The sequence below is a fragment of the Phenylobacterium sp. genome, from assembly GCF_036501465.1.
In the GTDB taxonomy this organism is placed as follows: domain Bacteria; phylum Pseudomonadota; class Alphaproteobacteria; order Caulobacterales; family Caulobacteraceae; genus Phenylobacterium.
The window spans coordinates 52,856-146,500 of sequence record NZ_DASYAF010000159.1 but is presented as its reverse complement, the minus strand read 5'-3'; the positions used below and the strand labels follow the sequence as shown (position 1 = coordinate 146,500).

Genomic DNA, 93,645 nt, shown 5'->3' with positions numbered 1-93,645 from the left:
CCGCTCGGATGGCGTGCGTGGTCGTGGCGCTGCCGTGGAGTATCTGGCCCATAGAGCCTCCCGATGTGAGCACTCAGCTAAGCTGAGTCCCCCACACAGCGGGACCAGACACCTAGGCCTGCCGCATGGTGTGGGCGCGCGACGACAGGATGTGCTCGCGCATGATCGCCGCGGCGCCTTCGCCGTCGCGCTTGCGCAGGGCGGCGAGCAGGCGCTCGTGCTCGTCGCGGCTGGAGTCCACGTTCTGGTCGCCCAGCGAGATGAACCAGATCCTGAGCGACCGCTCGTAGGCGCTCTTCAGCATGCCGATCAGAACCGCGTTGCGGGTGCTCTCGGCCAGGGCGAAGTGGAAGTCGCGGTCGATCATCAGCAGTTCTTCGAGGTTGCGGGCCAGCCGCGCCTCATGGCTGCGCGCCAGGATCGCCTCCAGGGCCTCCAGTTCGGTCTGGGTGATCCGCTTGGCGACCAGCCGCATGGCTTCGACCTCGACCAGCAGCCGGGCTTCATCGAGGTTGAAGTACTCGTCGATGCTGACCGCCCGCACGATGATCCCCTTGCGCGGGATCACATCGACCAAGTTCTCCTGCGCCAGATGGCCGATCGCCTGATGCACGGGGGTGCGGCCGATGCGCAGGCGCTCGCACAACTGGCGCTCGTTTATGTATTCGCCCGGCCGCAGGACGCAGGTGATGATGTCGCGCTTGATCGCCTCATAGGCAGTGTCCACCATGGAAGCGCCGCGACGGCGCGCGCGAGACGCGCGGGCCGGCGAACGCGCCTTAACGGGCTCCGTCGCGGCCGCGCGCGGCGGCGCCGGATCGGCGGAAGCTTCCTGGCGTGAAGCCTTCTTGGCGGCGGCGCGGTTCATGGACGGATCGTGACTTCCCAGCTCAATGGCCTTCGACGCCACGCAGGCTGCGTGCGGCGAAGGCGGTGATTCCCCGAACGCCCTTGGGCCCCCGACTATAGGGCGATTTCCGGGCGACGGCCAACGCTGTTCGTCTCCAGGAACGCCAGTGAAATCTCTCAGCCCGCGCAGCCGGCCGCCGTCACTCGGCCACTGCCGATGTGCGCTCGACGAAGGCGCGCAGGTCACGGGCGAAGGCCGAAAGGCTGGCGGCGTCGGAATAGAACATGTGGCCGCCGGGATAGGCGTGGAACGTCGCGTGCCCGGGCTTCACCGGCAGGTGCGAGGCCAGGAAGACACCGGTGGCGAACGGGGTGACGAGGTCGTCGTAGCCGCCGGCGATCATGATCTCCGCGTCAGGTTCCTTGGCGATGTAGTCGGTGAGATAGGTGGTCGCCGACGCCCGGCGCTTGTCGCCGAAGTACCAGGCCCCGGCGAGGGCGTGGTTCTCGAGCACGTAGGGGTCCTGACGGGTGACGCCGAGGCCGTGGCGCAGGTAGTCGCCGATCGCGGCCTCGACGATGGGCGTGGTCTGGCGCTGGGCCGGGTCGACGATCGCGCCCTCCCCCGGCTTGGCGGGCGGCCCGACGTAGCGGCCGTCGTAGCCGCCGAGCAACTGGCCCGGCGCGAACGCGCGGCGGTAAGTCTCCACGTCGAGCTTCAGGTCGTGATCCAGGATGAAGGCGGCGGGCAGGCCGCTGTAGGCCGCGACCCGGGCGGCGATCCGCGCGCGTTCGGCGCGCGGCAGGTCGCGGCCCTGGGTCAGGGCCGGCAGATACTGCTGGATCGCGAAGCGGCGGACCTCGGCCAGGAAGGCGCCCATGGTGCGGCCGCGGTGCGGGACGCGGCCGTGATACCAGGCGACCGCGGCGATTGAGGGAAGGCCCATAGCGGCGCCGGCCGCGTTCATCGGCCGAGGCCCGAGATCGTCGACGGTGAGCATCTGGCTGACCAGGATCACCCCCGCCAGATGCGTCGCGGGCCTGCCCCCGGCGGTCTTCAGCAGGTCACCGGTGACCAGGGCGGTGCGCGTCGCGCCATAGCTTTCGCCCAGGACGTACTTCGGCGAGGCCTCGCGGCCGTTGGCCCAGACCCAGGCGCGGATGAAATCCGCCATGATCTCCGCGTCGCCCAGGATGGTGGCGTAGGATTTCTTGGCGTCACCCGGCAGGGTGTGGCTGAAGCCCGTCTCCGGCGGGTCGATCAGCACGACGTCGGCGACATCGAGCGGCGCGTCGGGGTTCGGCGCGAGCCTGACCGGCGAAGGCGGCGGCGCGGTGAGGTCGGTCGGGAACACCGCGCGCATCGGCCCCAGCGCGCCCATGTGCAGGAAGGCCGAGGCCGTCCCCGGCCCACCATTGTAGGCGAAGATCACCGGCCGGCGCGCGGCGGACGCGCCGTCGGCGAGATAGGCCGTCGAGAAGATCCGCGCGATGGGAACGTTGTCGGCGCCGGTCACGACAAGGTCCCCGGCCTTGGCGGCGTAGCTGACCGCCTTGCCGCCGAAGACGCCGCGGTGCTGGCTCACCGCCATTCCGGCCGCTTCGCCGGCCGCAGGCTGCGCGCCGGCGTGGCCCGCGACGATCGCGCCGGCGGCGACGGCGGCGCTCAACAGGGCGAGGATGGATCTCATGGGCGTCTCCTCAGCTCAACGCGTCGAGCAGTCGCTCGATGTCCGCCGCGTCGTTGAACACCGAGGGCGAGACCCTGAAATGGCGCCGCGCCAGCGCGATCTTGACCTTGGCGGCCGCCAGCCGCGGCGCCAGCGCCTGCGGGTCGTCCAGCGCGCAGGCCACGATCGCCGAGGTCGAGTCCTGCGGCGTCAGCAACCGATACCCCAGGCGCGGCAGCTCGCTCATCAGTCTGCTCAGCAGGGGTTGGCGCCAGGCGCGGATGTTTTCGACGCCGAGACCCAGGATGTAGTCCAGCGACCAGTCGAGCTGCGCCAGAACGGCGTGCGGCAGGGTGCCCATGGCGAAGAAGCCGGAGGCGTCGTCGGTGGTCTCGTAGCCCTCCGGCCGCTGATACGGCGGATCCTGCGGGAAGGCCGGCGTGCGCCAGGCGGCGAGCTGGTAGTAGCCGAACTGGGTGCGCTTCAGGCGCGGCATGAGGTCGGCGCGCACATAGAGCATGCCCAGGCCGAAATCGCCCATCAGCCATTTGAAGCTGGAGCAGGCGGCGAAGTCGACGCCGCTCAGCTTGACGTCGATCGGCGTGCAGCCGGCGGCCTGGATGATGTCGGCGAACACCAGCCCGCCGTGGGCATGGGCCAGGTCGCAGATCGCCTTCAGATCATGCTCGAACCCATTGGTGTTCGAGACCAGGGATACCGCGACCAGCTTCACGCCTCGGCTGACGGCCACCTGAAGGTCGGCCATGGCGATCCGCCCGTCCTGGGCGCGCAACCACACCACCTCCGCGCCCCGCTTGGCGAGCTCGTCATAGAGATAGTAGGAGCCGAAGAAGTGCAGGGTGTCGGTCACCACCCGCCCGCCGCTCGCCGGCAGGTCGAGCGCGGCCAGGACGAGGTGCTCGGCCGCCGTGGTGCCGGGGACGAAGCAGACTTCGCTCGGGTGCGCATTGATCAGCCTGGCGAACCGCTCCAGCACGCGCTTCTCGGTGGCGCCCGCGAAGTAGCCCTCGCCGGCGCCCGCGAAGGTCCGCGCCGCCAGATAGGCCTCGGCGTTCGCCTTCGCTCCGAGGCTGACCGGATGCATGGTGGCGGAGTCGAGGTAGGCCAGCTCCATCGGGGCGAAATCCGCCTTGCGGGGAAAGGCGGCCGCGATCTGGGTCCGGGGTTTGTCGGTCACCCCCATAGGCCGCCGTCCCGGGTCGCCTGGCGCACGTCGAACACTCCACACCACCTGCGCCAAACCGCGCCTCTGCGCGCACGATGAAATATCACTGGCTCTGCGTCAACATGCAGGCAGCAGCAAGCTGCCCTGATTTGCCTATAAATCCCTGATATATCACTGGCCTATTTACAACATGATTGAGCGCGCTAGTCTGGCGGGCGACATACGGCGACCCCCTCGCCGGAGCGCAAGTCAGCCCATGGACGGATCAGCCCACTCGGACATCGCTGCGACGCGGCTGATCGGACCCGCGGAGGTCCGGCGGCGGCTGACCTACGAGGCGTGTATTCCGGCCGTCCGCCAGGCCATGGCGGACCTGTCCGCGGGCCGCACCCGCCAGCTGCTGCGAACCCACCTCGACCTGGGCCCCGGGCGCATCTTCGGCCTCATGCCCGGCGCCCTGGCTGTCGACGGCTATTTCGGCGCGAAGCTGGTCAGCGTGTTCGCCGATCCGGCGCGCCCCGGCCGCAGCCTGCACCGCGGCGTGGTGGTGCTGTTCGAGGCGGCCGGGGGCCGTCCCGTGTGCGTCGCCGACGCCGAGGAGATCACCGCGATCCGCACAGCCGCGGCCAGCGCCGTGGCGACCGACGCCCTCGCCCGGCCCGACGCGGCGGCGCTGAGCGTGCTGGGCTGCGGACGCCAGGCCGAGGCCCACGTGCGGGCCATCGGACGCGTGCGGGCGCTGCGTCAGGTGACCCTCTGGGGCCGCGACCCGGCCCGTGCAGCTACGCTCGCCGAGCGCCTGAACCACGCGGGCGTCGGCCCGGTAAGAACGGCCGCGTCCGTCGCCGCGGCCGTCGCGGACGCCGACATCGTCTGCGCGACCACCGGCGCTGTGGACCCGATCCTGCAGGGCGCCTGGCTCAACCCTGGCGTCCACGTGAACCTGGTCGGCTCCAGCGGCCCGGCGCAGGCGGAGGCCGACGCCGAGGTCGTGCGCCGGGCCCGCTACATCGTCGACAGCCGCGAGTCCGCCTTGGCGAAAGCGGCCGAATTCCTGCGGGCCCGCGAGGCCGGCGTGGTCGGCGATGACCACCTGCTGGGCGAGATCGGCGAGGTGCTGCTGGGCCGTCTCGCCAGCCGCACGGGCGCCGCCGACATCACCGTCTACAAGTCGGTGGGCCACGCCGTGCAGGACCTCGCCGCGGCGGCCTACCTCTACGAGAGCGGCGCCGGCGCGCCGACGGCGGCATTGTGAGGCGTCTTCTCACCATCGCGACGGCCGTCGTGGCGCTGACGGCCGGCGCCGGCGCGACCGCTGCGCCGCGGCCCCCTTCGGCCGCCTATCGCGTCGCCGAGAAATCGATCGGCGACCTGCGCGCGGACCTGGCCGCAGGCCGCGTGACCTCGGTCCAGCTCGTCCAGGCCTATCTGCGGCGGATCGACCGCCTGGACCGCCACGGCCCAAGCCTGCACAGCATCATCGCGCTGAACCCCGACGCCCTGGCCGAAGCCCGCGCGTGCGACGCCGAGCGCCGGAAGGGCCATCTGCGCGGACCGCTGCACGGGATCCCGATCGTCGTGAAGGACAACATCGAGACCGCCGACCCGGTGGCGACGACCGCCGGGTCGCTCGCGCTGGCCGCCAACGTCACCCATCGGGACGCGCCGCTCGTCGCGCGCCTGCGCGCCGCCGGGGCGGTCATCCTGGCCAAGGCCAATCTTTCGGAGTGGGCCAACATGCGCTCGGCGCTGCCGATCAGCGGCTGGAGCGCCATGGGCGGCCTCACGCGCAATCCCTACGCCACCGACCGCTCGGCCGAGGGGTCGAGTGCTGGCCCGGCGGCCGCCACGGCCGCGTCGCTGGCGGCGGCCGCCGTCGGCACCGAGACCGACGGCTCGATCGTCAACCCCGCCTCGGTGAACGGGCTCGTCGGGCTGAAGCCCACCGTGGGCCTGATCCCGCGGACCCACATCGTGCCGATCACCCATGTCCAGGACACCGCCGGCCCGATGGCCCGCAGCGTCGCCGACGCGGCGCTCCTGCTGTCGGTGATGGCCGGCCCCGATCCGGACGATCCCGCGAGCCAGCTGGCCCCGGCGATGAAGCCCGACTACCTCGCCGCCCTGAACCCCGCCGCGCTCAAGGGCGCGCGCCTGGGCCTGATGCGCTTCCGCCAGGCCTATGACCCCAAGGTCGAAGCCCTGCTGCACGCCGCTGAAGACGTGCTGCGCGCGCAGGGCGCCGAGGTGGTGGAGGTCCAGGTGACCGCCTCGCCGGCCGAGCTCGGACGTAACGAATTCATCGCCACCCTGTCCGAGATGAAGGCCGACCTGAACGCCTATCTCGCCACCACGCCGGCGACGGTGCGGACCCGCACCCTGGCCGACGTCATCGCCTTCAACGCCGCCCATGCCGGCCAGGAGATGCCGTTCTACCGCCAGGAGCGCTTCGAGCAGGCGCAGGCCGCCAAGCCGCCGGACGACCCCGACGTCAAGGCCGCCCGGCTCACGGCGACCCGCTTGGCGGGCCCCGAGGGCCTGGCGAAGCTCGCCGCCGAGAACCACCTCGACGCCCTGATCGCCCCGACGACCGGGCCGACCTGGGGCGTGGACCTGCTGGCGCCGGATCGTGGCTCCGGCCCCGCAACGTCCCAGATGCCGGCGCTGGCGGGCTGGCCGCATCTGACCGTTCCGATGGGCGAGGTGCTGGGCCTTCCAGTAGGCCTGTCGTTCATCGGCCCGCCCTGGTCGGAGGCGCGCCTGCTAGGGTTCGGCTACGCCTACGAACAGCACAGCCATGCACGACGGCCGCCCACCTATGTGCGGTTCGAGGACCTGCCGCAGGTCGCCCCCGGCGTCGCGCCCGCCAACCGGGCCTCACGATGAGAAGGCCGGCCCTGCTCGCCGCCGCCCTCCCGGAAGCCCGCCTTCGGCCCGCAGACCCCGCCGCGCGGGATCGACCCGGTGGTCCGCGCTGGTCCGACGGTCCGCGCGGGACGCCGCGGCCGGACAGGCAGCTTCGGCATCTCATCGCGTTCGCGGCCGCTGCGATCGCCGCCCCTGCGCTGGCCCAGCAGTCCCCTCCCACGCCCACGCCCCGCGTGGCCGTCACCCACCGCCAGGGCCGATTCAACGGCCAGGCGGTCGCCTATACGGCCACCGTCGCCGAGCACTTCCTGCACGACGCCAAGGGCGCGCCCACCGCCTCGGTGATCACCATCGCCTATGTCCGCGACGGCGTGGCCGATGCGGCGAAGCGGCCGGTGCTGTTCTGCTTCAACGGCGGGCCGGGCGCCTCTTCATCGCAGACCCACACCGAAGCCCTGGGGCCGAGGATCCACAGCAGCGACCGGCTGGGCGCCGCAGCGGCCGAGGCCTTCCGCGACAACCCGACGAGCCCGCTGGACGCGGTCGACCTGGTGTTCATCGACCCGGTCGGCACCGGTTTCTCGCGGCCGCTGCCGGGCGTGGACGGGCGGCCGTACTACAGCGTCACCGGCGACGCCCTGGAGGTGAAGGGGATCATCGCCGACTGGCTGAAGGCCAACCATCGCGAGGCCTCGCCGCGCTTCATGCTGGGCGAGAGCTATGGCACCAACCGCGCCGCGGCCATCGTCAAGAACGGCAAGGACCTGCCGTTCGACGGCATCCTGCTGGTGGCGCTGGCGTCGACGATCCCAGGCCGCGAGATGCCATATGTGACCACGCTGCCGACCATGGCCGCCGGCGCCTGGTATCACCGCCGGATCGAGCGGCGCGGGCGAACGGTGGGCCAGGTGTTCGACGAAGCACTGGCCTTCGCCCGCACCGAATATATCACCGCCCTGATCGAGGGCGCGAGCCTGCCGCCCGCCGAGAAGCATCGCGTCGCGCAGCGCATGTCCAAGCTCATCGGCCTGCCAGTCGACTTCATCGAGGCGCACAACCTGCGCATCTCGAAGAACGACTACATGTTCAACCTGTTGAAGGACGAAGGCCTGCGCACCGGCCTGCTGGACGTGACGGTGACCGGCCCGCTGGAGCCAGGCCAGGAGGGCGCGCTCGACGACCCGGCGCTGGGCGTGGTCCCGCCGCGCGCGCCCGGCGCGCCGCCGCCGGCGCCGCTGACTCCGGACAGGATCGGCCCGGCGCCCTCGCCCGCCGTCGGCCACTACCTCACCGGCGAGCTGAAGTTCCCGACCACGGACACCTACATCGGGATCAACTTCTCGGTGAACGCCCGGTGGAACTACGAAAGCCGGTCGAACGACTTCGAGGCGCTCGCCGCGGCCATGCGGGCCAATCCCAAGCTCAGGCTGTTCTGGGCCGCCGGCTACTATGACCTGACCACGCCGGCCTATGCGGCCCGCTACACCCTGGACCAGGCCGGGACGCCCGCGGGACAGCTGGATGCGCACTATTTCGCCGGACCGCACGGGGTCTATTCCGGCGACCCGGCCAACCGCGCGCAGTTCGACAACGCCGTGCGGGCCTTTGTCCTGCCGGCCCGGCGCTAGGGCATGGACGCAACAGCGGGGCCGACGGGCCTGAAGCCCGCTGTGCGGCTCCTCGACCTGGTGATGTTGGGCGCCGGCACGGCGATCGGCGCGGCGATCTTCACCGTCCTGGGGCCCGCCGCGAAGGTGGCCGGCTCCGGCCTCCTGATCGCCACCCTGCTCTCGGCCTTGCCGATGGCGCTGTTCGCCCTGGTCTACGCCTGGCTGGCCTCCGCGGCGCCGGCCACCGCGGCGTCCTACGAGTGGCAGCGGCGCTTCACCCGTCCTGGCCTGGCCTTCGCGATCGTCTGGCTGCGGGTGCTGTCGAACGCGGTGGTGATGATCGTGCTGGCGCGCACGCTGACCAACTACCTTTCGGTGTTGGCCACGTTCCCGGTCAAGCCGGCCATGCTGGCGATGTTCACCGTGATCTTCGTGCTGAACTACCTGGGCGTGGCGGTGGCCGCGCGCGTGCAGACCGCGCTGATGCTGCTGCTGCTGGCGGTGCTCGCGGTCTTCGTGGCGGCCGCCGGACCTCACCTGAAGCCCGCCTTGTTCGGCCAAGCCCTCAGCGGCGGCTGGGTCCCGATCGCCACCGCCATGCCGCTGATGATCCAGCTGTTCCTCGGCATCGAGACCTCGACGGAGATCGGCGAGGAGGTGGCCGACGCCCGGCGTGTCGTGCCGCTGGGGATCGCCGGCGCCCTGGCGCTCACCGCCGCCGTGTATCTGGCGGTGACCTTCGCGGCCCTGAGCCTGATCGGCCCGCAACGGCTCGCGGCCAGCGCCGCGCCGCTGCTGGACGCAGCCCGCACCGTGCTCGGCCGTTTCGCCGCGCCGCTGATCGTCGGCGGCGCGACCCTGGCGCTCGTGAAGTCGATGAACGCGATCTTCCTGGTCTACGCCCGGTTCCTGTTCGCCATGGGACGTGCGGGAACCCTGCCGGCGGCCCTGGGGCGCATCCATCCGCGGTTCGGCACCCCGCATGTGGCCACCATCTTGGCCTTCGCTGCGTCCGTCGCCGGGCTGGCGCTGCCGTCCAGCCTGCTGTTCCTGCTGCTGGCGGTGAATGTGCCGACGATGATGAAGTACCTGGGCACCTGTCTGGCGGCCTACAGCGTGGCCGCGAACCATCCGCAGGTCGCCGCCGCCGCGCGCCTCAGGCTCGCGCCAGGACTCGTGAAGGCGCTCTCCGTCCTGGGGATGATCGCCGCGATCGCCATCGCGACGGTCGGGCTCGGCGCGGATGTGCGGCCCTATGAGCTGCTGGCCGTCTGGCTCGGCGTCGGACTGGCCTGGTACGCCTGGCGCAAACGCGTCGCCGAACGGCGGCCGTAGAGGGCGTAGATCAACCCCCCGACAACGGTCCAGCCGCCGTAGAGCGCCCAGCTTGGCCCCGGCAGGCCGGCCAGCAAATAGACGCAGATCCCGGCGCCCAGCAGCGGGATGATCGGGCTCAGCGGGACCCGGAAGGGTCGTTTGAGGTCGGGTCGGGTCCGGCGCAGGACGATCACGCCGACGCAGACCGCGATGAACACGCTGAGCGTTCCCAGCGATACCAGCTGCACGAGGATATCGATCGGGAAGAGGCCGGCCAGGATCGCCACCGCCGAGCCCGCCACAAGCGTCGCGAGCCTGGGCGTCCGCGTCTTCGGGTCCAGGCGCGCCAAGGGCCTTGGCAGCAGGCCGTCGCGCGCCATCGCGTAGAGCACCCGCGGCTGGGCCAGCAGCACCACGAGCATCACCGAGGCCAGCCCGACGATGGCGGCGGCGTCGATCACCGGAACCAGGCAGTCCAGCGCCCCGCCGGCCCCGCGCAACGCCACGGTCAAGGGATTTGGCGCGTTCAGAGCGCCGTAGGGCACAAGCCCGGTCAGAACGAGCGAGACCCCGCCATAGAGCAGCGTGCACAGCACCAGGGAGCCCAGGATGGCGATCGGCAGGTTGCGCTGCGGATTCCTGACCTCCTGGGCCGTCGTGGCCAGCGCGTCGAAGCCCAGGTAGGCGACGAAGACCACCGCCGCGCCGCGCAGCATGCCGCTCCAGCCAAAGTGACCGAAAGCGCCTTGATTGGGCGGGACGAACGGTCGCCAGTTCTGCGGATGAACGTAGTGGGCGCCGAAGCCGAGGAAGAGGACGAGCGCGGCGAGCTTCAGGAGCACGATCAGCGCGTTCGCCGTCGCCGAGAGCCCGATCCCGCGGCTCGCGACGAACGCTATCGCCAGCACAAGCGCCACCGCCGGCAGATTGATCAGTCCGGCGTGCGCCACGCCGAGCGGCGCGGAGGTTAGCGCCGGCGGCAGATGCACGCCGACCGCGTTCAGCAGGTTGACGCAATAGGCTGACCAGCCGACCGCGACGTAGGACGCCGCGAAGGCGTATTCCATCAGCAGGTTCCATCCCATCGCCCAGGCGACGACTTCCCCGAGCGTGGCGGAGGCGTAGGTATAGGCGCTGCCGGAGACCGGCATCAGCGATGCGAACTCCGCATAGCAGAGACCGCAGAACGCACAGCCGACGGCGGCCAGCACGAACGAGAGCACGATGGCCGGACCGGCGAACTGCGCCGCAGCGCTGCCGGTCACCACGAAGATGCCCGCGCCCACAATCACCCCGACGCCCATCAGGATCAGGCGGATGGGGCCGAGGCTCCGTTGCATTTCAGGCCCGCCCACGCCCTCGGCGGCCTTCAGCAGATCCTCGACGGCCGTTACCCGGAACAGGCCGGCCAATGTCTCCGATTTCCGCATCTCGTCTCCACTGACCGGCAGTCTGGTCGTTCTGTGATATTTCAGTGCGACGCACGTCCGTCAACAGGATCTCCGGCCTTGGCCAGTGTCGCCGCGCCGATCCGCCGCGCGCGGCGCGACGGCGAGGGACGGAAACGGTCAAGGTCTCCCGGGCCGGCCTTGCAAACCTCGGCGAGGAGTCGTGAGCACCCGCTGGGACAGCGGCGCTGAAGCGCCCTTAGGCCGACAGGTGACGTCGAAACGGTCTGAACGGATCGACCCTGGGAGTTCTCGGATACGCCGCCAGCAGGCATTGGGTGCTGAGTCCAAAAAAGCGACGCCTGAACGAAACAGGCGTAAGCGGACCCAACCGCGAGCCATGAGCGTTGGAATCCGCGGCGGCGCCGAAGCAGTCGGCCATCCGACGTGGAGTATATGGTGCAGAAGGATGATCGCGGCGGCCCGCCGCATACTGAGGAAAGCCAGTATCGACGCCTGGTCGAGGCGATCAGCGACTACGCCATCTACATGCTCGACCCCACAGGCGTCGTGACGAGTTGGAACCTCGGGGCCCGGCGCGTGAAGGGCTACGCGGCCGAAGAAATCATCGGCCAGCATTTTTCCCGCTTCTACACCGAAGAGGACCGGAACGCCGGCCTGCCGCAACATGGTCTCGACACCGCGCGGCGCGAGGGACGCTGGGACACCGAAGGTTGGCGGGTGCGCAAGGATGGCAGCCGCTTCTGGGCGCACGTCACCATCGAGCATATCCGCGACGAGGACGGGACGGTCATCGGCTTCGCCAAGATCACCCGCGACCGGACGGAGCAGCATGAGGCGCAACAGGCGTTGGAAGAGACGCGGCAGGCGCTGTTCCAGTCCCAGAAGATGGAGGCCGTCGGTCAACTGACCGGCGGCATCGCCCACGACTTCAACAATCTGCTGACGGTCATCATCGGCGGCCTGGACACCACCCAACGCAGCATCGAAGCAAATCCCCGGGCGGAAAAGGCCTTGGGCCTGGCCAGGCTCGCTGCGGACCGGGCGGTCAATCTGACTTCGCGCCTGCTGGCCTTCTCGCGCCGCCAGCCGCTTCAACCGGTTGCGGCGGACCTCAATCTGCTGGTCCGGCGCATGACCGAACTGCTCCACCATTCCCTGGGCGAGCGGGTTGAACTGGAGGGCGTGCTCTACCCTCGCCTATGGCCGGTGGAGGTGGATCAGAACCAGCTCGAGGCCGCCGTACTGAACCTGGCCGTCAATGCTCGTGACGCCATGCCAAGCGGCGGCAAGCTGACGATTGAGACCGCCAACACCTACCTCGATGAGACCTACCAGGAGACCGACACGGAAGTGATCCCCGGCCAGTACGTCCTGCTGTCGGTGACCGACACCGGCCCTGGGATTCCAAAGGAAAATCTCGGCCGGGTGTTCGAGCCGTTCTTCACCACCAAGGAAGAGGGTAAGGGCACCGGCCTCGGCCTCAGCATGGTCTACGGCTTCGTCAAGCAGTCCGGCGGGCACGTCACGATCTACAGCGAGCCCAACGAGGGAACTTGTGTGAAGCTCTACTTCCCCCGCTATCTCGGCGCGGCGCCTGCGGAAACAACCGCGGGCGACCACCGTCCGATCGGCGCTGCGGAGGGCGAGGTGGTGCTCCTCGTCGAGGACAACGAGGCCGTGCGCGCCTACAGCGTGATGAGCCTGACGGAACTCGGCTACCGGGTGCTTGAAGCCGTTGACGCCGAAGGGGCCCTGCCCATCCTGAGAAGCGACCAGCGGATCGATCTGTTGCTCACTGATGTGGTGCTGCCCGGCCGCAGCGGTCGGCAGCTGGTGGACGAGGCGGCGGGAATCCGGCCCGACCTGAAGGTGCTCTACACCACGGGCTATTCGCGCAACGCGATCATCCACCAGGGCCGGCTCGACGCGGGAGTCGAACTGCTACCCAAGCCGTTCACCTACGATCAGCTCGCAGCCCACCTCCGGCGCGTTCTGGACGCGCCCAAGCGAAAGCCGTCCTGAGCGCCACCGACGAGTTTCATGGCCGATGCCGCGTGGGCCGAAATCAGGCGCGCCACCACCTGACTAGCCATCCGCGAGCGCCGTGCTCCTGATGTGATCAAGGCGTTCCCGAAAGCCCGCCGCCTGATCGATCTCGCCCACCGCCTGAACGAGAGCGGCCCGTGGCAATGAAGGCGCAGTGATCTTCGGGTCTACCGGTAGCCGTTGGTCCGCAATGCGCCGGGAGCAGACATCGGCTTCGGTCCTGACGGCGGAGTTGGCCATTAAAACGCAAGCAGGAAGCAGGCGCCTTCATTGGACGGTTCCAACAGCAATTGCCCGCCCTGGCTGACAATGGCCTGGCGGGCCAGCGCGAGGCCGATGCCCGCCCCACCCGGCTTCGTGGTGAAAAAGGGACGGAAGATTTCATTCGACTGGGCGGACGGCACGCCAGCGCCATTGTCGCCGACCGAGATCGCCGCGCCCTCCCCCGAGGGATAGGCCGCGAGCCGCACCGTGGGCGGGGTCCGCCCACCGGCAAGGGCGGCTTCGGCCGCATTGGTCAGCAGGCCCAACAGCGCCTGACCGGTGAGGTCGGGGTCGAGATGGATCAAAATGTCCGGCCGCGGCGGGGCCAATTCAAGACACACGCCCTGCGGCGTCCAGCGGGTCTCGAAGAGCTGCGCGGCTTCGGCCAGCAGGTCGCCCAGGCTGATCCGCCGCGGCGCGGGGGCGGGCAGCCGGGCGAGGCGGCGATAGGCCTCCACGAACCGATGCAGGCCGTCCGCGCGCCGGGCGATCACCCCGACCGACGTGCGCGCCACCTCGAGATCCTGCGGCCGGCCCTCCGCCAGCACCTCGGCCGCGCTCTGGGCGAGGGACGCGAGCGGCGTGAGCGAGTTCATAAGCTCGTGGCTCAACACCTGCAGCAGTTCGCGCAAGGCCGCGGCCTCGGCCGCCTGCAGCTCGGCCTCGATGTCGGTCAGCGCCGCCAGCCGCAGCGCCGCGCCGGGGGCAGTGACGTCGGAGACGGCGATGGCGTAGGTCCGCGCGATCCCGGCCTCGGTCAGACGCACCGTGCGCCTCGTCTCGGGCGGCGCGCATAAGGCCTGAATCACCGCCTCGGCGGCGGGTCCGGTGATGACGTCGTCGGTGCGGAACAGCCGCCGCGCGGCGCGGTTGACGGCGTGTGCAGGTTCGCCCGCGCGCCAGCTCACCAGCGGCGCCGGGGCCTGGTCGAGGAAGGCCTGCAAGGTGCGTCGGGCGCGTTCGCGCTCGACGTGGTCGATGGCTGGCCACGGCTCGACCCTGGCCTCGGCGCCCCGCCGCGCGCCGCGCGTCGCCGTCCACAGAACCAGACCGGTCGCGACGAGGACCAGCAGGACCGCGTTGGCCGGCAGCCCCCTGCGCCAGGCTTCGATCGCCAGGCTTCCACAAGCGAACACCAGCAACTGGGCGATGACGCCCGTCCAGAACCGCTTAGAGCCCATGCTTGACCATTCGCCGGTAGAGCGCCGCCCGCGTCAGGCCAAGCTCGCGGGCGGCGCGGGTGACGTTGTGCCCGTGCCGCTTCAGGGCGGCTTCGACGATGGTGCGCTCCGACCGCGCGAGGTTGAGGTCGGGCGCGCCGGCCGCGGCGACGGATGGCCCTGGCGTCGGAACGGCGAAGTCGGCTGCGGTAAGCACGTCGTCGTCCGACAGCACTACGGCCCGCTCGGCGAATTGGCGAAGACCCCGCACCTGGCCGGGTGGCGGCTGGGTCTTCACGAGGTCGATGGCCGAGGAATCGAGCGGCTTGGGCGCTCGACCATAGCGACGGGCGAACAGCCGGATGAAGTGCTCCAGCAGGAGCTCCAGATCCTCGCCGCGCGCCGCCAGCGGCGGCAGGACAGCCTCCACCGTATTGAGCCGCGCCAACAGATCGTCGCGCAGGCCCGCCAGGCCTTCGGCGCGGCGGCGGGTGGTGGAGATCAACCGCACGTCGGGCGCCGCCTCAAGCAGGGCGAGCAGCCGCGCCTCGGCGGCGGGTGAAAGGTCGGCGATCTCGTCCAGTAGCAGGGTCCCGCCCCGCGCCTGCCCGATCGCGACGTCCAGAGCCCCGGCGGCGATCTCGCCCAGCCCACGGATATCCAGGCGCACGAGTTCGCCTGGGCGGCCGGAGCGGGCGTGGATCACCCGCGCGGCGAGATCCTTGCCCGTCCCGGCTTCGCCGTGCAGCAGCACCGCCGCCCCGGTCGGCGCGACGCGGGCGATGAGGTCGCGCAGCCGCCGCATGGGTGCGCTGTCGCCCAGGATCAGCAGGTCCTCGTCCAGGGCCGGCGCGTCCTGCGCCGATCCCGTCGCCGTGAGAGCGGACCGCGGTCGTCGCCTTAGCGCAGCCGCCGCGCGCACCGTCTCCAGGAAGCGCGGGTTGTTCCAGGGCTTCATGACGAAGTCGGCTGCGCCCGCCTTCATGGCGGCGACCGCCACGTTGACCCCGCTGTGGCCGGTCACCACCACGACCACCGCCTCGGGATCGTGAGCGCGGATTTCGGCCAGCCAGGCGAAGCCCTCTGCGCCGGAGGTGGCGCCGCGCGCGAAGTTGAGGTCGAGCAGGATGACATCGACAGGCTGGGCGGCCAGCACGCTCCAGGCCTCCGCCGGACTACGCGCCACGGCGAAGCCGAAGCCGTTGCGTTCGAGCAGCACCTGGGCGGAGGTCAGCACGTCCGGATCGTCGTCGACGAACAGGACGCGGGCCCGATCTTCCGCGGTTTCGCTTGACAGCCCTTGCGCCATGTCCGGAAACGAACACCTCGTCCGAAAGCGGGCGGACAGCTGTCGCCCGACAGAGAATTCCCAACGAAAACGTGTGGTTAGATCGCGTCGCTCGCGGGGTTAAGCTGACGCCGAACCTTGCATCCAAGGCCCGATGACGTCCAGTTCCCACGTTTCCGCCGTGACCGCGTCCGGCAGCCAGATGGACCGCCCGTTGGCCTCGCCGCGACGGCGGCGGTGGCTCTGGATCGGCGGCGGCGGCGCGGCGGCCGCGACGCTCCTGGCCGGGCTCCTCTGGCTGCTGCCGGGCGCCCATTCCGTCGCCGTGAAGGCCAGCGAGGTGCAGATCGCGACGGTGCGGCGCGAGCCCTTCCAGGACTATGTGCCCCTGCGCGCCGAAGCCGCGCCCCTGACCCAGACCTTGGTCACCGCGGTCGAGGGCGGCCAGGTGGAGAAGGTGCTGGTCCTCGATGGCTCGGAGGTCGCGGCCGGCCAGCCGTTGGCGCGGCTGATCAATCCGCAACTGCGGCGCACGGTGGTCGCCCAGGAGGCCGACATCGCCGGCAAGCTGGGCGACGTCAGCAACCAGGAGCTGACCCTGCAGCACGCCCAGGCCGACCGCGAACGCGAACTGGCCCAGGCGCAGTACGACCTGCAGAAGTCGAAGCAGGAGCTGGCCAAGCGCCAGATCCTGTTCGACCAGGGCATCGAGTCCGCCGCCGCCCTGAAGACCTATTCCGATGACGCGACCTACTACACCCAGCGGGTCGCCGCGCTGCAGGCCAGCGGCGCGCGCGAGAGCACCATGGCCGGCGACGCCGACGGCCGCATCCGCACCCTGTCCGGTCGGCTGAACGACGATCTCGCCGCGGTCGAGGCCAGTCTGGACGCCCTGATCGTCAAGGCGCCGACCACGGGCCGGCTGACCAACTTCCTGCTGCAGCCCGGCCAGGCGCTCAAGGCCGGCGACACCGTCGGTCAGGTGGATTCCGAAGGCGACTACAAGCTGACCGCCGAGGTGGACGAGTTCTACCTGGGGCGCGTCGCCATGGGTCAGGCCGCCGTCGCCGACCTCGACGGGCGACAAGTCCCCCTGAGGGTTTTCCGCGTCCTGCCTCAGGTGGTGGAGGGGCGCTTCCACGTGGAGTTCGCCTTTTCACGCCCGCCGCCGGCGCTGCGCCGCGGCCAGTCCCTCGATGTCCGCCTGATCCTGGGCGACACCCATCCGGCGGTGACCTTGCCCGATGAGGCCTGGATGGAATCGTCGGGCGGCGCCTACGCCTTCGTGTTGCGCCCCGACGGCCGGCAGGCGGATCGCCGCGCCATCGTCGTTCGCCGCCGCAACCCCGAGCAGGTAGAGGTGGCTCAAGGCCTCAGCCCCGGCGAGCGGGTGGTGGTCTCCTCCTACGCCGGCCTTTCGTCCTACGCCCACCTCATCCTCCGTTGAGAGACGCCCCAAGGAAACGCCCATGATCGTGCTCGCCGACATCAACCGCCTGTTCCGCTCCGACGAGGTCGAGACCACCGCGCTGCGGTCCATCGATCTCACCATCGAGGAGGGAGAGTTCGTGGCGATCATGGGCCCGTCGGGCTGTGGCAAGTCCACGCTGCTCAACACGCTGGGCATGATCGACCGGCCGACCAGCGGCCGCTACCTGTTCCGCGGCCAGGAGGTCACCGACCTGGACGAGGCGGCGCTCGCGCGCATGCGGCGTGACAACCTGGGCTTCGTCTTCCAGAGCTTCAACCTGATCGATGAGCTGACCATCGCCGAGAACGTCGAGCTGGGCCTCGTCTACCGCCGCTGGGCCGGCAAGGACCGCAAGGCCCGCGTCGAGGCCGCGCTCGACCGGGTCGGCGTCGCTCACCGCTCGCGGCACTATCCGCACCAGCTTTCCGGCGGCCAGCAGCAGCGCGCCGCCATCGCGCGGGCCATCGTCGGCCAGCCGGCCTTGATCCTCGCCGACGAGCCCACCGGCAATCTCGACAGCGAGAACGGCGAGCAGGTGATGGAGATCCTCAAGAGCCTGAACCGCGAGGGCGCGACCATCGTCATGGTCACCCATTCGCCGTCCCACGCCGACATCGCCAAGCGCGTCGTCAACATGCTCGACGGCCGCATCATCGTCTCGGCCCGCCGCGCGGCCTGAGGCGGCATGTTCGCCTACTGGATCCTGACGTTCTACCGCTCGGTCGCGCGGCATAGGCTCTATGCGGCGATCAATGTACTGGGCCTGGCGCTGGGCGTGGCGGTGTTCCTGGTGCTGATGCTGGTGGTGCGTTTCCAGTCCAGCTTCGAGCAGTGGATCCCGCACGCGGACCAGATCTACTTGGTGCGCTCCAAAGACGTGCTGGGGAACTGGTATCCCAATGTGTTCCCCGGGATGCTGGACGAACTTCGCGGCGACTATCCGCAGCTGGTGGCGACCCATGCCATGGGCGTTGAAGCCACCGTCCGGCGAGGCGCCGCCGTGACACCTGCGAAGGTGTCGATGGTGGACCCGAGCTTCTTCAAGGTCTTCGACCTGCCGCTGGCCGCTGGCGACAAGGCCCAGTTGCTGCAATCGCCCGATGACCTGGTGATCACCCAAAACACGGCCCGCCAGTACTTCGGCGCCGCCAATCCCATCGGCCAGCGCCTGACGCTGGATTTCAACAAGCAGCTCCACGACTACCGCGTCGTGGGGGTGATCAAGGACCGTCCGCCGACGACCGACATGAGCGCCGAGTTCCTGGTTCGCCTGGAGGTTCCGACGCCCGAGGCGAATCCCAACTGGCGCGAGTGGGGCTACAACACCACCACGACCTATCTGCGGTTTGCCTCGCCCGCGCAGGCCAAGGTGTTGAGCGACGACCTCGATCGCTTCATCGACAGGCACGTGGGGACCTCAACGCACCGGCGGTCGCGCAAGAACATCACCCTGCAGCTGACGCCACTGCTCAAGATGCATCTGATCACCCCGCCTGCCGAGGCGATCGTCGCGGCGGTCGCAGCGGTGGCGGTCCTGACCTTGCTGCTGGCGGCGGTGAACTACGTGAACCTGGCGACCGCGCGGGCCTCGATGCGGGCCAAGGAGGTGGCGCTGCGCAAGGTGCTGGGCGCGACGCGGCCGGGGCTGATCGCCCAGTTCGTGGGTGAGTCGGTAGTGGTCGCGCTCTGCGGCGCCCTGATCGGGTTGGCCATCTGCGAGCTGGTCCTGCCGCTGTTCAGCGCGGCCATCGGCGTCACCCTGAAGCTCGACTACCTCGGCGACCCCTGGCTCGCCGGGATGATGGCCTTCGTGGTCCTGGTGGTGGGCGTCGGCTCAGGGCTTTACCCGGCCTTCCTCCTGTCGCGCTTCCAGCCTGCCAGCGTGCTCGCCTCGGCGCGCTCCCCCGGCGGCGGGCGGGCGGGCTCGCGGCTGCGCGAGGCCCTGGTGGTCCTGCAATTCGCCATCGCCATCGGCTTCACCATCGGCATGGCGGTGATCGTCGCTCAGGCCGCCTATCTGCATCGCGCCGACCTGGGCTTCCGGCGGCAGGGCCTGATCGAGGTGGATTCCTTTCCGCACGAGGACGTCACGCCCGAACAGCGCGCCAGCCTGCTGACCGCCTGGCGCGCGGAGCCCGGCGTGGTCGGCGCAGCGCAGGCTGACGGCAAGCCCGGCGATCCCGGCGACCGCATCTCGCACTTCAAGCGCGCGAGCGCGCCGGGCGACGGCCCGATCATCCACTTCGCCTCGATCGGGCCGGATTTCCTGCAGACCTTCGGCGCGCGGCTGCTGGCTGGCCGGCTTCCCGATCCCAGCCGCGCCGCCGACTTCTCCGCCTCGTCTCAGCAGGCCTTCTTCGGCTCGCCGCAGGAGGCTGCGACCACCGTCAACATCGTCCTCAACGCTCAAGCCGTAAAAGCGCTGGGCTTCCAAAGCCCCCGCGGCGCTTTGGGTCAGGTTCTGACCTCCAACGGCAGGCGATTCATGGTCGTCGGAGTGATCCGCGACATGCGGTTCCATTCGCCCCGCGAACCGGTCGAGCCCTTCATCTATTGGTCGTTCTCGGGGAGCATCGATTTTGGCGAGGCGGCCGTCCGGTACGCCGGGGTCGACACGGACGCGCTGATGGCGCGGATGGCGGCGGACTGGCGTCGGATCGTGCCCACCGAGCCGTTCGAGGCCAAGACCGTCGTGGCCAAGCTTGAGCACTACTACCAGACTGACAACCAGATCAGCCGCATGCTGACGCTGGCGGCCGTGCTGGCGGTGATGATCGGCTGCATCGGCCTTTACGGGCTGGCCTCGTTCAACACCGCCCAGCGGGTGCGCGAAATCGGCATCCGCAAGACGCTCGGCGCCTCGAGCCGCGATATCCTGCGGCTGTTGATGGGCCAGTTCCTGCGGCCGGTGGTGCTGGCCAACCTGCTGGCGTGGCCCTTGGCCTACATCGCGCTCCGCGCCTACCTGCTGGGCTTCGATCAGCGGGTCGCGCTGACCCCGGCCTACTTCGCCATAGCCTCAGTCATGACGCTCGCGATCGCGGCCGTCACCGTGGCCGGTCAGGCCCTGTTCGTGGCCCGCGCCCCGCCGTCCAAGGCGCTTCGCCATGAATAGCGCCGCGCGTCCCTATCCGCTCATCGCGCCGGGAGTTCGCCCTGCTGACCAACTACGCCCTGTCGCTCTACCGCACACTCACTCGCCACCGGCTCTATGCGGCGCTGAACACGCTGGGGCTGGCGCTCGGCATCGCGGTCTGCCTGATCCTGCTGCTCGTGGTCCGTTTCGAGACCAGCTTCGACAAGTGGATTCCCGATGCGGCAAATATCTACCGCATCAACACGACCTGGCTTACCTCCGGTCGGGCGCCGAATAACGTGCCGACGGCTTGGCGGGCTTCAACACCTCGCGTCGCTTCAAAGAGATCGGCATCCGCAAGACGCTGGGCGCCTCAACCGCCGACGTTCTGCGCCTGCTGATCGGCGAATTCCTGCGCCCAGTCCTCTGGTCCAACCTGATTGCCTGGCCGGCGGCCTACCTGGCCATGCGCTGGTGGCTGGCGGGCTTCGATCAGCGGATCGCCTTGAACCCCGCCTATTTCCTCGCGCCCAGCCTGGCGGCCCCGCTCGTTGCGATGTTGACGGTCGCCGAGCAGGCAATCCGCGTCAGCCGGGCCGAGCCATCGCGAGCGCTGCGATATGAATAGGCCGAAGGCAGAACGGGAGACTGGGAGGGACAAGACCTCGACGCTCCGAAGATTCGCTTCAGGCCGGACGCTCAGCGGGTCAGCAGGTCGGCCTGGGTGAGGCCGAGCAGGATGGCGAGCCAGGCCAGGAACGCCACCGCAACCAGCCGCGCCAGCCCGCGCTGCTCGCGCACATGCATGAACACCCAGAAGATCAGCCCGGCCTTGGCGAAGGCGACCGCCAGGTTGATCACCGGCTTCCAGGCGCCGAACGGGCTGAACGTCGCGCCCACGGTGGTGGCGAGCAGCACCATCAGCGCCACCCAGACACCGACCAGGGTGATGACCGGGCGCGCCACGGCTCAGCCCCGCGCCAGGTAGAAGATCGGGAAGACGAACACCCAGACGACGTCGACGAAGTGCCAGTAGAGGCCGGTCATCTCGACGACCACCGCCTGGGCCGGGATGCGCTTGCGCCGGGCGAGCACGACCGCCGCCGTCCAGGCCAGCAGGAAGAGGCCGATGGTCAGGTGCAGCGCATGCAGGGCCGTGACGACGAAATAGAGGTCGATGAACAGGCCCGCGGGTCCCTCGCGGACCGCGGCGGGATGGCCGATCACCGGCATCAGCCCGTCGCGATAATCGATGCCGTACTCCACGCCCTTCAGGCCCAGGAAGGCCAGGCCGAGCGCGAGCGCTACGCCCAGCATCGCCGCGGTGACGCGGCGCGCGCCGTTCCGCGCGGCGTGGACGGCCAGGGCGACGAACAGGCTGGAGGTCAAAAGGATCGCGGTGTTGGCGGTGGCGATCCACAGCTGCATGTGGCGCGCGGCCAGCGCCGAGGCCTGCGGATGGACGGTGCGATAGGCGAACGCCAGGCAGAACAGGGCGCCGAACATCATCCCCTCGGCGCCCAGGAACAGGTACATGCCCAGGAAGTCGGCGTCGCGCTGCTGGCCGCTCACCGCATAGGGTTCGCGCAGGGTGACGTAGTCACTCATCGGCCACGCCCCGGGTGAGCGGGTAGTCGTAGGCCGGCCGGTCCACGACCGGGATGGTGTCGAAATTGTGCGTCGGCGGCGGCGAGGCGGTCTGCCACTCGAGCCCCTTGGCGTCCCAGGGATTGGGGCCGGCCGGCGGGCCGTTGCGTAGCGACCAGATCAGGTAGACGACCGGCAGCAGATAGGCTGCGGCCAGCACCGAGGCCCCGGCCGAGGACAGCACGTTCAGCGCCTGGAACTGCGGCGGATAGACGTGGTAGCGCCGCGGCATCCCGAGGTAGCCCAGGATGTACTGTGGGAAGAACGTCAGGTTGAACCCGAAGAAGATCCCGGCCGCGCTGACCCGGCCCCAGGTCAGCGAATAGAGCCGCCCGGTGATCTTGGGCCACCAGAAGTGGATCGCGCCCAGGAAGCCGCTCACCGCGCCGCCGACCATGATGTAATGGAAATGCGCCACCACGAAGTAGGTGTCGTGGACGTGCTCGTCGACCGCCAGCAGGGCCAGCATCAGGCCCGACAGCCCGCCGATCGTGAACAGGCCGATGAAGGCCATGGCGTACAGCAGCGGCGGGTCCAGCAGGATGTCGCCTTTGTATAGGGTGGCGGTCCAGTTGTAGACCTTCACCGCCGAGGGCACCGCCACCACCAGGCTGAGGAACGAGAAGATCGCGCTCGCATAGGCCGACTGGCCGGAGACGAACATGTGGTGGCCCCAGACCAGGAAGCCGACGGCGGCGATGGCCAGGCTGGCGCAGGCCACGAACCAGTAGCCGAACACCCGCTTGCGGGCTCCGGCGGTGACCAGCTCGCTCACCACCCCCATGGCCGGCAGGATCATGATGTAGACGGCTGGGTGGCTGTAGAACCAGAACAGGTGCTGGAAGAGCAGCGGGTCGCCGCCCAGCGCCGGATCGAAGATCCCCAGGTGCAGCGCCCGCTCCGCGCTCAGCAGGATTAGCGTCATCGCCAGCACCGGCGTCGCCAGCACCAGGATCAGCGAGGTCGCATAGTGCGACCAGATGAACAGCGGCAGCCGCCCCCAGGTCATCCCCGGCGCGCGCAGCTTGTGGATGGTGACGATGAAATTCAGGCCGGTGAGGATCGAGGAGAAGCCAGCGACCGTGATCCCGGCGATCACCGCCAGCACGTGGCCGTTGGCGAACATCGTCGAAAGCGGCGTGTAGAAGGTCCAGCCCGTGTCCACCCCGCCGGCGATCAGGGCGTAGAGGGTGAAGAGGCCGCCCCCAAGATAGATGTACCAGCTGGCCAGGTTCAGCCGCGGGAAGGCCATGTCGCGGGCCCCGATCATCAGCGGGATCAGGAAGTTGCCGAAGGTGTTGGGAATCGAGGGGATCAGGAAGAACCAGACCATCACCACCCCGTGCAGGGTGAAGGCGCGGTTGTAGCCCTCCCGTGACAGCAGGGTCCCGTTGGGGGTCAGCAGGTTGAGGCGGATCAAGGCCGCGGCGCCGGCGGCGATGAAGAAGAAGAAGCTGATCGCGAACAGGTAGAGGATCGCGATGCGCTTGTGGTCGGTGGAGAGCAGCCAGGAGCGCAGGCTGTGGCCGGCGTTGAGGTAGCTTTCGCGCTCCTCGGGCGTCTGCAGCACCGGCTGGGCGGTCATCGGCGAGCCTCCTGGTCCGGGCCGGCGCCCAGCGATTTCAGATAGGCCACCAGGGCCAGCAGATCGGCCTCCGAGACCTGGCGGGCGAAGGTCGGCATGATCGGCTGGTAGCCCGCGGCCACGTCCTTGTTGGGCGCAAGGATGCTGTCGCGCAGGTACTGGTCGTCGGCGACGACCACGCGGCCGCCCTCCAGCGGAATGGGGTGGCCGTAGAGCCCCTCGAGGCTCGGCGCGCGCTGGGTGGATTGCGCGGCGTGGCAGCCGCTGCAGCCCAGCCTGCGGTAGAGCTGGAAACCCTGCTGGGCGAGCGAGCCGTCGGTCCCGGCGGCCTGCAGCCAGCGGGCGTAGTCGCCGGGCCGCATGACCACGAAGCGGCCGGCCATCACCGCGTGGTCGAAACCGCAGAACTGCGAGCAGCGCAGGGCGTAGATCCCCGGCCGGTCGGCCTTGAACCACAGGGTCGTGTAGCGGCCGGGCAGCACGTCCTGCTTCAGGCGCAGCGCCGGCAGGAACAGGCTGTGGATCACGTCCTGCGAGGTCATGACCAGCTTCACCGGCTGGCCGGCCGGCACGTGCAGGTCGTTGATCTCGCGCTGGCCGCCCGGATGCTCGAACTTCCACATCCACTGCTTGGCCAGGACGTCGATGGTCAGCGCATCGGGCGGCGCGCGGCCCTCGTCGAAGAACAGCCAGCTCGAATAGCCGAAGAAGGCCAGCGCCAGCAGGAAGGGGGCCAGCGTCCAGGCCGTCTCGATGCGCACCCCATGGCTGGGCGCGTGGGTGCGGTCGACGTCGCGGCCGTGGCGATAGCGGATCGCGAAGATCGCCATCAGGATGAAGACCGGCGCGGTCAAGAGCACGGTCAGGGCCGTGAAGGCCATGAACAACTGATCGACGCGGACGGCGTGGATCGAGGCCTCCGGCGGCCAGGCCTGGAAGAACGGATTCATGCCGGCCGGCCCCCGAGCCCGTTCCGTCCTGCAAGCCGGTTCCGGGCCCGGCCGCGCCAGGCCAGCAGCGCGACCAGGCCGGCGAGCGCCAGCGCGGTCCCCACGCCGATCAACCGCGCGATGGTCATCACCAGGCTGTCGTAGCGGCCGGTGCTCGGATCGAAGTGGTAGCAGAGCAGCCGGATCTGCTCGGAAAGCCCGCCCAGCCGGCCGCGGCCGGCGGCGGTCAGCGCCAGGTGCAGGTCGAGCGGCGTGGGCGCGACCCCATAGAGCCAGTGCGACAGCCGCCCGTCAGGGGTCAGCACCGCAACGGCGGCGATGTGGGCGTACTGCCCGAGCTGCGGGTCCCAGGCGTAGCGGTAGCCGAGCGCGCCCATGACGCGGGACACCTCGCCCGCGGAGCCGACCAGCGCATGGACCCCGCCCGCGCCCTTGGGATCGAGCCGGCCTTCGGAGAGGCGGGCGTCCTGCGGGCTCTCGCGCGGATCGATGCCGAGGGCCACGAGCGAGAAGTCGCGGCCCGGGCGATAGGATTGGCCGGTGACGGCGGCCGCCAGGCCGTCCAGCGTCAGGCCGCAGAGATTGCGGCACCGGTGCTGCACCGGCGCGATCACCAGCGGCTTGCCGCCCGCGAGCGCGCGCAGGGTGACGGCGCGCCCGCGTTCGTCCTGAAACACCCCGTCCAGCGGGACCTGGGTCCCGGGCCGGTCATCGACCCTCGCCGCGCCGAAGGGATCGAAGGGCTCGACGCGCGCATGGGCGAGGCCGGCGAGGGCCGTGACTGTCAGCGCCAGGATCAGGCCGGCGATCCTCATGGCGTCGCCGGCTCAGGATCGGGCCAGCCGGCCTGCGCTTGCATCGCCATGGCCCGGTCTATGGGGATGTGCGCCAGGCCCTTGGCGCGATCCGTCCAGCCATAGGCCTGCAGCCGCGCCCGCGCCTGCGCCTCGAGCGCCGCGCGGTCGGCGTTGGGATCGGTTTCCAACCTGGGGCCCTGGGTGACGATGGCGGCCCGCTCGATCGGCGTGGCGCGCGGCCGGGGCGCCTGCGACTCGTAGGCGGCGCGCAGGCCGAAGGCCACCAAGGCGCCGATCACGCCCAGGCCGAGGACGCCGGCCAGGCCGGCCGCCGCGATCTTCGCCGAGGCCTGGTCCGGCTGATAGGCGCGCGCGCGTTGTCGCGTCATGCGGCGGCCCTCCGCGCGATCGCCGGCGCGGGCTTGCGCGCGGCGCGCCAGGCGAAGGCGCGCAGGAAGCCGCCGGCGGTCAGCGCCGCCATGGCGAGGTTGGCAAAGGCGAAGAGCGCGATGTCGGTTGCGGTCGACGGATGAGGGAAGTCCGTCGCCGGCAGGGTGAGCCAGGCGGCCTCCAGCACCGAGCCGAAGAGGATCGCCGCCGAGAGCGCCAGCAGCATCCTGGGGCTGGTGCGGACCGCACTGAACAGCAGCAGGAAGAGCGGCGCCAGCCGGCAGGCCGCCGCGATCCAGATGACCGCGCGCCAGGGCCCGCCGCGCCGCTGATACCAGCTCACCCCTGGCGGCAGGTTGTCCGACCAGGTGATGACGTAGTGGGTGAAGGCCAGGTAGGCCCAGAACAGCAGCAGGCAGATCAGCAGGGCGGCCAGGATGCCCGGCCGCCGGATCGGCCGCCCGGAGACCACCAGAGCCCCGGTCATCAGGGCGAAGGCGGTCAGCATCTGGATGTCGAGCACATAGAGCCCGAAGCCAGAGGAGGCGAAGTCCGGGTCGAGCGACAGGAGCCAGTCGGTGGCGATGGGCAGATCCAGGACGACCAGCAGCGCCAGTCCCACGCAGGCGAGCGCGACCGAGCGCCCGGGCCGCAGCACCAGCCGGTGGGCGAGCGCGAACAGCATCGCATACCAGGCCAAGGTGCGGACGACGAAGAACGGCGGCGACAGATAGGCCGCGCGGAAAGCCGTCGACAGGTGCTGCTGCGTCCAGGGATAGAGCCGCCCGGTCTCCGCCAGCACCGGCAGGAGGAGGATCGCGCCCAGCGGCAGCAGCAGGGTGAGCGCCTCCATGAACGGGCCGAGCTCTTCCGACCAGTCGCCAGGGGCAAGGCGCATGATCATCAGCAGCGCGAGCGCGCCGATCGAGGTCGAGGCCCAGAGGAAGGCGGCGCCCAACCACGCCCGCCAGTCCGCATGGGGCAGCAGCGCCGTCGCCGCCAAGGCGAGCACGCAGCCCGCCGCGCCCGCCGGCGCCAGCCAGGCGAAGCGGTCCGCCCGCGCCTTCGCGTCCCTAGCCGCCATGAGCGTCCTCCAGGTGGGCGCGGTCGGCGTCGGACAGCGTGGCGGCGGGCGCGGCGGCGGCGAGCTGCAGGGCGCGGATATAGGCGGCGATGGCCCAGCGGTCGGCCGGCGGCACGCGGTCGCCATAGGCGTACATCACGCCGTAGCCATCGCCGATCACCTGGACGAGCTGGCCCGAGGACAGGGCGCGGACAGGATCGCTCCGCAGGTCCGGCGGCCGTGGGAAACCGCGCGCCGGGATGATGCCCTGACCGGCGCCGTCGAGCCCATGGCAGGGCGCGCAATAGATGCCGTAGCGCTCACGGCCACGTTGCAGCAGCGCCGAGGTCATCGGCGGCCGCGCGGTGAGCGCCGCCTCGAAGGCCGCCTGATCGCGCGAGACGGTTCCGCTGGGCGCGGTCTGCATGGCCGCGCCATTGGCGAACAGGTCCGAGCGGCCGTAGGCCGGCGCCTTCGGCTGGCGGACCATCTCGTCGCAACCGGCGCAGAGAAAAGAGAGCGCGAGGCACAGGGCGGCGCGCCTCACTGTCCCGCCTCCGACAGCGGCGCCTCGTCGATGCGCACGGGGCCGAGGCCTTCCAGGAAGGCTCGCGTCCGTTTGCTGAACTTGGAGTCCCGGGCCTCGATCACCAGGAAGAACTTGTCGAGCGAGGCGAGGTGGAAGGTCTCGATGTCGAACAGCGGATGGCTGAGCCGCGGCAGGCCGTTGCGCAGCAGCATCGTGGCGACCCCCGACAGCACCGCCCCCAGCACCATCAGCTCGAAGGTGATGAGCGCGAAGGCCGGCGGGGCGATGGTCGGCCGCCCGCCGATGTCGATGGGGAAGTCCAGGCTGGTGTAGGCCTGCATGCCGAAGCCTAGCGCCGCGCCCGCCATCCCGCCCAGCAGGGTCGCCAGCGGGACCCACGGCTCATGGAACGCCACCGCCTCGGCGAGCCCGTCGATCGGGAACGGCGAATAGGCCTCGAAGCGGCGGTAGCCGGCCTTGCGAGCGCGGCGCGCAGCCTCAAGCAGCGCCTCGGCGCGGTCGAACTCGGCCACCAGGCCATAGAGGCCGCGCTCAGCCACGTCGCGCCTCCCTTTCCTCGAACCGCGCTTCCTTGATCTCGAAAGCGGAGATCATCGGCAGCATGCGGACGAACAGCAGGAACAACGTCAGGAACAGGCCGATGGAGCCGGCGAACAGGCTCCATTCCCAGAAGCTCGGCCGATAGGGTCCCCAGGAGGAGACCAGGTAATCGCGGAACAGGGTGCTGAACAGAAGCATGTAGCGCTCCAGCCACATGCCGACCGTGACCGCGAGCGAGACCGCGAACAGGGCGATCGGATTGCGCCGGAGCCTGCCGAGCCACAGCAGCTGCAGTGGGACGAAGTTCAGGATGACCGCGCCCCAGTAGCTCCAGGCATAGGGGCCCGCGAGGCGGTCGTGCAGGGTCTGCAGCTCGTGCGGGTCGCCGGAATAGAGGGACGCGAACACCTCGGAGACGTAGCCGTAGGCGGTCATCATTCCGCAGGCGAGCGTGAGCCGGCCCAGCATGTCGAGGTGGCGGTCGGTGACCAGGTTCTGCAGGCCGAAGGCGTGGCGCAGCGTCGTCGCCAGCATCGAGACCACCGCAAAGCCCGAGAAGGCGGCGCCCAGGACGAAGTAAGGCGGGAAGACGGTGGAGGTCCAACCCACGATCGGCCCGGCCGCGAACAGCAGCGAAATCTCGGAGTGGACGGAGACCACCAGCGGCACCGCGATCGCCGCGCACAGCCGGTAGGCCTGGCGCCACCGCGCCCAGTGCCGCGCCGCGCCGCGCCAGCCCAGCGCAAGCAGGCCGTAGAACACCTGGGCCGGCCGCGAACTCGCCCGGTCCCGGGTCGAGGCGAAATCGGGGATTGCGCCGATGTACCAGAACACCAGCGAGACGGTCAGGTAGGTGAGGACCGCGAAGAAGTCCCAGGTGAGCGGACTGGTGAACTGCGGCCAGATCCGCATGGTCGAGGGATAGGGCGTGATCCAGTAGAACCGCCACGGCCTTCCCAGGTGCAGGATCGGATAGAGCCCGCCGCAGACCACCGCGAACAGGGTCATGGCCTCGGCGAAGCGGTTCAGCGAATTGCGCCAGGTCTGCCGCAGCAGCAGCAGCATGGCCGAGATCAGGGTGCCGGCGTGGCCGATCCCGATCCACCAGATGTAGTTGGAGATCGCGATCCCCCAGTTAACCGGGATGTTGTTGCCCCAGACGCCAACGCCGCGGACGAACAGCACCCAGGCCGAGACGATGTAGAGCGCCAGCAGCGAGGTCGCGGCCAGGAACCAGAACCACCAGGCCCGCGCCTGCGGGAACTGCAGCGGGATGCCGGTGACCTCCCGGGTCACCGCCGCGTCGGCGCGGCGCGCAGGAGATGCGCCCGCCCTAGCCACGCTTCGCCCCGTCCTGGAGCCGCGACAGGTAGGTGGTGCGCGGCCGGGTGTTGACCTCTTCCAACAGGGCGTAGTTGCGCTGTTGCGCCTTTAGGCGGCTGACGGCGCTGTCCGGATCGCTGACGTCGCCGAACACGATCGCCTCCGTCGGGCAGACCTGCTGGCAGGCGGTCACCACCTCGCCCTCGCGGATCGGGCGGTTCTCGACCTTGGCCTGGATGCGCGCCTTCTCGATGCGCTGAACGCAGTAGTTGCACTTCTCCATGATCCCGCGGCTGCGGACGGTGACTTCCGGGTTGCGGGCCGCGCGCAGCTCCGGCGGGTCGTGCAGCGTGTAGTCGAACCAGTTGAAGTGGCGGACCTTGTACGGACAGAAGGATGAGCAGGTCCGCGTGCCGACGCAGCGGTTGTAGACCTGCATGTTCAGGCCATCGTGGGTGTGCACCGAAGCGCCCACCGGGCAGCCCATCTCGCACGGCGCCTGCTCGCAGTGCATGCAGGGGACGGGCTGGTTGAAGAAGGCCGGATCGTCGGACGCGCCGTCGTAATAGTGGTCGATGCGCATCCAGTGCATCTCGCGCCCGTTGGCGACCTGGTCCTTGCCGGTCATCGGGACGTTGTTTTCGGCGTCGCAGGCGGTGACGCAGGCGCTGCAGCCGATGCAGGTGTCGGTGTCGATCGCCATGCCCCACTGCGGGCTGCCCGAGAGCTTCGGCGGATAGAAACTCGGCGGCGGCGAGTGCGGCGGCCCCGGCGCTACGGCGCTGCGCGGGGCGGTGCGCACGAAATCGAAGCCCTGCAGGTCGGTGTCCAGCTGGGTGCTGGCCAGCGTGACCCTGGCGCCGGTTTTGGTCAGCGTCACGCCGCCGGCGCGCCAGGGCGAGCCCGTGGTGCGCAGCGGATAGGCGTCATAGCCACGGCCATCGGCGAGCTGGCCCGGCAGGCGGCGGCCATAGCCCAGCTGGACCACGACGGTCGCCCGCTCAAGGCCGGGGGTGATCCAGACGGGCCCTTCGACCGAGCGGTGTCCGGCGGCGGCCAGGCAGACCACGTCGCCGTTGCCGAGCCGCAGGCGCGAAGCCAGCGCCGGGGCCACCAGCACCGCGTTGTCCCAGGTCAGCTTGTTGAACGGCTTCGGCAGCTCCTGCAGCCACGGATTGTTGGCGAAGGCGCCGTCCCAGATGGTCGGGTCCGGGCGGATCAGAGCCGTCAGGCCGCCGCTGCGGGCCATAGCGGCCGGCGCCGGGATCGCGTCGCTGAGGCTGGGCGTCACCTCCGCCGCCGGGGTGTCGAGGAAGCCGCGCGCCAGGGCCTGGCGCCACCGGGGGTCGTCCTGCCCGCCCAGCTTGTCGCTCCAGGTCTGCAGCAGGATGGCGCGAGCCTCGCCGCCTGGCCGGCCCTGGATGGTCTCCAGCACCACCGGGCGCGCGCGCACGGCGTCGAACGGGCGCACCAGCGGCTGGATCAGGCTGGGCCGGCCGTCCACGGCGCGGGCGTCCGCCCAGGTCTCCAGCTCATGCTCCAGCGGCGCGTGCCAGTGGCATTCGGCGGCGGTCTCGTCGAAGCCCAGGCCGGCGTGGACGCGCAGGCGGGCGGCCTGCATGGCGGCGGCGAACTCCAGGTCCGCGGGCGCGGCATAGACCGGGTTGGCGTCGAGGATGGCCAGGGTGTCCACCCGGCCCGCGCGCAGGTCCTGGGTAAGCGCTTCCAGCGAACTGGCCCCGTCCGGCGGCGACAGCAGGATGGGCTCGCAGACGCCGAGCGTGCGGCCGATGGCGTCCAGGCGGGCGTTGAGATGCAGGGCCAGCGCCTGGACCGCCGGCTCGCAATGACCACCGACCAGCACCAGCCCGGCGCCGCGGTTGCGGTCCAGCGCCCGGGCCGCGGCGTCGAGCCACTGGGCCTGGCGCGCGGTGAACTGGACCTGCGGGGCCGAGCCCACGCCCAGCCGCCCCGCCAGCCCCTGCAGCAGCACGCCGATCTGGTCGGCCGAGGCGATCAGCCGGTCTCCGGCCATGGCCCCGGTCAGGCTGGGCGCGGGCTCCGCCACCAGCAGCCGCGCCTCGCCCTCGCCGCGCTGGAAGGCGCTCCGCGCGCTGGACCAGGCGCGCGCGTTGCGGGTCTGGCGCGGACCGCTCCCCAACACATCGTCGTCGAAGCTGACGATCACGCGGCAGGCCTCCAGGCGCGGCTGGGCTTCCAGCGGCCGGCCGAAGGCCAGCCGCGCCGCCTCCAGGCGCAGGTCCTGGCTCACCGGGTCGAAGGCGTGCCAGCGGGCCTTCGGCCAGCGCGTCATCAGCTCCGCGATCTGCCGCGCGAAGGTCGGCGAACTGGAGGGACCGGTGAGCAGGCGGAAGCCCTCGCCGCCGCGCGCGTCCAGCCGCCCCGCGTTCTCGACCATGGCCGTATCGAAGCCCGACCAATCGGCCGGCCGGCCCATGAACCGCGGCGCCTTCGACCGGTCCGGGTCGTAGAGGCCGAGCAGCGCGGCCTGGGTGATGGCGTCGGTGGCGCCGCGGCTCGCCGGATGCTCGGGCAGGCCCTCGAGCTTGATCGGCCGGCCTTCGTAGGTGACGCCCATCACCGGCTGGGCGTAGCCGCCGAAGGTGACCGCTGTGGCGTAGGCCTTGGGCGAACCCAGCACGTCATCGTCGGGCTGGGTCACGTAAGGCAGGGCGTCCGGATGCGGCGCGGCCGTGCAGCCCGCCAGGCTCGCCATGGCCAGCGAGGCGCCCATCGCCTTCAGCACCTCGCGCCGGCCCGCCTCCGAGACGCCGTCGAAGGCCCGCGCGAACTCCGGCTCCCGCGGCCGTAGCCGGTTGGTCCGTTTCGAGATGGCGATCCCGTCCGCGCTCACGTGCTCTCCCTCATCGATGGCAGGTGTCGCAGTCGGTCAGCTTGGCCGGCTGGATGTGGAAGGCGGCCATCGCGCGCCGGCCATAGCCGCGGTTGGCCGGGTCGCGGTCCCAGGCCGACCAGTCCATGCGCGTGACCTGGTCCGGCGGGCGCAGGCGCGGGGCTGGGTCGCGATGGCAGCCGATGCAGAACCGCATCTGGAAGGGCTTGGCGCGCCAGGCGAGCGGCATCCGGTCGACGCGCCCATGGCACTCCACGCAGGCCACGCCGCGCGAGATGTGGATGTGATGGTCGAAGTAGACGTAGCCCGGCAGGGCCGAGACCCGCGTCCAGGCCAGCGGCTTGTCCTGGGCGAAGCTCGCCCGCACCGGCGCCAGGATCGCCGCGCCCGTCCACAGCTGCGAATGGCAGGTCATGCAGACGTGGCTGGCCGGCAGCCCGGCGTAGCGTCCCCGCTCCACGTCGGCGTGGCAGTAGCGGCAGTCGAGGCCCAGGTCGCCGACGTGGTGCTTGTGGCTGAACGGCACGGGCTGATCCACCGGCCAGCCCTGGCGGGTGAGGTAGCCGGACCGCGCGAACCCGGTCGCGAACAGCCCGCCGCCGCAGAGCGCCAGGAAGACCAGCAACAAAAGGGTTCGCAGCCACGTGTCGGCGGACGGTTTGAAAATCTGCGGCACGGACGCCCCGCGTCAGGCGGCGGCGTACGCGTAGGGTCGCGACGCCTTGGCCGTGGGGGTAACCGCCGAGCTTGCGCAAGGTTCCGAGGGTCAGCCCTGCAGGATCATGCCCTCAACAGATCGTGATACGATATATTGGCGCCTAGCCCGGCGTGAACCAGATCGGCGATGTCCAGGCGCGTTCCTGCAGGGTGGCGGGACCGCGTGTGGGGATCGGCAGGTGGCTGCGCAGCGCCAGCAGGGTGGTCCAGCGCGGCGTCGGGATTTCCAGCACCCGGGCGTAGTAGACCGCTGCGACCTTCGGATTGAATTCCGGGTCCCTCCAGACCGCCGACAGCGCCGGTGCGCCGATGGTGTTGGCGTAGGCGCCGGTCTTCAGGTCGACAGTGTCGCCGACGGGCGGCGCCTTGCCGGTCTTCGGATCGTCCCGGCGGCCCCCCGAAAGGGCCACGTCGAAGACCTTCTCCTTGTAGCCCTTGCCGTCCAGCCAGACCTTGACGACCTGGATGCGGTCGAGGTTGGCCCCGGTCGGGTCCTTCATCGCCTGCAGCGCCAGGCTGGGCGCCGTCGCACCCCTGGGCCTTGCCGGCAGGTCGCCGCCCATGGGCACGCCGTGGGCGTAGGCCTGCTTCACCCAATCGGCCTTCTGTAGCAGGCCGGGACCCAAGGCCCAGCCGCCGAACATCCGCACGCGGATGCGGGTGCCGGAGGTGCCGAAGGTCTCCTTGCGTTTCAGCGCCGCGAAGATGGACTCGCGGGTGTTCTGCTCGGCCCACACCCCGGTGATCCCGGCCGAGCCCAGCTGCAGCGGATCGTTCTCGTTCTGACCGCTGGGCCGCACGATCTTGCTCTGGCCGGTCATGTCGAGGGCGGCGCGTGCGACGGCTTCGCTGGACGCCATGGTCCTGGGATCGGTCCCGAAGGCGCCGCCGCCGGCGTAGGCTCCTTCGTCGCTGGTGGTGAGGCCGTTGTGGATGTCGGAGCCGCCGACCACGCCCATCTTGAACGGGTTCACCCCGACGCCGGACTGGATCACCAAGCCTCGGCCGTAGGCCTCGCGGACATAGGAGCCATGCTGGTTGGGCGCGGTCTCGCCCTTGTAGATCCGATCCATGATCTGGAAGCTGGCGAACTCGTCGGCGGGCGACAGTTCCGGCGTCGTCTCGGACGTGCCCTTGGTCTGGCTGATCTCCACCAGCGGCTCGTTGATCGCCCGGCGCTGCGCATAGGCCGCATCGATCGGCCGGCCCTCGGAGGTGTTCCAGTCGAAGTCGCGCCCGTCGCTGAGATTGGAGTTGTGCGGGATGGCCAGCACGTCGATCCCCTGGGCGCGGACCGATTCCAGATACTTCCAGAGCGCCTCCGGCTTGTTGGAATCCACCCCGGTGAACGGCGCCGGCGCATGGTCGGCGTTGAAGATCACATTGCGGTGCATGTGGATCCCCTGACCGGGGGACGCGGTCCACTCGTAGCCGATGAAGGTGGTGAATTTGCCGGGCCGGTAGTTGGCGTTGGCGGCCTTCATCTCCACCGCCCAGCCGTTGGCGTCCTCGGCGGCGGCGCGCATGTCGTCGGCGTTCGGACCCTTTTCGCCCTCGATCACCCTGGCCCCTTCGAAGAACTGCTGGCGCGTGCCTTTGGCCATCTGCTTGCCGAAGGCCGATTGCGAAAAGCGGCTGCCGGGTACGTCGAGCTGGGCCACCGCGCCCAGGTATTCGGAGTGATCGGTGACCGCGGTGAAGTCCAGCGGCCAGGCGCGGCGGGCTGGAATGGCGTCCGCCGTGCTCTTGACGCCCTGCTCCTTGGCGACCTGGGCGATCGGGATCATCACCGTTTCGCCGCGGGCGAAGCGGTAGGCCATGTCAGGGGTGACCTTGGTGCCGCTCACCCAGGCGTCGAAGCTCATGGTGGTGTGCAGGTGCAGTTCGCCGAAGAAGGCGCGCCGCTGCGCGGGCGCGATCCCAGCCGGCGGCCGAGGCGCAGGCTTCACCGCCGCGTCCGGCGCCGCAGTGTTGGCCACGGCCGCGGCCACCGCCAGCGTCGTCCCCAGCAAGACCGCTCTATACGCCCTCATCGGACTTTCCCCTTTCAGGCCGCCGCGGACGCCCGGGCGAAACATTCGTCGAGCGCCGCCTCCACCGTGGAGATGTCCTCAAGGCTGAGGCAGAGCGGCGGGACCATCCGCAGGATGTTGCGGTGCGGCCCGGACTTGCTGACCACAATGCCCGCGTCGCGCGTGTATTCGAAGAGCGCCGCGGTCTCGGCCGTGGCCGGTTCGCGCGTGCGGCGGTCACGGACCAGCTCGATGGCCTGCATCAGCCCATGGCCGCGCACCTCGCCGATGATCTCGTACTTCTGGTGCAGGCGTTGCAGTGCCTGGCCCAGCGCCGCGCCCACGACCTTGGCGTTGGCCTGCAGCCCCTCTTCGTCAAGCACCTGGAGCACGGCGCGCCCGGCGGCGCAGGCCACCGGATTGGCGCCATAGGTGTTGAAGTAGAACTTGTCGGCCAGCACCTCGGCCACGTGCCGCTGGGCGACCACGGCGGCCAAGGGGAACCCGTTGCCGATGCCCTTGGCCATGACCACGATCTCCGGGATCACGTCATGGGCCTCGAAGGCCCAGAAGTTGTCGCCCGTGCGCCCGAAGCCCGACTGGACCTCGTCGGCGATCAACACCCCGCCGCGGGCGCGGACCTTCTCGGTGGCGGCCTTCAGATAGCCGGGGGGCAGCTCGATGATCCCGCCGTAGCCCTGGATCGGCTCGACCAGAAGGCCCGCGAGCCGCCCGGAGGTGGAATGCTGGATCGTGCGGTCGATCTCGGCGAGATAGGCCTCGACGTCAGCCCCGAACGCGCCGCGGTAGGGGTCCGGATTGGCCAGGTGGTGGATGCCGCCCAGCAGCGGGACGTTGTGGCGGAAGCTCGCGATCCCGGTCAGCGACTGCGCGCCCATGGTCGCCCCGTGATAGCCGTTGCGCAGCGCCAGCATGTCGATGTGGCCGCTGAAGGCCTGGGCCATCACCAGGGCCAGGTCGATCGCCTCCGCCCCGCTGTTGGTGAAGTGCACCACCCAGTCGGCGCCGGCCGGCATCTTGGCGACCAGCTCCTCGGCGAAATGGGCGGGGGTCGGATGGTAGAACATGGTGGTGCAGTGCTGCAGGGCCTCGACCTGCGCGTGGACGGCCGCATTGACCTTCGGATGGGCGTGGCCGACCGAGACGCAGACGTTCATGCCCAGGAGGTCGACGTACTTGGCGCCCTGCTCGTCCCACAGGTATTGCCCCTGCCCGCGCTGGAAGATCAGCGGAGTCTTGTAGGGCACGAAGGCGCGCTGGGTGGCCGCGTAGAACCTGTCGCGGCGGCGCACGATCGCCTCGGTGGACCAGTCGGTGTGGAGCGGATCGGCGGCCCCGGTCGAAGCCTTCGTCGCGGCGTCCATTATCGAAGCTCCTTTCGAGGTCAGTAGGTCGCCGCCAGCTGGCTCTTCGCGCCGCTTTCCCGCACCGCCTCGATGCCGGCGCGGAGATCGGCCAGCCAGGCCTCCCGCACCGGGGCGTGCTGCATGGAAAGCATGGTGTGCATGCCCTTCGGGTCGCGGGTCAGGCCGGGGACCCAGCCCTTGGCCTTCATCCGCTCGGCGACGGCGTAGATGTCGAAGTCGTTGGAGCCGAAGTTGAGGATCGAGACGTCCGGCTTGGCCCAGAGCGTCAGGCCATCGATCGCGGCGATCCCGGCCACATAGTCGTCGACCATCTGGGCGATGCCGCGCGCGGCGGTCTCATAGCCGGACAGGCCCAGGTGGTTCAGCACCGCCCAGGCGCCGGCCACCGCCGCGGCCGGCCGCGAGCCGCTCATGGTCGCGGTGGTGTACATGCCGCTGCCCCACGACCCCAGCCGGAAGATCGACCGTTCCAGGTCCTCGTCGTCGCGGAAGAACACCGTCGACGACGGCTTCGGCGCGAAGCCGAACTTGTGCAGGTCGGCGGACATCGAGCGGACCGCCGGATGGCGGAAGTCGAACGCCGGCGTGCCGCGGCCGATGCGTTCGAAGAAGGGCGCGATCCAGCCGCCGACGCAGGCGTCCACGTGCAGCCAGACCCCCGCATCGGCCGCGATGGCGCTGAGCTCGCCGATCGGGTCGATCACCCCGTGCGGGAAGCAGGGCGCCGAGCCCAGCATCATCATGGTGTTGTCGTCGATCAGGCCGCGCATGGCGGCCACGTCCACCCGAAGGTCCGCGGTGAGCGGCGCGCGGCGGATTTCCACGTCCATCAACAGCGCCGCCTTGTCGAAGGCCGGATGGCCGCTGATCGGCATGACGATGTTGAGCGCATCGCGCGGGCCGGCGCCGGTCTTCGCCCGATGCGCCTCGCGCGCCGCCTTGACCGCCAGCAGGATGCTCTCCGTGCCTCCCGTGGTGAACACCCCGCGCCCGCCGGCCGGGGCGTGCAGCAGGTCCAGGCCGTAGCCCAGCACCTCGGTCTCCATGGCCAGGACGCCGGGATAGGCTCGCCCGGCGCCCAACGCGTTCTCCGAAAAGTGCTCCATGTAGGCGCGCTTGCCGACCTCGTAGGCCTCCTCGGTGGCCATGAAGAAGAAGATCGCGGTGCGCCCGCCCTTCCAATCGGCGTCGCCGGCGGTCTTGGCGCGCATGTCCTTCTGCAACTCCGGCCACGCCCGGCCCGAAGCGGGGAATGCCACTCGTTCAGCGCTCGCCATGTCGTCCTCCCAGGGTGGGGCCGACGGCGCTTCGAAACGGCGCCTTGTCTACGGCCCAGATCGCGTCTTGCGGGTCACGATATATATGTTACCAATTGGTTTCAAGAAGCTTGTTACTAATGAGTTTCAAAAATGTCCGCACAGCCGCCTGGCGACGGAACGGCTATGCTTGTTGAGTCTGTCGAGAGGACCTCGCCATGACCGACCAAAACGACCGGAACCTCGGCGCCGACCGGCGGAATTTCCTGTTGGGCGGCCTGCTTTCAGCCTCGGCGCTGAGCGCGGCAGGCCAGGCGCGGGCCGCGCCGAAGAAACCCCCGCGCCGCCAGCCCAACATCGTCTTCATGCTGGTGGACAACTATGGCTACGGCGACCTCGGCTGCTACGGCGGCGGCGAACTGCGGGGCGTGCCGACCCCGCGCATCGACCGGCTGGCCGCCGAAGGCGTGCGGCTGACCAACTTCAACGTCGAGCCGGAATGCACGCCCAGCCGCTCGGCCTTCCTGACCGGGCGCATGCCGATCCGCAGCGGCACCTCGGCCGTGGAGCTCACCGGCGGCAAGGATGGCCTCGCGCCCTGGGAATACACCCTGGCCGAACTGCTCTCCGACGCGGGCTACGCCACCGCCCTGTTCGGCAAGTGGCACCTGGGTTCCAGCGAAGGGCGCTTCCCCACCGACCAGGGCTTCGACGAATGGTTCGGCATCCCGCGCAGCAGCGGCGAGGTGAACTGGCCCCTGCAACCGGGCTTCGACCCCAAGGAGTACAGCCTCCAGTCGATCATGGAGGGCGTGAAGGGCCAGCCCAGCCGGCCGCTGCGCCCCTACGACCGCGCCGCCCGCGCCCTGATCGACACCGAGATCGCCGAGCGCGCCTGCGCCTACATCGCCAAGCGGTCCAAGGAAGACCGACCCTTCTTCCTCTACCTGCCCTTCACCCTGCCGCACGATCCACCGCTGACCCATCCGGATTTCACCAAGCCGAACCGGTCGCAATACCAGAACGCCATGGACGAGATCGACCACAACGCCGGGCGGGTGATCGACGCCATCGCGGCGGCCGGGATCGCCGAGGACACCATCGTCGTCTTCACCAGCGACAACGGCCCGCAGACCTTCCAGGGCATCGGCGTCGATTTTGGCGGCCAATCGGATTCGGGCCCGTTCCGTGGCGAGTTCCCCAGCGGCTGGGAAGGCGCCGTGCGGGTGCCCTGCGTGATCCGCTGGCCGGGCCGCGCCAAGGCCGGGCGGGTCAGCAACCAGATCGTCTCCCTGCTCGACTTCTACCGCACCTTCGCGGCGGTGGCCGGGGCGGCGGAGCGCGTGCCCACCGACCGGGCGATCGATTCCGTGGATCAGAGCCGGTTCCTGTTCAGCGACCAGCCGACCTCGGACCGCGACCACATCATGATCTTCCACGACAACAAGCTGTTGGCCATCAAGTGGCACAACTTCAAGTTCCACCTCGAGGTGCGCGACGCGCCGCGCGGGCCCGTGGTGACCACCGGCCAGTCGACCACCACCGCCTTCGACAATGTGCTGCCCGAGCCCTGGGTGTTCGACATCGAGAACGACCCGAAGGAGATGTGGAACATCTCCACGACCAATGTCTGGGTGCGACGGCCGGTCGCCAAGATCCGCCGCGCCTATGCCGAGAGCGTGGCGAAGTTTCCCAACATCCGCCCGGGCGGCGAGCGACCGGAGCCGGCGGCGGGCTGAAGCCCTAGTCCTCGCCGGGGGCCTTGTAGGGCGTGGTCGGCATGCTCCCCAGGCGAAAGGCTTCGCGCGACTGCAGGTGGAATTCGCGCTGGATGCGGCCCCACCACCTGAGGCGCGTTTCCTCGTCCAGGCCGTCCTCGCCGTCGATCCAGCGGATCAGGGTCTCGATGAACGGGCCGGTGTTAAGCCGTGAGGCGTAGCGCGCCCGCTCCTCCGCTCCGGGCGGCGCGTCGGGCCCGGGCATGAACCAGCGGCGCAGCGTGTAGCCCCCGATCGTTTCCCTGAGCGCCTCGGCCCAATCGGGCCGTTCGATGCCGGTCTGGCCGTAGCGGAAAATCAGGAGGAAGGCTTCCGGACAAGTCTGGGCGGCGTGGGCGATCTGCTGGGCGCGGGCTCCATAGATGTGGACCGGCAACTGATAGGCGTCCTCGATCCGGCCGATGACGAAATCGCGGATGGCGTCCAGCAGCGCGTGCTTGGAGGGGAAGATCCGGTAGATCAGCACCTTCGGCACGCCGGCCGCGTCGGCGATGTCCTGCATGGTCGCGACGCCCAGGCCCTTGTCCAGGAACACCCGACTGGCGACGCGGATGTACTCCTCCCGCCGCGCCGCGACGTTGACGCGCGGCTTGGAGCCGCGACCCTTCCGGGGACGCGCGGGCGAATGTTCATTCACCGGTCCGGACCCTCCCATCGCAACAGGGCCCCAAAGGCCGCCGCCATTCCGTGGAACCTGGGGTTGAACACGACGCGCGCATCTCCTGCAAGATGACCAGCGTCACGCAGGCGTCTCCATATCCGCCACGATCGAGCGGCTGGCCTGCCAATAGAAGAACACGCCGGCCAGGCTGACCAGGGACGCCACCGTCAACGCAGAACGCAGGCCGGCGGCGGTCCCCTGCCCCAAAGCGCCCGAAAAGCCGTCGCTGAGCGCCCCGATGAACAGCGGCCCGACGCCGGTCCCCAGCATGTTGATGATGAAGATCAGCACCGCCGTGGCCGTCGCCCGCATGCTCGCCGGCACCACGCCGTGGACGCTGGAATAGACGGGGCCGGCCCAGAAGACGTTGGTGGCGCACTGGATCATCAGGAAGGCGAAGGCCAGCTGGACGCTGTCCACATAGAGGGCGGCGATATAGGCGGGCGTCGCCACCAGCATGGCCGCGGCCGGGGCGATGACCACATAGCGCAGGTTCCTGGCGGCGGCCCGGTCGGCCAGCACCCCGCCGACCCAGCCGCTCACCACGCCCATCACCCCATTGATCAGGCCCAGGCTCATGCCCAGGAAGCCCACCGGCTGGAGATGGAAACCGGCCGCCAGAGCGGCGACCTCGTCGTGGTGGCTGCGCAGGAAGAATGAGGCCAGGAACGGCGCCTGGCCGTCGGTGAAGATCATCTTGAACCCGGCCGCCAGGCTGAGCAGCCAGAAGGTCTGCTTCGAAGCGAGCAGGGCCACGGTCTCGCGCACGCTGGGCCGGTTGGCGGCGGCGACGGCCTGATGGGCGGCGGCGGGACGCGCCTCCTTCAGGGTGGCGACCACCAGGGCGGCCAGGATCAGGCCCGGCGCGCCGGCGATCAGGAAGGCCGCCCGCCAGCCATAGGCGTCGGCCACCAGCCCGCCGAACCCCATGCCGAGCAGCACGCCCAGCGGCGCGCCAGCGGCATAGACGCCGAGCGCCGTCGCGCGCTTCTCCTTCGGGAAGTAGTCGCTGATCAGCGACAAGGCGGGCGGCGTGCACCCCGCCTCGCCGACGCCGACGCCAAACCGGCACAGGCAGAGCAGGACATAGGTCCGCGCCAGGCCGCATAGGGCGGTGAAACCGCACCAGACCGCGAGCGCGGCGGCGATGATCGCCGGCCGGTGACGGTGCTCCGCCTGCCGCGCGATCGGCACGGCGAGCATGGTGTAGATCAGGGCGAAGGAGACCCCGGACATGATCCCCACCTGCCAGTCAGCCAGATGCAGCTCGCGCTTGATCGGTTCGGCCAGGATGTTGATCACCTGCCGGTCCAGGCAGTTCAGCACATAGATGGTCAGCAGCAGGCCGAGCGCGTAGCTGCGATAGGCGGGCCGATAGGTCTCGCCGGGGACGGACGCGGGACTGGCGATGGTGTCGGCCATCAAGGGCGCCTCAATCTGCGTCACCACTTTTGCGACTAATCGGTAACATTATTCCGCCGTCGCGGCCAAGCCCTGTTCTGCAAATGAGACCAGGCGGGAACATTCTCTTGATCCCAATCGGTAACAACTGTAGGGTCCACGCCATCAAAAGAGGGATGAGGCGCTCCTGCGCTCGCGGCCCCTGCGATCGACCTCCGCCGCGCGGCTCAAGGATTGGCTCGGTCCCACAAAACGGGGGAAGCCAAGATGCCGAACACGAGATTGTCGCTGGTCGCCGGCTCCGCCCTGGCGCTGAGCCTGGGCTGCAACGTTCACTTCGCCTCGGCCGCGGACGACGCCGCCGCCAACAAGACTGTCGGGGTCGAGGAGCTGGTGGTCACCGCCGAAAAGCGGCCGGAGAACATCCAGGACGTGCCGATGTCGGTGTCGGCCTTCAGCGGCGAGACCCTGGCGAAGAACAACATCGCCAATGTGGCCGACCTGTCGCGGTTCGTGCCCGGCCTGTCGATCAACCAGTCGAACAACAACCGCAACTCGTCGATCGTCATGCGCAACGTGGGCACCTCGGGCACCAACCCGGGCACCGACCAGGACGTGGGCGTCTTTCTCGACGGCGTCTACATCCAGGTCGCCGGGCCGGTGTACAGCGAGCTCACCGACATCTCGACGGTGGAAGTGCTGCGCGGCCCGCAGGGAACTCTCTACGGCCGCAACACCCCGGTCGGCGCGATCAACATCGCCACCAAGGCCCCCACCGCCCAGTTCGAGGCCGAGAACACCCTGCAGGTCGGCGACTACGGCCGGGTGAAGATCAACGGGGTCATCGGCGGCGGGATCGCCGAGAACCTGGCCGGGCGCCTCGCCTACTGGGACGACAAGGCCGACGGCAACATCAAGAACATCTACGACAACGAATGGGTGAACTCAGACCGCAAGGAAGGCGCGCGCGGCCGCCTGCGCTGGACGCCCGACCAGGAGACCACCGTCGACCTGATCGCCTACTATTCCCACGCCCGCACCAACGGAAACAACCTCGTCCAGGTCAACCCGCTCGGCCCCGGCGGGATCGTGTTCGGCTACAACCCGACGCCGACCTCGGCGGCGACCTCGCCGTTCGTCATCGCCGAGACCGCGACCAATCCGGGCCACCCCTACGTGGCGCTCGGCAAGTGGCAATCGAACGTCGCCGACGCGTCGGAGAACGTCACCAACATGTATGGCGTCTCGGGCCAGGTGACCCGCGGCCTGCCGCAGATCAACGCCACCGTCACCGACATCCTGGCCTACAGCTCGTACTACGACCATACGCCCAACCAGGGGCCGGGCGGGCTGCCGCTGGACATCACCACCAACGAGCAGATCGACCAGATCTATTCGACCAGCAACGAACTGCGGATCGCCTCGGACAAGAAGCAGTTCATCGAGTACGTCGCCGGGCTCTACTATTACCACAGCAACATCACCTACAACGCGATCACCACCGTGGACTCCATGGCGAACCGCGTGTTCCCCGCCGCCACCGGCGGCGGCGGCAAGATCCCGGCGGGCAACCGCCAGACCCTCACCTACTACCAGTCCACCGACGCCTATGCGGCTTTCGGCCAGGCGACCTTCAACATCACCGACGAGTTCCGGTTCACGGCCGGCGGCCGCTGGAGCGAGGACAAGAAGACCGGCAACATCAACGCGGTGCTGTCGAACATCACCGGGGCCGCGCTTTCGCCGGTCTTCGTCGCCAACCAAGGCGGCGGCGGCTCGATCATCGGCAACCGCGACGACAAGGGCAAAACCTGGTCGCTGGGCGCGCAGTACGACCTGACCCCCGGCGTCATGGCCTATGTGACCAGCGGCAGCGGCTACAAGGACGGCGGCTTCAACTCCCGCTCGGCGATCGTGCAGCCCTTCACCTTCGCCCCCGAAACCTCGATCACCTATGAGGCCGGGGTGAAGACGACGCTGTTCGACCGGCGGCTGCTGTTGAACGCCGACGTCTTCCGCATGCTGGTGAAGGACTACCAGCAGTCGGTGCTGCTGCAGACCGGCACCGGCTTCGCGATCGGCAACGCCGGCAACTTCCGCAACGACGGTATCGAGGTCGACGCCCAGGCGGCGCCGATCGCCCCGCTGACGCTCACCGCCAGCGCCAGCTACATCGACTCGAAGATCACCGGCGGCGCGGACCGGCTGACCTGCGACACCACCTTCCCCTTCGCCGGATCCAGCCCGCCGCCGTCGTCGGGCCAGTTCACCGACGCCACCAAGAAATTCTGCAGCTTCAACGGCCTTACGCTGCCCTACGCGCCGAAATGGCGGACCAGCCTGAACGGCAAGTGGGAACAGCCCCTGGCGGGCACGGGGATGCGCTGGTTCGTCCAGGCCGACATGAGCTACCAGAGCTCGCAGTACATGGACGCCAGCCTCGACCCGCGCTCGTTCCAGGACGGCTATTCGCTCTATGACGCGAGCCTCGGCCTCCTGGCGGAGAGCGGCAAGTGGCGCGTGTCGATCTGGGGCAAGAACCTGGCCGACAAGCGCTACTACGTCACCGAGGCGGCGCAGACCCAGGGCGCCAACATCAGCGCCGGCGGCACGGCGGCGGCCAACGGCTTCGTCGGCTGGCTGGGCAACCCGCGTACCTGGGGCGCGGAGCTGGACTACAAATGGTGACCGATCGCTAGCCGCGGGATCGAGCCGGCGGCCTAACCTCCCCTGGAACTGGGCGCAGAGGCCCGAGGCGGCTTCTGCGCCCGGCTTTTCCCGGGCGTTTCGAAGGATAGGCGGATGAATTGGAAGCGGGGTTTGAGTGCGCTCTCGGCGGCGGCTGTCCTGGCCGCCCCTACCGCCACAGCCCTGGCGGAAGCGACGCTTGAGCGGCCCCCGGAAAAGTCATCCGAACGGCTCCAGGACCACCCAAACATCATCGTCATCCTGGCCGACGACATGGGCTATGGCGACCTGAGCGTACAGGGCGCGAAGGACATCTCCACGACGCACATCGACGCCCTTGCCGCCCAGGGCGTGCGGCTCACCGACTACTATGCCAACCAGCCGGTCTGTGCGCCGAGCCGCGCCGGGCTGATGACCGGGCGCTATCAGGAACGGTTCGGCTTCGAGACCAATCCCGGCGCCGAGCAACGCACCTCCACGAGCTTTGGCCTGCCGCGCGACCACAAGACGCTGCCGGAGCGGTTGAAGGACCTGGGCTACGCCACCGGAATGGTCGGCAAGTGGCACATGGGATTCACGCCGACCAACCAGCCTACCGCCCGCGGCTTCGACAGCTTCTTCGGCTTCCTGGACGGCGCCATGGCCTATGTTCCTGGAGGGAACGGCGGCAAGGCGCTGATGCGGGGAACTCAGCCCGCGCCGATGGTCGCCCACACGACCGAGGCCTTCACCGACGAGGCCGTGAAATTTATTGACGCCAACAAGGACCGGCCGTTCTTCCTCTATGAGGCTTACAACGCCGTCCACGCGCCCCTGCAATCGACCAAGGCCTACCTCGACCGGTTCGCCTCGGAAAAGGACCCCAAGCGGCGCACCCACCTGGCGATGGTGGCAGCGCTGGACGAGGGGGTCGGAAAGATCGTCGAGGCGGTCGATAGGGCCGGCCTGTCGAAGAAGACCCTGATCGTCTTCATCAGCGACAACGGCGGACCCACCTGGCAGACGACATCGTCCAACGGCCCGCTGAACGGGGTGAAGGATCTGACCCTGGAGGGCGGCATCCGGGTGCCTGCGATCTTCCGCTGGCCGGGGCGCCTGCCGCAAGGCAAGGTCGTCCATTCGATGGCCATGGAGTTCGACGTCACGGCGACCGCTTTGGCGTTGGCGGGGGCGCACGCGGACCCGATCATCGAGGGTAGGAACCTGATGCCCTACCTGACCGGGGCGAAGACCGGCGATGTGCATGAGCGGCTGTTCTGGCGGATGGGCCCCCAGGCGGCCGAACGCCAAGGGTCCTGGAAGCTGGTCAAGGCCGAGGATGCCTACTGGCTCTTCGACCTCAGCCACGACATCGGCGAACATCACGATCTGGCGACAGCCAACCCCGCCAAGATGAAGCAGATGCGCGCCGAGTTCGACGCCTGGTCGGCCCAAATGGCGACCCCGCAGTGGGAGGCGCGGATCGACAAGGCCCCCGAGGGCAAGCTGAAGACCCTGGTCAGCAACTACATCAAGGGCCTGCCGGTGGAGCCGAGGGAGCTGCTTTATGGCGGCGGGCCGGAGTAAGCGCGGCCATGGAGATCACCGGAAGGGTCATCGTCATCACCGGCGCCGCCAGTGGCATCGGCGCGGCCATGGCGCGGCGCTTCGCCGCCGAGGGCGCCCACGCCCTGGTGCTGGGGGACATCCAGGCCGATCCCTTGGGGACCTTCGGCGAAGTGCTGCGCGCCGCCTTCCCGGCCGTGCTGGTGGTCACCCAGCCCTGCGACGTGACCCGCGAGGCGGACATCCAGGCCCTGGCGGCGGCGGCCATCGACCGCTTCGGCCGCATCGACATCTATTGCTCGAACGCCGGCCTGGTGCTGGACGGCGACGAGAGCGCGCCCGACGAGGTCTGGACGCTGAACTGGAACATCCACGTCATGGCCAACGTCTGGGCCGCGCGCGCCGTGATCCCGGACATGGCCGCCCTGGGCGAGGGCTACTTCCTCATCACCGCCTCGGCGGCGGGCCTGCTCACCTCCCTGCCCTCGGCCTCCTATGCGGTGACCAAGCACGCCGCCATCGCCCTGGCCGAGAAGCTGGCCATCGACCACGGCGACCACGGAATCCGCGTCTCGGCGCTTTGCCCGCAGGCGGTGGACACGCCCCTGATGCAGGGCCGCCTGGGCAAGGGTGCGGCCCTGGACGGAGTCGCCACGCCCGAGGAGGTGGCCGACTGCGTTGTGCGGGGCCTGGCGGACGAGCGCTTCCTGATCCTGCCGCACCCCAAGGTGCGCGACTATTTCGCGGTCAAGGCCACCGACTACGAGCGCTGGCTGGCCGGCATGCGCCGGGGTCTCGCCAAGGTCCGCGCCGCCAACGATCCCGGTTGATTTCCGCAAGCGAGCCGCCATGCCCAACCCGACCTTCGAGACCCTGCTCTATGATGTCGCCGACGGGATCGCGACGATCACGCTGAACCGGCCCGAGCGGATGAACGCCTTCACGCCGAAGATGGCGTTGGAGCTTGTCGCCGCTTTCGATCTGACCGACGCCGACGACGCGGTAGGCGCGGTGATCGTCACGGGCGCGGGCCGCAGTTTCTGCGCCGGGGCGGACCTGGGCGGCGGCGGCGGGACCTTCGGCGCGAACCGCGAGGCCGAGCGGCTGGCGGCCGGCGACACCGAGGACGTCACCCGCGACGGCGGCGGCCGCGTGACCCTGCGCATCTTCGACAGCCTGAAGCCGGTGATCGCCGCGGTGAACGGCGCGGCGGTGGGCGTGGGGGCGACCATGCAGCTGGCCATGGACGTCCGCATCGCATCGGACGCGGCCAAGTACGGCTTCGTCTTCGCCCGGCGGGGCATCACCCCGGAAGCCTGTTCCTCCTGGTTCCTGCCCCGGCTGGTGGGAATCTCAACGGCGCTGGACTGGTGCTATTCCGGCCGGGTGTTCCCGGCCGCCGAGGCGCATGACCGCGGCCTGGTGCGCTCGCTGCACGCGCCCGACGACCTGATCCCAGCCGCCCGGGCGATCGCCCAGACCTATCTGGAAGCTTCCGCGCCGGTCTCGATGGCGCTCACCCGTCAGTTGATGTGGCGCGGCCTGACCCTCGATCATCCCATGGAGACGCACCGGGCCGACAGCCGCGCCATCCGCGCCCGCGGCGCCTCGGCCGACGCCCAGGAGGGCATCAGCGCGTTCCTTGAAAAGCGCGACGCGAAGTTCCCCGACAGGGTCTCCGCCGACGTGCCCGACGTCTGGCCGCAGTGGGAGCCGCCGACCTACCGTTAGCGGGCCGACGTCGCCAGCAGGTGGGCCTCCAGCGCCGGGATCGCCGAGACGCGGTTGAGTCCCGGCAGGCCGTCACGGAGCGACCGGCGCGCGGCGCCGCGGGCTCCGGTGTCGGTCCCGAGCGTGACGGCGACCTCGACATAGTCCGCCCGGGTCGCACAGACGAGGCGCGCCAGCCCGACCGCGCGCAGCATCGCGACCGCGTGGCGCGCCCGCAGGGTCACGCCCTCCAGGGTCACCGCCGGCAGGGCGTGGGCGAAGGCGTCGAGCAGGGAATTGCAACCCGACCAGCCGATGCTGTCGAGGAAGACGTCGGCCGCGCCCATGGCCGCGCGATAGGCGTCCGGCGCCAGCCGCGGCAGGATGATGACGAAGCGCTCGGCGTCCAGCCCGCGCCGCGCGAAGGCGGCGGCGAGACGGTCTCGGAAGCGCCGGGTGAGCGGAGGGCTGCCCGGATATTCGACGAAGACGAACCGGCTTTGGGGAACCCGCGCCGCGATCTCGGCGAACACCCCATCGTGCTGCGGCAGGTATTTGGAGAGCGATTGGCCGCACCAGTAGACAACCGCCGCGTCCGGCAGTCCCAGGGCGGCCCGCGACGGGACCGGCGCGTCGCAGGCCGGCGCGGAGAATTCGCTCGACAGGCCCGGCAGGCGCACCAGGGTTTCGGCGTAGCTGGCGTCCGCGCCCGCCGGCTCCATCGCCTCGCTGCTGAGGTAGTGGTCGATGGTCGGGTAGCCGCTGGTCACCGGATGGCCCCAGGAGGCGGACTGGGCCGGCGCCAAGCGCAGGGCGGCGAGTCTGGCCGCCATCGGGTCCATGCCGATCTCCGGATAGATCAAGGCGTGCGGCCGGACCCCGGCGATCGCCGACAGCCAGTCGGCCAGCGGCAGCGGCCCCTGGACGAAGCGGTCGAACAGGCCCCGGGCGCGGTCGGTCTCGGCGTCGCAAACCGCGCCAGTGTGGAAGCCGATGAGCTCGAAGCGGGCGCGGTCGAGGCCTTCCACCCAGCCGCGCGTCGGCAGCCGCCAGACCGAGTGGTCGCGCAGATAGCCGCAGACGATCCCGACCCGCAGGCGCTCGCCCGGCGCCGGTGGATCGGCCAGGGGCGCGGCGGGATGGGCCGCCGCCATCGCCGCGCAGACCAGGGCGCCGTAGCGGCGCTGCAGCGCCACATCGTTGCGGCCCTGGTAGGCGAGTTGGAACGGCTGGGCGGCGCCGACGCCGGCCGCCAGCGCCGCTGGCCCGACCCGCTCGGCGTGGGTGATGAGGGCGTCAAGTTCGCCGCCATAGGCCGCGCGCCGCCGGTCGATCTCCTCCTCGGTCTCATACAGCGGCGAAAGATGCGCCATCGGCAGTGCGAACCGCGCCGCCGCCAGGTCGGGCGCGCGATTGATCACCTCGCGTAGTAGCGCCACGGCCGCGTCCGTCCGCCCCTCGTCCTTGCGCACGGCGGCCAGATTGTAGAGCGCGTCCACGAAGCCGGGTTGCAGCGCGCTGGCCCGCTCGAAGCCGGCCGCCGCGCCGGCCAGGTCGTCGAGGTCCTTGAGCGCCACGCCAAGGCTGTTCAGCAGTTGGGGGTCCTCGGCGATCTCCAGCGCCTGGCGATAGGCCGCCACCGCCAACTCGGTCCGGCCCGCGCGGCGGTGCGCGGCGCCCAACCAGAGGCCGGCGGCCGTGGCCTGCTCCGGCGTCCCGTGCGCGATCGCCTGTTCGAGCAGGTCCACGCACTCCGCGTCACGCCCGGCGCGGCCGGCGATCTGGGCGAGCAGGCTGAGGCTCGGCACATGATCCGCCGCCACGGCGAGCGCGCGGCGCAGCAGCGCCTCGGCCGCGTCCAGCTCGCGCGCCTGGAACCGCTGGATCGCGTCGGAAAACAGCTGTTCGGCGTCATCCACCCGCAGAGCTTCCCTTTCCGTCAACCAAGCGACTTGCAAACCCTCTGCATAACGGCCTATGGCGCGGTCATACAGACAACGTCGCCGTGCGCCGGCGCAAGAAGACCACCGAGGGGAGACCATGGCCAAGGACGATCCCACGCCCACCATCTCGCGCCTGCCGCAGTTCGCGGGCTCCATCGCCGCGGCGCTGTTCCTCTGCGACGCCGGCGCCGCGCTCGCCCAGGAGACCACCTCGGTCAGCGGCGTCACCGTCAAGGGCCAGCCGCCGGAGGGCTATAAGGCCGACCAGCCGACGCTCAGCAAGCTCACCGAACAGGTGATCGACACACCGCAGATGCTCAGCATCACCCCGCGCCAGGTCATCGAGGATCGCGGCGCGACCAGCCTGACCGATGTGTTCCGCAACAGTTCGGGCATTTCGCTGGGCGCCGGCGAATCGAGCTGGATGGGCACCAACCTGTCGATCCGCGGCTTCAACGCCCGCAACGACATGTATCTCGACGGCATGCGCGACTTCGGCAGCTACACCCGCGACCCGTTCGACTTGGAGGAGGTCGAGCTGCTGCAGGGCCCGTCGTCGGTCCTGTTCGGCCGCGGCTCGACCGGCGGGGTGGTCAACCAGGTCTCCAAGGCGCCCAGCCTGCAGGGCTTCGTCCGCGCCGAGGCGGTGGGCGGGACCGATGACATGGCGCGCGGGACCATCGACCTCGACGCGCCGGTCCAGGCGCTGGGCGACACCACCGCCGTGCGCCTGAACGCCATGGCGCACACCCAGCAGTTCACCGACCGCGACGTGGCCCGCTACCGCCGCGAGGGCGTGGCGCCCAGCGTGGCCTTCGGCATCGGCACGGCCAACCGGCTGACGCTCGATTATCTCTACCAGTGGGAAGACGATATCCCCGACTATGGCCTGCCCTACCTGCGCGGCGCACCTGCACCGGTTCCGCGCGACAACTTCTACGGCTTCGAGAGCGACTATCTGCGCACCCGGGCGAACATCGCCACGGCGAAGTTCGAGCACGATTTCTCGCCCGACATCACCTTCCGCGACCAGCTCCGCTACGCCGACTACGGCCGCCATTGGCGGGACATGGAGCCCCAGGTGATCACCGCCGGGGTCACGGCCGCGACGCCGATCTCGGCGATCCAGGTCAACCGCGCCCTGCAGGGCGGCACCAGCCGCGAGACCTTCCTGCAGAACCAGATGGATGTGCTGGCCACCTTCCACACCGGCGCCATCGAGCACCATCTGGCGGCGGGCTGGGAGGTCGGGCCGGAAAGCTCCAAGCCGACCTATGACAACGGGCTGAACATCCCGGCCACCTCGCTGCTGACGCCCGACGAGAACCAGCCGTTCTCGGGCATCGACTTCCCGCGGGTGAAGGTCTCCACCACCGCCAACACCTTGGGCGCCTATCTGATCGACACGCTCAAGTTCGGGCCCCAGTGGGAGGTTTCCGGCGGCGTGCGCTGGGACCGCTTCGAGTCGCACTACGTCGCCCAGTTCTTCGGCGCCACGGCCGCGACCGTGAACCAGCCGACCACCCGCCAGGACGTCAAGCAGACCGACGAGAAGCCGAGCTGGCGCGGCAGCGTGGTCTACAAGCCCATGCCGAACGGGACGATCTATTTCGACTATTCGACCTCATTCAATCCGTCGGCCGAAGCCCTGTCCCAGATCGTCGCGGTGCGCTCGTTCAACGTCGGCAACATCGGCCTGGCGCCGGAGACCAACGAGACCTTCGAGGTCGGGACCAAGTGGAACCTGCTGGACGCCCGCCTGCAGCTGCAGAGCGCGATCTTCCGCGAGGAAAAGACCAACGCCCGCGTGCCCGACCCCACCAACACCGCCTTCAACATCCTGGCCGGCGACCAGCGGGTCGACGGCGCCGAAATCGAGCTGGCGGGCAAGCTCACCGACGCCTGGGCGGTCAGCGCCGGCTACACCTACCTCGACGGCAAGACCATCAAGACGGTGACGGGCGGCCCGCCGCTGGGCTCGCCGCTGTTCAACGCTCCGAAGAACAGCGCCACGCTTTGGACCACCTACCAGCTGCCGATGAACGTCCAGGTCGGCGGCGGGCTGAACTATCTGTCGCGCCGCTTCGCCTCGCTGAGCACGACGCCGTTCACCAGCGTTCCGGGCTACACGACGATCGACCTGATGGCGAAGTGGCAGGCGACGCAGCACATCCGCGTGCAGGTCAACCTCAACAACCTGACCGACAAGTTCTACTACGACCAGATCCACGGCTTCCACGTGGTTCCGGGCGAAGGCCGCACGGCCCTGTTCACCCTGGCCTACAGCAACTAGCCTTCGCGGCATGCTGTTGCACATCGAGGGCGTCCTGAGCGCGGAGGACCTGGCCGAGTGCCGGAGCGCGCTCGCCGACGCGCAATGGGTCGATGGGCGCGGCACGGCCGGCTTCCTTTCGGCGCCGGTGAAGCAGAACCTGCAGCTCCACTGGCAGGATCCGGCGGCGGTGCGGCTGGGCGAGCTGGTGCGCGCGCGGCTGGAGCGGAACCCGATGTTCCTGTCGGCGGCCCTGCCGCAGACCATCCTGCCGCCGCTCTTCAACCGCTACGCCGGCGGCGGTCACTATGGCCCCCACATCGACGGCGCGATCCGGCCGGTCGACGGCACGAACCGGCGCATCCGCACCGATCTGTCGATCACGGTGATGCTGAGCGATCCGGCCGACTACGACGGCGGCGAGCTGGTGATCGGCGACCTGATGGGCGGCCGCGCGATCAAGCTGCCGGCCGGCGATGCGATCCTCTACCCCGCCACCACCATCCACGAGGTGCGTCCGGTCACCCGGGGCGAGCGAATCGCCGCCTTCACCTGGGTGCAGAGCGTGGTGCGCGACGACGGCGAGCGGCAGTTGCTTTTTGAGTTCGACGCCGCGCTTCAGCAGCTGCCGGCGGGCGGAGACGGCGACAGCGCCAAGTTGCAGCTCACGAACCTCTATCATCGGCTCCTGCGGCGCTGGGCCGACCTCTAGGCCGGTTACTGGAGGTAAAACGCCTTGAAAGAAGGCGCTTTTTCCACACAGGGCCGCCGCCTTTCCAACATTTCGCGAGACGAGACGGCCAGCGCGCTCGAATTCGGGAACCTTCATCGGTGACCTGAATTACAGCTAACTAACCTATGTGAAGGGCCAGGTCGGGGAGGACATGTTTGATGCGTCGCCATGACAGTAAGTCCACTGCCGGATTCGAGGGCCGCTGGTCGCTCCGCGCCCCTCGAAGCGGCGCTGGCGAGTTATGCCGCGCTCAATCCTGAACACCTCGCGCTCGTCCGAGACGGATTGGGCGCGCCGCGCAGCTACTCCGCCGACTCGGAGATCAGCCGCGGCGAAAGCGCGGGCGACCACCGGCCGATCCTGATCGCCAGCGGCTGGGCCGCCATCACCGCCACCCTGGAGGACGGCCGCCGGCAGATCATTTCCCTGCTGATCGCCGGCGACATCCTGGAGCCGTTGCTGGACCTGCAACCCGGGCTGGCGGTCACGGCGCTGACCACCGTCGTCACGGTGGACTCCAGCGGTCTCGTCTCAACGCTGCGCGAGCGGCTCGCCGGCGACTTGCGGCCGCTGGCGGAGGCCTGGGCGCGGATGCGCCAGGCGGTCCAGGCCAGGCTGCTGCGCCAGGTCGTGCGGCTGGGCCGGCTGTCGGCCTATGAGCGCACCGCCGAGCTGATGGTCGACCTGCACCGCCGCCAGCGCCGTTCCGGCCTCGCCGACGAACAGAGCATGCCGCTGCCGCTGACCCAGGAGATGCTGGCCGACCACCTGGGCCTGTCGGTGGTGCACGTGAACCGCATCCTGCAGCAGCTGCGCCGCGAAGGCCTGATCGTGTTCCGGGCCGGACGGATCGTGCTGCCGGACCTGCCGCGCCTGACCCAGGCGACCCGCCGCTAGACGTTGTTCATCGTAAGCGGGAAGGGCTAGCCCGCCGCTCAGGCGGCGGCGAACATCAGGGCGACGTTCAGGCCGCCGAAGGCGAAAGCGTTCTGCAGCAGCAGCTTCGAGGCGATGGGACGCGCCTCGCCCAGCACCAGGTCCAGGTCGCAGGCCGGGTCGCGTTCGTTGAAGTTCTGGATCGGCGGGGCCAGGCCCTCCTTCAGCGCGCGCAGACCCAGCGCCGCCTGCAGCACCGCAGAGCCGCCGATCAGGTGGCCGTGCGCTGACTTTGTCGCGATCACCGGCAGCTTACGGCCGGCTTCGCCGAACACCTCGACGATCGACTGGGTCTCGGCCGCGTCGTTCAGCGGCGTGCCGGTGCCGTGGGCGGAGATCAGGATGTCGTCGCGCCAATCTTCAGCTTTGGCGGACGCCTTGGCCATGGCGACAGCCTGGCGAACGGCGCGGGCCTGGCCCTCCGGCGAAGGCTGGGTGATGTGGAAGGCGTCCGACGACATGCCCCAGCCGACCAGCTCGCCCAGGATGGTCGCGCCGCGCGCGCTGGCGTGGTCCCAGGACTCCAGCGCCATCACCGCGCCACCCTCGCCCAGCACCATGCCGTCGCGGTCGGCGCTGAACGGGCGGCAGGTGGTCGGCGACATGGCCCGGATCGCGTCCCAGGCGCGCACGCAGCCGGCGGTGGAGATGGCCTCGCTGCCGCCCACCAGGGCGCAGTCCACCTGGCCCATGGCGATCATCGCCGCCCCCTGCGCCACCGCGTGGGCGGACGAGGCGCAGGCGCTGGACACGGCGAACACCGGACCCTTGACCTCGAAGGCCATGGCCGCGGCGCTGACGCCGGCGCTCACCATCACTTTCGGAACGGTGGACGGATGCAGGCGGGGCGACTTCAGGCCGAAGAAGCGCTCATAGCCGGCCTCAAGCGTCGCCAGCCCGCCCAGGCCGTGGCCGAAGATCACAGCGGTGCGCTCTTCCAGCACCGGATGGCCCCTGAGGCCCGATTGCGCGAGCGCCTCGATGGCCGGAGCCAGCACCAGCTTGGCGAAGGGATCGAGCCCGCCGGCCGTCGGCTTGCCGAGCGCCGCGTCCATCGCCGCTTCATAGCCTTCGGCGACCCGAGCCATGGGCAACTCCAGCCCGCCCGGCCCATAGGGGCTGTCGCCCATCACGCAGCGTTCGATACCGCCGCGGCCGGCGAGCACGGCCTGCCAATTGTCTTCCAGCGAGGCTCCGAGCGCCGAGATCGCGCCCAGCCCCGTCACGGCGATGCGGGTCACGGAACGTCCTGTCCTAGGCGGCCGCGGCTTCGGCCTTGGCCTTCACCTTGTCCATCAACTGGCCGAGCGTCTTGCAGTCGGTGAGTTCCTCGGCCTCGACCAGGATGCCGAACCGCTCCTCCACCTCGAAGAGCACGCTGATCACGTCCAGCGAGGCGATGCCGAGGTCTTCCAAGTTGGCCTCGCGGCTCAAGGTCGCCCGGTCGATCAGGGCTTCCTTGGAGATCACGTCGAACAGCTCGTCGTCGCTGGGGATCACTTGGGCCATGGCGATGCTTTAATCCGTAATAACCGCCGCCACAAACGCGACCTCTTGCTGCGGACGCCGCCGCGACCGCGCAACCTCAACCTGGGGGTCCGGCGCGTCAAGACAAGGGCGCCGGCGCCCGCAGATCATGGCTCGACCGTGCCCTGAAGCCACATTCATGGAGCCCTGTTCCGCGGCGCCGGGTCGGCGGCGAACAGCGGCGCGAAGCCCTGCATCACCGCGTTCACCAGGGGATTGCGATGGCGGAACCAGATCGCGGTGCGGGTCAGCTCGCAGCCCAGCCGCAGCTTGTTCTCATAGGCCGCCTGGCCCGGCTGGTAGAGCTTCAGCCCACGCTCCAGGCAGAGTCGGACGTTGGTGAACCAGCTGACGAAATAGAGATTGAGCGCCCGGCCCCGCACAGGCTCCATCAGGATGTACTTGTCGACCAGCGTCGCCTCGTCCTGCAGCAGCAGGTTGCCGCCGATCAGGGTCTCGCCCTCCCAGTAGAGCACCCAGAAGGCGCGGCCCGGCATGGCCTTCGGCACGCCCTCGAAATAGGCGGCGGTCAGCTCCTCGAAGGCCATGTCGGCGCGCTCGCGGGTGGCGGCGTAGAAGCCCATCAGCCGCTCGGCGACGTCGGCGATGTCCTCACGCACCTCGATGCGCAGCTTCGGCAGCACGCGCAGCTTGCGGCGCATATCCTTGCGGGCCGTGTAGGAGAGCCGGGCGAAGTAGGCGTCGAGGTCGGGGAAGTCGATCGGCAGGACGGCGATCGGCAGGCTGGCCATGGGCCGGTAGCCCTGGGGCCGGGCGGCGGCGGCGAACAGCGCGCCTTGCGGCTCGGCCACGTCCTTGAGGGCGAAGAGGCCACAGCGGCGGGCCCGGGCTTCAGCCTCGAAGGCCCCTATCAGCACCGAGAGGTGCATCGCGCTCATATCGGCGGTCATCGCGGGCCAGAGGCCGAGCCCGGGCGAACCCGTGCAGGGCGAGCCCATGCCCGCCAGCTTCAGCTTGAACGCCTGTGGAAAGATGCGGCGCACGCCCTGGACAAGCGCCTTGCCGGGGCCGACCAGGGTGGTCTCTAGGGCATAGTCGGTCAGGAACATCGGTGCTGCGGCGACCAGCAGGCCGTCGTCTTCCAACAGCACATAGCGCCAGGCGAAGCCCGGTAGCCCGGCCTCCTCGACGGCCAGCAGATAGTCGTAGCTCTCCAGCGGATCGGGGCGCTTCAACGCCTCCCATTGCGCGCGATCGGCAGCCCGCAGGCTGGTCACCACTCGCTGGGTGTAGGGCATCAAGCGGGGACAGCCATGTCCGCTGCTGGAACCGCCTGGGCGGCGCCGAAGAAGTCGGCGGTGATCGCGGCCAGCTTGGCGTGTTCCCGGTCCACGTGGATCATGTGGTAGCTGTCCTCCATGACCACGACCTCGGTCCGTCCGCCCAGGGCGGCGGCCAGGCGGTGGGCGTTCTTGAGGTTCGCCATGTCGTCCTCACGCGCGTGGGCGACCAGCACCGGCGCCTTGATCGTGGGCGCGACCGTCTCCACGCGCCGGGCCAGGCGATAGAGCTGGTACATGCAGCCCAGCGGCATGCGGTCGAGCGCGCCGGGGATCAGCGAGTCGATCGAGCCCGCCAGCGCCTGCATCTTCGGATCCTTGAATCCGAACGGATGCGGCATCGCGAAGCTCAAGCTGCGCAGGCCCGGCAGGTTGGCCACCGCCTGGATCAGCGGCGCGCCCAGGGTGATCTTCGGCATGTTCCAGCCGTCGTATTCGAACAGCATGGAATAGACCGCCGCGCCCTTGATCTGCGGATACCGCGCGCAGAGCTCCAGGCCGATGGCGCCGCCGGCGCAGATGCCGGCCACATAGACCTCGTCCACTTCCCGCGCGAAGGCCTCGTAGGCGGCGGCGGCCGAGTCCACCCAGTCGCGCCAGTCGGTCTTCAACAGGTCGGCTTCGGTGCCGCCGTGGCCGGCCAGCATGGGGCCGTAGAGGCTGAAGCCCTTCTTGTGCAGCACCCGGCCGACCGGCTTCATCTCCTGCGGCGCGCCGGTCAGGCCGTGGATCAGCATCACACCCTTGCCGGTGTCGCCGAGGATCCGGAAGCTGCGGTCTTTGACGCCCGGCGGCAGGAAGGCCGCGGGGGTGTTGAAGGGGGCGTTCAAGAGGCTCCTCCCCGAGACGCTGGGGCGAGCACCTGGAGAAGCTCGAGGTTGACGTTCTCGTTGGCGGCGCGGGCGGTGGGCGCGGGTTTCGACCAGGGCTGGTCCAGCAGGGCCTCGCCTTGCTTCATCAGGGTCGCGATCGGTCCCCCGCCATAGACTGCCGGCGACCAGTCGCCCACCACGTCGGCGCCGATCAGGCGATGGTTGGCCAGCACCGCGATCAGCCGTTTGAGGAAGCTGAGGCTCGTGCGGCCCTGGTCCCAGTTGGTGGCGGCGTCGGACGAGCGCAGCACGTCCTTGTCGATGGTGACGTAGACGGCGTCCGTCCCGATCCGCCCCGCCAGCAGGCTGGCGAAGGCGTCTTCGCCCACCGCCTCGATGGTCGGCCATTCGCGGCCGCACAGGCGCACGGCGTCCGCCCCATCCGGCGCGCGATAGGCGTAGAGCTCCAGCCGGTCACCCGAGATCAGTTCAAGGTCGGCGCGGCGCGGGCTGGGCCCCTGGATATCGCGGCTGCAAACGCCCACGGTAATCACCTTGGCGACCTTCGGCATCCGCGCCGCCCAACCGACCCAGGAGCCGCAGTGGACGCCGTTTTCGAACCGCACCCAGTCCGGATGGTTGTCGAAGTGCAGCACCGTCACCGCAGGCGCGTCCGACGCCTCCAGGGCGCGCTCCAGCAGCAGCGGGCTCACGTGGTGGAAGTCGCCCGAGCCGGTCATCACCAGGGCCGCGCCGTCGGCGGCCGGCAGCGCCTCGCGCAACCGCGCCCGCAGGCCGTCGATCGCCTTGGGTCGGCTCCACAGCCGCAGCGCCGGGCCCAGGTCACGCGCCTCCACGGCCCGCCCGCCGGCCGCCGCCACACGCCCCGCGAGCGCGTCCTGTCCGATCAGCGCCGTGTCGAGATGGAGGAGCGCCGCCCGCATCGCCCCTTCGCCGGTCAGGCCTGCACGCAGCGGCGCAGCAGGGCGTCGAGCAGCTTCAGCGCCAGGTCGATCTCCTCGTGGGTGATGTCCAGCGAGGGCGCGAGCGTGATGACATTCTTGTAGTAGCCGCCGACATTGAGGATCAGGCCCATCTTCTGGCCGTCCACGTCGAGTTCGCCCCGCAGGCCCTCGGCCACCATCCGGTCCATCAGCGCGCGATCCGGCGTGAAGCCGTCCGCCTCGCAGAGCTCGCAGCGCAGGGCCAGGCCCAGGCCGTCCACGTCACCGATCTGCGGCCAGCGCTTCTGCAGGTCCTGCAGCCCCTCCAGGAAGTAGGCGCCTTTCTCCGGCACGCTGCGCTCATAGCCCGCGTCCATGGCCATTCGCAGGGTCTCCAGCGCGATGGAGGTGCCGAGCGGATTGGCGTTGAAGGTCGAGTGCGTGGAGCCCGGCGGGAAGACGGTCGGGTTGATGAACTCTTCCTTGGCCCAGATGCCGGAGAGCGGGTTCAGGCCGTTGGTCACCGACTTGCCGAAGATCATCACGTCCGGCGTGACGCCGAAGTGCTCGATCGCCCACAGCTTGCCGGTCCGGTACATGCCCATCTGGACCTCGTCGACCACCAGCATGACGCCGTATTGGTCGAGCACCTTCTTGAGGTCCTTGAAGAAGTTCTTGGGCGGGATGACATAGCCGCCCGTCCCCTGCACCGGCTCGACGTAGAAGGCGGCGAACTCGCTCTGCTCAGCCTTCACGTCATAGACGGCGTGGAAGTCGCTTTCGAACAGGCGGGCGAAATCGGCGACGATCTTCTCCCCGTACTCTTCCTTGCTCATGCCCTTGGGGCCACGGAAGGCATAGGGGAATTCCACGAAATGGGCCGTGTCGCTGAAGTGGCCGAAGCGGCGGCGATAGCGGTAGGACGACGTCACCGTGGACGCGCCCAGGGTGCGGCCGTGATAGCCGCCCTGGAAGGCGAACATCCGGGTCCGGCCGCCGGCGGCGTTGCGCACCAGCTTCAGGGAATCGTCGACCGCCTGGGCGCCGCCGACGTTGAAATGCACCCGGCCCTTGGCTCCGAACCTGGCCTCCGCGTCGCGGGCGATCAGGGCGGCCAGCTCCACCTTTTCGCGATGCAGGTGCGACGAGGCGACCTGCGGCAGGCGGTCGAGCTGGCGGTGCATGGCCGCCACCAGGCGTGGGTTGCGGTAGCCGAAGTTGGCCGTCGAATACCACATCTGCAGGTCCAGATAGGGCCGGCCCTGGGCGTCGAACATGTAGCTGCCGTCACAGCTCTCGAAGAACTTCGGCTGGTCTACGTAATGGACCGTGTCGCCCCACGAGCAATACTGGGCGTCGAGCTCTCGCAACTCGGCTTCGCTCAGGGGGGCGGCGGCGTCGTACATGCAGGAAACTCCAAAGGAACTCTGTTCAGAGTCAGGCCTTGGCCGTCTCGCCTAGCATGGTGGGGCGCGCGCCCACCAGCATGGCCAGCCTACGCCTAACATCATGGAAGGTGTCGAAGGGATAGTAGCTGCGACCCTGGGCCGCGCAGTGCTCGGCCAGCGCGCCCTTGGCGAACAGGATGTCGGCGCGCCCCGAGACGCAGAAATCCGAACGGCCGTCGCCCACATAGACCATCGGCGCCTCGCCCGCGGAGACCGCGCACTTGCACACGCCGGAGCCCGCCGCGCAGCCCGCCTCGCGCCAGGGCAGTTCGAGGCGCCACGCGCCCGGCTCGCCCGCCAGACGGTTGGCGGTGGCGGTCAGCTGGTCCAGGCCGTGGCGGGTGAGGATGCGGTCGATGAAGCGGTCGACGCCGTCGCTCACGATGCCGATCGGGAAGCCGTTGGCCTCGCACCAGGCGACGAACGCCGGGAAGCCGGGATCGAGCTGCACGCTGTCCAGCACCGCGTCGAGTTCGGCCTGCGAGCCGCCCACCAGGGCGATCTGGCCGGTCATGCAGTCCGCGCCGGAGAGCTTGCCGGCCAGCCAGGCGTCCTGCAGCGCCGCCCACTTGCGGTCGGCCAGGCGCTCCAGCACCAGGTCGGTCGTGTCCTGGCGCGTGATCGTGCCGTCGAAATCGCAGATGATGCGCATACGTTCCCGCGGCTCAAGAAAGCCGGCCCGCCCCGTCGAATAATGACGCCATAAGCGCCGCCCCACCTCAGAAGCGATTTATCTAGGCATTCAGTCCAGCCACCGATAGCCCACCGCGGCCCAGCCGAGGATGAGGGGTGGCGTCGCAGGCGCCGCGACTCAGCTAGGCTTCTCCCCGTTCGCCGCGCGGTTGCGGCCGCCGGAAAGCACAGCCTTGGGGGACTCGCGCGTGACCGAAAGTTCTGTTTTTGTTCTTGGCCTGACGTCCTCAGGGAGAGCGGACATGGCCGACGGCGCGATCCACCCGGTTCACGATTCCTGGTTCACCGGTCCGCGGCTCGATCAGGCGCTCGCGGCGCGCTCCAGTCTCTGGGCGATCTGCGGCTGCGGGCGCGAGGCGGCGATCGACCCGAAGCCGTGGGTCGGCCAGGGCCTGGCCCGCCAGGCGGTGGCCAACCTGGAGACCCGGCTGCGCTGCGTCTGCGGCGCGCGCCGCGCCCACCTGGAGATCCGCGGCCTGTCCGAGGCGCCGGGCGGCCAGACCGGCGGCATCTTCGCCTTCCGGTGAACGCGGGCCCCTAAGCCGGCGCCTTGGCCTCGGTGAACATCGGGGAGGAATTGAAGATCGCCTGCTCCTCCTCGGTCATGTCCACCGGCGTGTCGGCGAACAGCGGGGTCGAAAGATAGCGCTCGCCGGTGTCGGGCAGCATGGCCAGGATGGTCGAACCCTTGGGCGCCTCGGCGGCGACCTTCAGCGCGCCGGCGAAGGTGGCGCCGGAGGTGATGCCGCAGAACACGCCTTCCTGCTTGGCCAGCGCCTGACTCTGCGCCATGGCCTCGGGGCCGGCGACCTGCACCACCTGGTCGAACAGGTGAGCGTCGACCGCGTCGCCGGTCAGCTTGGGGATGAAGTCCGGCGTCCAGCCCTGCATCGGGTGCGGCTTCCAGGCCGGATGGCCGGCGGCGGGCGTGCCGTCGGGATGGCGCGCCTGGGCCTCGCCCGACGAGATCAGCGCCGCGTCGGTCGGCTCGCAGACCACGATCTTGGTCTTCGGGCTCTTCTCGCGCAGCACCCGCGCCACGCCCTTCAGGGTGCCGCCGGTGCCATAGCCCGTGACCCAGTAGTCCAGCTCGCCGTTCGGGAAATCCGCCAGGATCTCCTCTGCCGTCGTCTTCGAGTGGTAGTCGGGGTTGGCCTCGTTCTCGAACTGCCGCGTCATGAACCAGCCGTGGGTCTTGGCCAGCTCGATGGTCTTGTCGATCATGCCGACGGCGCGCAGGGCCGAGGGCGTCAACACCACCTTGGCGCCCAGGAAACGCATCAGCCGGCGCCGCTCGATGGAGAAGCTCTCGGCCATGGTGACCACCAGCGGATAGCCCTTGGCCGCGCAGACCATGGCCAGGCCGATGCCAGTGTTGCCGCTGGTGGCCTCGATCACCGTCTGGCCGGGCTTCAGCTCGCCGGATCTCTCCGCCGCCTCGATGACGCCCAGCGCCAGGCGATCCTTCACCGAGCCCAGCGGATTGAACGCCTCGACCTTGACGTAGAGGTTCACGCCGGGCGGCGCGAGGCGGTTGATCCGCACCGCCGGCGTATTGCCCACCGCGCCCAGGATGCTGTCGAACTTGGCCATCGCAAATCCCCTTCAAGACCGGGCGCGACTGAAATCCCCGCGCTCGGCGGAGTCAAATGAACCTGGTCCTTGAGGCCGCGAGAACTTCGGGCCAAGCTTGCAGCGGACCTCAAAGGGGGCAAGGCCATGACATTGAAGGTGATCGGGGCCGGCTTCGGCCGGACGGGGACGCTGTCCCTCAAGCTGGCGCTGGAGATGCTGGGCGTCGGCCCCTGCTACCACATGATGGAGGTGTTCAAGAATCCGCTGGCGTTCGACTGGTGGTACGAGGCGGCCCAGGACCCCGCCCATGCCGACTGGGGCAAGATCTTCGCCGGCTACAATTCCACCGTCGATTGGCCCAACGCCACCTACTACAAGGAACTGGCCGACGCCTATCCGGACGCCAAGGTGATCCTTACCGAGCGCGACCCGGACTCGTGGTTCGAGAGCACTCAGGCGACGATCTTCAAGAACCCCTACGAAGGCGACGTCGGGTTCCCGCGGATGGTGCGCAAGGTGGTCGGCGAGCTGTTCGATCAGCACCTGCATGACCGCGACCACTGCATCGCGGTCTACAAGGCCCATAACCAGAAGGTCCGTGAGACCATCGCGGCCGAACGGCTGCTGGTCTACCACGTGGCTGACGGCTGGGCGCCGCTGTGCGCCTTCCTGGGCGTGCCGGTTCCCTCGGAGCCGCCGCCCAAGGTCAACTCGCGTGAGGAGTTCGCCTCCAGGGTCGCCGCCAGCGGCCCGCCGCACCTACAGGAAAACGAACCGGCTTAGCGTGCCCGGGGCGGCTCAGTCGTCGAGCGGTGAAGCGTCGCCGCTGGCGCCGGGCTGGATCTGGCCGAGGTCGACGCCGGTGTCGAGGCCGCGCCCCGGGGTCTCGCGCCCTAGCTTGGCCTTGTTCACGTCCGCGCCCTGCTGCGGCGGGCGCGGCGCACGTGGGCGTTCCCCGGACTTCGGGTCGGTGTGGTCTTGCGGATGGCCGGTCATGCTGTCCTCCGTCTGAGGCAGGAAGAACAAGGCCGCGCGACGCTCCGTTCCCCGCACAACGCAAAAGACGCAAGGCTCCGAAAGGAAAACGGCTCCCCCGCGCGGGGCGAGGGAGCCGTGAAACGACACCGGAAGACCGGGGGGTATGTTGGCCCTCGGCGTCGATTGTTCGCTGCGGGCAGGCTCGGGGGGAGGAGAAGTCCGCTCGCCGCACGACGCCAATCTGGCGGGGGTCCGCGGCGCGAGTTGGGCCGCTTCGTATCGTTTGTGTCTCGAAACGGCGGTGAATTGGCGGCATAGCGAAACAAGTCGCGACAGGAGACCCCGATGGCCGAAGCCCGCGTGGTGAGCGCCGACGATCCCGGCAAGGGCGGGCTGCAGATGATGCTGGCCGCCGGGCCGGCCCGCATCGTCGCCGACCAGCCGCTGGAGGCCGGCGGCCTCGACCTCGGCCCGACCCCGCATGAACTGGTCTCCGCGGGCCTGGCCGCCTGCGCGACCCAGACCCTGCGCCTCTACGCCAACCTGAAGGGCTGGCCGCTGGGCCATGTGCACGTCGCCGTCGCCCACCGCAAGGATGAGGCGCAAAGCCCGCCCGACGCCTTCGAAGTGACCGTCAGGCTGCAGGGTCCCCTGTCGCCGGAACAGACCGAGCGGCTGCTGCAGATCGCCGACCACTGCCCGGTCCACCGCATGCTGGCGGCCGGCGCGCGGGTGACCACAGCGGTGGGCTGAAGCCAGGCGGAGGCCGGCAGTGTCGTTTCCCGCCGCCAGGGAGTAGGCTGCGCCGCGTCCGCAGTGGCAGGAGGCGCCGATGATCACCCTCACCGTCAACGGCCAGCGCCATGAGCTGGATGTGGAAGATGACGCCCCGCTGCTCTGGGTGCTGCGCGATGAGCTCGGGCTCACCGGCACGAAGTTCGGCTGCGGAATCGCCCAGTGCGGCGCCTGCACCGTCCACCTGAACGGCAAGGCCCAGCGCACCTGCATCCTGCCATCGAAGGCCGCTGAAGGCGCGCAGATCGTCACCATCGAGGCCCTGTCGAGCGATGGCCGCCATCCGGTGCAGCAGGCCTGGCTGGAGGAGGACGTGCCCCAGTGCGGCTACTGCCAGTCCGGCCAGATCATGGCCGCCGCCGCCTTCCTGAAGGCCCATCCCCGGCCGACGGACGCGGATATCGACGCCGGCCTCACCAACCTGTGCCGCTGTGGGACCTATCCGCGGATCCGCAAGGCCGTCCATCGCGCCGCGGACATCGCGGCCAAGGTGAAGGTGTGAGGCCATGAACGACATCGCCTTCAACCCGAAACTTTCCCGCCGCGCCGCAATCTTCTGCGGCCTCTCCGCCGCCGGCGGCCTGGCGATCGGCGTCCCCGCCGGCGCGGCCGAACGGGGCCTGCGCAAGGTCTCCTGGGCCGACGGCCAAGATTTGAAGCCCGAGATGACCGCCTTCCTGGTCATCGACCCTGACAGCAGCGTCACCATCCGCCTGCCGCATCAGGAGATGGGCCAGGGCACTTCCACGGCGCTGGCCATGATGGTCGCCGAGGAGCTGAACTGCGACTGGGGCAAGGTGCGGGTGGAATACGCCTCGGCCAACCGCAACATCCGGGCCGGCGGCAGGCTCTACGGCGGCATGCAGACGGTGGGCAGCTCGGGCGTGCGGACCTCGGTTTCGATGATGCAGCAGGCCGGCGCGAGCGCGCGCGAACGCCTGCGCATCGCCGCCGCCCAGCGCTGGAAGGTCGACCCGGCCGACTGCAGCGTCGCCCCCGGCAAGTGCCTGCACAAGGCGTCCAACCGCAGCCTCACCTACGGCGAACTCGCGCCGGAGGCAGCCAAGGTCGTCCTGGCCTCCGAACCCGTGATCAAGACGCCGGACCAGTACCGCCTGCTCGGCAAGTGGACGCCCAGGCTCGACACCGCGCCCAAGCTGGACGGCTCGGCCCAGTTCGGGCTCGACGCGAAAGTCCCCGGGATGGTCTACGCCGACGTGCTGTCCTGCCCCGAGTTCGGCGGCAAGCTGGTCTCGGTCGACGAGACCCCGATCCAGGGCCGCCGCGGCGTGCTGAAGGTGGTCAAGACCGACGACGCCGTCATCGTGGTCGCCGACCGCTACTGGCGCGCCCGCTCGGCCCTGAATCTCCTGAAACCGGTCTGGGCTTCCGGCGGTGCGTCGACCGTGGACAGCGCCCAGCTCGACAAGGCCTATCGCGACGCGCTCGACGGCCCGCTGGTCACCGCCAAGAACGTGGGCGACGCCCCGGCCGCCGTGGCCCAGGCGAAGTCCGGCGGCGGCAAGGTGGTCGAGGCGCTCTATGAAGCGCCCTACCTGGCGCACGCGCCCATGGAGCCGATGAACTGCACCGTCCAGCTCGCGCCCGACCGGGTAGACGTCTGGATCGGCACCCAGTCGCCCATGGCGGTGCTGCGCCTGGCGGCCCATGAGGCCGGCGTCGCGCCCGAGGCCGTCTATGTCCACAACCACTTCGTGGGCGGCGGCTTCGGGCGGCGCACCCAGCATGACGAGCTGGTCCACGCCATCGCCGCGGCCAAGGCGGTGGGCAAGCCGGTGAAGCTGATCTGGCGGCGCGAGCAGGATATCCGCCGCGACCGCTACCGCCCGCAGGCCGCCGTGCGCTTCAGGGCCGTGATGGGCCCGGACGGCGCGCCCACCGCCATCGCCAGCCAGGTCGCGGTCGGCTCCCTGCTGCGCTCCCTGGGCGCCAGTAAGGTGGAGAACGGGCTGGAGCCCATGGCCGTGGAGGTGATCGCCACCCACGCCTACAAGATCCCCAACAACCGCGTGGACGTGGTGCTGAAGAACGCCCACGTGCCGGTGATGTTCTGGCGCAGCGTCGGGGCCTCGCAGAACACCTATTTCCTGGAAAGCTTCATCGACGAGCTGGCGCACGAGGCGGGCGCCGACCCCTACGAGTTCCGCCGCAAGCTGGCGGCCGACCGGCCCGACTATGTGGCCGTGCTGGACAAGGTGGCCAAGGAGAGCGGCTGGGGAACCCCGCTGCCCAAGGGGCGCGGTCGCGGCATCGCGGTGGTCGACACCTATGGCACCGTCACCGCCCAGGTGATCGAGGTCAGCGTCAGCCAGGCCGGCAAGCTGAAGGTGGAGCGGGTGGTCGCCGCCGTGGACTGCTACCACGCGGCCAATCCCAACACGATCGCCCAGCAGATCGAGGGCGGCATCGTCTATGGCCTGACCGCCGCCATCTATGGCGAGATCACCATCAAGGACGGCGCGCCGGTGCAGGGCAACTTCAACGACTATCCGCTGATGACCCTGGCCGAGACCCCGCCGATGGAGACGCATCTGGTGCTGACGCCCAGCAAGGCCTGGGGCGGGATCGGTGAGCCTTCGGTGGCGCCGAGCGCGCCGGCGCTGGCCAATGCGGTCTTCGCCGCCACCGGCAAGCGGGTGCGCAAACTGCCGCTGAAGCACGCCGACCTGAGCTGGGCCTAGGGCTCGGACCCGCCGCGCGGCCGTTTCGGGACCGCGCGGTCGAGTTCGCAGTTCAGCTCGGCGCCCAGCAGGATCACGGTCAGCGACAGCCAGATCCAGGTCATGAAGCCGGCGAGCGCGCCCAGCGAGCCGTAGGTCCGGTCATAGGTCCCGAACCGGCCGACGTAGAGCGAGAAGACGAAGGACATGGCCGCCCAGGCAAGGGCCGCGAACACACCGCCGGGTGTGATCCAGCGGAACCTCGGGCCCCGGAGCGCCGGCGCGAGGCGATAGAGCAAAGAAATCGCGATGGCGCTGGTCACGATCATCGCCGGCCACCGCAACCAGCTCGCCGCCACCCAGCCGCCCAGGCCCACATCGGCCAGCACCTGCGGCGCCGCCGAGATGATCAGCATGGCGGCGATGACCAGCAGGATGGCGCCCAGGGTGAACCCCAGGCTCACCAGGTTGACCATCAGGAAGCCCCGGCTTTCGCGAACCTCGAAGGCCACGTTGAGGCCGCCGATCACCGCCTTCATGCCGGCATTGCTGCTGAGCAGCGACAAGGCGAGGCTGACCGCGAAGGTGAGGCCCAGGCTGGCGGGCGGCGCGGCGGCCAGCCGGGTCATCTGGTCGCCCAGCACGCTCACGCCGCCGGCCGGCAGCACGCCGGAAAGCGCCGCCACCTGCCGCTGCGCGCCGGCCACATCGGCCACCAGGCCATAGAGCGAGACGAACACCCCGAGCGCCGGGAACAGCGCCAGGAGCGCGTAGAAGGCCGCCCCCGCCGCCACCGCCGGGATACGATCCTCGTTGAATTCGCCGAGCGCGCGCCTGGCGATCGCCAGCGGGCTGCGGTCCGGCGCCGCCACGGGGGCCCGCGCCGGGTGTGGCGGGAACAGCCGCTCGAGGAAGACCGTGCTCAAGCCCAGGAACAGGCCAAGGCCAAGCGCCGTGGTCCGGTCGAAAAGGATCGGCGACGGCGGGTCGCCGCCGGCGGGTTCCGCGCCCCTGCGCCGGCCCCATGGCATGGTCTGTTCAGCCTCCCAGGTCTGGTCACGCTGCAACCCGCGCGACGGGCCAACTGTTCCTTGACGCCGCGCGAGCCCCGGCGGAGACCAGGGCCATGGCGGCGACGGTCCTGCTGGTGATGGGCGTGGCGGGGGCCGGCAAGTCCACCCTGGGCGCGGCGCTGGCCGAACGCCTGGGCTGGGCCTTCCTGGAGGCCGACGACCTGCATCCGCCGGCCAATGTCGAAAAGATGCGCGCCGGCGTCCCGCTGGACGACGCGGACCGCGCGCCCTGGCTGGCCGCCGTGGGCCGGTTCATCGATGGCTGGGCGGTCGAGGGGCGGCCCGGCGTCGTCGCCTGCTCGGCGCTGAAGCGCGCCTATCGCGACACCTTGCGGGCCGCCCACCCGCACCTGCGGCTGGTCTATGTGGCGACGGACGAGACCCTGGCGCACATCCGGGTCGGTCGGCGCGCCGATCACTACTATCCAGCCAGCCTGGTCCCCAGCCAGTTCGCCGCCCTGGAGCCGCCCGCGGCTGACGAGGATGCGATCACGGTTGATGCGGCGCAGCCGACCGAAGCGCAGGTCGTCGCCACGCTGGCCGCGCTCTAGGCTTCCAGGGCCTCGACCGTCCGACGGCCTTCGCGATAGGCGCGCGGGCTGACGCCGAACGCCTGGCCGAAGGCGGTGGTCATGTGGCCGTGACTGGAAAAGCCGGTCTGGGCCGCGACCAGCGCCAGGTCGTCCGCGCCGGCGTCCAGCCGCAATCGCACCGCGTCCAGTCGCCGCGCCAGGATGAAATTGTGCGGGCTCTCGCCGGTCTCGGCGTGGAAGGCGCGGGTGAAATAGCCGCGGCTGAGGCCCGCGACGGCGGCCAGCTCGTTCACCGTGATCCGTTCGGCCAGACGGCTGTCGATGTGCTCGCGCACCCGACGCAGGTTGAACGCGGTCAGGCTTGGGCGTGGCTGGCTCGCCGTCGGCAGGGCTGGTTGGGCGGCGCCGCGGACCATCAACGCGCGGACGATCAGGCTGTCGGCCAGCTGCTCCAGATAGGCCATGGCCGCTTCGCCCTCGTTCAGCAGCACGCGGCGGATTTCATGGGCCAGCGCCCTGACCCCGGCGTCGATGGTCTTCTGCCCGCGCTCCTGATGCGGCAGGCCGGCGGCGGCGGGACAGTTGAACGCCACCGCCAGGGTCTCCACCGGCTCCGCGCTCTCCAACGTCACCGGCGCGCCGGGCGTCAGCAGGGAGAAGGCCCCCCGCGGAAATCGCTCGCCGGTCGCGCGCGACCGCGCCGGTGTGAACAGGAAGACCACCATCGGGCGGCGGCCGTCATAGTCCATCCGGAAGGGGCCCAGCGCCTGGTGACGGATCCACAGGCGCTTCAGATCGACCAGGGTCACCGCGACGCCGCCGCTGTCGGCGCTGGCGAAAGGGTCATGCGGCCGGGCCGAGGCGAACGGCGGGGCCAGGGATACGATTGGGGAAGACGAGGTCACACGCCCCTCATTGCAGCGACTGGGACCTTAGGTAGGCGCGCGTCGCGCCGGGACAACCGCTGATCGCGTCACACGGCTGGAAACCGCATCACACCGCTGGAAGCGCGGCCGCACCGTCGCCCCGATCTGGGCTCGGCAAGCCTCATCAAGGGGCAGGAGTCCAAGAACATGAAGTCTCTCATCCTCGTCGCGGCGTCCGCGGCCGCGCTTCTCGCCGTCCCCGCCGCCGCTTCGGCGGCCCCTTCCGGATCGTCCGACGACAACGGCTGGTACGTGCGCGGCGACGCCGGCGCGACCTTCTCCGGCCGCATCGACGGGACCAACGGCCCGCGCAGCGACAGTGGCTGGGCCATCGACGCCGGCGTCGGCAAGAGCCTGGGCAATGGTTGGCGCGCCGAGGGCCAGATCCTCTACCTGGACAACAGCGGCAAGTCGGGCTTCGGCGACACCAAGGTCACCGCCGGTCTCGCCAGTGTCTATTACGACTTTCTGCCGGACAGCCAGTGGCGGCCGTTCCTGGGCGCCGGCATCGGCGTCGCCCAGGTGAAGGAAGACGGCGGCCCGGCCGCCGCCCCACATGGCGACAAGACCACCTTCGCCTATCAGGTGGGCGGCGGGATCGCCCATCCCTTCAACGACCAGCTCACCGGTGAGATCGCCTACCGCTACCTGGGCGCGCCCGATGTGAAGTTCGGCGGCGCGGGGGCGCGGGTGAACGGCGACTTCGGCGCGTCCCTGGTCACCGTGGGCCTGCGCTACAAGTTCGGCGGCTGAGGCCGTCGTCCGGGTCCCGCGCGGCGCATCTCCCCCAGCCCAACGCCGCGCGGGGCCCCTCTCTTCCTCCATAGGGTTTCCGATGCCGCTCTATCGCCTGCTGTCGCTCGCCTACACCACGGGATGCGTGGTCTTCATCGGCCTCATCCTGCTGTCATCACTGAGCATGCTCACCGCCTGCGCCCCGCGCAGCGGCCTGTTCGCCGAAGGGCGCGCGCCATCCCCCGCCGCGCCCAACGTGGCGGTCCTGCAGAGCGATGTTCTGGTGATCGACGGCCAGGCGGTGCATCTGGCGGACGCGGTGACCCCGCAACCCTCGCCCGACGCCCACTGCCCGGCCGAGGCCCTGGCCGCCCGCCAGGTCGCCCTGCGGCTGAAGACCCTGGTCACCGGCGTGCGCACCGCCGCCATCACCCCGGCCGGCGGCAAGGACAGCTACAATCGCCCCTTCGCCCACGTGCTGCTGGACGGCGCCGATCCGGCCCACGAGCTGGTCGAGGACGGCCTGGCGGTGCGCCCGGGCGGCCGCGCGTTCAACTGGTGCGGCCCGATCTCCGCCGGCTTCCCGCGCGCCGAGCACATCGCAGTGCTGTCGTTCTCGGGAACCTGAGGACGGCCGGGCCTCAGGCCTCCAGCTCGATGTCCCAGTAGAGGTAGTCGAGCCAGCTTTCGTGCAGGTGGTGCGGCGGGAACCTGCGGCCGTGCTGCTGCAGTTCGTGGGCCGTGGGCCGGCGCGGCGTGTGCAGCGGATGCATGTGCGCCTCGCGCGGCGTGCGCCCGCCCTTGTTCAGGTTGCAGCGCGCGCAGGCGGTGACGATGTTCTCCCAGGTCGTGCGGCCGCCCCGCGAGCGCGGGATCACATGATCGAAGGTCAGCTCCTCGCTCGCGGTGCAATACTGGCAGGTGAAGGCGTCGCGCAGGAACAGGTTGAACCGGGTGAAGGCCGGCGGCCGGTCCTGGGTCACGTACTGCTTCAGCGAGACCACGCTCGGCAGCTTCATGGCGAAGGACGGCGAGTGGACTTCCTGGTCGTAGGTGGAGACCACGTCCACGCGGTCGAGGAAGACCGCCTTGATCACGTCCTGCCAAGGCCAGAGCGACAGGGGATAATAGGAGAGCGGCCGGAAATCGGCGTTGAGCACCAGGGCAGGCCAGCCGGACGGCGGGCGGCTAAGCACCTGCATGGCGGGCCTCCATCTGTTCGGAGGCGGGGTGGCGCGGGGCGCCTAGGAAGAACGCGGATGAACTGAAGACAAGAACCCCTATTCGCTGCGCATCCGGCGGCGACGGGCCCAAGGTCTTCACACTCAGGAAGCTCAGGCTGTCCCGCTGTAGGGACCCTTATAAGAAAGATTCGGAGACATCTCCATGACGGAGAGTCTGACGGCCGCTTGAGGGCCGGAGCCTCGCCGCGAGCCACATCTGGGTGGGGCGGCGAGGCCTATCGGCATCCCACGCTCAGGCCGCGACGAAGGCGGTGGCGCCGGCCAGGGAGAGGCTGAGGACCAGGATCGCCACGGAGACGAAGCTGTCCAGGAAGCGGATGTTCTGGATCGACATGATCAGTTCCTTTTTCGTTGTTCGGCCCCGGATCGGGCGCCGATGTCCATCTGGACGATGCTTAGATAGCACTAATCTGAACATTGCCTAGATGACTAATTGTGCAGTGCAGCTATGCAAAAATGCATGCATCCGCCGGGCCGGTCTGTGGCGACGAAAAAGGGCCCCCGGTCGGGGGCCCTTCTCCGCTTCGGCATCTGGTCGGGGAGATTAGACGCCGGCGACGTTCGCGAAGGCCGCGGCGAGAGAGACACCCATCGCCATGAGGGCGGCCGGGGCGACCCGGTCGAAGAAGCGAGCGAAAAACATGACACACACCTTTGAGTTGGTCCGTATCCCCACGGACAATTTGTTATCTTAATGATGCTAAGATAGCATCAATCTAAGCGCTGTCAAGATATCTTTACGGCGCCAAGATTGCCCTGTAAGGTAGGAAGCGATGAGCAATACTCAAGCTGCCGAGTCCCGGCCCTATCACCACGGCGACCTGCGCCGCGCCCTGATCGACGCCGCGACCCGCCTGCTGGAGACCGAAGGCCCCAGCGCCCTTTCGCTCCGCGCCGTGGCCCGTGAGGCCGGGGTCAGCCCCGCGGCGCCCTACCACCACTTCAAGGACAAGAGCGAACTGCTGGACGCCGTGGCCGCCGAAGGCTGGACCATGCTGGACGCGGCCATCGCCAAGGCCCGCGCCGAGGCCGCCAACCCCGCCGAAGCCCTGGACGAAATCGGCGTGGCCTATGTCTGCTTCGCCCGCAAGAACCCGGCCATCTACCGGGTGATGTACGACACCGCCCGCGACAAGGAAGCCTTCCCCGTCGACATGGAGGGCGTCGAGGACAGCGCCTATTGCAAGGTGCGCGACACCTTCATCGACGCCGGCGCCAACCCCGAGGACGCGCAGGAGCTGGAGCTGGCCACCACCGCCGCCTGGTGCTCCGCCCACGGCCTGGCCGAGATGGCCAACTTCAAACAGTTCGAGCACCTGAAGGACGCCCTGGGCGGCGAGGTCGCCTTCTTCCGCGCCGTCTTCAAGCGCCTGGGACTGGCCGCCTCGCTCCGCGAGGACTAGACCCGCCGGGTGACCGGCCCGGCCCCCACGACACGTCTCACCCGCTTCGCGCCGTCGCCCACCGGCTACCTGCACCGGGGCCACGCCTTCTCCGCGCTCACCGCCTTCGAAGCCGCCCGAGCGGCCGGCGGCCGCTTCCTGCTGCGCATCGAGGACATCGACCGCACCCGCTGCCGGCCCGAATATGAGGCCGCGATCTTCGAGGACCTGGCCTGGCTGGGCCTGACCTGGGAAGAGCCGGTCCGCCGCCAATCCGACCACATGGCCGACTATGGCGCGGCGCTGCGCGAGCTTTCCGAGCGCGGCCTGACCTACCGCTGCTTCCGCACCCGCCGCGAGATCGCCGAGGCCATCGAATCGGCTCCGCACGGCGCCATGGAAGCCTTCCGCGGCCAGCGCCTGCCGCCCGCGGAGGAAGAACGCCGCGTGGCGGCGGGCGAGCCCTACGCCTGGCGCCTGTCGCTCGACGCCGCCCGGCGCGCCCTTGAAAACCGGGAATCCGGCGGTTTCGAGAGCCTGACCTTCACCGAGGACGGCGAAGGGCCCGCCGGCGAGCACGGCCTGATCCAGGCCCGGCCGGAACTCGGCGGCGACGTCGTCCTCGCGCGCAAGGACGTGGGCGTGGCCTATCACCTCGCCGTCGTCGTGGATGACGCGCTGCAAGGGATCACCCAGGTGGTCCGCGGCCAGGACCTGTTCGAGGCCACCCACGTCCAGCGCCTGTTGCAGGCGCTCCTGGCTTTGCCGACGCCGGTCTATCGGCACCACCGGCTGCTCGTCGGAGCCGACGGCAAGCGCTTTGCGAAACGCGACCGCGCCGAGACGCTGCGCGAACTGCGCGGCTCGGGTATGACGGCTCAGACGTTGCGTGCGGAGTTGGGCTTTGGCTGAGGGGGCGATCGGACATCCAGCCCAGCGGGGACGCTGGGCGGCCGTGGCGGTGCTGGTGTTCGGAGCCTGCGTCATCGGCTTCTCCGGCATCCTGGTGCGCCTGACCGGCACCGGACCGGCCGCCGCCGGCGTCTGGCGGCTGGGCGCGGCGCTGCCGCTGCTGGCGATCATGGCGCGCACCACCACAGGCGGGGTCGGGCGGCCCAAGCGCATCCTGCTGATCGCTGGGCTGATGTTCGCCCTCGACCTCGGCTTCTGGCACTACGGGATCAAATACACCTCGGTGGGCGCCTCGACGGTGCTGTCGAACCTGACGCCGGTGGTGGTGACCGCCTTCGCCTGGATCTTCCTGAAGCAGCGGCCACGGATGCTGTTCCTGGCGGCCATGGCCGTCGCGGTGGCCGGCGCCTGGATGATGGGCATCGGCCGCGGCGCCGGCACGCCGGTGCTGAACGCGCCGCTGGGCGATGCGCTCTCGCTCACCACCGCCTTCTGGTACGCCCTCTACTTCCTGACCATCAGCGAGGCGCGGAAGACCGAGTCGACCAACCGGCTGATGTTCTGGTCCAGCGCCACCGGCGCGCCGCTGCTGCTGATCACCGCCCTGGCCTTGCACGAACAGATCCTGCCGACGACCACGGCCGGCCTTGCCGCCTGCATCGGCCTGGGCCTGGTGCACATCGGCGGTCAGGGCTCCATCGCCTGGGCCATGGGCCGGCTGCCGACCTCGCTGGCCTCGGTGGTGGTGCTGGTGCAGCCGGTGGTGGCGACCTACGCGGGCTTCCTGTTGTTCGGCGAGGCGCTAGGCCCATTGCAGACCGCCGGCGCCGTCGTGGCGCTGGCCGGCGTGGTTCTGGCGCAGTGGGCCTCGCGGCCCGGGCCGGTGCGCGCCGCCGCCGAAAGCCCGACCTAGCCCGGATACCGGACCTAGCTCGGAGCCTTGAAGGTCCCCACCACCTCGCCCTTGGCGATCACATGCCCTTTCGCCACCGCCAGCACGGTGTCGCGATCCGCGCCACCCGGGACGTTCAGCATGGTGTCGAGCGCCAGCACCTGGAAGTGGTAGTGGTGCGCCGGGTCCTTCACCGGCGGATGCGGGCCGGTGTAGCCCGAGGTCTTGTGGCTGTTGGTCCCCTCCACGCCGGCTTTCACGCCTTCGCCCAGCGACGTCACGCCGGGCGGGATGTTCCAGTCCACCCAGTGCGACACGGGCTCGGGGCCGGGGCCGTCGGGGTCGTCGGTCAGCACGGCGTAGGACTTGGCCTTGGGCGCGGCGCTCCAGGAGAGTTGCGGCGAGACGCTGTCGCCATAGCCGCTGTATTTCCGCGGGATCGGCTGGCCCGGCCTGAAGGTCGAAGACGTGACCGTGAGCTTGCCGTCGGTCTGGGTTTCCGGCCGGTCGACCGAGACCTTGCCGCCGGCCAGGGCGGGCGTGGCGACAAGAGCCGCGGCGGCGGCGATGAGCAGCGACTTCATGGCGAGTCTCCTCTTGCGGAGAACCCATGGACCGGCCTCAGGTTGCCGCAGGCGTCAGTGGAAGCCCCATCCCAGCCGCGCGCGCTCGATCCCGGCCAGCTTGGCCTGGAAGGCCGACCAGTCGTCCTGCTCCGCGATCGGCGCCCAGAGCGCCTCGATCTGGTCGTAGAGCAGCTCCTCCGGCTCGGGTCCGGCGAAGTAGGGATCGGCGAGGCGCTCCGGCCGCTCGGCGGTGAAACCCTGCAGCCGTTCGCGGAACTCGGCGAACCCGGCGCCGGCATAGACATCGCCGCGCGGGCCGCCCATCGCGCGGGCCGCCTCGCCGCAGAACCAGTCGAAGAAGAACGGCTCCCAGCGCAGCGCCTCGCCGCCTTCGGCGATGGCGCGGAAGGCGGCCTGCACCAGGCCCGCATCGTCTTCGCCGCCCCGCGCGGCCAGTCCCAGGCGCCGCAGCATGGCTTCGGTGAGCTCGGCCCGATAGGCGAAGGCGAAGCTGTTCAGCGCCGCGACCAGGCCCTCGGCGTCGCTCACCAGGCTGAGCGCGCCGGCCAGTTGCTGCAGGTTCCAGAACACCGCTTCCGGCTGGCGGCCGAAGGCGTAGAGGCCGGCGTGGTCGAAATAGGCGGCCGTGAAGTTCGGGTCGTTCTTCGGCAGGAACCGGTAGGGCCCGTAGTCGAAGCTCTCGCCGGTGATGTTCATGTTGTCGGTGTTGAGCACCCCATGCACGAAGCCGGCCGCCATCCAGGCCGCACAGAGCCGCGCGGTCTGCGCCACCGACACCTCGAACAGGGCGCGGGCGCGGTCATTGGCTCCCTCGATCTCGGGGAAATAGCGGGCGACCACGTGGTCCACGAGGGCGCTGATCCGATCCGGCTGCTCAAAGAAGGCGTGGCGCTGGAAGCTGCCGAAACGGATGTGGCTGTGGGAAAGCCGGACCAGCACCGCCGAGCGCGTCGGGCTGGGCTCGTCGCCGCGCTCCAGCCCCTCGCCGGTCTCGACCAGCGAGAACGAGCGCGAGGTCGGAACCCCCAGGGCCTCCAGCATGGCGGTCGCCAGCACCTCGCGCACCCCGCCTTTCAGCGTGAGGCGCCCGTCGCCGGAGCGCGACCAGGGCGTGCGGCCCGAGCCCTTGGTCCCGAGGTCCAGCAGCCGGTCGGTCCCCAGCTCGCGCATCTGGGCGAAAGTGAAGCCCCGGCCGTCGCCGAGCTCGGGGTTGTAAACCCGGAACTGGTGGCCGTGGTAGCGCTGGGCCAGCGGAGGATCGAGGTTGCCCGGCAGCGGCTCGAAGCGGCCGAAATGGGCGATCCATTCGGCGTCGGTCAGGGTGTCGAGGCCGACGCTCGCCGCCGCGCGGTCATTGCGAAATCGCAGGATGGTCTTCGGGAACGCCTCGGCCTGCACCGGATCGGCGAACTCCGGCCCCAGCTCGGCGTAGACCGGGTCGGGGCGGTAGGCGGGCGAGACCGGCATCAGCCGATCCGCACACCCATGGCGCCGTCCACGGGCAGGATGGCGCCGGAGATGAAGGCCGCCTCGTCGCTGGCCAGGAACAGGGCCGCGTAGGCGGTGTCCCAGCCGCCGCCCTGCTTGCCGCGCAGGGGCACCCGGGCGTTGCGTTCGGCGCGCACCTCGGCCACCGAGCGCCCCGTGGCCGAGGCGATGCCGCTCACCGCCATGGGCGTGTCCATGTAGCCCATCATGATGGCGTTGCAGCGCACGCCATAGCGGGCGTTCGACTGGGCGACCGAGGTGGTCAACCGGTTCACGCCGGCCTTGGAGACCTCGTAGGCGAGCTGGATGCCGCCGGCCCGCGCCGCCAGCGAGGAGATGTTGACGATCGCCCCGCCGCCCTGCTCGCGCATCACCGGCAGGGCCGCCTTGATGGTCAGCCACATGCCCTTGAGGTTGACGCTGAGGATGCGGTCGAACGCCGCCTCCTCCAGCCGGTGCGCCGGCCCGTCGCCGCCGCCGATGCCGACATTGTTGATCAGCACGTCCACGCGGCCGAACCGCGCCTTGGCGGCCTCGATCAGCTTGGCCGCCTCGCCCGACTTGGCGATGTCGGCGGCGTGGGCCGCGGCCGTCCCGCCCGCCTCGGCCACCAGGGCGGCGGTCTCCTCCGCCCGCTCGGCCACCCGGTCGACGCAGAAGATGGCGGCGCCTTCGCGGGCGAACAGCAGCGCCATGGCGCGGCCGTTGCCGATGGTCTCGCCCGGCGTCTGGCCGGCGCCCACCACCACGGCGATCTTGCCCTCGAGCCGGCCGGCCATGGTCAGAAGCCCTTCAGGTCGGGATCGAGCGTCTGGCCTTCGTCAAGCTGCACGCCAAAACTATTCAAGATCATGGAGACCTGGGTGTACTGGCCGGCGGTGAACACCACGTCCATGCACTGTTTCGACGTGAAGTGGGCGCCGAGTTCGGCCCAGGTGGGGTCGGTGATGAACTGGTCGGCGTGCAGTTCGTCGCTGGCCTTGATCAGGGCCGCGTCCGCCGCGCTCCAGCCCGCGCCCGCGCCGCCCTTGATCCGCTCGATCTCGTCCGCCGCGAGGCCTTCGCGCAGGCCGATGCGGTGGTGCTGGGTCCACTCGTAGCCCGACTTGCAGAGGAAGCCGGTGCGCAGGATCACGATCTCCCGCTCCCGGGCGGGCAGGTCGTTGCGCCGCGACAGCACATAGCCGCCCCAGGCGTTGAACCGGGTGAGCGCCTTGGGCGCGCGGACCAGGGTGCGGAAGATGTTGAGCACCGGGCCGGGGCGGAAGTCTTTCAGCGCCTCGTCCTGCTCGGGGCTGAGCTCGGCGTCGCCGAGCGGCGGAAATCGGGGCTTGGTCAGGCGCATCCGGCGGTCTCCATCCCTTGTCGTCGTCCCCGTCCGGATACCTTAGGCACGCGGCCGTGGCCATGCTAACCGAGCGCCATGGCCAAGCGGATCACGCTCGACTACCTGAAGACCGAGAGCGCCTCGGGGCTGATCCTGGCGACCGCCGCGCTCAGCGCCATCGTGCTCGCCAATTCGCCTTGGGAAGGCCTCTACTTCCGCTTCCTGGCCCTGCCCTTCACCGTCCAGCTGGGCGCCTTCACCGAGACCCTGTCCGTCCTCGACTGGGTGAAGGACGGGCTGATGGCCGTCTTCTTCTTCGTGGTCGGCCTGGAGATCAAATACGAGATCGTCCGCGGCGAACTCGCCAACCCCAGGCGCCTGGCCCTGCCGGTCATCGCGGCCCTGGGCGGCATGGTCGGCCCGGCTCTGGTCTATCTTGCGATCAACATGACCCCGTTCCAGGGCCTGAGGCCCGAGGGCTGGCCGGTGCCGGTGGCCACCGACATCGCCTTCGCGATCGCCGCCCTGGCGGTGGCCGGGCCGAAGCTACCGCCGAACCTGCGGGTCTTCCTGCTTACCCTGGCGATCGTCGACGACCTGGGCGCGGTGGGCCTGATCGGCCTGCTGTTCACGAGCCACTTCCGGGTGCTGGAGCTGGCCGGCGCCCTGGTCGGCCTGGCCGGCATGGGCCTCCTGGGCCAGTGGCGGCGTGCGCCCTACCTGCTCTACGCCGTGGGCTTCGTGGTCGTCTGGGGCTTCATGCTGAAGTCGGGGATCTCGACCTCCTTGGCAGGCGTGGCCGCCGCCGCGGTGATCCCGCTTGAGCCGCGCAAGCCCGGCCGACCCGGTGTGCTGGAGGACTTCATGGAGGGCTTGCACCCCTATGTGGCCTTCCTGATCCTGCCGCTGTTCGCCTTCTGCGCCGCCGGCTTCACCTTCCGCCACATCGGGCTTTCCGACCTGTTCGGGCCGGTGGCGCTGGGCGTGGCCGCGGGCCTGTTCTTCGGCAAACAGCTCGGTGTCTTCCTGGCGGCCTTCCTGGTGATCCTCACCAAGCTCGCGCGGCGGCCGACCGGGGCCAAGTGGGTCGAGCTTTACGGCCTGTCGCTGCTCTGCGGCATCGGCTTCACCATGAGCCTGTTCATCGGCCAGCTCGCCTTCCCGCTCACCGACGCCGCCGCCCAGGCCCAGGTGCGCATCGGGGTGGTGGCCGGCTCGCTGGCCTCGGTGACCGCCGGCATGGCGGTGCTGGCCTGGGCGCAGCGCAGGCGCGGTAACGATCCCGAAAATTGAGTGTCATCCCGGAAAGCGCGCAGCGCTTGTCCGGGACCCATGGACTCCGGGCCTCCAGGTAGGCCGCATCCGTTGACGCTGCATCTCATCCGGAATCGCAGCGTCTATGGGTCCCGGTCTTCGCGTGCCGCGAAACCGCGATGACAGCTCTATTGCAGCGCGGCCTTGAGCGCCGCCGCCGTTTCGGCCGAAGCCGCCGCCGCCGCGGGCGAGACGTCGCACATCACATAGAAGTCGTGCACCAGGCTCGGGTATTCGACGTGGCGCGCCGCGACGCCCGCCGCAGCCAGCCGCTCGGCGTAGCCGCGGCCCTCGTCCTTCAGCGGATCGAAGCCCGCCGTGACGACCAGGGCCGGCGCCGCGCCCGCCACGTCGCGGGCCGCCAGCATGGCGCGGTGAGCCTGCGGATGGCCCACGGCGGCCAGCAGCTTCTCGAACCAGGCCAGGGCTTCCTTGGTCAGCACCGGGCCGTCGAGGTCCTTGCGCGAGGCGGTCTCCTCCTGCGGCCAGATGCCGGGATAGAGCAGCAGCTGGAACTTCAGCCGCCGCTTCGGGTCGTCCTTCAGGTCCAGCGCCACCGAGGCGGCGAGGTTGCCGCCGGCGCTGCAGCCGCCGACCGCGATCCGCGCCGGATCGACGCCCAGCTCGCCCGCGTGATCGAAAGCCCAGGTCGTCGCCGCCAGCGCGTCGTCGTGGCCGGCCGGGAACGGATGCTCCGGCGCCAGGCGGTAGTCCACCGCCAGCACCCGGCAGCCGGCGCCCGCGGCCAGCCTTCGGCAATGGCCGTCGTGGCTCTCCAGGTCGCCGATCACGAAGCCGCCACCGTGGAAGTAGATCAAGAGCGCCGAGGGCGTCGCCGCGCCGGCCGGCGTATAGAGCCGCGCCGGGATGGCGCCCGCCACCGTCAGGTCCTTCGCCGTCACATCCTTGGGGGCGGTCTGGTCCTGACCCTGGCGCTGCGTGCGATAGCCGACGCGCACCATCTCCGGCGGCAGGACATCCAGCGGCGGCAGCGGGTTGGCCTTCGCCGCCGCCTCCTGCTCGGCGATCATGGAGGCGAAAGCGGCGTCGAGGGCGGCCATGGGCAGTCTCCTGAAATGAAAAGGGGCCGCCTTTCGGCGGCCCCTGATCGTTAGTCTGAAGGCTACTCCGCGGCCTTGGGCGCGTAGCCCATGATCGCCTTGGTCTCCAGGAACTCGTGGAAGGCGAAGTCGCCCCACTCGCGGCCGTTGCCGCTCTTCTTGTAGCCGCCGAAGGGCGCGGTCATGTCCGAGGCGCCGTTGATCGACACCTGGCCGGCGCGGATCTTGCGAGCCACGTCGCGGGCCTTGGCGATGTCGGCGCTCTGCACATAGCCGGCGAGGCCGTACTCGGTGTCGTTGCCGACCGCGATCGCCTCATCGACGCTTGAATACGGCATGATCGCCAGCACCGGCCCGAAGATCTCCTCGCGCGCGATGGTCATGTCGTTGGTCACGTTGCCGAACACCGTGGGCTTCACATAGTGGCCCTTGTCCAGGCCATCGGGACGTCCCGCGCCGCCGGTCACCAGGGTCGCGCCTTCCTCGACGCCCTTCTTGATCAGGCCCTGGATCTTGTCCCACTGCACCTTGGAGACCACCGGGCCCAGGTTGTGGTTGCCGTTCGGGTCGCCGACCGTGATCTGCTCGGCGGCGGCCTTGGCGACGGCGATCGCCTCGTCCATCCGCTTGGCCGGGACCAGCATCCGGGTGGGCGCATTGCAGCTCTGGCCGGAGTTGTTCATCACGTGCGCCACGCCGCGGCCCACGCCCTTGGCGAAGGCGTCGTCGTCCAGGACGATGTTGGGGCTCTTGCCGCCCAGTTCCTGGTGCACGCGCTTGACGCCCGGGGCGGCGTTCTTGGCCACCTCGATCCCGGCCCGGGTCGAGCCGGTGAAGGAGACCATGTCCACTTCCGGGTGGGTCGACAGCGCCACGCCCACCGTCGGGCCGTCGCCATGGACCATGTTGAACACGCCGGCCGGCACGCCAGCCGCATGCATGATCTCGGCGAAGATGTGCCCGCTGAACGGCGCCACTTCCGACGGCTTCAGCACCATGGTGCAGCCGGTGGCGATGGCCGGGGCCACCTTGCAGGCGATCTGGTTCAGCGGCCAGTTCCAAGGGGTGATGAACGAGCAGACGCCGACCGGTTCCTTGACGATCAGGGTCTCGCCGCGCTCATCCTCGAACTTGAAGTCCTTCAGGACGTTGGCGGCGGTGGCCAGGTGGCCCATGCCGGCCGGCACCTGGGCGCGCTGGGCGAGCGAGGCGGGCGCGCCCATCTCCTCGGTCACCGCGGTCGCCAGGTCGCCGAAGCGCTTCTGGTATTCGGCCAGGATGCGGCCGAGCACCTCCAGGCGCTCCTCGCGGCTGGTCTGCGACCAGCTGGCAAAGGCCTTGCGGGCGGCCTTCACGGCCTTGTCCACATCGGCGGCGGAGCCGAGCGCGATCTTGCCGGCGACCTGCTCGGTGGCCGGGTTCTCGACGTCCAGCGTCTTCAGCTCGACCGGTTCGACCCATTGGCCGTCGATATAGAACTTGAGGTACTCGCGCATGACGTCCTCCGCAGAGCGTTCAGGGTGTGAGGCGCCGGGCGGGACGGACCCGCCCCGGCTTCACCCCTTATCTTAGTGATCGGCGATCACTGCGGAAGGGGGATTCATCCCACGAACGTCTGCGGAGGCCGTCAGGGCTCCTATTCGGCGACCATTTCGCCCGAACCGCCGAAGTCGGTGGGGAAATCCTTGAACTTCGGCAGGCCGTCCCTCATCGGCAGCACCGTCTCCGCATAGTTGATGTGCAGGCCCGGCGCGAAGGCAAGGTCCGGCAAGGTGGCCGAGAAGATGTCCACCACCCCCAGGGTGGGGTGACGGGTCATCAGGTGGCCGCCGCACTTGGCGCAATAGGTGCGGTCGCTCACTTCGGTCTTGGCGAAGCTGGTCACCTGGTCCGCGCCCTTGGTCACCTTGACCGCCGCCGGCGGCCACAGGGTGAAGGCGTTGACCGGGCCGCCGGACCAGGACCGGCAGGAGCGGCAGTGGCAGAAGCCCATGCCGACGGGCTCGCCCTCGGCCTGAACCTCAATAGCGCCGCAGAAGCAGCTTCCGGAATAGGTCATGTCGCATCTCCTCGAGTTCAGGTTAGGCGCTGCAACCACCGCCGCGCGCCCCGTGTCCGAAACCTAGACACTGTAAGGCCAAGCCGGCAGCAGGTGCGCGCGCCAATCAGCAGGGGCGAAAGTGACAGGGGCCCAGGGCGAGGTTCAATTACCTCGGGGGTCACCGCTGGTGGATCAGCGGCTGGCCGGCGAGCGGCGAGCGGGCCTTCAGCACATAGTCCGCGCGGATCGAGCCGATGTAGAGGTCCTTCAGGTCGCTTCCGCCCCAAGTGACGTTGGTCGGGTGGTTCACCACCACCCCGCTCGGGTCGTGGAAGACGGTGACCACGCTCTTGTCCGGCAAGATCGCCACCACCTTGTTGGCCGCCGGCAGGCAGACCCAGACATTGCCCTCGGCGTCGACGCCCACGCCGTCGGTGTAGCCGAGGTCGTTGTGATCGTGCTGCGGCTCGCCCGGCGCGGCCTGCAGCAGCCCCAGCGCCGGGCCATAGCGTTCGCCCCGGCCCAGCCGGCCGCCTGGCAGGATCGGAAAGGCCAGCACGTCCGGTCCGGTGGTCTGGGCGCAGTAGAGAGTCGTCTCGTCGGCCGAGAGCGCCAGGCCGTTGGGGAACTTCAGGCCCTCGGCGACGATCTCCGAGCCGCCGTCCGGGCGCAGCACGAACAGGAAGCCGTCGGGCCGCCCGTCCAGCGCCTGCGGCCAGGTCTCCGCGTGGGTGGAGTTGGCGCACCAGATGCAGCCGTCCTGCGTCATCACCGGATAGTTGGCCGAGGTCAGCCGCTTGCCGCCCACCTCGGCCACCAGGGTCTCGTGCCGGCCCGTGGCGGGATCGAACCGCTGCAGCGGCCCGTCCTGGCGGTCATAGATCCCGAAGTTGGCGATCAGGATGCGGCCCTCGCTGTCCATGTTGAGCCCGTTGGGCGCCCCGCCCTTCGGCCCCAGCCGCCGGAAAGAGCCGTCGGGAAAGATCTCCGCCACCGCGCACTGGTGGTCGGAGGCGAAGACCCGGCCGTCCGGCCCCACCACCACGTCCTCCGGCCGGTCGATGCCGACGGCGATCTTGGCGAAGGCCTCGATCGGGATGGTCGAAAGCGGCATGGGCGGTCTCCCCGGCGGTTTTCAGGAAGCTAGAGCCCCAGGGCGCGCGTTCCACAAGCGCTTGCGGCCAAGGCGCCGCGCCGATAAAGCCCGGACAACAGTTTCGGAGACCGCCATGGCCGGCATCTACCTCATCATCGCCTTCATCGCCGTGATCGCGATCCTGAACCGCGTCGAATTCGGCCGGTTCGACTGACCCCGACGCCCCGCCCCCTGCCGCTCAGCGATGTCTGAGCGCGGAGCCGCCCTGGTCACCGGCGGCGCGCGGCGCATCGGCCGGGCGCTGGCGACCGCCGCCGCCGAGGCGGGTTATGACGTCGCCCTCCACGTCCGCAGCATCGACGACCTGGCCGAAGCCGCCGCCGGCGACGTGCGCGCCCGCGGCCGCAAGGCGGCGCTCCTGAGCTGCGACCTGCGCCAGGAGGCCGCCGTGGTCGCCCTGGTCGGCCAGGCCGAAGCCGAGCTCGGACCGGTCACCTTGCTGGTCAACAGCGCCAGCGTGCTGGAGGACGACGCCTTCGCCGACATGAACCGCGCCTCCTGGGACCTGCATATGGAGACCAACCTGCGCGCGCCCCTGGTGCTGGCTCAGGCGTTTGCGCGACGCCTGCCGCACGGCCGTGACGGGCTGGTCGTCAACGTGCTGGACCGGGCGGCCGCGACGGCCGAAACGCCCTTCTCCTACGCGCTCAGCCGCGCGGCGCTTTTCGAGGCGACGCCGCTGCTCGCCGCGGCGCTGGGCCCGCGGCTGCGCGTGGCGGCGCTGGGCCCGTCGAGCGGGCGGCTGGCCGACGCCGACCCCGGCCGCCTGGCCGACGGCCTCAGCCGCCTGATCGCCGGGGACGGCGGCTGCGAATGGGTGGCGGTGGGCTGACCGAGCGTTTGCCGCCGCCGGCCCCGGTTGTTATGCCCAGGCGGAAGCAGCGGAAGATGCGGCATGGACTGGCGTGACCGGGCGGACTACCAGGCGGCGATCCTCGAGGATGTCGAGGTCAGGGTCCGCTGCGGCCTGCATCCCTGGGAGCAGCATCCCGAGCGGCCCAACCGCCTGCTGGTCTCCGTCGAGATGTTCACCGCCGCGGCCTTCGACGCCTCGGGCGCGCGCGCCTACCTGGACTACGACCGGGTGCGCGAGGAGATCCTGCGCTGGCCGTCGCTGGACCACACGCCCCTGCTTGAGGACCTGCTCGCCCGCCTGACCGACTTCGTGTTCCGAGACCCGCTGGTGGAGGCCACACGCGTTCGCATCAAGAAGCCCGACATCTTCAGCGAAACGCGAGCCGCCGGTGTCGAATGGTTCCGCAGGCGTCCCGCATGAGCCGAAAGCCCGAGATCAAGGGCGCCGCGCTCGTCACCGGCGCAGCCCGCCGGGTCGGCGCGGAACTCGCCCGCGAACTGGCCGAGACGGGCCGCGCGGTCGTGGTCCATTACCGCTCGCATCCGGACGAGGCGGCGGCGGTGGTCGCCGACATCGAACGCGGCGGCGGCCGGGCGATCGCCCTGCGCGCCGACCTCGACGACGAAGCCCAATGCCGCGGGCTGGTCGCCCAGGCCTTCGCCGCCTTCCCGGACCTGGATGTCCTGGTCAACAACGCCTCGGCCTTCCGGTTCGACACGCTGGCGACCTTCGACAAGGCCGGCCTTGCCCATGCCCTCGACTCCAACCTGACCGCCCCGCTGCTGCTGATCCAGGCGTTCGCGGCGGGCCTTCGCGCCGCGCGCGGCCTGGTGGTCAATGTGCTGGACCAGAAGGTGAATTTCCCGAACCCGGACTTCTTTTCCTACACCGCGGGCAAGGTGGCGCTGGCGGGGCTGACACCGACGCTGTCGCTGGCGCTGGCGCCGCGCATCCGGGTCTGTGGCCTGGCGCCTGGCCTCACCCTGCCCAGCGGCGACCAGACCGAGGCGGACTATCAGCGGGCCGCGGCGGCGACTCTGACGGGCGTCACTTCGACCACCGCCGACCTGCGCCGCGCCCTGCGCTTCATCGTCGAGACGCCCAGCTTCGCCGGCCAGAACCTCACGGTCGACGGCGGCGAGAGCCTGATGCGCCGGCCCCGCGACGTCGCCTTCGAAACCTAGCCCGAAGCGGCGTTTCCGCGCGCAGGCTTTGGATCGGCGGCCAAGGGCTGTATTGGGGCCGGGAAATGATCCAACTCCAGTTCTCGCGGCGCTATTCCATGGCGCACCGGCTGCTGCACGACGCCGCCGGCAAGTGCCTGACGCCGCACGGCCACAACGAGGTCGTCACGGTCACCCTGCGCCCGAAGCGCGACATGGACTTCGGCGGCTCGAACATGGCCGCGCCGTTCGCCGATCTGAAGCGCCGCTGGCACGCCTGGATCGACGAGGCGGTCGACCACGCCTTCCAGGTCAACGCCGCCGATCCGCTGATCGCCTATTTCCGCGAGCACGAGCCGGAGCGGCTTGCGCGCCTCATGGTGATGGAGGGCGACCCGACCACCGAGGCCCTGGCCGTGGCCTTCCTGCTGAAGCTCTCCGCCTTCCTGGCCGGCGACAGCCTGCCGTTCGAAGCGAAAGAAATCGCCATCGAGGAGACCCCCACCAACCGCGTGGTGGTCACCGCCGACGACTGGGCCGCCTCCGGTGCGGCCTGGCGGCCGGGCGCCTGGGCGAGCCGGCCCGACTTTTCCATCAACGACCTGTCGTAGGGCCGCCGCCGTCATGACCACCCTGCGCACCGCCATGACCCGGGTGTTCGTCTCCGGCCTGAAGGTGCAGGCGCAGATCGGCGTCTACCGCCACGAGATCGGGCGAGTGCAGCCCCTGGTGCTGGACGTGGAGCTGGACGTGCCCACCGCCGGTGCGGCCCGGCTCTCCGAGACCTTGAACTACGAGACCATTCTGGCGGCGGCCCGCGACATCGCCGCCGGCGGCCACATCGAGCTGGTGGAGACCTTCGCCGAGCGCCTGGCCCATGCCTGCCTGGCCGACGACCGCGTCACCCAGGCGAAGGTGCGGGTGCAGAAACCCCTGGCGCTCGCCCCCGACGCCACGGCCGCCGGGGTGGAGATCACAGTCGTCCGCGACTGAATTACAAAAGCTTATGGTTGTGAGAACGCGGTTTGGCGCCAACATTAAGGGTGACCGCGATGGGTTCGGGTCGGGGACCTGGACGCTGAATCGGGGTCGCACGAGGGGTCTGAAACTCTGATGAGCCCGAACTATCAATATGGCCGGGATCCCGGCGCCATCTACGAAGACCGCGCCATGCCGGCGGTGGTCTATGCGCTCTACATCCTGGGCCTGTTCCACGGCCTGACGCTGGTGGTCGGCCTGGTCATGGCCTATGTGCTGCGCGGCTCGTCGGGACCCGCCAACGCCAGCCACTACACCTATCAGATCCGCACCTTCTGGACGGCGCTGGTCGGCATGCTGGCGGGCGGCCTCATCATGGCGGTGGGCTTCCCGCTGATGTTCATCCTGATCGGCTTCCCGGTGGTGTGGGCCGGCGGGGTGATCATGTTCCTCGCCTGGCTGTGGGCGATGATCCGCTGCATCGTGGGCGCGGTGCGCCTGGCCGAGGGCCGACCCATCGACCAGCCCTACGGCTGGTACGTCTGATGACCCCGGGCCTGTAAGGACGGGCCAATGGTGTGGGCATGAGCAAGGCCCGCCTCATCGCCCTGCTACTGGCCGAGATGGCCGCGACGGTGGTCGTCCTCGGTGGGCTGTTGTTTGGCGCGGCCGGAACCTGGGCCTGGCCCAGCGCCTGGGCTTATCTGGGCGTCTTCCTGATCCTGGGCCTGGGCGTCAGCCTCTGGCTCGCCGACGCGGACCCCGGCTTGCTGCGCGAGCGGTTGGCCTCGCCCTACCAGAAGGGCCAGAAGGGTTTCGACCGCGTGTTCCTGTCGTTGGTGATGGTGGTCTACCTGGGCTGGACCGTGCTCATGGGCCTCGACGCGCGGCGTTTCGGCTGGTCCCAGGTGCCGATGGCGCTGCAGGTGCTGGGCGCGGCGCTGATCGCCGCCAGCTACTTAGGCATCGCCTGGGTGTTCGCCACCAACAGCTTCGCCGCCCCAGTGATCCGCATCCAGGCCGAACGCGGGCAGAGGGTGATCGACACCGGCCCCTACGCCTGGGTCCGCCACCCGATGTACGCCTTCGCCGCCCTGCAGTTCGTGGGCGGGCCACTGATGCTCGGGTCCTGGTGGGGCCTGGTGGTCGTGCCGCCATTCTACCTCGGCCTCGCCTGGCGCATCTTCGGCGAGGAGCGGACGCTCAGCGAAGCGCTGGCGGGCTACGACGACTACGCCCGGCGGGTGCGCTGGCGGCTCCTGCCCGGCGTCTGGTGAAGGGTCAGGCCCCGACCGGCGAGTGACCTCCGCGCCTGAGCGGACGGCCAGGCCCACCTCCGGCCTTCAGCGTCCGATCCCTGATCACGCGCCCGTCGTCGCCTGCAGCGCCTCGACGCTTCGGACCAGGCATTCGAGCAGGTCGTCCACGTGCTGGACGTGGGTGCGGAACGACAAGATGGCTGCGCGCAGATAGAGGTCCCCGTCGATGCGCGTCCCGCTCAGGAAGACGCGCCCGTCGGCCTGAAGCTTCGCCAGGAGCTGCTCGTTGAAGCGATTGGCGTCGCCGCTCCTGGGCAGATAGCGGAAGGCGACGACCGACAGGTCCGGCGGCGGCCCGGCATCGAACCAGTCCAACTCCGACAGCCGGGCGTGCAGGCGCCGGGCCAGCGCCAGCTTCTCGCTGAGTGCGGCCCGGAAGGCCGCGACGCCCGCCAGTTGCAGCGGCAACCACAGCCGAAGCGCCCGGAAGTGCCGCGTCAGCTCCGGTCCGAGGTCGGAGGGCGAGGGCCCGACGTCGGCGTCGCTGGACTGCATCATATAGGCCGCGCTGGCGCTGAACGAGGCGTGGAGAAGCCGGCCGTCGCGCACCAGCACCGCGCCCGCCCCGTACGGCAGGAAGAGGGTCTTGTGCGGATCCAGGACCAGGCTGTCGGCGCGCTCCATGCCGGTCGGGATGGCCTGGCCCTCCGGACAGAGCCGGAAGAGGCCGCCATAGGCGCCGTCCACGTGCAGCCAGACGCCGTGGCGCTCGCAGAGGTCGGCGATCGCATCGAGCGGATCGACCGAGCCGGTGTCCGTTGTGCCGGCCGAGGCCACGACGAGCCAGGGTCGCAGGCCGTCGGCGAGATCGCGTTCGATGGCGCGCGCCAGCGCCTCGGGCGACATGCGTCGCCGTTCATCAGTCTCGATCATGCGCCGCGGGGCTGCGCCCCGGCCGGCGATATGCAGCGCCTTGTCGACGCAATGGTGCGTAAACCGGGTCGCGTAGACCACGCCGCCGCCGGCCGGATCGCGCGCGTCGCGCGCGACGACGACAGCCGTCAAGGTCGCCAGGCTGCCGCCCGAGCAGAGCACGCCGGCGGCGGTGTCCGGATACCCCGCGGCCTCCGCCAGCCAGGACATCACCACATTTTCGATCAGGGCCGCGCCCGGGGCCGCGGGCACATAGGCCGAATATTTGTTCGCGGCCGCGGCCAGCATGTCGGCGATCGCGGAATGGAACAGGCCGCCGCCGGGGATGTAGCCCATGAAACGGGGCGAGGCCGCGGTGATGCCAGGCGCGTCCACGCAATCGCGGACGTAAGCCAGCACGTCGGCGGCGTCACGGCCCACCTCCGGCACCGCCGCCTCGTGGCGCCTCGCCATGACCTGGGGCTCCTCCAGGAACGCCGGCGCGTCCGGCAGCGCCTCCAGGAACGCGGCCACGTGCGATCGCGCCAGATCGAACAGGCGGTCTCGCGCAACGGCGTCCGGCTCCAGGGGCGCGGCGCGGCGCTTGAGATCCTCGAAGTCGGTCATGATCCTAGGCTCGTCCTGGAAGAACAACGGGGCCTCACAAGGCCGCCCGCCACTGAGCACAATGTCGGTGACCTTGCGACCCCACTCGCCTGCGCCCGGGCCCAGGCGGCCGCGTCCGGCGGCCCACAGGCCGGCCCCAGCCGGGCCAACGGGGTCTCAACACCAGGGATGCGCCAACTCAGCACCTTGGCCTGGCGCCGGAAAGCAGGCCAGATCCGGCGGCGCCATCATCAGGGATCGGACCGAGATCATGACGAAAAGCCGATTGCTGCGAATGGACAATCTCGGCATCGCGGTGGAATCCCTCGATGACGCCATCGCCTTCTTCGCCGAGCTTGGCCTGACACTTGAGGGGCGAGCCACAATCGAGGGCGAATGGGCCGGGCGCGTCACCGGGCTGGGCGACCAGCGGGTCGAGATCGCCATGATGGCCACGCCCGACGGCCACAGCCGCCTCGAACTCTCACAGTTCCTCAGGCCCCCGGTCGTCGCCGATCACCGCAACGCCCCGGTGAACGCTCTCGGCTACCTGCGCGCCATGTTCGCGGTGAGCGACCTCGACGACACGCTGGCCCGGCTGCGCAAGCATGGCGCCCAGCTCGTCGGCGAGGTGGTTCGCTACGAGGACGCCTATCGGCTCTGCTACATCCGCGGCCCCGAGGGCCTTCTGATCGGACTGGCGGAGCCGCTCGGCGGTCATCGGTGATGGTTTGCCGACGCGTCCTACCCCTGCACGGGACCCATGACCGCGCGCCTAGGCGCCGACCAGCTCGCGCCGCACCCATTTCGAATAGTCGTCCATCAGGCTGAGCGAGATGTTGCCCGGCCGGAACACATATTCGCCGATCTCCGCCACCGGGGTCACCTCGGCGGCGCTGCCGGTCACGAAGCATTCGGAGAAGCCCGACAGCTCCTCCGGCCGGATGTGCCGCTCGATCACCTCGAAGCCCTTGGCGCGGGCCAGCTTGATCACCGACTGGCGCGTGATGCCGTTCAGGAAGCAGTCGGGCGTCGGGGTATGGATCACCCCGTCCTTCACGAAGAAGACGTTGGAGCCGGTGCTCTCGGCCACGTAGCCGCGGTAGTCGAGCATCATGGCGTCGGTGTAGCCGGCCTTCTCCGCGGCGTGCTTGGAGATGGTGCAGATCATGTAGAGGCCGGTGGCCTTGGCGTGCACCGGCTCGGTCTCCGGCGAAGGCCGCTTGTATTTGGCCCAGCACATGCGGATGCCCTTGGCCTTCTCTTCGGGCTTGAAGTAGCTCGGCCAGTCCCAGGCGGCGATCGCCACATGGATCCTGGTCATCTGCGCCGAGACCCCGATCATCTCCGAGCCACGCCAGGCGATCGGGCGCACATAGGCGTCGGTGAGGCCGTTCTTCGCGCAGGTGTCCTTGCAGGCCTGATCGATCTGGGCCACCGTGAAGGGGATTTCGAAGTCCATGATCTCCGCGGATTTGAACAGACGCTCGGTATGCGCCGTCAGCTCGTAGATCACGCCCCCGTACATCCGCTCGCCCTCGAACACGGCCGAGGCATAGTGCAGGCCGTGCGTGAGTACGTGCACGCTCGCCTCGCGCCAGGGCACGAACTGGCCGTCCAGCCAGATCCATCCGTCGCGGTCGTCGAAGGGCACGATAGTCATGAGGGAGAGACCTCCTTTCACAAGCTTCCTCTAGAACCTTCCTGCGGGGCGCACGTCAAACAAAATGGGCCGCCCTTCCTGAGGAGTGGCCGGTGAGCGCGCCCTCCGCTTCCGAAAACAAAGGCCGCCACCTGCTGGTGGTCGACGACGACGACCGCATCCGCGAACTGCTCAAGGAATACCTGGCGCGGGCCGGCTTCCGGGTCACCGCCGCGGCCGGCGGCGCCCAGGCGCGTAAGCTGATCGGCTCGCTCGATTTCGACCTGGCGGTGATGGACGTGATGATGCCGGGCGAGGACGGCTTTTCGCTGACCCGCTGGCTGCGCGACCAGAAGGGCCCGACCGGCAAGACGCCTGTGCTGATGCTCACCGCCATGAGCGAGAGCGGCAGCCGCATCGAGGGGCTGAAGCTGGGCGCCGACGACTACCTGCCCAAGCCCTTCGAGCCGGAGGAGCTGGTGCTGCGCATCGAGGCGATCCTGCGGCGCGCCTCCGACCGGCCGCAGACCGGCGGCCCGCTGTCGCTCGGCCGCTGCAAGTTCGACCCCGATCGCGGCGAACTCACCTGCGACGGCGAGCCGGTGAAGCTCACCGAGGCCGAGGTCGCGCTGCTGCGCCAACTCGCCCGCACGCCGGACGAGCCGGTGGAGCGCCTGGAGCTCGCCCGCGGCACGGTGGATCCCTCCGGCCGGGCGGTGGACGTGCAGGTGACGAGGCTTCGGCGTAAGATCGAGGCCGACCCCAAGGCGCCGCGCTACCTGCAGACGGTGCGCGGGATAGGCTACCGGTTGGCGCCAGACTGATGGGATACGGCTGATGGCCAGAAGCCCGCGCGTGATCGGCCGCTGGATCAAGCGGCAGATGCCGAAGACCCTGTTCGGCCGCTCGCTGCTGATCATCGTCCTGCCGGTGGCGATCATGCAGGTCGCCGTGACCTACGTCTTCTTCGACGCCCACTGGCAGACCGTCACCAGCCGCCTCTCCGAGGGCCTGGCCGGCGACATCGCCTGGGCCGTGGAGAGCTATCAGGAAGACCCCAGCGCGCCCGCCTTCGCCAAGCTGTCCCAGCGGGCCGAGGACTCCATGGGCCTGTCCATCGCCCTCCAGCCCGGCCGCGCCCTGCCCCGGGCGCGCCACGAGAGCCTGTTCGCCCCCATCGACCAGTCGATGCAGAAGGCGCTCAGCGAACGCCTCGACCAACCCTTCTGGTTCGACACCACCCGCTATCCCGCCTACGTCGACATCCGCGTGGCGGTGCGCGGCGGGGTGATGCGCATCCTGGCGCCGCGCGACCGCGCCTTCGCCACCCAGGGCCACATCTTCGTGCTGTGGATGACGGTGGCGACGGTGCTTTTGACCGCGCTCTCCATCCTGTTCATCCGCAACCAGGTCCGCGCCATCGAACGGCTGGCCAATGCGGCGGAGGCCTTCGGCCGCGGCGGCGAGGTGGAGAAGTTCAAGCCGCATGGGGCCAAGGAGGTGCGCCGCGCCGCCTACGCCTTCCTCGACATGCGCGCGCGCATCCAGCGCCATATCGAGCAGCGCACCAGCCTGCTGGCCTCCGTCAGCCACGACCTGCGCACCCCGCTCACCCGCCTGAAGCTGGCGCTGGCCCTGGCGGAGCCCAGCAAGCGCAACGCGGCCATGAAGGCCGACCTCGCCGAGATGGAGCACATGATCGACGAGTACCTGGCCTTCGCCCGCGGCGAGGGCGGCGAAGCGGTCGAGACCGTGTGCGTGCGCGACCTGCTGGAGCAGGTCAGCGAAGGCGCGCTGCGGGCCGGGGCCCAGGTCAGCCTCGACGCCGACGCCGCGCTCACCGCCGCGGTGCGGCCCAACGCCTTGAAGCGGGCGCTGTCCAACCTAGTGATGAACGCCGCCGTCCACGGCGAGCGGGTCGAGGTCGCCGCCCACGTCCCGCCGCAGGGGGGCGTCGAGATCGTCGTCGATGACGACGGCCCCGGCATTCCCGAGGCGCAGTACGAGGAGGCCTTCAAGGCCTTCGGGCGGCTGGACGAGGCGCGCAACCAGAACACCAAGGGCGTGGGCCTGGGCCTGGCCATCGCCCGCGACGTCGCCCGCGGCCATGGCGGCGACATCACGCTTGCCCGTTCGCCGCTGGGGGGCTTGCGAGCGGTCGTGCGCCTGCCCGGCTGAGCGCTTCGGTTCACATGCCGTTCAAGTCGCGCGGCTCAGCTTCACGCCTTCCCGGAGGGCCGAGCATGACCAGGACCCAGCACGGCGCTCCAGTGGTGATGCGGACCCTGGCGACCCTGGCGCTCAGCCTGACGCTGGCCGCCTGCTACACCCTCGACAAGCGCGACATCTTCGAGGTCGCCTTCAAGCCGGTCGCCCCGCAAACCCTGGCGCAGCTGTCCGATCCGCGACACCGGGTGAAGGCGCTTCCGCTGACCGTCGGCGGCCGGACGGTCTCGGCCTATTGGGATGACGGCGCCGACGCCCGGGGCGTCCTGCTGTTCTTCAACGGCAACGGCTACGGGGCCGAGGCGGCCATGCGCCGGATGCTGATCCCGGCGCGGGCGCTGAAGCTCGACCTGGTGACCTTCAACTACAACGACGAGGGCCAGCCGATCCCCTCGATGACCGAGATGCGGGCGATCGGCCAGGCGCTCTACGCCGCGGCCGCGGCCCTGCCGACGCCGGCGGCCCGCAAGGTCTATGTCGGCGGCCACAGCCTGGGCGCCACCTTCGCCCTCGACGTCGCGGCGAAGGACCCGGTGGCCGGCGCCTTCGTGGCGGCGCCGGTGACGACCGGCGTGCAGATGATCCATCACCAGATTCCGGTGAGCCGGCTCGCCTGGCTGCGGCCCGACGCGGAGTACGCCCAGTTCGACAACCTGGCCATCGCGCGCGGCGTGCGCGGCCCCATCCTCGTCGTCGGCTCCGAGCAGGACGTGAACCTGCCGCCAGCCTTCACCGACGCCGTCTTCGCCGCGATTCCGCAGGGTGCGGTCAAACGCGAGCTGATCCTCAGGGACAGCCCTCACTCCGAATACTTCGCCCGAGAGGCCTTCTGGCGCGGTGTCAGCGACTTCTTCGGCCTTCCCGCCAGCGGCCCGCTGGTTGGCTACCTGAAAGCCCCGGCGGCCTGACAGCAGGGCCCCGCATCCGTTCCGGCGGCCCGCGGCGACTAGGGGCATGACCGAGACCCTGGAACCCCACATGCATCAAGCGGCGAACCCGCGCGGCGCGGCCGGCGTGGTGATGGGCTGGCTGATGCAGAGCCTCAACAGCGTCCAGAACCGCGCCACCGTCGAGGCCCTGGAGCCGCCGCCGGGCGCAGCCGTGCTGGAGATCGGCTTCGGCCCGGGTCAGGCGCTGGAGATGTTGGCCAACAAGGTCCCGCTGGGCTTGGTGGCGGGCGTCGACCACTCGGCCCTGATGGTCGCCCGCGCCCGTCGCCGGCTGAACGGCCGTCGCGGCGACGCGGCGCTGGACCTGCGCCTGGGCGAGGCCGGCGACCTGCCGTTCCCGGACGAGAAGTTCGATCTCGCCTTCGCGGTCAATTCCTTTCACCTGTGGCCCGACCAGGACCGGGCGCTGGCCGAGATGACCGGGGTGCTGAAGCCCGGCGGTGACCTGGTGCTGTCGATCCGCGACTTCCGCGTGGCCGGCCGCTACGAGGCGCCCGGCAAGGGCCAGGAGACCGCCCGGCGCGCCGTCGAGATGCTGCGCGACCTCGGCCTGCAGGTGCGCCAGCGCGAGATCGTCCACTCGCCGCGCCGCGCCACCTTCCTGGTCCGCGGCCGCAAGTGCGGCCGGTCCGAGGCCTAGCGCCCGGAGCC

General features: G+C 69.8%; 89 protein-coding genes (1 of these 89 running past the window's edge). 42 read left to right on the top strand and 47 right to left on the bottom strand.

What is annotated here, in order from left to right:
• Positions 1–112 precede the first annotated feature (112 nt).
• The 3 genes from VGL85_RS18865 to VGL85_RS18855 form a co-directional block, all read right to left on the bottom strand.
• A complete protein-coding gene (locus tag VGL85_RS18865) occupies positions 113–730 on the bottom strand; it encodes a GntR family transcriptional regulator (protein WP_331590553.1) in 618 nt (205 codons plus the stop codon).
• A 319-nt stretch (positions 731–1,049) separates the two neighbouring features.
• Entirely contained in the window at positions 1,050–2,540 is a 1,491-nt protein-coding gene (locus VGL85_RS18860) for a S10 family peptidase (protein ID WP_331590552.1), read from the bottom strand.
• Between the two features lie 10 nt (positions 2,541–2,550).
• Positions 2,551–3,717, bottom strand: a complete 1,167-nt coding sequence (locus VGL85_RS18855) for an aminotransferase class V-fold PLP-dependent enzyme (protein ID WP_331590551.1) — start codon at positions 3,715–3,717, stop codon at positions 2,551–2,553.
• Positions 3,718–3,961: 244 nt separating this feature from the next.
• Here VGL85_RS18855 and VGL85_RS18850 point away from each other — a divergent pair, with 244 nt between their 5' ends.
• From VGL85_RS18850 to VGL85_RS18835, 4 genes are all read left to right on the top strand, one after another.
• Positions 3,962–4,960, top strand: a complete 999-nt coding sequence (locus tag VGL85_RS18850) for an ornithine cyclodeaminase family protein (RefSeq protein ID WP_331590550.1) — start codon at positions 3,962–3,964, stop codon at positions 4,958–4,960.
• Complete coding sequence (locus tag VGL85_RS18845) at positions 4,957–6,591, top strand: amidase (RefSeq protein WP_331590548.1); 1,635 nt, start codon at positions 4,957–4,959, stop codon at positions 6,589–6,591. Before VGL85_RS18850 ends, VGL85_RS18845 begins: the two co-directional genes overlap by 4 nt.
• 215 nt (positions 6,592–6,806) lie before the next feature.
• Complete coding sequence (locus VGL85_RS18840) at positions 6,807–8,201, top strand: S10 family peptidase (protein WP_331590547.1); 1,395 nt, start codon at positions 6,807–6,809, stop codon at positions 8,199–8,201.
• 3 nt (positions 8,202–8,204) lie between these two features.
• Positions 8,205–9,518, top strand: a complete 1,314-nt coding sequence (locus tag VGL85_RS18835) for an APC family permease (RefSeq protein ID WP_331590546.1) — start codon at positions 8,205–8,207, stop codon at positions 9,516–9,518.
• Here VGL85_RS18835 and VGL85_RS18830 read toward each other — a convergent pair.
• The gene (locus tag VGL85_RS18830; RefSeq protein WP_331590545.1) at positions 9,437–10,930 is read right to left on the bottom strand and encodes an amino acid permease; all 1,494 of its coding nucleotides are present in this window, start codon (positions 10,928–10,930) and stop codon (positions 9,437–9,439) included. The genes VGL85_RS18835 and VGL85_RS18830 overlap by 82 nt on opposite strands.
• 414 nt (positions 10,931–11,344) lie before the next feature.
• On the opposite strand from VGL85_RS18830, the gene VGL85_RS18825 reads away from it, so the two are divergent.
• On the top strand, positions 11,345–12,934 hold the full coding sequence (locus VGL85_RS18825; RefSeq protein ID WP_331590544.1) for a PAS domain-containing sensor histidine kinase: 1,590 nt from the start codon (positions 11,345–11,347) through the stop codon (positions 12,932–12,934).
• 263 nt (positions 12,935–13,197) lie between these two features.
• Here VGL85_RS18825 and VGL85_RS18820 read toward each other — a convergent pair whose 3' ends face one another.
• Both VGL85_RS18820 and VGL85_RS18815 read right to left on the bottom strand, forming a co-directional pair.
• Complete coding sequence (locus tag VGL85_RS18820) at positions 13,198–14,403, bottom strand: sensor histidine kinase (protein WP_331590543.1); 1,206 nt, start codon at positions 14,401–14,403, stop codon at positions 13,198–13,200.
• Positions 14,393–15,691, bottom strand: a complete 1,299-nt coding sequence (locus VGL85_RS18815) for a sigma-54-dependent transcriptional regulator (RefSeq protein WP_331590542.1) — start codon at positions 15,689–15,691, stop codon at positions 14,393–14,395. Before VGL85_RS18815 ends, VGL85_RS18820 begins: the two co-directional genes overlap by 11 nt.
• Before the next feature lie 133 nt (positions 15,692–15,824).
• On the opposite strand from VGL85_RS18815, the gene VGL85_RS18810 reads away from it, so the two are divergent.
• From VGL85_RS18810 to VGL85_RS18795, 4 genes are all read left to right on the top strand, one after another.
• Complete coding sequence (locus tag VGL85_RS18810; protein WP_331590541.1) at positions 15,825–17,117, top strand: efflux RND transporter periplasmic adaptor subunit; 1,293 nt, start codon at positions 15,825–15,827, stop codon at positions 17,115–17,117.
• A gap of 22 nt (positions 17,118–17,139) precedes the next feature.
• Positions 17,140–17,820: an ABC transporter ATP-binding protein gene (locus VGL85_RS18805; RefSeq protein WP_331590540.1), complete on the top strand. Its 681-nt coding sequence runs from the start codon at positions 17,140–17,142 to the stop codon at positions 17,818–17,820.
• 6 nt (positions 17,821–17,826) lie between these two features.
• The gene (locus VGL85_RS18800) at positions 17,827–20,256 is read left to right on the top strand and encodes an ABC transporter permease (RefSeq protein ID WP_331590539.1); all 2,430 of its coding nucleotides are present in this window, start codon (positions 17,827–17,829) and stop codon (positions 20,254–20,256) included.
• Between the two features lie 271 nt (positions 20,257–20,527).
• Entirely contained in the window at positions 20,528–20,845 is a 318-nt protein-coding gene (locus VGL85_RS18795) for an ABC transporter permease (RefSeq protein ID WP_331590538.1), read from the top strand.
• Between the two features lie 71 nt (positions 20,846–20,916).
• Here the strand turns inward: VGL85_RS18795 and VGL85_RS18790 are convergent, their stop codons facing one another.
• The 15 genes from VGL85_RS18790 to VGL85_RS18720 all read right to left on the bottom strand — a co-directional run bounded on the left by VGL85_RS18790 (position 20,917) and on the right by VGL85_RS18720 (position 37,265).
• The gene (locus VGL85_RS18790) at positions 20,917–21,183 is read right to left on the bottom strand and encodes a cytochrome C oxidase subunit IV family protein (protein ID WP_331590537.1); all 267 of its coding nucleotides are present in this window, start codon (positions 21,181–21,183) and stop codon (positions 20,917–20,919) included.
• A gap of 3 nt (positions 21,184–21,186) precedes the next feature.
• Entirely contained in the window at positions 21,187–21,825 is a 639-nt protein-coding gene (locus VGL85_RS18785; RefSeq protein ID WP_331590536.1) for a cytochrome c oxidase subunit 3, read from the bottom strand.
• Entirely contained in the window at positions 21,818–23,449 is a 1,632-nt protein-coding gene (locus VGL85_RS18780; protein ID WP_331590535.1) for a cytochrome c oxidase subunit I, read from the bottom strand. Before VGL85_RS18780 ends, VGL85_RS18785 begins: the two co-directional genes overlap by 8 nt.
• Positions 23,446–24,399 carry a cytochrome c oxidase subunit II gene (gene coxB, locus VGL85_RS18775; protein WP_331590534.1) on the bottom strand — a complete coding sequence of 318 codons (954 nt, stop codon included), beginning with the start codon at positions 24,397–24,399 and terminating at the stop codon, positions 23,446–23,448. The genes VGL85_RS18780 and coxB overlap by 4 nt, the downstream gene beginning before the upstream one ends.
• Positions 24,396–25,214 carry an SCO family protein gene (locus VGL85_RS18770; protein WP_331590533.1) on the bottom strand — a complete coding sequence of 273 codons (819 nt, stop codon included), beginning with the start codon at positions 25,212–25,214 and terminating at the stop codon, positions 24,396–24,398. Before VGL85_RS18770 ends, coxB begins: the two co-directional genes overlap by 4 nt.
• The gene (locus VGL85_RS18765; RefSeq protein ID WP_331590532.1) at positions 25,211–25,585 is read right to left on the bottom strand and encodes a hypothetical protein; all 375 of its coding nucleotides are present in this window, start codon (positions 25,583–25,585) and stop codon (positions 25,211–25,213) included. The genes VGL85_RS18770 and VGL85_RS18765 overlap by 4 nt, the downstream gene beginning before the upstream one ends.
• Entirely contained in the window at positions 25,582–26,670 is a 1,089-nt protein-coding gene (locus VGL85_RS18760) for a hypothetical protein (RefSeq protein ID WP_331590531.1), read from the bottom strand. Before VGL85_RS18760 ends, VGL85_RS18765 begins: the two co-directional genes overlap by 4 nt.
• A complete protein-coding gene (locus tag VGL85_RS18755) occupies positions 26,660–27,196 on the bottom strand; it encodes a cytochrome c (protein ID WP_331590530.1) in 537 nt (178 codons plus the stop codon). The genes VGL85_RS18760 and VGL85_RS18755 overlap by 11 nt, the downstream gene beginning before the upstream one ends.
• Complete coding sequence (locus tag VGL85_RS18750; RefSeq protein WP_331590529.1) at positions 27,193–27,738, bottom strand: DUF3341 domain-containing protein; 546 nt, start codon at positions 27,736–27,738, stop codon at positions 27,193–27,195. Before VGL85_RS18750 ends, VGL85_RS18755 begins: the two co-directional genes overlap by 4 nt.
• A complete protein-coding gene (gene nrfD / locus VGL85_RS18745) occupies positions 27,731–29,080 on the bottom strand; it encodes an NrfD/PsrC family molybdoenzyme membrane anchor subunit (protein WP_331590528.1) in 1,350 nt (449 codons plus the stop codon). The genes VGL85_RS18750 and nrfD overlap by 8 nt, the downstream gene beginning before the upstream one ends.
• On the bottom strand, positions 29,073–31,937 hold the full coding sequence (locus VGL85_RS18740) for a 4Fe-4S dicluster domain-containing protein (protein WP_331590527.1): 2,865 nt from the start codon (positions 31,935–31,937) through the stop codon (positions 29,073–29,075). Before VGL85_RS18740 ends, nrfD begins: the two co-directional genes overlap by 8 nt.
• A gap of 10 nt (positions 31,938–31,947) precedes the next feature.
• Positions 31,948–32,562: a cytochrome c3 family protein gene (locus VGL85_RS18735; protein ID WP_331590526.1), complete on the bottom strand. Its 615-nt coding sequence runs from the start codon at positions 32,560–32,562 to the stop codon at positions 31,948–31,950.
• A 193-nt stretch (positions 32,563–32,755) separates the two neighbouring features.
• Positions 32,756–34,687 (bottom strand): DUF3604 domain-containing protein, encoded by a 1,932-nt coding sequence (locus tag VGL85_RS18730; protein ID WP_331590525.1) that lies wholly within the window; start codon positions 34,685–34,687, stop codon positions 32,756–32,758.
• A 14-nt stretch (positions 34,688–34,701) separates the two neighbouring features.
• On the bottom strand, positions 34,702–36,051 hold the full coding sequence (locus tag VGL85_RS18725; RefSeq protein WP_331590524.1) for an aspartate aminotransferase family protein: 1,350 nt from the start codon (positions 36,049–36,051) through the stop codon (positions 34,702–34,704).
• Positions 36,052–36,071: 20 nt separating this feature from the next.
• Positions 36,072–37,265: a pyridoxal phosphate-dependent decarboxylase family protein gene (locus VGL85_RS18720; protein WP_331590523.1), complete on the bottom strand. Its 1,194-nt coding sequence runs from the start codon at positions 37,263–37,265 to the stop codon at positions 36,072–36,074.
• A 263-nt stretch (positions 37,266–37,528) separates the two neighbouring features.
• Between VGL85_RS18720 and VGL85_RS18715 the strand changes: the two genes are divergently transcribed.
• A complete protein-coding gene (locus VGL85_RS18715; protein ID WP_331590522.1) occupies positions 37,529–39,049 on the top strand; it encodes an arylsulfatase in 1,521 nt (506 codons plus the stop codon).
• A gap of 4 nt (positions 39,050–39,053) precedes the next feature.
• Here the strand turns inward: VGL85_RS18715 and VGL85_RS18710 are convergent, their stop codons facing one another.
• The gene (locus VGL85_RS18710) at positions 39,054–39,725 is read right to left on the bottom strand and encodes a helix-turn-helix domain-containing protein (RefSeq protein ID WP_331590521.1); all 672 of its coding nucleotides are present in this window, start codon (positions 39,723–39,725) and stop codon (positions 39,054–39,056) included.
• A gap of 102 nt (positions 39,726–39,827) precedes the next feature.
• Entirely contained in the window at positions 39,828–41,171 is a 1,344-nt protein-coding gene (locus VGL85_RS18705; protein ID WP_331590520.1) for an MFS transporter, read from the bottom strand.
• 246 nt (positions 41,172–41,417) lie between these two features.
• Here VGL85_RS18705 and VGL85_RS18700 point away from each other — a divergent pair, with 246 nt between their 5' ends.
• The 4 genes from VGL85_RS18700 to VGL85_RS18685 all read left to right on the top strand — a co-directional run bounded on the left by VGL85_RS18700 (position 41,418) and on the right by VGL85_RS18685 (position 47,114).
• Positions 41,418–43,838 (top strand): TonB-dependent receptor, encoded by a 2,421-nt coding sequence (locus VGL85_RS18700; RefSeq protein ID WP_331590519.1) that lies wholly within the window; start codon positions 41,418–41,420, stop codon positions 43,836–43,838.
• Positions 43,839–43,970: 132 nt separating this feature from the next.
• Positions 43,971–45,404: a sulfatase-like hydrolase/transferase gene (locus VGL85_RS18695; protein WP_331590518.1), complete on the top strand. Its 1,434-nt coding sequence runs from the start codon at positions 43,971–43,973 to the stop codon at positions 45,402–45,404.
• A gap of 8 nt (positions 45,405–45,412) precedes the next feature.
• Positions 45,413–46,213 carry an SDR family oxidoreductase gene (locus VGL85_RS18690; RefSeq protein WP_331590517.1) on the top strand — a complete coding sequence of 267 codons (801 nt, stop codon included), beginning with the start codon at positions 45,413–45,415 and terminating at the stop codon, positions 46,211–46,213.
• 19 nt (positions 46,214–46,232) lie between these two features.
• On the top strand, positions 46,233–47,114 hold the full coding sequence (locus VGL85_RS18685) for a crotonase/enoyl-CoA hydratase family protein (protein WP_331590516.1): 882 nt from the start codon (positions 46,233–46,235) through the stop codon (positions 47,112–47,114).
• Here the strand turns inward: VGL85_RS18685 and VGL85_RS18680 are convergent.
• Positions 47,111–49,012 (bottom strand): tetratricopeptide repeat protein, encoded by a 1,902-nt coding sequence (locus VGL85_RS18680; RefSeq protein WP_331590515.1) that lies wholly within the window; start codon positions 49,010–49,012, stop codon positions 47,111–47,113. The genes VGL85_RS18685 and VGL85_RS18680 overlap by 4 nt on opposite strands.
• 121 nt (positions 49,013–49,133) lie before the next feature.
• Here VGL85_RS18680 and VGL85_RS18675 point away from each other — a divergent pair, with 121 nt between their 5' ends.
• From VGL85_RS18675 to VGL85_RS18665, 3 genes are all read left to right on the top strand, one after another.
• Positions 49,134–51,329 (top strand): TonB-dependent siderophore receptor, encoded by a 2,196-nt coding sequence (locus VGL85_RS18675; RefSeq protein ID WP_331590514.1) that lies wholly within the window; start codon positions 49,134–49,136, stop codon positions 51,327–51,329.
• Between the two features lie 10 nt (positions 51,330–51,339).
• Positions 51,340–52,020 (top strand): Fe2+-dependent dioxygenase, encoded by a 681-nt coding sequence (locus tag VGL85_RS18670; protein WP_331590513.1) that lies wholly within the window; start codon positions 51,340–51,342, stop codon positions 52,018–52,020.
• 306 nt (positions 52,021–52,326) lie between these two features.
• Positions 52,327–52,938, top strand: a complete 612-nt coding sequence (locus tag VGL85_RS18665) for a Crp/Fnr family transcriptional regulator (protein WP_331590512.1) — start codon at positions 52,327–52,329, stop codon at positions 52,936–52,938.
• Between the two features lie 38 nt (positions 52,939–52,976).
• Here VGL85_RS18665 and VGL85_RS18660 read toward each other — a convergent pair whose 3' ends face one another.
• From VGL85_RS18660 to VGL85_RS18630, 7 genes are all read right to left on the bottom strand, one after another.
• A complete protein-coding gene (locus VGL85_RS18660; RefSeq protein ID WP_331590511.1) occupies positions 52,977–54,218 on the bottom strand; it encodes a beta-ketoacyl-[acyl-carrier-protein] synthase family protein in 1,242 nt (413 codons plus the stop codon).
• Between the two features lie 13 nt (positions 54,219–54,231).
• A complete protein-coding gene (locus VGL85_RS18655) occupies positions 54,232–54,486 on the bottom strand; it encodes an acyl carrier protein (RefSeq protein WP_331590510.1) in 255 nt (84 codons plus the stop codon).
• Positions 54,487–54,641: 155 nt separating this feature from the next.
• Positions 54,642–55,763 carry a peptidogalycan biosysnthesis protein gene (locus VGL85_RS18650; protein WP_331590509.1) on the bottom strand — a complete coding sequence of 374 codons (1,122 nt, stop codon included), beginning with the start codon at positions 55,761–55,763 and terminating at the stop codon, positions 54,642–54,644.
• Positions 55,763–56,635 carry an alpha/beta hydrolase gene (locus tag VGL85_RS18645; RefSeq protein ID WP_331590508.1) on the bottom strand — a complete coding sequence of 291 codons (873 nt, stop codon included), beginning with the start codon at positions 56,633–56,635 and terminating at the stop codon, positions 55,763–55,765. The genes VGL85_RS18650 and VGL85_RS18645 overlap by 1 nt, the downstream gene beginning before the upstream one ends.
• Positions 56,632–57,561, bottom strand: a complete 930-nt coding sequence (locus VGL85_RS18640) for an arginase family protein (RefSeq protein ID WP_331590507.1) — start codon at positions 57,559–57,561, stop codon at positions 56,632–56,634. Before VGL85_RS18640 ends, VGL85_RS18645 begins: the two co-directional genes overlap by 4 nt.
• 14 nt (positions 57,562–57,575) lie before the next feature.
• Positions 57,576–58,967: an aspartate aminotransferase family protein gene (locus VGL85_RS18635; RefSeq protein WP_331590506.1), complete on the bottom strand. Its 1,392-nt coding sequence runs from the start codon at positions 58,965–58,967 to the stop codon at positions 57,576–57,578.
• A 31-nt stretch (positions 58,968–58,998) separates the two neighbouring features.
• Positions 58,999–59,661: an MtnX-like HAD-IB family phosphatase gene (locus VGL85_RS18630; protein ID WP_331590505.1), complete on the bottom strand. Its 663-nt coding sequence runs from the start codon at positions 59,659–59,661 to the stop codon at positions 58,999–59,001.
• Positions 59,662–59,944: 283 nt separating this feature from the next.
• On the opposite strand from VGL85_RS18630, the gene VGL85_RS18625 reads away from it, so the two are divergent.
• Entirely contained in the window at positions 59,945–60,229 is a 285-nt protein-coding gene (locus VGL85_RS18625) for a hypothetical protein (protein ID WP_331590504.1), read from the top strand.
• A 10-nt stretch (positions 60,230–60,239) separates the two neighbouring features.
• On the opposite strand, the gene cysK is transcribed toward VGL85_RS18625, so the two are convergent.
• Complete coding sequence (gene cysK / locus VGL85_RS18620) at positions 60,240–61,295, bottom strand: cysteine synthase A (RefSeq protein WP_331590503.1); 1,056 nt, start codon at positions 61,293–61,295, stop codon at positions 60,240–60,242.
• 126 nt (positions 61,296–61,421) lie between these two features.
• On the opposite strand from cysK, the gene VGL85_RS18615 reads away from it, so the two are divergent.
• Positions 61,422–62,060 carry a sulfotransferase family protein gene (locus tag VGL85_RS18615; protein WP_331590502.1) on the top strand — a complete coding sequence of 213 codons (639 nt, stop codon included), beginning with the start codon at positions 61,422–61,424 and terminating at the stop codon, positions 62,058–62,060.
• A gap of 15 nt (positions 62,061–62,075) precedes the next feature.
• Here VGL85_RS18615 and VGL85_RS18610 read toward each other — a convergent pair whose 3' ends face one another.
• Positions 62,076–62,273, bottom strand: coding sequence for a hypothetical protein (locus VGL85_RS18610; RefSeq protein ID WP_331590501.1), 198 nt, complete (start codon positions 62,271–62,273; stop codon positions 62,076–62,078).
• A gap of 327 nt (positions 62,274–62,600) precedes the next feature.
• On the opposite strand from VGL85_RS18610, the gene VGL85_RS18605 reads away from it, so the two are divergent.
• The 3 genes from VGL85_RS18605 (at position 62,601) to VGL85_RS18595 (ending at position 65,752) form a co-directional block, all read left to right on the top strand.
• Positions 62,601–63,008, top strand: coding sequence for an OsmC family protein (locus tag VGL85_RS18605; RefSeq protein WP_331590500.1), 408 nt, complete (start codon positions 62,601–62,603; stop codon positions 63,006–63,008).
• Positions 63,009–63,087: 79 nt separating this feature from the next.
• Positions 63,088–63,552, top strand: coding sequence for a (2Fe-2S)-binding protein (locus tag VGL85_RS18600; protein WP_331590499.1), 465 nt, complete (start codon positions 63,088–63,090; stop codon positions 63,550–63,552).
• A 4-nt stretch (positions 63,553–63,556) separates the two neighbouring features.
• Positions 63,557–65,752 carry a xanthine dehydrogenase family protein molybdopterin-binding subunit gene (locus VGL85_RS18595; RefSeq protein WP_331590498.1) on the top strand — a complete coding sequence of 732 codons (2,196 nt, stop codon included), beginning with the start codon at positions 63,557–63,559 and terminating at the stop codon, positions 65,750–65,752.
• On the opposite strand, the gene VGL85_RS18590 is transcribed toward VGL85_RS18595, so the two are convergent.
• The gene (locus VGL85_RS18590) at positions 65,749–66,762 is read right to left on the bottom strand and encodes a YihY/virulence factor BrkB family protein (RefSeq protein WP_331590497.1); all 1,014 of its coding nucleotides are present in this window, start codon (positions 66,760–66,762) and stop codon (positions 65,749–65,751) included. The two genes, VGL85_RS18595 and VGL85_RS18590, sit on opposite strands and share 4 nt — an antisense overlap.
• 95 nt (positions 66,763–66,857) lie before the next feature.
• Here VGL85_RS18590 and VGL85_RS18585 point away from each other — a divergent pair, with 95 nt between their 5' ends.
• Complete coding sequence (locus VGL85_RS18585; protein ID WP_331590496.1) at positions 66,858–67,355, top strand: gluconokinase; 498 nt, start codon at positions 66,858–66,860, stop codon at positions 67,353–67,355.
• Here VGL85_RS18585 and VGL85_RS18580 read toward each other — a convergent pair.
• Complete coding sequence (locus VGL85_RS18580; protein WP_331590495.1) at positions 67,352–68,242, bottom strand: AraC family transcriptional regulator; 891 nt, start codon at positions 68,240–68,242, stop codon at positions 67,352–67,354. The two genes, VGL85_RS18585 and VGL85_RS18580, sit on opposite strands and share 4 nt — an antisense overlap.
• A gap of 168 nt (positions 68,243–68,410) precedes the next feature.
• On the opposite strand from VGL85_RS18580, the gene VGL85_RS18575 reads away from it, so the two are divergent.
• Together VGL85_RS18575 and VGL85_RS18570 are read left to right on the top strand one after the other, a co-directional pair.
• Positions 68,411–69,016 carry an outer membrane protein gene (locus tag VGL85_RS18575; protein ID WP_331590494.1) on the top strand — a complete coding sequence of 202 codons (606 nt, stop codon included), beginning with the start codon at positions 68,411–68,413 and terminating at the stop codon, positions 69,014–69,016.
• Positions 69,017–69,098: 82 nt separating this feature from the next.
• Positions 69,099–69,626: a nuclease gene (locus VGL85_RS18570; protein WP_331590493.1), complete on the top strand. Its 528-nt coding sequence runs from the start codon at positions 69,099–69,101 to the stop codon at positions 69,624–69,626.
• A 13-nt stretch (positions 69,627–69,639) separates the two neighbouring features.
• Here the strand turns inward: VGL85_RS18570 and VGL85_RS18565 are convergent, their stop codons facing one another.
• Positions 69,640–70,200, bottom strand: a complete 561-nt coding sequence (locus VGL85_RS18565; protein WP_331590492.1) for an HNH endonuclease — start codon at positions 70,198–70,200, stop codon at positions 69,640–69,642.
• A gap of 815 nt (positions 70,201–71,015) precedes the next feature.
• On the opposite strand from VGL85_RS18565, the gene VGL85_RS18560 reads away from it, so the two are divergent.
• The 3 genes from VGL85_RS18560 to VGL85_RS18550 are packed head-to-tail and all read left to right on the top strand — an operon-like array spanning position 71,016 to position 73,449.
• Complete coding sequence (locus VGL85_RS18560) at positions 71,016–71,645, top strand: TetR/AcrR family transcriptional regulator (RefSeq protein WP_331590491.1); 630 nt, start codon at positions 71,016–71,018, stop codon at positions 71,643–71,645.
• A gap of 9 nt (positions 71,646–71,654) precedes the next feature.
• On the top strand, positions 71,655–72,536 hold the full coding sequence (gene gluQRS, locus VGL85_RS18555) for a tRNA glutamyl-Q(34) synthetase GluQRS (protein WP_331590490.1): 882 nt from the start codon (positions 71,655–71,657) through the stop codon (positions 72,534–72,536).
• On the top strand, positions 72,529–73,449 hold the full coding sequence (locus VGL85_RS18550) for a DMT family transporter (RefSeq protein WP_331590489.1): 921 nt from the start codon (positions 72,529–72,531) through the stop codon (positions 73,447–73,449). Before gluQRS ends, VGL85_RS18550 begins: the two co-directional genes overlap by 8 nt.
• Positions 73,450–73,463: 14 nt before the next feature.
• Here VGL85_RS18550 and VGL85_RS18545 read toward each other — a convergent pair whose 3' ends face one another.
• The 4 genes from VGL85_RS18545 to VGL85_RS18530 are packed head-to-tail and all read right to left on the bottom strand — an operon-like array spanning position 73,464 to position 76,848.
• Positions 73,464–74,012, bottom strand: coding sequence for a YbhB/YbcL family Raf kinase inhibitor-like protein (locus VGL85_RS18545; RefSeq protein WP_331590488.1), 549 nt, complete (start codon positions 74,010–74,012; stop codon positions 73,464–73,466).
• 54 nt (positions 74,013–74,066) lie between these two features.
• Positions 74,067–75,482 carry a protein adenylyltransferase SelO gene (locus VGL85_RS18540; RefSeq protein WP_331590487.1) on the bottom strand — a complete coding sequence of 472 codons (1,416 nt, stop codon included), beginning with the start codon at positions 75,480–75,482 and terminating at the stop codon, positions 74,067–74,069.
• Positions 75,482–76,282, bottom strand: a complete 801-nt coding sequence (locus VGL85_RS18535; RefSeq protein WP_331590486.1) for an SDR family NAD(P)-dependent oxidoreductase — start codon at positions 76,280–76,282, stop codon at positions 75,482–75,484. Before VGL85_RS18535 ends, VGL85_RS18540 begins: the two co-directional genes overlap by 1 nt.
• Before the next feature lie 2 nt (positions 76,283–76,284).
• Positions 76,285–76,848, bottom strand: a complete 564-nt coding sequence (locus VGL85_RS18530; RefSeq protein WP_331590485.1) for a carboxymuconolactone decarboxylase family protein — start codon at positions 76,846–76,848, stop codon at positions 76,285–76,287.
• 78 nt (positions 76,849–76,926) lie between these two features.
• On the opposite strand from VGL85_RS18530, the gene nhaA reads away from it, so the two are divergent.
• Positions 76,927–78,123 (top strand): Na+/H+ antiporter NhaA, encoded by a 1,197-nt coding sequence (nhaA, locus tag VGL85_RS18525; RefSeq protein ID WP_331590484.1) that lies wholly within the window; start codon positions 76,927–76,929, stop codon positions 78,121–78,123.
• A gap of 149 nt (positions 78,124–78,272) precedes the next feature.
• Here nhaA and VGL85_RS18520 read toward each other — a convergent pair whose 3' ends face one another.
• The 4 genes from VGL85_RS18520 to VGL85_RS18505 all read right to left on the bottom strand — a co-directional run bounded on the left by VGL85_RS18520 (position 78,273) and on the right by VGL85_RS18505 (position 82,360).
• Positions 78,273–79,205: an alpha/beta hydrolase gene (locus tag VGL85_RS18520; protein WP_331590483.1), complete on the bottom strand. Its 933-nt coding sequence runs from the start codon at positions 79,203–79,205 to the stop codon at positions 78,273–78,275.
• 62 nt (positions 79,206–79,267) lie between these two features.
• Positions 79,268–80,701, bottom strand: coding sequence for an aldehyde dehydrogenase family protein (locus VGL85_RS18515; RefSeq protein ID WP_331590482.1), 1,434 nt, complete (start codon positions 80,699–80,701; stop codon positions 79,268–79,270).
• Positions 80,702–80,841: 140 nt separating this feature from the next.
• Positions 80,842–81,264 (bottom strand): GFA family protein, encoded by a 423-nt coding sequence (locus VGL85_RS18510; RefSeq protein WP_331590481.1) that lies wholly within the window; start codon positions 81,262–81,264, stop codon positions 80,842–80,844.
• A gap of 160 nt (positions 81,265–81,424) precedes the next feature.
• Positions 81,425–82,360 (bottom strand): SMP-30/gluconolactonase/LRE family protein, encoded by a 936-nt coding sequence (locus tag VGL85_RS18505; protein ID WP_331590480.1) that lies wholly within the window; start codon positions 82,358–82,360, stop codon positions 81,425–81,427.
• On the opposite strand from VGL85_RS18505, the gene VGL85_RS18500 reads away from it, so the two are divergent.
• The 8 genes from VGL85_RS18500 (at position 82,344) to VGL85_RS18465 (ending at position 86,676) form a co-directional block, all read left to right on the top strand.
• Positions 82,344–82,556: a hypothetical protein gene (locus VGL85_RS18500; protein ID WP_331590479.1), complete on the top strand. Its 213-nt coding sequence runs from the start codon at positions 82,344–82,346 to the stop codon at positions 82,554–82,556. The genes VGL85_RS18505 and VGL85_RS18500 overlap by 17 nt on opposite strands.
• Positions 82,557–82,586: 30 nt before the next feature.
• A complete protein-coding gene (locus tag VGL85_RS18495) occupies positions 82,587–83,234 on the top strand; it encodes an SDR family NAD(P)-dependent oxidoreductase (protein WP_331590478.1) in 648 nt (215 codons plus the stop codon).
• Positions 83,235–83,297: 63 nt separating this feature from the next.
• Positions 83,298–83,678 (top strand): dihydroneopterin aldolase, encoded by a 381-nt coding sequence (locus VGL85_RS18490; RefSeq protein ID WP_331590477.1) that lies wholly within the window; start codon positions 83,298–83,300, stop codon positions 83,676–83,678.
• Positions 83,675–84,442 (top strand): SDR family NAD(P)-dependent oxidoreductase, encoded by a 768-nt coding sequence (locus VGL85_RS18485; protein WP_331590476.1) that lies wholly within the window; start codon positions 83,675–83,677, stop codon positions 84,440–84,442. The genes VGL85_RS18490 and VGL85_RS18485 overlap by 4 nt, the downstream gene beginning before the upstream one ends.
• Positions 84,443–84,507: 65 nt before the next feature.
• A complete protein-coding gene (locus tag VGL85_RS18480) occupies positions 84,508–85,032 on the top strand; it encodes a 6-pyruvoyl trahydropterin synthase family protein (protein WP_331590475.1) in 525 nt (174 codons plus the stop codon).
• A gap of 13 nt (positions 85,033–85,045) precedes the next feature.
• The gene (gene folB / locus VGL85_RS18475) at positions 85,046–85,414 is read left to right on the top strand and encodes a dihydroneopterin aldolase (RefSeq protein ID WP_331590474.1); all 369 of its coding nucleotides are present in this window, start codon (positions 85,046–85,048) and stop codon (positions 85,412–85,414) included.
• A 120-nt stretch (positions 85,415–85,534) separates the two neighbouring features.
• Positions 85,535–85,945 (top strand): hypothetical protein, encoded by a 411-nt coding sequence (locus tag VGL85_RS18470; RefSeq protein WP_331590473.1) that lies wholly within the window; start codon positions 85,535–85,537, stop codon positions 85,943–85,945.
• A 38-nt stretch (positions 85,946–85,983) separates the two neighbouring features.
• Entirely contained in the window at positions 85,984–86,676 is a 693-nt protein-coding gene (locus VGL85_RS18465; RefSeq protein ID WP_331590472.1) for an isoprenylcysteine carboxylmethyltransferase family protein, read from the top strand.
• 84 nt (positions 86,677–86,760) lie between these two features.
• Here the strand turns inward: VGL85_RS18465 and VGL85_RS18460 are convergent, their stop codons facing one another.
• Positions 86,761–88,197, bottom strand: a complete 1,437-nt coding sequence (locus VGL85_RS18460; protein ID WP_331590471.1) for a pyridoxal phosphate-dependent decarboxylase family protein — start codon at positions 88,195–88,197, stop codon at positions 86,761–86,763.
• 274 nt (positions 88,198–88,471) lie between these two features.
• Here VGL85_RS18460 and VGL85_RS18455 point away from each other — a divergent pair, with 274 nt between their 5' ends.
• A complete protein-coding gene (locus VGL85_RS18455; RefSeq protein WP_331590470.1) occupies positions 88,472–88,903 on the top strand; it encodes a VOC family protein in 432 nt (143 codons plus the stop codon).
• Positions 88,904–88,951: 48 nt separating this feature from the next.
• Here the strand turns inward: VGL85_RS18455 and VGL85_RS18450 are convergent, their stop codons facing one another.
• On the bottom strand, positions 88,952–89,839 hold the full coding sequence (locus tag VGL85_RS18450) for a branched-chain amino acid aminotransferase (protein ID WP_331590469.1): 888 nt from the start codon (positions 89,837–89,839) through the stop codon (positions 88,952–88,954).
• Between the two features lie 92 nt (positions 89,840–89,931).
• Between VGL85_RS18450 and VGL85_RS18445 the strand changes: the two genes are divergently transcribed.
• From VGL85_RS18445 to VGL85_RS18430, 4 genes are all read left to right on the top strand, one after another.
• On the top strand, positions 89,932–90,642 hold the full coding sequence (locus tag VGL85_RS18445; RefSeq protein ID WP_331590468.1) for a response regulator transcription factor: 711 nt from the start codon (positions 89,932–89,934) through the stop codon (positions 90,640–90,642).
• 13 nt (positions 90,643–90,655) lie between these two features.
• Positions 90,656–91,996 carry an ATP-binding protein gene (locus VGL85_RS18440; protein WP_331590467.1) on the top strand — a complete coding sequence of 447 codons (1,341 nt, stop codon included), beginning with the start codon at positions 90,656–90,658 and terminating at the stop codon, positions 91,994–91,996.
• 65 nt (positions 91,997–92,061) lie between these two features.
• A complete protein-coding gene (locus VGL85_RS18435) occupies positions 92,062–92,952 on the top strand; it encodes a hypothetical protein (protein ID WP_331590466.1) in 891 nt (296 codons plus the stop codon).
• A 46-nt stretch (positions 92,953–92,998) separates the two neighbouring features.
• On the top strand, positions 92,999–93,634 hold the full coding sequence (locus tag VGL85_RS18430) for a class I SAM-dependent methyltransferase (protein ID WP_331590465.1): 636 nt from the start codon (positions 92,999–93,001) through the stop codon (positions 93,632–93,634).
• Here VGL85_RS18430 and VGL85_RS18425 read toward each other — a convergent pair.
• Positions 93,631–93,645 carry the 3' portion of an alpha/beta hydrolase gene (locus VGL85_RS18425; RefSeq protein WP_331590464.1) on the bottom strand. 894 nt of this gene lie beyond the right edge of the window, so 15 of the gene's 909 nt are visible here — the last part of the coding sequence; the start codon falls outside the window, past its right edge; the stop codon is at positions 93,631–93,633. The genes VGL85_RS18430 and VGL85_RS18425 overlap by 4 nt on opposite strands.

Excerpts from the sequence above, each read along its gene's own strand:
- folB (WP_331590474.1), top strand. The coding sequence starts at position 85,046 with ATGACCACCCTGCGCACCGCCATGACCCGGGTGTTCGTCTCCGGCCTG.
- VGL85_RS18835 (WP_331590546.1), top strand. The coding sequence starts at position 8,205 with ATGGACGCAACAGCGGGGCCGACGGGCCTGAAGCCCGCTGTGCGGCTC.
- VGL85_RS18500 (WP_331590479.1), top strand. The coding sequence starts at position 82,344 with ATGGTCGAAAGCGGCATGGGCGGTCTCCCCGGCGGTTTTCAGGAAGCT.
- nhaA (WP_331590484.1), top strand. The coding sequence starts at position 76,927 with ATGGCCAAGCGGATCACGCTCGACTACCTGAAGACCGAGAGCGCCTCG.
- VGL85_RS18565 (WP_331590492.1), bottom strand. The coding sequence starts at position 70,200 with ATGCAGGTGCTTAGCCGCCCGCCGTCCGGCTGGCCTGCCCTGGTGCTC.
- VGL85_RS18545 (WP_331590488.1), bottom strand. The coding sequence starts at position 74,012 with ATGAAGTCGCTGCTCATCGCCGCCGCCGCGGCTCTTGTCGCCACGCCC.
- VGL85_RS18785 (WP_331590536.1), bottom strand. The coding sequence starts at position 21,825 with ATGAGTGACTACGTCACCCTGCGCGAACCCTATGCGGTGAGCGGCCAG.
- VGL85_RS18730 (WP_331590525.1), bottom strand. The coding sequence starts at position 34,687 with ATGAGGGCGTATAGAGCGGTCTTGCTGGGGACGACGCTGGCGGTGGCC.
- VGL85_RS18685 (WP_331590516.1), top strand. The coding sequence starts at position 46,233 with ATGCCCAACCCGACCTTCGAGACCCTGCTCTATGATGTCGCCGACGGG.
- VGL85_RS18560 (WP_331590491.1), top strand. The coding sequence starts at position 71,016 with ATGAGCAATACTCAAGCTGCCGAGTCCCGGCCCTATCACCACGGCGAC.
- VGL85_RS18510 (WP_331590481.1), bottom strand. The coding sequence starts at position 81,264 with ATGACCTATTCCGGAAGCTGCTTCTGCGGCGCTATTGAGGTTCAGGCC.
- VGL85_RS18480 (WP_331590475.1), top strand. The coding sequence starts at position 84,508 with ATGATCCAACTCCAGTTCTCGCGGCGCTATTCCATGGCGCACCGGCTG.
- VGL85_RS18705 (WP_331590520.1), bottom strand. The coding sequence starts at position 41,171 with ATGGCCGACACCATCGCCAGTCCCGCGTCCGTCCCCGGCGAGACCTAT.
- VGL85_RS18625 (WP_331590504.1), top strand. The coding sequence starts at position 59,945 with ATGGCCGACGGCGCGATCCACCCGGTTCACGATTCCTGGTTCACCGGT.
- VGL85_RS18700 (WP_331590519.1), top strand. The coding sequence starts at position 41,418 with ATGCCGAACACGAGATTGTCGCTGGTCGCCGGCTCCGCCCTGGCGCTG.
- VGL85_RS18435 (WP_331590466.1), top strand. The coding sequence starts at position 92,062 with ATGACCAGGACCCAGCACGGCGCTCCAGTGGTGATGCGGACCCTGGCG.
- VGL85_RS18635 (WP_331590506.1), bottom strand. The coding sequence starts at position 58,967 with ATGTACGACGCCGCCGCCCCCCTGAGCGAAGCCGAGTTGCGAGAGCTC.
- VGL85_RS18465 (WP_331590472.1), top strand. The coding sequence starts at position 85,984 with ATGAGCAAGGCCCGCCTCATCGCCCTGCTACTGGCCGAGATGGCCGCG.
- VGL85_RS18820 (WP_331590543.1), bottom strand. The coding sequence starts at position 14,403 with ATGGGCTCTAAGCGGTTCTGGACGGGCGTCATCGCCCAGTTGCTGGTG.
- VGL85_RS18450 (WP_331590469.1), bottom strand. The coding sequence starts at position 89,839 with ATGACTATCGTGCCCTTCGACGACCGCGACGGATGGATCTGGCTGGAC.
- coxB (WP_331590534.1), bottom strand. The coding sequence starts at position 24,399 with ATGAATCCGTTCTTCCAGGCCTGGCCGCCGGAGGCCTCGATCCACGCC.
- VGL85_RS18530 (WP_331590485.1), bottom strand. The coding sequence starts at position 76,848 with ATGCGCCTGACCAAGCCCCGATTTCCGCCGCTCGGCGACGCCGAGCTC.
- VGL85_RS18800 (WP_331590539.1), top strand. The coding sequence starts at position 17,827 with ATGTTCGCCTACTGGATCCTGACGTTCTACCGCTCGGTCGCGCGGCAT.
- VGL85_RS18830 (WP_331590545.1), bottom strand. The coding sequence starts at position 10,930 with ATGCGGAAATCGGAGACATTGGCCGGCCTGTTCCGGGTAACGGCCGTC.
- VGL85_RS18460 (WP_331590471.1), bottom strand. The coding sequence starts at position 88,197 with ATGACCGACTTCGAGGATCTCAAGCGCCGCGCCGCGCCCCTGGAGCCG.
- VGL85_RS18540 (WP_331590487.1), bottom strand. The coding sequence starts at position 75,482 with ATGCCGGTCTCGCCCGCCTACCGCCCCGACCCGGTCTACGCCGAGCTG.
- VGL85_RS18495 (WP_331590478.1), top strand. The coding sequence starts at position 82,587 with ATGTCTGAGCGCGGAGCCGCCCTGGTCACCGGCGGCGCGCGGCGCATC.
- VGL85_RS18430 (WP_331590465.1), top strand. The coding sequence starts at position 92,999 with ATGACCGAGACCCTGGAACCCCACATGCATCAAGCGGCGAACCCGCGC.
- VGL85_RS18455 (WP_331590470.1), top strand. The coding sequence starts at position 88,472 with ATGGACAATCTCGGCATCGCGGTGGAATCCCTCGATGACGCCATCGCC.
- VGL85_RS18590 (WP_331590497.1), bottom strand. The coding sequence starts at position 66,762 with ATGCCATGGGGCCGGCGCAGGGGCGCGGAACCCGCCGGCGGCGACCCG.
- VGL85_RS18535 (WP_331590486.1), bottom strand. The coding sequence starts at position 76,282 with ATGGCCGGCCGGCTCGAGGGCAAGATCGCCGTGGTGGTGGGCGCCGGC.
- VGL85_RS18670 (WP_331590513.1), top strand. The coding sequence starts at position 51,340 with ATGCTGTTGCACATCGAGGGCGTCCTGAGCGCGGAGGACCTGGCCGAG.
- VGL85_RS18485 (WP_331590476.1), top strand. The coding sequence starts at position 83,675 with ATGAGCCGAAAGCCCGAGATCAAGGGCGCCGCGCTCGTCACCGGCGCA.
- VGL85_RS18720 (WP_331590523.1), bottom strand. The coding sequence starts at position 37,265 with ATGCGCGCCAAGACCGCCGGCGACGCCGATTGGAAGGGCGGGCGCACC.
- VGL85_RS18780 (WP_331590535.1), bottom strand. The coding sequence starts at position 23,449 with ATGACCGCCCAGCCGGTGCTGCAGACGCCCGAGGAGCGCGAAAGCTAC.
- VGL85_RS18825 (WP_331590544.1), top strand. The coding sequence starts at position 11,345 with ATGGTGCAGAAGGATGATCGCGGCGGCCCGCCGCATACTGAGGAAAGC.
- VGL85_RS18470 (WP_331590473.1), top strand. The coding sequence starts at position 85,535 with ATGAGCCCGAACTATCAATATGGCCGGGATCCCGGCGCCATCTACGAA.
- VGL85_RS18585 (WP_331590496.1), top strand. The coding sequence starts at position 66,858 with ATGGCGGCGACGGTCCTGCTGGTGATGGGCGTGGCGGGGGCCGGCAAG.
- VGL85_RS18725 (WP_331590524.1), bottom strand. The coding sequence starts at position 36,051 with ATGGACGCCGCGACGAAGGCTTCGACCGGGGCCGCCGATCCGCTCCAC.
- VGL85_RS18690 (WP_331590517.1), top strand. The coding sequence starts at position 45,413 with ATGGAGATCACCGGAAGGGTCATCGTCATCACCGGCGCCGCCAGTGGC.
- VGL85_RS18865 (WP_331590553.1), bottom strand. The coding sequence starts at position 730 with ATGGTGGACACTGCCTATGAGGCGATCAAGCGCGACATCATCACCTGC.
- VGL85_RS18760 (WP_331590531.1), bottom strand. The coding sequence starts at position 26,670 with ATGGCGGCTAGGGACGCGAAGGCGCGGGCGGACCGCTTCGCCTGGCTG.
- VGL85_RS18520 (WP_331590483.1), bottom strand. The coding sequence starts at position 79,205 with ATGGCCGCCCTCGACGCCGCTTTCGCCTCCATGATCGCCGAGCAGGAG.
- VGL85_RS18640 (WP_331590507.1), bottom strand. The coding sequence starts at position 57,561 with ATGCGGGCGGCGCTCCTCCATCTCGACACGGCGCTGATCGGACAGGAC.
- VGL85_RS18810 (WP_331590541.1), top strand. The coding sequence starts at position 15,825 with ATGACGTCCAGTTCCCACGTTTCCGCCGTGACCGCGTCCGGCAGCCAG.
- VGL85_RS18630 (WP_331590505.1), bottom strand. The coding sequence starts at position 59,661 with ATGCGCATCATCTGCGATTTCGACGGCACGATCACGCGCCAGGACACG.
- VGL85_RS18575 (WP_331590494.1), top strand. The coding sequence starts at position 68,411 with ATGAAGTCTCTCATCCTCGTCGCGGCGTCCGCGGCCGCGCTTCTCGCC.
- VGL85_RS18570 (WP_331590493.1), top strand. The coding sequence starts at position 69,099 with ATGCCGCTCTATCGCCTGCTGTCGCTCGCCTACACCACGGGATGCGTG.
- VGL85_RS18715 (WP_331590522.1), top strand. The coding sequence starts at position 37,529 with ATGACCGACCAAAACGACCGGAACCTCGGCGCCGACCGGCGGAATTTC.
- VGL85_RS18615 (WP_331590502.1), top strand. The coding sequence starts at position 61,422 with ATGACATTGAAGGTGATCGGGGCCGGCTTCGGCCGGACGGGGACGCTG.
- VGL85_RS18815 (WP_331590542.1), bottom strand. The coding sequence starts at position 15,691 with ATGGCGCAAGGGCTGTCAAGCGAAACCGCGGAAGATCGGGCCCGCGTC.
- VGL85_RS18610 (WP_331590501.1), bottom strand. The coding sequence starts at position 62,273 with ATGACCGGCCATCCGCAAGACCACACCGACCCGAAGTCCGGGGAACGC.
- VGL85_RS18675 (WP_331590514.1), top strand. The coding sequence starts at position 49,134 with ATGGCCAAGGACGATCCCACGCCCACCATCTCGCGCCTGCCGCAGTTC.
- VGL85_RS18490 (WP_331590477.1), top strand. The coding sequence starts at position 83,298 with ATGGACTGGCGTGACCGGGCGGACTACCAGGCGGCGATCCTCGAGGAT.
- VGL85_RS18850 (WP_331590550.1), top strand. The coding sequence starts at position 3,962 with ATGGACGGATCAGCCCACTCGGACATCGCTGCGACGCGGCTGATCGGA.
- VGL85_RS18605 (WP_331590500.1), top strand. The coding sequence starts at position 62,601 with ATGGCCGAAGCCCGCGTGGTGAGCGCCGACGATCCCGGCAAGGGCGGG.
- VGL85_RS18770 (WP_331590533.1), bottom strand. The coding sequence starts at position 25,214 with ATGAGGATCGCCGGCCTGATCCTGGCGCTGACAGTCACGGCCCTCGCC.
- VGL85_RS18600 (WP_331590499.1), top strand. The coding sequence starts at position 63,088 with ATGATCACCCTCACCGTCAACGGCCAGCGCCATGAGCTGGATGTGGAA.
- VGL85_RS18650 (WP_331590509.1), bottom strand. The coding sequence starts at position 55,763 with ATGCCCTACACCCAGCGAGTGGTGACCAGCCTGCGGGCTGCCGATCGC.
- cysK (WP_331590503.1), bottom strand. The coding sequence starts at position 61,295 with ATGGCCAAGTTCGACAGCATCCTGGGCGCGGTGGGCAATACGCCGGCG.
- VGL85_RS18505 (WP_331590480.1), bottom strand. The coding sequence starts at position 82,360 with ATGCCGCTTTCGACCATCCCGATCGAGGCCTTCGCCAAGATCGCCGTC.
- VGL85_RS18440 (WP_331590467.1), top strand. The coding sequence starts at position 90,656 with ATGGCCAGAAGCCCGCGCGTGATCGGCCGCTGGATCAAGCGGCAGATG.
- VGL85_RS18655 (WP_331590510.1), bottom strand. The coding sequence starts at position 54,486 with ATGGCCCAAGTGATCCCCAGCGACGACGAGCTGTTCGACGTGATCTCC.
- VGL85_RS18765 (WP_331590532.1), bottom strand. The coding sequence starts at position 25,585 with ATGACGCGACAACGCGCGCGCGCCTATCAGCCGGACCAGGCCTCGGCG.
- VGL85_RS18805 (WP_331590540.1), top strand. The coding sequence starts at position 17,140 with ATGATCGTGCTCGCCGACATCAACCGCCTGTTCCGCTCCGACGAGGTC.
- VGL85_RS18595 (WP_331590498.1), top strand. The coding sequence starts at position 63,557 with ATGAACGACATCGCCTTCAACCCGAAACTTTCCCGCCGCGCCGCAATC.
- VGL85_RS18515 (WP_331590482.1), bottom strand. The coding sequence starts at position 80,701 with ATGCGCGAGTACCTCAAGTTCTATATCGACGGCCAATGGGTCGAACCG.
- VGL85_RS18860 (WP_331590552.1), bottom strand. The coding sequence starts at position 2,540 with ATGAGATCCATCCTCGCCCTGTTGAGCGCCGCCGTCGCCGCCGGCGCG.